General features: G+C 67.8%; 83 protein-coding genes, 1 tRNA gene and 2 pseudogenes (2 of these 86 running past the window's edge). 41 read left to right on the top strand and 45 right to left on the bottom strand.

The features are described 5' to 3' along the window. Positions 1–444, top strand: partial view of an HAD family hydrolase gene (locus tag HNQ61_RS08035; RefSeq protein ID WP_170039716.1) — the 3' portion only. Its footprint begins 42 nt before the window's first position; the window shows 444 of its 486 coding nt (coding positions 43–486); the start codon falls outside the window, past its left edge; it ends in the stop codon at positions 442–444. 164 nt (positions 445–608) lie between these two features. Here HNQ61_RS08035 and HNQ61_RS08030 read toward each other — a convergent pair whose 3' ends face one another. Next, complete coding sequence (locus tag HNQ61_RS08030; protein ID WP_170039714.1) at positions 609–4811, bottom strand: DEAD/DEAH box helicase family protein; 4203 nt, start codon at positions 4809–4811, stop codon at positions 609–611. 294 nt (positions 4812–5105) lie between these two features. On the opposite strand from HNQ61_RS08030, the gene HNQ61_RS08025 reads away from it, so the two are divergent. Further along, the gene (locus HNQ61_RS08025) at positions 5106–10007 is read left to right on the top strand and encodes an AAA family ATPase (protein ID WP_170039712.1); all 4902 of its coding nucleotides are present in this window, start codon (positions 5106–5108) and stop codon (positions 10005–10007) included. Positions 10008–10400: 393 nt separating this feature from the next. Here HNQ61_RS08025 and HNQ61_RS08020 read toward each other — a convergent pair whose 3' ends face one another. Continuing rightward, on the bottom strand, positions 10401–10643 hold the full coding sequence (locus HNQ61_RS08020) for a hypothetical protein (RefSeq protein WP_170039710.1): 243 nt from the start codon (positions 10641–10643) through the stop codon (positions 10401–10403). Between the two features lie 1011 nt (positions 10644–11654). On the opposite strand from HNQ61_RS08020, the gene HNQ61_RS08015 reads away from it, so the two are divergent. Both HNQ61_RS08015 and HNQ61_RS08010 read left to right on the top strand, forming a co-directional pair. Continuing rightward, the gene (locus HNQ61_RS08015) at positions 11655–16886 is read left to right on the top strand and encodes an RHS repeat-associated core domain-containing protein (protein WP_170039708.1); all 5232 of its coding nucleotides are present in this window, start codon (positions 11655–11657) and stop codon (positions 16884–16886) included. 11 nt (positions 16887–16897) lie between these two features. Beyond that, the gene (locus tag HNQ61_RS08010) at positions 16898–17584 is read left to right on the top strand and encodes a DUF7003 family protein (protein WP_170039706.1); all 687 of its coding nucleotides are present in this window, start codon (positions 16898–16900) and stop codon (positions 17582–17584) included. A gap of 220 nt (positions 17585–17804) precedes the next feature. Here HNQ61_RS08010 and HNQ61_RS08005 read toward each other — a convergent pair whose 3' ends face one another. From HNQ61_RS08005 to HNQ61_RS07995, 3 genes are all read right to left on the bottom strand, one after another. Beyond that, complete coding sequence (locus HNQ61_RS08005) at positions 17805–18512, bottom strand: N-6 DNA methylase (RefSeq protein ID WP_170039705.1); 708 nt, start codon at positions 18510–18512, stop codon at positions 17805–17807. Between the two features lie 164 nt (positions 18513–18676). After that, positions 18677–18946, bottom strand: coding sequence for a hypothetical protein (locus HNQ61_RS08000; RefSeq protein ID WP_170039703.1), 270 nt, complete (start codon positions 18944–18946; stop codon positions 18677–18679). A 255-nt stretch (positions 18947–19201) separates the two neighbouring features. Continuing rightward, positions 19202–20464 carry a hypothetical protein gene (locus HNQ61_RS07995; RefSeq protein WP_170039701.1) on the bottom strand — a complete coding sequence of 421 codons (1263 nt, stop codon included), beginning with the start codon at positions 20462–20464 and terminating at the stop codon, positions 19202–19204. Between the two features lie 346 nt (positions 20465–20810). Between HNQ61_RS07995 and HNQ61_RS07990 the strand changes: the two genes are divergently transcribed. The 6 genes from HNQ61_RS07990 (at position 20811) to rpmA (ending at position 29129) form a co-directional block, all read left to right on the top strand. Continuing rightward, complete coding sequence (locus HNQ61_RS07990; RefSeq protein ID WP_338088099.1) at positions 20811–23246, top strand: RecQ family ATP-dependent DNA helicase; 2436 nt, start codon at positions 20811–20813, stop codon at positions 23244–23246. A gap of 646 nt (positions 23247–23892) precedes the next feature. Continuing rightward, on the top strand, positions 23893–25104 hold the full coding sequence (locus HNQ61_RS07985; RefSeq protein WP_170039697.1) for an acyl-CoA dehydrogenase: 1212 nt from the start codon (positions 23893–23895) through the stop codon (positions 25102–25104). Positions 25105–25273: 169 nt separating this feature from the next. Further along, entirely contained in the window at positions 25274–26815 is a 1542-nt protein-coding gene (locus HNQ61_RS07980) for an Rne/Rng family ribonuclease (RefSeq protein ID WP_170039695.1), read from the top strand. Between the two features lie 173 nt (positions 26816–26988). After that, entirely contained in the window at positions 26989–28389 is a 1401-nt protein-coding gene (locus HNQ61_RS07975) for a TolB family protein (protein WP_170039693.1), read from the top strand. Positions 28390–28512: 123 nt separating this feature from the next. Continuing rightward, positions 28513–28827, top strand: a complete 315-nt coding sequence (rplU, locus tag HNQ61_RS07970; protein ID WP_170039691.1) for a 50S ribosomal protein L21 — start codon at positions 28513–28515, stop codon at positions 28825–28827. A gap of 11 nt (positions 28828–28838) precedes the next feature. Continuing rightward, positions 28839–29129: a 50S ribosomal protein L27 gene (gene rpmA / locus HNQ61_RS07965; RefSeq protein WP_170039689.1), complete on the top strand. Its 291-nt coding sequence runs from the start codon at positions 28839–28841 to the stop codon at positions 29127–29129. 650 nt (positions 29130–29779) lie between these two features. Here the strand turns inward: rpmA and gpmI are convergent. Next, entirely contained in the window at positions 29780–31363 is a 1584-nt protein-coding gene (gpmI, locus tag HNQ61_RS07960) for a 2,3-bisphosphoglycerate-independent phosphoglycerate mutase (RefSeq protein WP_170039687.1), read from the bottom strand. A 321-nt stretch (positions 31364–31684) separates the two neighbouring features. Between gpmI and HNQ61_RS07955 the strand changes: the two genes are divergently transcribed. Further along, positions 31685–32713 (top strand): M15 family metallopeptidase domain-containing protein, encoded by a 1029-nt coding sequence (locus tag HNQ61_RS07955; RefSeq protein WP_170039685.1) that lies wholly within the window; start codon positions 31685–31687, stop codon positions 32711–32713. 340 nt (positions 32714–33053) lie between these two features. Beyond that, complete coding sequence (locus HNQ61_RS07950; protein ID WP_170039683.1) at positions 33054–33968, top strand: zinc ribbon domain-containing protein; 915 nt, start codon at positions 33054–33056, stop codon at positions 33966–33968. Positions 33969–34057: 89 nt separating this feature from the next. On the opposite strand, the gene HNQ61_RS07945 is transcribed toward HNQ61_RS07950, so the two are convergent. Further along, the gene (locus HNQ61_RS07945; RefSeq protein ID WP_170039681.1) at positions 34058–34969 is read right to left on the bottom strand and encodes a response regulator; all 912 of its coding nucleotides are present in this window, start codon (positions 34967–34969) and stop codon (positions 34058–34060) included. Positions 34970–35002: 33 nt separating this feature from the next. On the opposite strand from HNQ61_RS07945, the gene dacB reads away from it, so the two are divergent. From dacB to HNQ61_RS07895, 10 genes are all read left to right on the top strand, one after another. Continuing rightward, positions 35003–36499: a D-alanyl-D-alanine carboxypeptidase/D-alanyl-D-alanine endopeptidase gene (gene dacB / locus HNQ61_RS07940; RefSeq protein ID WP_183685575.1), complete on the top strand. Its 1497-nt coding sequence runs from the start codon at positions 35003–35005 to the stop codon at positions 36497–36499. A gap of 11 nt (positions 36500–36510) precedes the next feature. After that, a complete protein-coding gene (locus tag HNQ61_RS07935; RefSeq protein ID WP_170039677.1) occupies positions 36511–37875 on the top strand; it encodes a S41 family peptidase in 1365 nt (454 codons plus the stop codon). A gap of 88 nt (positions 37876–37963) precedes the next feature. Then, positions 37964–38728 carry a DUF4412 domain-containing protein gene (locus HNQ61_RS07930; protein ID WP_170039674.1) on the top strand — a complete coding sequence of 255 codons (765 nt, stop codon included), beginning with the start codon at positions 37964–37966 and terminating at the stop codon, positions 38726–38728. A 308-nt stretch (positions 38729–39036) separates the two neighbouring features. Next, entirely contained in the window at positions 39037–39792 is a 756-nt protein-coding gene (locus HNQ61_RS07925) for a hypothetical protein (protein WP_170039672.1), read from the top strand. 419 nt (positions 39793–40211) lie between these two features. Beyond that, positions 40212–40934 carry an ATP-binding cassette domain-containing protein gene (locus HNQ61_RS07920; RefSeq protein WP_205762170.1) on the top strand — a complete coding sequence of 241 codons (723 nt, stop codon included), beginning with the start codon at positions 40212–40214 and terminating at the stop codon, positions 40932–40934. Beyond that, the gene (locus HNQ61_RS07915; RefSeq protein ID WP_221239670.1) at positions 40934–43009 is read left to right on the top strand and encodes an ABC transporter permease subunit/CPBP intramembrane protease; all 2076 of its coding nucleotides are present in this window, start codon (positions 40934–40936) and stop codon (positions 43007–43009) included. Before HNQ61_RS07920 ends, HNQ61_RS07915 begins: the two co-directional genes overlap by 1 nt. Before the next feature lie 112 nt (positions 43010–43121). Continuing rightward, positions 43122–43403, top strand: coding sequence for an Lrp/AsnC family transcriptional regulator (locus HNQ61_RS07910; protein WP_205762168.1), 282 nt, complete (start codon positions 43122–43124; stop codon positions 43401–43403). A 111-nt stretch (positions 43404–43514) separates the two neighbouring features. Next, a complete protein-coding gene (locus tag HNQ61_RS07905; protein ID WP_170039658.1) occupies positions 43515–44291 on the top strand; it encodes a carboxypeptidase-like regulatory domain-containing protein in 777 nt (258 codons plus the stop codon). 301 nt (positions 44292–44592) lie between these two features. Further along, entirely contained in the window at positions 44593–45420 is an 828-nt protein-coding gene (lgt, locus tag HNQ61_RS07900) for a prolipoprotein diacylglyceryl transferase (RefSeq protein WP_170039656.1), read from the top strand. A gap of 61 nt (positions 45421–45481) precedes the next feature. Then, positions 45482–46363: a metallophosphoesterase gene (locus HNQ61_RS07895; RefSeq protein WP_170039654.1), complete on the top strand. Its 882-nt coding sequence runs from the start codon at positions 45482–45484 to the stop codon at positions 46361–46363. Between the two features lie 723 nt (positions 46364–47086). Here HNQ61_RS07895 and HNQ61_RS07890 read toward each other — a convergent pair. Further along, the gene (locus HNQ61_RS07890) at positions 47087–49483 is read right to left on the bottom strand and encodes a penicillin acylase family protein (RefSeq protein WP_170039652.1); all 2397 of its coding nucleotides are present in this window, start codon (positions 49481–49483) and stop codon (positions 47087–47089) included. A gap of 402 nt (positions 49484–49885) precedes the next feature. Continuing rightward, positions 49886–50485, bottom strand: a complete 600-nt coding sequence (locus tag HNQ61_RS07885) for a TetR/AcrR family transcriptional regulator (protein ID WP_170039650.1) — start codon at positions 50483–50485, stop codon at positions 49886–49888. Between the two features lie 166 nt (positions 50486–50651). On the opposite strand from HNQ61_RS07885, the gene HNQ61_RS07880 reads away from it, so the two are divergent. Beyond that, positions 50652–51398, top strand: a complete 747-nt coding sequence (locus HNQ61_RS07880) for an NADPH-dependent F420 reductase (RefSeq protein WP_170039648.1) — start codon at positions 50652–50654, stop codon at positions 51396–51398. A gap of 177 nt (positions 51399–51575) precedes the next feature. On the opposite strand, the gene HNQ61_RS07875 is transcribed toward HNQ61_RS07880, so the two are convergent. Next, positions 51576–52973 (bottom strand): dicarboxylate/amino acid:cation symporter, encoded by a 1398-nt coding sequence (locus HNQ61_RS07875; RefSeq protein WP_205762165.1) that lies wholly within the window; start codon positions 52971–52973, stop codon positions 51576–51578. A gap of 210 nt (positions 52974–53183) precedes the next feature. On the opposite strand from HNQ61_RS07875, the pseudogene alaS reads away from it, so the two are divergent. The 5 genes and pseudogenes from alaS to HNQ61_RS07860 form a co-directional block, all read left to right on the top strand. After that, positions 53184–54311, top strand: a pseudogene (gene alaS, locus HNQ61_RS29815) (alanine--tRNA ligase); the annotation flags it as partial. A gap of 24 nt (positions 54312–54335) precedes the next feature. After that, a pseudogene (locus HNQ61_RS29810) lies at positions 54336–55133 on the top strand (peptidylprolyl isomerase); the annotation flags it as partial. Between the two features lie 177 nt (positions 55134–55310). Continuing rightward, positions 55311–56147: a DHHA1 domain-containing protein gene (locus tag HNQ61_RS29805; protein ID WP_420816142.1), complete on the top strand. Its 837-nt coding sequence runs from the start codon at positions 55311–55313 to the stop codon at positions 56145–56147. A 17-nt stretch (positions 56148–56164) separates the two neighbouring features. Continuing rightward, positions 56165–56452: a hypothetical protein gene (locus HNQ61_RS07865; protein WP_170039642.1), complete on the top strand. Its 288-nt coding sequence runs from the start codon at positions 56165–56167 to the stop codon at positions 56450–56452. Positions 56453–56547: 95 nt separating this feature from the next. Then, positions 56548–57153, top strand: coding sequence for a hypothetical protein (locus tag HNQ61_RS07860; protein ID WP_205762164.1), 606 nt, complete (start codon positions 56548–56550; stop codon positions 57151–57153). Between the two features lie 527 nt (positions 57154–57680). On the opposite strand, the gene HNQ61_RS07855 is transcribed toward HNQ61_RS07860, so the two are convergent. Together HNQ61_RS07855 and HNQ61_RS07850 are read right to left on the bottom strand one after the other, a co-directional pair. Further along, positions 57681–58733 carry an alpha/beta hydrolase family protein gene (locus HNQ61_RS07855; RefSeq protein WP_170039636.1) on the bottom strand — a complete coding sequence of 351 codons (1053 nt, stop codon included), beginning with the start codon at positions 58731–58733 and terminating at the stop codon, positions 57681–57683. A 102-nt stretch (positions 58734–58835) separates the two neighbouring features. After that, entirely contained in the window at positions 58836–59381 is a 546-nt protein-coding gene (locus tag HNQ61_RS07850; RefSeq protein ID WP_205762162.1) for a DUF3011 domain-containing protein, read from the bottom strand. A 274-nt stretch (positions 59382–59655) separates the two neighbouring features. On the opposite strand from HNQ61_RS07850, the gene HNQ61_RS07845 reads away from it, so the two are divergent. From HNQ61_RS07845 to HNQ61_RS07830, 4 genes are read left to right on the top strand one after another with little or no spacing between them, the layout of a single operon-like run. Continuing rightward, positions 59656–60057 carry a ferritin family protein gene (locus HNQ61_RS07845; protein ID WP_170039630.1) on the top strand — a complete coding sequence of 134 codons (402 nt, stop codon included), beginning with the start codon at positions 59656–59658 and terminating at the stop codon, positions 60055–60057. Beyond that, a complete protein-coding gene (locus HNQ61_RS07840) occupies positions 60042–60809 on the top strand; it encodes an SDR family NAD(P)-dependent oxidoreductase (RefSeq protein WP_170039626.1) in 768 nt (255 codons plus the stop codon). Before HNQ61_RS07845 ends, HNQ61_RS07840 begins: the two co-directional genes overlap by 16 nt. Beyond that, a complete protein-coding gene (locus HNQ61_RS07835) occupies positions 60802–61809 on the top strand; it encodes an asparaginase domain-containing protein (RefSeq protein ID WP_170039623.1) in 1008 nt (335 codons plus the stop codon). Before HNQ61_RS07840 ends, HNQ61_RS07835 begins: the two co-directional genes overlap by 8 nt. A gap of 31 nt (positions 61810–61840) precedes the next feature. Beyond that, a complete protein-coding gene (locus HNQ61_RS07830; RefSeq protein WP_170039620.1) occupies positions 61841–63013 on the top strand; it encodes an aspartyl protease family protein in 1173 nt (390 codons plus the stop codon). Between the two features lie 178 nt (positions 63014–63191). Here the strand turns inward: HNQ61_RS07830 and HNQ61_RS07825 are convergent, their stop codons facing one another. Further along, positions 63192–63569, bottom strand: coding sequence for a hypothetical protein (locus HNQ61_RS07825; RefSeq protein WP_170039617.1), 378 nt, complete (start codon positions 63567–63569; stop codon positions 63192–63194). Beyond that, positions 63566–63925, bottom strand: coding sequence for a hypothetical protein (locus tag HNQ61_RS07820; RefSeq protein ID WP_170039614.1), 360 nt, complete (start codon positions 63923–63925; stop codon positions 63566–63568). Before HNQ61_RS07820 ends, HNQ61_RS07825 begins: the two co-directional genes overlap by 4 nt. A gap of 380 nt (positions 63926–64305) precedes the next feature. Here HNQ61_RS07820 and HNQ61_RS07815 point away from each other — a divergent pair, with 380 nt between their 5' ends. From HNQ61_RS07815 to HNQ61_RS07805, 3 genes are all read left to right on the top strand, one after another. Beyond that, complete coding sequence (locus HNQ61_RS07815) at positions 64306–64821, top strand: Lrp/AsnC ligand binding domain-containing protein (protein ID WP_170039611.1); 516 nt, start codon at positions 64306–64308, stop codon at positions 64819–64821. Between the two features lie 41 nt (positions 64822–64862). Beyond that, a complete protein-coding gene (locus HNQ61_RS07810) occupies positions 64863–67058 on the top strand; it encodes a glutamine synthetase III family protein (protein ID WP_170039606.1) in 2196 nt (731 codons plus the stop codon). Positions 67059–67206: 148 nt separating this feature from the next. Beyond that, positions 67207–67581, top strand: a complete 375-nt coding sequence (locus HNQ61_RS07805; RefSeq protein ID WP_170039603.1) for a hypothetical protein — start codon at positions 67207–67209, stop codon at positions 67579–67581. Positions 67582–67663: 82 nt separating this feature from the next. Here the strand turns inward: HNQ61_RS07805 and HNQ61_RS07800 are convergent, their stop codons facing one another. From HNQ61_RS07800 to HNQ61_RS07765, 8 genes are all read right to left on the bottom strand, one after another. Further along, the gene (locus tag HNQ61_RS07800) at positions 67664–68191 is read right to left on the bottom strand and encodes a hypothetical protein (RefSeq protein ID WP_170039600.1); all 528 of its coding nucleotides are present in this window, start codon (positions 68189–68191) and stop codon (positions 67664–67666) included. A 53-nt stretch (positions 68192–68244) separates the two neighbouring features. After that, the gene (locus HNQ61_RS07795; protein ID WP_170039597.1) at positions 68245–69078 is read right to left on the bottom strand and encodes a hypothetical protein; all 834 of its coding nucleotides are present in this window, start codon (positions 69076–69078) and stop codon (positions 68245–68247) included. A 73-nt stretch (positions 69079–69151) separates the two neighbouring features. Next, the gene (locus HNQ61_RS07790) at positions 69152–69541 is read right to left on the bottom strand and encodes a type II toxin-antitoxin system VapC family toxin (RefSeq protein ID WP_170039594.1); all 390 of its coding nucleotides are present in this window, start codon (positions 69539–69541) and stop codon (positions 69152–69154) included. Then, a complete protein-coding gene (locus HNQ61_RS07785; RefSeq protein ID WP_170039591.1) occupies positions 69538–69945 on the bottom strand; it encodes a DUF2188 domain-containing protein in 408 nt (135 codons plus the stop codon). The genes HNQ61_RS07790 and HNQ61_RS07785 overlap by 4 nt, the downstream gene beginning before the upstream one ends. 164 nt (positions 69946–70109) lie before the next feature. After that, the gene (locus HNQ61_RS29525) at positions 70110–71840 is read right to left on the bottom strand and encodes a methyl-accepting chemotaxis protein (protein WP_170039588.1); all 1731 of its coding nucleotides are present in this window, start codon (positions 71838–71840) and stop codon (positions 70110–70112) included. Between the two features lie 278 nt (positions 71841–72118). Further along, a complete protein-coding gene (locus HNQ61_RS07775; protein WP_170039586.1) occupies positions 72119–72739 on the bottom strand; it encodes a hypothetical protein in 621 nt (206 codons plus the stop codon). Positions 72740–72770: 31 nt separating this feature from the next. Continuing rightward, the gene (locus HNQ61_RS07770; RefSeq protein ID WP_170039583.1) at positions 72771–73883 is read right to left on the bottom strand and encodes a 3-oxoacyl-ACP synthase III family protein; all 1113 of its coding nucleotides are present in this window, start codon (positions 73881–73883) and stop codon (positions 72771–72773) included. 523 nt (positions 73884–74406) lie between these two features. Continuing rightward, entirely contained in the window at positions 74407–74871 is a 465-nt protein-coding gene (locus HNQ61_RS07765) for a hypothetical protein (protein ID WP_170039580.1), read from the bottom strand. Between the two features lie 128 nt (positions 74872–74999). On the opposite strand from HNQ61_RS07765, the gene HNQ61_RS07760 reads away from it, so the two are divergent. Further along, positions 75000–76361, top strand: coding sequence for a tRNA nucleotidyltransferase/poly(A) polymerase-related protein (locus HNQ61_RS07760; protein ID WP_170039577.1), 1362 nt, complete (start codon positions 75000–75002; stop codon positions 76359–76361). A gap of 516 nt (positions 76362–76877) precedes the next feature. Here HNQ61_RS07760 and HNQ61_RS07755 read toward each other — a convergent pair. The 4 genes from HNQ61_RS07755 to HNQ61_RS07740 all read right to left on the bottom strand — a co-directional run bounded on the left by HNQ61_RS07755 (position 76878) and on the right by HNQ61_RS07740 (position 80988). Further along, the gene (locus HNQ61_RS07755) at positions 76878–77837 is read right to left on the bottom strand and encodes a sirohydrochlorin chelatase (RefSeq protein WP_170039575.1); all 960 of its coding nucleotides are present in this window, start codon (positions 77835–77837) and stop codon (positions 76878–76880) included. Positions 77838–77894: 57 nt separating this feature from the next. Continuing rightward, positions 77895–80033: a TonB-dependent receptor gene (locus HNQ61_RS07750; protein ID WP_170039572.1), complete on the bottom strand. Its 2139-nt coding sequence runs from the start codon at positions 80031–80033 to the stop codon at positions 77895–77897. Continuing rightward, a complete protein-coding gene (locus HNQ61_RS07745) occupies positions 80030–80632 on the bottom strand; it encodes an HmuY family protein (RefSeq protein ID WP_170039569.1) in 603 nt (200 codons plus the stop codon). Before HNQ61_RS07745 ends, HNQ61_RS07750 begins: the two co-directional genes overlap by 4 nt. A 77-nt stretch (positions 80633–80709) precedes the next feature. After that, positions 80710–80988 carry a hypothetical protein gene (locus HNQ61_RS07740; RefSeq protein WP_170039566.1) on the bottom strand — a complete coding sequence of 93 codons (279 nt, stop codon included), beginning with the start codon at positions 80986–80988 and terminating at the stop codon, positions 80710–80712. A gap of 194 nt (positions 80989–81182) precedes the next feature. On the opposite strand from HNQ61_RS07740, the gene HNQ61_RS07735 reads away from it, so the two are divergent. Continuing rightward, a complete protein-coding gene (locus HNQ61_RS07735; RefSeq protein ID WP_170039563.1) occupies positions 81183–81701 on the top strand; it encodes a DinB family protein in 519 nt (172 codons plus the stop codon). A 323-nt stretch (positions 81702–82024) separates the two neighbouring features. Here HNQ61_RS07735 and HNQ61_RS07730 read toward each other — a convergent pair whose 3' ends face one another. The 3 genes from HNQ61_RS07730 to HNQ61_RS07720 all read right to left on the bottom strand — a co-directional run bounded on the left by HNQ61_RS07730 (position 82025) and on the right by HNQ61_RS07720 (position 86085). Next, a complete protein-coding gene (locus HNQ61_RS07730) occupies positions 82025–83038 on the bottom strand; it encodes an HD-GYP domain-containing protein (protein ID WP_170039560.1) in 1014 nt (337 codons plus the stop codon). Between the two features lie 938 nt (positions 83039–83976). After that, complete coding sequence (locus HNQ61_RS07725; RefSeq protein ID WP_170039557.1) at positions 83977–84912, bottom strand: SMP-30/gluconolactonase/LRE family protein; 936 nt, start codon at positions 84910–84912, stop codon at positions 83977–83979. A 762-nt stretch (positions 84913–85674) separates the two neighbouring features. Continuing rightward, positions 85675–86085 (bottom strand): response regulator, encoded by a 411-nt coding sequence (locus tag HNQ61_RS07720; protein WP_183685573.1) that lies wholly within the window; start codon positions 86083–86085, stop codon positions 85675–85677. Positions 86086–86512: 427 nt separating this feature from the next. On the opposite strand from HNQ61_RS07720, the gene HNQ61_RS07715 reads away from it, so the two are divergent. Next, complete coding sequence (locus tag HNQ61_RS07715) at positions 86513–90613, top strand: PAS domain S-box protein (RefSeq protein ID WP_170039553.1); 4101 nt, start codon at positions 86513–86515, stop codon at positions 90611–90613. A gap of 477 nt (positions 90614–91090) precedes the next feature. On the opposite strand, the gene HNQ61_RS07710 is transcribed toward HNQ61_RS07715, so the two are convergent. Beyond that, on the bottom strand, positions 91091–91465 hold the full coding sequence (locus tag HNQ61_RS07710; protein ID WP_170040490.1) for a MaoC family dehydratase: 375 nt from the start codon (positions 91463–91465) through the stop codon (positions 91091–91093). A 1595-nt stretch (positions 91466–93060) separates the two neighbouring features. Between HNQ61_RS07710 and HNQ61_RS07705 the strand changes: the two genes are divergently transcribed. Together HNQ61_RS07705 and HNQ61_RS07700 are read left to right on the top strand one after the other, a co-directional pair. Further along, positions 93061–93525: a hypothetical protein gene (locus tag HNQ61_RS07705; RefSeq protein WP_170039551.1), complete on the top strand. Its 465-nt coding sequence runs from the start codon at positions 93061–93063 to the stop codon at positions 93523–93525. A 112-nt stretch (positions 93526–93637) separates the two neighbouring features. Further along, positions 93638–93711, top strand: a tRNA-Arg gene (locus HNQ61_RS07700). Positions 93712–93812: 101 nt separating this feature from the next. Here the strand turns inward: HNQ61_RS07700 and HNQ61_RS07695 are convergent. The 15 genes from HNQ61_RS07695 to HNQ61_RS07625 form a co-directional block, all read right to left on the bottom strand. Next, positions 93813–94079, bottom strand: coding sequence for a pinensin family lanthipeptide (locus tag HNQ61_RS07695; RefSeq protein WP_170039549.1), 267 nt, complete (start codon positions 94077–94079; stop codon positions 93813–93815). A 63-nt stretch (positions 94080–94142) separates the two neighbouring features. After that, positions 94143–94358: a hypothetical protein gene (locus HNQ61_RS07690; RefSeq protein ID WP_170039547.1), complete on the bottom strand. Its 216-nt coding sequence runs from the start codon at positions 94356–94358 to the stop codon at positions 94143–94145. 181 nt (positions 94359–94539) lie between these two features. Next, on the bottom strand, positions 94540–96069 hold the full coding sequence (locus HNQ61_RS07685; protein WP_170039545.1) for a hypothetical protein: 1530 nt from the start codon (positions 96067–96069) through the stop codon (positions 94540–94542). A gap of 301 nt (positions 96070–96370) precedes the next feature. Beyond that, positions 96371–98692, bottom strand: coding sequence for a vanadium-dependent haloperoxidase (locus HNQ61_RS07680; RefSeq protein ID WP_170039543.1), 2322 nt, complete (start codon positions 98690–98692; stop codon positions 96371–96373). 754 nt (positions 98693–99446) lie between these two features. After that, a complete protein-coding gene (locus HNQ61_RS07675; protein ID WP_205762160.1) occupies positions 99447–101744 on the bottom strand; it encodes a vanadium-dependent haloperoxidase in 2298 nt (765 codons plus the stop codon). 802 nt (positions 101745–102546) lie between these two features. Next, the gene (locus HNQ61_RS07670) at positions 102547–104814 is read right to left on the bottom strand and encodes a vanadium-dependent haloperoxidase (protein ID WP_170039540.1); all 2268 of its coding nucleotides are present in this window, start codon (positions 104812–104814) and stop codon (positions 102547–102549) included. A gap of 489 nt (positions 104815–105303) precedes the next feature. Beyond that, the gene (locus tag HNQ61_RS07665) at positions 105304–105486 is read right to left on the bottom strand and encodes a hypothetical protein (protein ID WP_170039537.1); all 183 of its coding nucleotides are present in this window, start codon (positions 105484–105486) and stop codon (positions 105304–105306) included. Positions 105487–105772: 286 nt separating this feature from the next. Then, positions 105773–106006: a hypothetical protein gene (locus HNQ61_RS07660; RefSeq protein ID WP_170039534.1), complete on the bottom strand. Its 234-nt coding sequence runs from the start codon at positions 106004–106006 to the stop codon at positions 105773–105775. 499 nt (positions 106007–106505) lie between these two features. Continuing rightward, on the bottom strand, positions 106506–109373 hold the full coding sequence (locus tag HNQ61_RS07655) for a trypsin-like peptidase domain-containing protein (RefSeq protein WP_170039531.1): 2868 nt from the start codon (positions 109371–109373) through the stop codon (positions 106506–106508). Positions 109374–109882: 509 nt separating this feature from the next. Continuing rightward, on the bottom strand, positions 109883–111514 hold the full coding sequence (gene pruA / locus HNQ61_RS07650) for an L-glutamate gamma-semialdehyde dehydrogenase (RefSeq protein ID WP_170039528.1): 1632 nt from the start codon (positions 111512–111514) through the stop codon (positions 109883–109885). Between the two features lie 252 nt (positions 111515–111766). Then, on the bottom strand, positions 111767–112045 hold the full coding sequence (locus tag HNQ61_RS07645) for a DUF2442 domain-containing protein (RefSeq protein WP_170039525.1): 279 nt from the start codon (positions 112043–112045) through the stop codon (positions 111767–111769). Next, positions 112026–112277: a DUF4160 domain-containing protein gene (locus tag HNQ61_RS29185; protein WP_170039522.1), complete on the bottom strand. Its 252-nt coding sequence runs from the start codon at positions 112275–112277 to the stop codon at positions 112026–112028. The genes HNQ61_RS07645 and HNQ61_RS29185 overlap by 20 nt, the downstream gene beginning before the upstream one ends. A 170-nt stretch (positions 112278–112447) precedes the next feature. Next, a complete protein-coding gene (locus tag HNQ61_RS07635; RefSeq protein ID WP_183685571.1) occupies positions 112448–113326 on the bottom strand; it encodes a hypothetical protein in 879 nt (292 codons plus the stop codon). Between the two features lie 137 nt (positions 113327–113463). Then, positions 113464–114531: a DGQHR domain-containing protein gene (locus HNQ61_RS07630; protein WP_170039516.1), complete on the bottom strand. Its 1068-nt coding sequence runs from the start codon at positions 114529–114531 to the stop codon at positions 113464–113466. Between the two features lie 125 nt (positions 114532–114656). After that, positions 114657–115196, bottom strand: coding sequence for a hypothetical protein (locus tag HNQ61_RS07625; RefSeq protein WP_170039513.1), 540 nt, complete (start codon positions 115194–115196; stop codon positions 114657–114659). A gap of 69 nt (positions 115197–115265) precedes the next feature. Here HNQ61_RS07625 and HNQ61_RS07620 point away from each other — a divergent pair, with 69 nt between their 5' ends. After that, positions 115266–115343 carry the beginning of a hypothetical protein gene (locus tag HNQ61_RS07620; RefSeq protein ID WP_170039510.1) on the top strand. It continues 78 nt past the right edge of the window, so the window shows 78 of its 156 coding nt (coding positions 1–78); the start codon lies at positions 115266–115268; its stop codon lies off the right edge, out of view.

Raw genomic sequence — 115343 nt, 5'->3', positions numbered from 1 at the left:
GTCGATACCCAAGAGCTTACCGGATTTCGAAATCGACGTGAATGGAAGGCGGCAGTAAAGGCACTCGACCGGACGGAGCTGTTTCCGGGGATCCAGGAACTCGTGGGGGCTCTGGCAACGCGTGGTATCCCGTGGGCGGTCGTCACTACTTCTGTGTCGTTCTATGCCGCCGCGGTGCTCCGCCACCACGGTCTGGGATCCCCTCCTCTGGTTGCCTACCACGATAGCTCACCGAAGCCCCACCCCAGTTGCATCATCAAAGCGACCCAACACCTGAAGTTGGATCCGGCGCAGATAGTAGGGCTCGGTGATCACATGAATGATCATGCAGCGTACTCAGCGGCCGGGGTGCTGTCGATTGGTGCAGGGTGGTCCCCCGTCCTTCAGAACGCTGCGTGGGACTCAGTAATCTCCACTCCGATGGAACTGCTGGAGTACCTCTGACCACACGTGCTCGGACTGTGGCGGCGCCGGACAGAAGTGGTGAGCTTCGTCGCAGAGGATAGGCACCGGCGCAACTAATCAGACCGGTACTGGGGCATGTTTGATCGGAGGGACCCTCGTCCGATGAGGGCCCTCCGCTTTCTATGTAGTCGAAGCAGACCCGGCTACAGATCAGTGATCCCGTGCGCATCTGCGAGCCGCACCAGACGCATCGCCTCCAGAGTCGGGAGAATCTCCTGAATGCGATCCCTCCATTCGCTCAGCGTGCCTAAATCGACAGCATCGCCGGGTTCGTGTCCCTCCGCAGGCATGAGCACGTCGCGTAGGTCGAGCAGAGCATTATGTACTTCTACGAGCAGCGGACGGTCGGTCCAGTCTGGGATCTGGTAGATGTCCTTAAGGGCCTCAAACCATACATCCCAAACACGTTTGCGGCTCTGATCAATCTGATCCCCGACTCCAGCCAAGTACCGCTGGAGGATCCCGATCCCGTCCTCGTCCACATCGTCAGGGAGACGTGTGAAATCCGAAGTGTGGGCGACAATGCTCCAGAGCTCCACGACGCTTTGTTGCAGGCGTTCGAGCAGCTGCTCGGGTCCGTCTTTTCGGACGGACACACCGAGTGTCTCGGCAGCGGCACCCGGAAAGGGAACGGGGAACCAGGGCCAAGAGCTCTCGTGGACGTTGCTTCCGGCGTAGAAGTGGTACGGCCGGAAACGCAGTACCGCTCCCTGCGTACTCTCCCCGTGGGTCGTCGGGACTAGAATGATGCTCTGCCAAGCAGTGTCCACCGCGAACTGCTCGGTGCTTTGAAGCCCGATGTCCCCCAGCGCGCCCTGCACGACGTCCGCCACAGCTCGGGTGGCATCGAGCATCCTGAGCGGATTCTCCGCCTCCACAAGGAGCCACAAGGTCGGTTCATCTTCCCAAAGCACCTGCTCGGAGTGGATCGACGCATGAACGCCTTCGTCGGCCAGTGCCGCCAAGCCTCCCCGTATTTCGTTTCGAAGACGGTCAAGGATCTCGCTGAACACCTGCCCGGCCTTCATTTCGGGTGCTTTCCACCGGCGCTCGGGCTGCGTCACAAATGCGTGCCACAACACCCAGGCAGCGCTCAGGGTGTCCGACTCAGCCTGCTCGATTCTATCCAGTACGCGCGCACCAACGAGGCTGGAGAACCGGGTTCGAAACTCCTTCTGGAATGCAGGCAGGTGCCTGAGTGCTTCGGCGAAGTTGTACGCGGACAGGAATCCGTTGTCCGTCGGCACACCCTGCTTCGTCGCCACCGTACGGAGGCCTGTCCGTTCGTCCTCTGAACGTGCACGGCCCAACAAGCTGTTGAGAGTGAGCGGCCCGTTCGCCTGCCCGAAGAAGTTGGAGAGCGGGTTGAAATACGCGCGAGTAGCATCGACGAGTGGCCGGTGTTTATCGAGCGCGAGGTTCACCCGCGCACGGGCCACTCCCCCCGTACCTTCGCCAGCAACTCCTTTTCCAGCTCTGCCGCGGCGCTCCCGGCCCTCGTTTGCGAAGCCCCATCCATCCACCGCGGACCGAGGCAGCTTCGGAGTGGTATCGAGCGCCGCCTTGATCGCATTCCATGCATCGGTGTCAAGATGACGTGCGGCGATGTTCACCCATCTCTCGCTACGAAAGTGCGCGCCTAATCCCTTGCGCAACTGATTCAGGGAGACAATCACGCGCTGTCTGATGCCCATTACCCCTTCGGCATAATCTCTCCATGTCTCCGGCCGCGTAGAACGATCCGCGAGGTTGATGAACGTTCCGTTCAACGCGGGGCCCCACTCCGGAAGCAGGTACCGAGACAGCACGCCGTCCTTTTCCGTGGAGTCATAAGGAGGCACAATCAACGGATTTCGATGACCGTAGCCTTTAGCGCCATAGCGTTCCCGCCCGGGTGCGAGCTGCCTCAGCAAGTCGATCCGTTGCGTCGTGAAGTCGTGCAGCCGATCCGTTGATTTCTCCTCGTTCGCCTCTGTGTTGGCCGTGGCCATCACGTCCCAGGGGACGATGAAGCGCGCATAGAGCCGGTCTTCTTCGCTTTCGAGCGACACGACTTGCATCGTTTCCCGGTATTTCGACAGGAGCCGCCCGGTATGAGGCTGGACGCGTTCCTGGAACCGTTCAGGGGGTCCGTACGACCACGCCTGGACCACCCTGCTCAGGACAGGGAGAGGCACACTTTCGATCGCGGCCGCCAAATCTACGTCCCAAGCCGCGTCCATTGCGGGTCCCGCGATCTCCAGGCGAGCAGCCCAGAAACAAAGCTCTGCGAGGCCGGTCCAATCCGCCGTGGTGGCGGGTGGATCAGGCGCGACCGGGATGTTGGAGATCCATGTGCTGAAAAGCGCGAAGATCTCGCGCTTGTTCGACTGGCGCTCCCGCAGTTGGCGTCCCAACTCAACGACTTCAGGACGTGCTCCGGGGAGTCGCTCGATGAAGGGCTCCTCGTCAGAGACGATGTCCGCGACGTCGAAATCCAGCAGCAGCGACCACGCTGTGCTGAGCTTCTCCCGACCTTCTTCGATGACGGCGTGGTTATCGTCTACGTACCGCTTCACTCCGAGCCAGATCAGGCTTCGTCCCACACCCGCCAGCCCGGCCCAGGTCCGCAGCCGACGCTCCTTAGCTGCGTGGATCAGGGTTTCCGAGGCGTCTTGATGATGTAGGAAGCCGTGGAACAGGAAGGCTTCCAGATCTGGCTCAGGCATGTGCTGAATGCACACCGCTGCGGACTCAGCCCATGGTGCGAAGACGGGATCGGTAAGCGCGGCAGCCATGATGGTGGATCGGATGGGATGGAGGCCTTCCACATACCGGCCTTCGGCGGAGCGCCGCACTAGGTACTCGCTCTCCAGCAGTTCCAACGTACGAACCGGATCTGGAAGACCAGCAACGGCTGCGAGCCCGGCGACATCCAAGCGGGCCTCATACGCTGCCGAGACGCTCACCAAGCGAAGAAACGCGAGGTCAGCCGCGGGTAGCCGTCCGGCCTGCACCTCGTCCCGCAGTCGGCGCACCTGGGCGCGAAGGGTGGCCTCCAGCGATTCGCTCTGGGTGACGAGGTACGTGAACTCCAGCAAGGGACCCTGCCCACCGAACTGCGCCCAGGCTTCCGGGAAAGAAAGAAACCGGTCTGCAGGGCGTCGCGCGACGAGCTTGTCGTAGATCAGCTGGGCCTCCGCTTCGTCGAACTGGATTTGCACTGAACGGGGGAAGCCCAGTTCCGATTCTGAGATGTTGACCCGGGCAAGGTCCTCTTCGCGAATCGTCACGAGGACCTTCACGCCCGCTTGCTCCACCAGAACCCGAACGAGTTCCGGCCAGTCCGCATCGCGCGGCGAGACGTCCACGTAGACATACATGGGCGCCGCAACAGCCCGCAGATGACCAGCGAGTGCCGTGGCGACACGGAGGGCGTGAGTACGATCCGCGACCAGGCGGATAGAGAACCGCCACGCGGCCGGAACGAAGTCATGGAGGTAGCGCAGTCCAAGGGTACTCTTTCCTTGTCCAGAAGCACCGTGGACGATGACCACCTTGGACGCTGAAAAGGCCTCGTCGATCTGCTGCAGCTTTGCCTCGCGAAGGATGTCCTGATCCGTTGTGATGTGGTCGAATCGCGCAGCAACGCCGCGGTGGTACTCGATGGCGAGTTCTTCCCGGCGCTCCAGGGTGATCGGAGCATCGTCGAGCGGAACGATGGACGTGAACCACTCCTGGTGATGCGCGGCTCGTTCGGCGAGGTATCTCCCGACACGAGTGATGCGATCCCGAAGGTCGGCCGTGGTGATCCGCCGACGCCCTTCCGCGGCTTGGTACAGCCACGCGACGAGCAGGTCGAATGCGCTTTCTGGATCCCCGCCCAGGAGGCTTTCTGATAGAAAGTCGAAGACCTGCTGGCGGAGTACAACTTCGCTGACCTGCTCGAAGCGAACGGAAGCAAAGAGGTTGGCGATCTTCTCGTCATCGAACCCTCCGTCGCGAAGCTTTGTTACTACGGATGCGCGATGGTTCGCAGTGCCCGCCCAAGCGCCTTCCAACTCCGGGCCGACCGGGCCGAACGTGGCGACTACGATCTCCAGCCCGGCCCGCGCACAGAGTTCTGATGCGCGGCGGAGGAAGGAATCATCCTGCCCGTGTCCGAGTTTGGAAAGCGAGAGCGGATCCGCGTGGCCCTTCACCTGGATCACTCGCTTGAGTTCATCTCCCGCGTAGACATCGAGATCTTCCTTGCCTTCTGGCTGGAAGACGAGGTTCTCGGCTCCGGGTTCCAGCATCAATGCCAGAGTGTAGAGCGCCTGAACACGGAAGCCTTGAAGAGCTGCTTTGGCTCCAGCAGAAGACATGGCGTTTCAGTAAAGAAGGATGTCGATGGTCAAGCCGACTCGAAAGTTTAGCGCTCAGATTACGCTATCTCAAGCAGATCGTATCCACCGCCCGGTCCTTTGAAGGTTGTGGGCGGGTTCTGGCCACGAACGCGTCCTTTAAGGAACCTGCCTGCCCATCAAGGCCGTGCGGAAAAGTAGCCGTCCAGGAACGCTAGCACCCACGGCTACGCCTGCTATATAGCACACATTGTGCAGTATCGATGTGCCATTCAGTGCTCCGCTGCCACGCCCTCCCCTACTATGGTCAGGACTGTGCACGCAAACCGCTCTACGAATGCATCGCAGGGATCGGCTACCGAGCCCATCATCGCTCGTCCTCACTTCCTACGCACACTCGCAACACTTCTCGAAGGTGACATCGAGATCGTCGTCGTGGAGGGCCAGGAGGGGATCGGGAAGTCGACGTTATTACACCAGTTTCACAACGAACACCGCGATCGGACCGTTGCCGTCTACCTGACGGTCGCAAGTCGCTGGGCGTATGATCCTCAGCAGATCGCGAGTGATATTCACTCGCAGATTTCTGATCTCCTTCACGACGGGGGCGAACCGCCGGTCGCAGAGCAGGTGGACCAGGTAGCTCTCCAGAAGCTCTACGCTGCGCTGCGGAGAAAAGCCCGCAAGGACGGAATGCCCTTCTACTTTATCGTCGATGGTCTTGAAGACATACCGTCTACGGATGAGGGTAGCAGGACCTTGATCATCGACTTGCTACCATTTGGGATGGAGGGTTTCCGTTTTCTTCTCAGCGGACGTACGGCCGAAGAACTTCCCCTTCGTTCTGCCACGCGGAATCTCGTGAAGGGGTATCCCCTGAGCTCTTTCAGCAGTGACGAAGCGGCACGCTTCCTTGAAAGCTTCGAACTGACGCCAGCGCAACGTGAGGAAATCGTACGAGTAACTGGGGCTGTTCCAGGAAAGCTCGCCAGTATCCGTCGGCTGCTACTCACAGGTCAAACGCCGGAACAGTTGCTCGCGCAACTCCCGGAACAGCTTCCGGATCTATTTCGGCTGGAGTGGTCCACCGTCGATGATGCAGACCATGAGCAGGTTCTTCTGCTGGCGATCCTTGCACATGAGCCCCGGAGTTACTCTCGTGCAGAGTTGGCAGAGATTGCTCAACTTGCGACGTCGCACGTAGAGACAAAGCTTGAGGGACTTGGGTTTTTGAGCTGTGATTCGGAAGGATACTACCGGTTTGTTTCGGAAGCACACCGGCGTTTTGCGAGCACTCGTGTCCAACACCTCCGGCTGGAGGTCAACGAGTTGTTAATCGCGTTCTTCACTCGTGATCCTGAGAGCCCGCAAGCCCTGGCTCACCTTCCCACATATTTCACCAGCGCCGACCGGTTGATCGATCTGGTGCAATATCTTTCCCCGGAGCGCTTTGCGCGCCTGTATCGACAGACCACTTCACTGTCATCTGTCCAATCTCAGGCTGATCAGGGCATCAAGGCGGCACAGCAGCTCGGACGAGATGGGGATCTAGTCCGATTTACCTTCCAGAAAGCGGCGATCGTGGAGATCGCCTCATCCAGAACTGGTGTGGCCGAAGTTAGAGCGAGGACGGCCGTGGGAGATTACGACACAGCCTTGGCTCTGGCTGAAGCCGCGCAACGTCGAGATGTTCGCTTTCGACTACTCGCCGCAATCGCGCGTGCTCGCAAGGAGCAAGAGCTTCCTCCAGATCAAGACCTTCTAGACCGGATCAAGGTTTTGTATACAACGTTGGAAGACGACGCTACCGGAGAACAGGTTCTTGAAGCTGCCGGAGACTTGTTTCACGTCTCACCCGAGTTGGCGTTGGAGGTGGTTAGTAAGGCCCCAGGAAATGAGGGTGAGAACGCTCTTGACTGGGCACGAACGCGACTGTCTATCCAAGCCGAACTTACGGTGGGAGATCCAAGTGCAAAGAAGCAAGCCAGACAACTGCAGGATCAAATCAAAAACCCGGCTCTGAGACGGTTATCTATTCACGCCATTGCAGTGTTGGGTGACCTTCCAGCTCCTGATGTCATATCGGAAGCACAGCGAATCGAATCCACCGGGGACCGACTGTACCTGCTACAACACTGGATGACTGCGAACCGTCGGCGTCAAGACGCTGACCAAGTGCTTGAGTATGGGCTCACGGCTTCTATCCAGGCAACGGGATATACGGCCAATGCACGTGTCTACCGCGCACTAGCCCAATGTCTCCCCTACCTCGACTCGGCTACCCGAGTCTTAGAACTCGTTCAGTTGCTAGACGCGCAACGTGGCGTGTTGGAGAAGATCGGTCCGACTGAAGATCACATTCGGCTCCAGCTCATCTTGGCTCGGGCCATGGCTCGCCACGACCGTGCAAATGCCCATGAACGTTTACTTGCGGTCTACAATACTGTCTCGAAGATAGGGGATTTGGTTGTCCAGACCGCTTCTTTCGGGCGACTCGTGGCAACTCTTACTCTGATCGACCCGTCGAAAACGATGGACGAGACTTTGCACGAGCTGGTAGAGCAGGAGCTGCTGGTCGGCGTTGATACACTTCTGGGCGGTGCTGCTGAGCATTACGAGGTGTGTAAGGGAGTGATAAAAGCTCTAGCAATCGCGCAGCCCAACACTGCCTTGGCAGTGATCGCAAAGATCAACACAGAAGGGCGTAGGGACTCTGCCTACCGCGCGTTTGTCGAAGCTGCGATCTCGGCTCCTGCAACTGAGATTCCCATCTTTGAAGTTGGCTGGGCATTGGACCAGATTGTGGATCCAGACATCCGCGATGCTGCTCTACAATCGGCGACGCTACTTGGTCGGCCCCATTCCAAAGCCGATGTATCCGGGTTGATCCCCATAATCCGTCGAGCGCAAGCTATTCAGAAAACCGAAGAACGCGCACGAGTGTGCGCCGATCTCGCTGCATGGCTCGCGCCTTTGGGAGAGAAGGCAGAGCAGACTCGGAGGGATCTTCTTAGGTGGGTTCGCGAGGCTTGGAACGTAGTGGATGACAGTTGGGAAAAGCTCGACGTGGGCTTTGATATTGTGGCGGTGCTAGCGAACACAGATCAGGACGTGGCGCAAGAGTACATCACGGAAACGAACGACTTGCAGACCCGTCTCCTGCTGCACGATGCAGAAAGCACGACAGCAGCTTTGTTAGGCTTGCTTCTCGCCATCAGGGCTTTCGCAGGTCTTCTCGCCCACAACCTAGAGCAAGAGGATGACGTTGAGCGGCTTTTGAGAACAATCGCTGAGTTTGACTCGGTCGAAGATAAAGCCGTCCTGCTTTCCGAACTGGCAATACGATGCCACAGGGTGGGTCGTGAGGAACTGTGCGGCAAGATTGTTCAAGAGAGACTGATTCCCTTGCTCTACACGATTCCTCAGAGCAATGTGGCCGACCGTACGGCGGTAATAGTCGTCAGCGCGCCGGCTTTGTACCTAGGTTCGCGTGCTGCCGGGATGCATCTCATCAACTCGCTTCCAGAAATCGCCCGCGATGAAGCGCTGGGAAATACTGGATGGACAATCCTGAACAAACTTCCTCCGGGCGAATCTCTGATTCGCCGTCCACATCAGGGTGGTGAACTGACATTCGAGGATGCAAGCACGGTCGTCCAGATCATGGAAGAGATGATCGTTGATTGGCGGATGTACTCGCTTTTGGAGTCACTGGTTGAAGGTGCGCTCGCCAGCAAAACCGCAATGAAGCGTCCGCAGGTGGCCGAGCTCGTCCGTCGTCTTGAAGACTTGGTCAATGCTAAGGTCCCGACGACACGTAATATTCAACACGAGGGTTATCGCATCGCTGCGCGGGCACAGATCAATCAACTCAGGCCACCAGGCGAAGTACTGCTCGCAGACACCTTCGCTGCGGATGCGCGTCAGATCCCGAACACTGCTGATCGTGCCTATGTACTGGGCGCGGTTGTCGCTATCGGCAGGTTCAGATCAGACTCGGACCGGCGCGCACTTCTGACCGAGGCGCGTCAAACCGCAGACGCGATCCCGACGATGGTGGATCGACTCGGCAGGTATGAGGTGATCGCATTACTGGTTTTCGACAAAGAGCCAAACGTCGCGCGGGACATGTTTCGGACTGCGTTGGAGATATCATTTCGGGGTGAGGGAAAATCTGTTGAGGAGCGTCGCCGTTCGCTTATCAACGCTGCACACCGGATGGATCCTGAGTTTGCGGCAGGCCTCGCGTCTGTAAGCGACGATGATCCAGCTAAGGTTTCGATGGAGAATCAACTGCGTGTGTATCGCCTCTCAGATGCGATGGCGACCCGAAAGGGAACGAGGTCGGATACCGTTGAGGGTAGCGCGCTGGAATACTCCCGGGCCGCATGGCGGAAACTCGGTAGCCTTAACGCGCGACGCATCTCACCCGTGTCTCCTGACCGCGCCCTCCCGCTTCTGCAATACGCGGCGGCTCAGCCAGTTTCAGCGTCTTACCCGATTTTCGCTTGGTTCATCGAGAATGCGGTGCAGTACAACACTCAGAACCCTGCAACAACGCGCCGATACGTACTCCCGCTTTTCGAAGCTTGTCTCCGTGGCGCCGAACTGGCCGTTTTGTCGGGTCAGCGTAGCGTTGGGTCCGGCTTGCAACGACTCCCCTTCGTGTCGACAAAGGATGATCATGCTGAGTCGAAGTTGATAGGAGAAGGAGAGCGAGAGGAGGGGCTCGCCATGATCCGTGAATGGCTTGCAACTCAGGGTGGTCGCACGATCTATGTGGTGGATCCATACTTCTTGCCGAAGGACGTTCATCTTCTGACGCTCGTGAGAGATGTATCTGAGGATGCGCGTGTGTTCGTCATTACAGATGCTAAGTCGAAGAAGGGGCTGACTGACCCAGAGCAGGGGTACCGAGCGGCATGGAACCGTTTGCGGCAGGATGATCCTCCTGACACGACCATCATCTTCATTACCAGCAGAGGCGCTAACCCAGAGTTTCCGGTGCACGATCGGTGGTGGTTGTCGGAGGATGGAGGTGTAGAACTCGGAACATCGTACGGTGGTCTAGGCAACCGACTATCCCGTTTGAAGCGGCTGGAAAAAGATGAAGCAGATGTGATTCTGCAGCGCGTGGAGCCTTATTTCCGGCAGTCGCAGCGGGAGCACAAAGGCGAACGGCTGGTTTACTCATCCTTCGACTTGGGTCCGGTATGAGCCTAGAAGCCTGTTGATTTAATCGCGCGCCGGTCCATCGGGGCGAACTGTGGGCCTCCAGCGACCCATTTGAGGGTTCTGGATGGCGTAAACGCCACAAAACAGCCGTGAATCGACCGTGGGACGGGCCCTTGCCCGCAGCCGGATGATTTCTTCAACAGCCTTCTAGTGGGGTACTGCAGTTCTCGTCCTCATGAAAACGTTGAAGAACAGGACGGTACCCATTCTTGCACGCAGTGGTGGGATCGCAGAGAGAGGGATTGATCAAAGGTTGGGCGAGAGTGCCGGTCGACCGGCCCACTTGCCCAACGTGCACAGCCCCTGACACGTTCGGCATGCGTGCAGTGGACGAGCGGGTGCTCTATCTCATTCTCTAACCCCGTTCAGCCGGATTCACAGCAATCGCACCCGCGGGTCCCCCGACTTCAGCAGCACGGCGAGTTCAGACGAACTGGGCGGCCGCATGGGGGGCTCTTGCTCAAGTTCCAGCAGGATCATCTCCAACATGATCGCCGCGATTCGCGGCCGGAGTTCTTCAATACGGGCATTCAGCTTCGCGGCGTGGCTGGACAGAGTCTGCCGTCCGGCTAGGCGAAACAGGACTTCGATTTCCGGCGGTACGGGGATGCTGTCCATGCCCCGATGTACCGGCCGGTGGTGGCCGTGCAGAAAAGCCGACGACTCTCCGGACAGCGTGCGCTGCTCATCACCGGGGTGCGCTTCTCTCGCCAGCAATCCCTCTTCTGCGGCAGTTCCTCAAGGCGCGGAAGGTATCCCGCGGGAAACGCCATCATGCGCTACGAACCATGACTTCACGAGCGATGGAACGTGCGGGTTCGTAAGCCTGCGCTGTTCCCGGCATTCGCGGCCTCTATGGTTCCCGATGGACATCGGCTGTGTCATCGACAGATTGGTGGGAGTCTTGGGATCGAGGAAGGTTGGGCAAAGCGGAGTGCTCTCTATCGTGTCTGATACCCCATCCTTCGGGATCGCTGGACTACCCGGCGGCCCGGTTCATTTCCATACGCCGGGTCCGAAACCTTCTTCAGCAACCGGTAGATGCTGGGGCGAAACGCCAAGTTGCCTTCCGCTCCGAACATAGCAGTGGGACTTGGAGACTTGGTTGAGCGTGTCAGCCCGGATGGGATACCGCCGGGAGCACGCCATCCGGCCTTTCAGCAGGTTTCAGCCTGCCCAGCCACTTCCAGTGGCCAAACAACCAACCGGCTCTAGCCGGTGGTCGTTTAGTCGCTCCAGTCCCAGATCTGAGTCTCCGAATCGGTCCGCCACCCGTCTGCATCATTCCTCTTCCGTCGCAATCTGTCCATTTTTCCACGCGGTGGCGGAGAGCGCTAGTGCACTGACAAACAGTTGCTGCCGGGACGGCCGCATCTACGCGGATACCGCATTGGCTGCCGCGCTGTAAATCATTGCAGCCCATGGTTTTTGTAGGGTTAGTCCGCGTGGCGCACGGACGATCCTCTGCGGAGGCCGCTGGACAGGATTCTCTTTTGGGAGCATTTTGTAGAAGCCGCTCCGCTGCCTTAGCGGAGTCAAAAGTGGACGCCAGAGCCATCCCCAGCTCCCATTCGTCGACTTTGCGGCGCGCTCCCTCAGGTTCCGTTTCCCTCCGCTTTCGTACGTTGCATGCCGATCCGCTCTTTCCACGCCGGACGCCTGATCGCGGCGTTCATCGCGCTGTTCGCGAGCCTCCTGCTGTTCGCGCCCCAGGCGCGTGCCCAGTCGTGCACCACGCTGGAAGACTGCCCCACCACAGGCCAAGCGCCCTTCATCAGCGTTCAGCCCATCAGCGGAACGTACACACAGCCCACGGTGCCGGTCAGCATCACGGTGACGGTGGCGACCGGAGACTCGGCCAATGCCACCGTGATGTGGAGGGATACCAGCGTCACGTCCGCCTTCCAGGTCCGCCGGTCCACGACGGGTCCACAACGGCGGCTGTACCTGACCGGCAACGTGAGCCTGAGCGGAGGGACGGATACGCTGGTCGTCTCTGCCTGCGGCAGTTTCCAGAACTGCAGCTCGCGGACAGTCACCTACAAGCTCGGCTCGCCGGGGGTGCGGGTGACGCCGAACGGCGCGTGGGCGCAGGTGGCCTCTGGCGCGGCGGGGACGTACGCGATGTGGGTGCGCAACACGGGCGCGCTGCCCGCCACCTTCTCGCTCCTGGGCTCCTGCCGCGACGCGCAGGGCACGTTCCTGAGCGGCTGCGGCGCGCCATCCGTCTCCACGCTGACGCTGGCGGCCGGTGACTCCGCGTCCGTAGGGCTCAGCTTTCCCGCCCTGTCCGCCGGACAGGAGATCACGCTGCGGCTCTCCGCCCGCAGCACGGCGAACGCCGCGATCGAGGACGCGGGGTGGGCGGAGCTGGAAGGGGTAGGCACCGGCACCGCGCCCGCGGCGATGACGGTCACCCTGGTGGACCTCAACTCCAGCGCCACCATCGCCCGCGACCAGTGCGTCACGGTGGCGATTGCCCCCGGCGCGGCGATGGAGTGCGGCGACCTGCGGCTGGCGCACGGGCTTCCCGCGGTGCAGCTGCTGGGGCGCACCCACGCGCCGTCGCTCCTGTACAGCAGCGCACACGTGTCGGGAACGGCGCGTGTGTACGCGGACGTGCGACTCCCCGTGGGCTCCACGGTGCCCACCACGGTGGAGGTGAAGGTCTTCAAGCCCAACGGCTCCTTCTACCGGACGGTGTACCCGGGGAGCCAGTGGGGATCCGGCACCGCGCGGCGAATCTCCATCGTGATGGACACGCTGGCGTCGCTGACCGGGGTGTATCCGTACACGATGCAGGTCACCGCGCACTACACGGGCGTGTCGTATCCCGTGGCCGTGGCGGGCGAGGTGGCGGTGGTGAACCGCGCGTTGAGCCAGTTCGGTCCGGGGTGGTGGCTGGCCGGGATGGAGCAGGTGGTGACCGTGTCGGGGAACCGCCTGCTGCGAGTGGGCGGTGACGGGAGCACGCGCATCTACAGCCCGGTGTCCACGGGCGTGTGGGTGGCCGCCCGGGTGGACCGCGCCGACACGATGTGGGCCAGGCCCGGCGGCGGGTACCAGCGCCGGACTCCCCAGGGCGCGGTGGTGAGCTTCGGTCCGCAGGGAGAGCACCTGTCGACGGCGAACCGCCTGAACCAGCACACCCGCTTCGTCCGCGACATCAGCAACGGGCCGCTGAACTGGCTGGAGGTGCCGCGGCAGACGGGTGCCACGGGCGCCAGTCTGCACTACCGCTTCGTGCTGAACGCGGCCGGGATGGTGGCGGCGGTGGAGGCGCCGGACCTGAACGACGTCCGTGGCCGCGTGGTGACGCTGGGACGCGACGCGCTGAACCGCGTCACCTCGATCACCGATCCGGACAGCGTGGCGGTCTCCTTCGGCTACGACGGCCTGTATGCGACCTCGCGCACGGACCGGCGCGGGGTGCAGTCGGTGTTCACCTACGGGCCGGGGCGGACGGTCGCCTCGTCCCGGGTGTGGCTGGGGCCGCTGGTGGGCGACAGCATCATCAACCGGTTCGAGCCGGTGGAGGGGCGCGGCATTGCGGCTGCCCTGCCGCTATCGCGCACGCACACGCTGCTGGACGGGCCGCGGACGGACGTGGGGGACACGACGCTGATCTGGGTGGGACGCTTCGGCGCGCCGCGCCGCATCCGCGAGGCGCTGGGTGGCGAGACGCTGCTGCTGCGTGGGGACGCGAGTTTTCCGGCCTTGGTGACGGAGGTCCGCAGGCCCAACGCGAACGGCGCGCCGGTGGCCCGCCAGTCGGCCACCTACGACACGCACGGGCGGCTGCAGAGCAGCACGGCGCTGAACCCGCTGGGCGACGGGTACAGCCCGGTCACGACCTACACGTACGACGACAAGTGGAACGGGGTGACGTCCATCACCGCGCCGGGCCAGGGCGTGGTGACGATGGCGTACGATACCATCAACGGAAACCGGCTCTGGGAGCAGGTGGGCGACGCCACGCGGCGGGTGAGCTACCGCTACACCGCGGATGGTCAACTCCGAGCGGTGGAGTCGCCGATGGTGAACGGGGTGGCGCGGGTGGACTCGGTGGCCTACGACGGCTGGGGCCTGCTGCGGGCCAGCATCAGCCCGCTGGGCTTCCACACAATGCACTACGCTGACGCGGTGGGCCGCGACACGCTGGTCATCACGCCCGTCACCCCCGGGGACACCACCGAGGCGGCGGTGCGGACCAACGGCGCCCGCAGCCGCACCGGCTACGACGTGATGAACCGGGTTCGGTGGACCCAGAGCGTCGGGCCCGCGATGGTGCAGGCGCCCGATCCCAACATGCCCGGCGCCATCGATCCCGCCGACACACCGCAGGAGATCGTCACGGTCGCGAACGGCTACGACGCGCGGGGCGACCTCCGGAGCGTGGAGCGACAGAGCCTGCCGGACCCTGCGAACGTAGGATCGCTGATTACGACCTTCGACTACGACAACGTGGGCCGGAAGGTGCGCGAAACCAACGGCCCGGGTGACTACCGCACCACGGCCTATGACCAGGCTGGCAATGTAATCGGCACCACCGCTCGCGGGTTCGCCGAAGTACGGATGGAGTACGACGCGCTGGGTCGGCTGGTGCGCCGGACCGTGCCTGGGCACAGCTACGCCCAGGGCTGCCCTCCGGGGTGGGCGTCCTGTGCGAACCACCCGTTCCCCTACTACCCCACTGGCGCGAACGGCGCGCTCGTCATTCCCGGCGAGGTGTTCACCTTCGGGTATGACGCGGCGGGGAATCAGGTGTGGGCGGAGAACCTGGATTCGCGGGTGGAGCGCAGCTACTACAACAACGGTGCGCTGCGGACGGACACCACCCGGCTGCGCGGCTATTCCGACCTGGGCTTCAACACGCACGTCTACGGGCTGGAATACACGTACGACATCGCTGGCCGGACCGCGCGGCTGCGGCACCCGTTCAACCTGTCGGGTACGGCGCAGGCGGACAGCTTCGCATACGATCCGGTCACGGGCGAGATGACGTACGCGCGCAGTCGGCAGGGGCACGTGTACGGTTTCTCGTACGACAAACAGGGCCGACAGACCGGGATGGCGTACCCGGGCGGCGGTGGGGAGCGGACCACGTACGACGTCGAAGGGCGGCGGCTCACGCGCACGGACTCGCTTTCCAACGGCGCGGTCTTGGAGTACGACACGTTTCAGTATGACGCGCGCGGGAAGCAGATCTACGTGCAGGGCGGGGTCGCGGGCGGGGCGAGCACGTTCCGCAACTGGTACTCGGGGTCGGGCAACCTGGTGGCGACGGACTGGGGCAACGTGCTGGACAACGGGCGCAACACCGAGCTGTTCACGGTGGATGCCATGGGCAACCAGATGGACCGCACGACCATCAACGGCGGGCTGATCAACCCGAGGTTCCGGACCACCTACACCCCGGCGGGCGGACGCGTGGCCAGCATCGGCCGCGTGCTTCCGGCCACGCCCAGTGCCGAGGAGCTGCCGGACAGCACGTACCGGACGTACGATGCGGCGGGGAACGTGGAGTGGGCGGTACACATGGGATGGGGCTCGTACTACGGGGGCGCCATTGACGTGACCTCCGTTACCAGCACGCGCAACTACTACGGAGCGGACGGGCTGCTGCGGGTGGTGCAGACCCGCGACGAGTCCAGCACCGGAAGCAGCTGGACGTACGGAGGACTGTTTTCGGAGTACCGCTACGACGCGCTGGGCCGCCGCATTCTGGAGCGTACGCGGCGGGACAACACGCGCGAGCACCCCATGTGTGTGCCCAGGGCGGGTGAGCCGTGCATCAGCACCATCACGCGCTTCGTGTGGGCGGGCGACCAGCTGCTGTGGGAACTGCGCGCCCCTGGGCAGGCGGGGACCGGGATCGATCTAGAGGCGACGACCGGGACGGGCGACTGGTACGGCCGCGTGAGCTACTTCCACGGGGGCGGCGTCGACAAGCCGCTGCTGATCACCAAGGAGAACGCAGGGAGCCTGGTGCCGCGGGACACGTGGCGCGGGCAGTTTCATGCGGGCACCTCGCCCGTGACGGGCATGCGCGGTGACTGCACGGGCGCGAGCCCCACAGGGTGCATCTGGGCGCCGTGGCCGGGCTGGCGGACGACCGCGAGCCACGCACTCACGGGTTCAGGGCCGGATGTGCAGGCGTGGTTCGGCGGGTTGGTGGACGGGATGCGTGACGCGAGTGGCCAGATGTACATGCGCAACCGCTACTACGACCCGGCCACTGGCCAGTTTACCCAGACGGACCCCATCGGCCTTGCGGGCGGTCTGAACAGCTACGGGTTCGCTGCCGGAGACCCGGTATCGTACTCGGACCCGTATGGATTGGCGGCGAGTTGTGAGCCCTTCTGCACGGCCTTGGATGTGGCACTGCTTGTGGCCGACGTGAACGACATCCGGGAGAACGGGCTGAATCTGGGCAACGGCACCGGGGTCATCCTGGGTCTGATCAGTACGGCAACGCCACTCGTTACGGGGTTGGGGGCGGCGGATGATGTTGTACGCGGTGGTGTGCGAGCCGCGACCCACAGCGACGACGCTGCCAGAGCAACGAGTACTGTATCCAGAAATGCTGTACCGAAGAGCATACCCGCAACGGGGCCGAGAGTCACCGGGGAGCAGAGCGCGCGGATTCAGGAAATGGGGCGTGCGCATGGCTGCCACAACTGCGGCGCGAGACAGCCAGGTGGGAACGGAACGTGGGTCGGAGATCATCAAGTTCCGACAGGTATGAATCCAGCCGGGAGGCCGCAGACCCTTCAACCGCACTGTAACCCATGTAGCCGTAGCCAAGGCGGATGGGTGACGGGTATGTTGAGGTGGGCGAAGAAGCTTGGAGAACCATGAGAACAACGCCGATGGACCTGCTGAAAGAACTGGACACCAAGGCTGAGACCTTTGAGTTCCCGGTCTTGGATAATGCGAACTGGGACTACGGCGGAGGACGGATCCGTGGCTTCAGGGCAGGTGACAAGGTAGCGCTTGTCTTCGAGTTGATGGTGTTCCTGCCAGGCTCGCTGCAGTTCCTCGTCGACATCTACGCATTCGGAGACCTGCTCCAGAGGGATGGGGGTTATTCCGGATCTTGGACGTTGTTCTCAGAACTCGCAGAGCATCCGCTGTGGGACGGTGAAGGAGAGTGGATTTCCGGGGCGTCCAATATGGTGGTGGCGCTGAACGAGGCTCAGGTGGTTGAAGCGGCAGCCCCCGGGACTTCATGGACCCGTCCTGGCGCCATTCAGGTGAGGCTGTCCGCGGGAGATGAACGCGCAGAGGGAGATCTCATCGCGGCGCTCGCGCGCGAACTGGGAATGCGAGTTCTCGTACCAGACGAGACACTGTTCGAGCATGTACCTGAACTCGTTGCGACGGACGAGGTCGCGCGACTCAGTTGCTGGGATCATCCGGACGTTGCAGAAGGAGAGCTGCCCTCGGCGTCACGATCGCTTCAGGCGTTGGTGTCGTTTCTCCTCAACAAGACAACTCGGCTCGAGCACGACCACGAGGGGGATAACTCCGACCGGCGCTCGTGGTCGGCCGAATAGTCCGGAACGGCGCGCGAGTTTGCGAATGTGCAGGATCAGCGCGGGATGAACGATGCTCTGCGGAACTTCGTGGGCAAGGGCGGAGGAAGATTACCTCGAAGGTGGGAAGCTGCCGCCCGCGCGAGGACTTACCGTTGAATGATGAAGGGATCCTGGGCGACTGCCCGGGATCTCTTTGCGTAGGTCAACGTTTCTGCGACGCAGAATGCTGTCCACCGTGTCACTCCCCGGAGCAGAGTCGGCGGGCAGCCAGGCGGAGGTCCCACATGCCCAGTTCGTGTGCCACGGTAGGCCAGATCGAAGTGACATCCCCACCCAGACTGTTCCCGACGATGACACGTCCGGGAATCCCCAGCAGGCACAGCTGGATGTAGGCCATGTGGGCGGCCGTGGGATCCACATCTACGCCGGTCACGTGCAGGTGGTCGCGGGGATCGAGCCCCGCCGCGCGCACCACCGCGGCTGCGGCAATCAGCATTACTCCAGCACCTACGGCCGGGTCCTGCACGGTCACGAAGTGCGTCCTCTGTACCCTCTCCCGCAGCTCCTCCGCGCTCCCCAAAGCGAACTGGGCCATCATGATCGCCACGGTAGGTGGCGTGAAGAACTGTCCCTTCCAATGGTTGGACAGTTCCATCTGCATGAACTGCTGCCCGAGGAAGTCGTTTCCCGGATCGCTTTCCAGCGCCTCCATGACGCATTCCACCATCGCCTGGAAGCCCGCGCGCTCTATCTCGGTGTAGCGCTCCAGGATTTCGGCGCGCCGGTCTGCGATTTCATGATCCCGGCGGACGATTGCAACCAATGTCAGCGCAGTGGCTTCTGCCCAGTCCGAGAACACGCGCCAATACTGGTGCTTACCGGCGCAGAGTTGGTGGATCGTGTCCCTGAACCGCTTGCCCGGATCCGGCTTGCCAGTGCTGCCCATACATCCCCCCGTGCAGGTGTATGGGCACCGTACCTGGTCGCTCCTGTGGGTAGCGGAATCCCGCGGTGACATCCAGAAAGGCGGAACACCCCAGACGGAGGGGTAGCTCCACCCCAGATTGCAGGCTCAGCCGGACTCCCAGTCCGGGCCCGCCGAAAATGTCTTCACCCTGCGGGCCGGGCTTCCACCGAAGTCCGCGTTCCCGCCGCCACTTCTGCGACCGCCGCAAGGGTGAGCTGGAACCACAACTCTTCGCCTTGCGGTGAGTAGTAGCTGAAGGTAAACCCGTCCTCCACGCCCTCATATCCGCCATGGACACTATCAGTCTGAAACCAGTCGCTGGCAGCCATCTCGTTCCACTCCTCGTCCGTCTTTCCCTCATCCAGGATCTCACGGCAGATGCCCCGCAGGTCGTCGTTGACGGGCAGTTCCATGGGCGCACGCTCCTTAGCGGGAGGGTATAATCAAAGTTGATCGAAGTGAGCGGGACGGTCATCTACCCCTTCGGCGGAGGCCGCGCTCTATCTGAGTTTCTGCTACCCACGCAGATTTTGCGGTTTTAGCGTTTCGACGGCACGCCGCCAGTCGAGCGGGCAGACGGGGGAGCAGTGGGTGACGATCGGGTCCGCCCGAGGTGAGGACCCGTCCTGACTCCGGATTCCCACCCGAGATCCGGAGTCATCTAGTTCTTACTTCCGGCGGATGTTCATCGCGTTGAGCTCGCCATGGAACGGGTCGTAGCCGGGACACGCAGTCGAGTTGGTTCTACTGGCGAGCACGTATCCGCTGGGAATCGCTTGGTAAGCGTATCCTAACAGGAACGGCCATCCCTTGCAGATGGTCATGGGGGACGTGGGCGTACGGATCACAAACGCGTTGGGATTGCCGCCGCCGGGATAGTAGTTCGGGCATGCTACTGTGGTCGTCATCCCCGTCACAACGTATCCGGGTGGGATTCGCTGCTCCGCGTAGCCGAGCACGATAGGCCATCCGGAGCAGATGGTCATCGGAGATGAGGGCGTGCGAAGGGTCAGCGCATTAAAGTCGCCACTTCCAGGCCGATAGTTGTAGCAGGACTTGATGCTTGATGTGCTGACAACGACATACCCCTCGGGAATCGCGCGTTGAGGTTCCGCAACGCCAGTTGGAATAGGCCACGTTCCGCAGATCGTGATGGGAGACGTGAGCGTCCGGATTTCCAGGGCGTTGGCCTTGCCACCGCCGGGATAGTAGTTCGGGCATGCCACTGTGGTCGCTATCCCCGTCACAACGTATCCGGATGGGATTCGCTGCTCAGCGTAACCAAGAACGATAGGCCACCCGGCGCAGATGGTCATCGGAGATGAGGGCGTACGAAGAGTCAGCGCGTTGAAGTCCCCACCTCCTGACCTGTAGTTGTAGCAGGATTTGGAGTGCGACATGCTGACAACGACATACCCCACAGGGATCGCGCGCTGGGGTTCCGCGATGCCGCGAGCGATAGGCCACGCCCCGCAGATGGTGATTGGCGAAGCGAGAGTTTGGATGGTGAGCGCGTTCGTATAGCCATTCGCGCGCGCGTAGCTGTTACGGTCTGGACAGGCGGCCGTGCTCGTCGAGGCGACTACTACGTAGCCGAGCGGCGGGAACTGGTCTACGTCTCCACCGGGGGTTGGCCACCCGGCGCAGATCGTCAGCCCCGATGTCGGCTTGCGGACAGTGACTGAGTTGATCTGCCCTGCCACGCTTCCGTAGCTTGAGTATCCCGGACAGGAGGGTGAAAGGGTCGCGGAGATCACCACATACCCCGACGGGACTGCTCGATTGGTGCAGATCGACGACTCTCCAGCGTTGGCGAAAACGGGCAGTTCAGTTTCCACAGATGCTGTGGAGTCCGACCGTGTGGGCAGCGAATCGCATCCGGAAGCCGACAGAATGCCGATGACCGCGAGTGCGTGCTTGGGAGATCTCATTGTCACTCCATTCGCGATAGGAAGAAGTCGTAACTGCGGACTACAGGGGCCGTTCTCCGTGATGTCAGGGAGGGTATGCAGCGCCGGTGCTTGGATTGAGGGGACTGTATGAATGCATGAGTTGACGCATCCGTGCCACCCCGGTCTGGGCAGTTGCGCTCCTGCCCGAATGGATAGGGTGTAGACTGCCTCGGCCTCCGACCTGTTGCGCGAGAACGGTGTAAGGATTTGATTCCACGGCTCAGGGGCGCTATGGCCACCTGATTAGCGAGCGCATTCTCGCTTACGATGCCGTCAGGGTTGCCGTCAGGCTTTCAGCACCAGGTGGGAAGAGGGTTCCGTCAAAATGCCGTCAGGTGCCGTCAGCCAGCATCAGGAATCCCCAGTTTTGAGGGGGTCAGCATCAGAAACGGATCCAGCATCCGGGTCTGACGCCTCTTCGTGCCGTCACCTGCCCGAAAGTTCTGAAATGTTGGACGGAGATGGCCTGTCTGGCGCGAGAGAAGTCTTGCGCCAGTATTGGGGTTACGACGATTTCCGCCCCGGGCAGGACCAGGCGGTTCGTAATATTTTGGGTGGCGGAGATTCCCTCACGGTGATGCCCACCGGGGGAGGGAAGTCGATCTGCTTTCAGGTCCCAGCTATGATTCTGCCGGGGGTGACCCTGGTGGTGTCCCCGCTGATCTCGCTGATGAAGGACCAGGTGGACGGGCTGGAGGCGGCCGGGGTTCCCGCCACGTTCGTGAACTCCACGCTGGGCGCGGGCGAGATGGCGGCGCGGATGGACGCCGCCGAGCGGGGCGAGATCAAGCTGCTGTACGTGGCGCCGGAGCGCTTTGACGCCGAGGGCTTCCGGCGACGGCTGCAGCGGCTTCCCGTTTCCCTTCTGGCGGTGGACGAGGCGCACTGCGTGTCCGAGTGGGGGCACGACTTCCGTCCGTCGTACCTGCGGCTGGGGCAGGTGCGCGAACTGCTGGGCGGCCCGCCCGTCGCCGCGCTGACGGCCACCGCCACGCCCGAGGTGCGCGACGACATCGTCCGGCAGCTGCGGCTGGCGGACCCGGCCGTGCTGGTGACCGGCTTTGACCGCCGCAACCTGCACTGGCACGTGCTGCAGGCCAAGAACGACTCCGAGAAGGACCGCCTCGTCCTCCGCCTGCTCAAGGGGCGCGAGGGTTCGGCCATCATCTACGCCTCCACCCGCAAGGCGGTGGATGCGCTGACGGCGCTGCTCAACGGGGTGGGTACGCCCACGGTGGGCTACCACGCCGGCCTTCCGGACCGCGACCGCAAGCGGATTCAGGACGAGTTCATGAAGGGCACGACGCGCGTGGTGGTGGCGACCAACGCGTTCGGAATGGGGATCGACAAGCCCGACGTGCGCATCGTCGTGCACTACAACCTGCCGGGCAACCTGGAGGCGTACTACCAGGAGGCGGGGCGCGCCGGCCGCGACGGCGGGGAAAGCGACTGCGTCCTGCTGCACGCCTTCAAGGACAAGTTCACGCACGAGTACTTCATCAACTCCGCGCACCCGCCCCGCTCCACGGTGGAATCGGCGATGAAGGCACTGCGCGAGCGGTCCGATTCCGAGGGGCTGTACAGCCTGCCCATCGCGGACCTGGGCCGCACCGTCCCCGGGATCGACGACGACCGGCAGGCGGCCTCCGCCGCGCGCGTGCTGGAGCAGTTCGGCCTGATCCGGCAGACGTACGGCGGCGGGCCGCAGCCCGTGCGCGTGCGCCTGCTGGCCCGGCCGGAGCGCATTTCGCGCGAGCTTCAGGACGCGCCGGAGGAGCTTCAGTTTCTTCGCGGGCTGTGGCGCGCGGCGCGCGGCGAGGCCATCTACCGCGGCGTGGAGCTGGACTGGCGCTCGCTGGACGGGGCCGCGGGCGGGCGGGGACGCGCGGTGCCGCTGCTGGACGCGCTGCAGGACCTGGGGATGGTGGAGTGGCAGGCGCTCAGCGGCGAGGGCACCTGGGTGCTGGACCGCACCACGCCCGTGAACCGCCTCGCCATCGACTGGCGCGGGCTGGAGATGCGCAAGCGCAACGACCTGGGCAAGCTGAAGCAGATGCAGAACTATGCCTACACCGACGGGTGCAGGCGCGGCTTCGTGCTCCGCTACTTCGGCGACCCCGCGGCCATGAACCGGTGCGGCGCCTGCGACAACTGCCTGGGCTCCAGCCCGGCCGGTTCCGCCGTCGCGGGGGAGTCGGAGCTGCCGGGCAAGGGCAAGCTGAGCCGCGCGGTGCGGGTGACGGAGGCGCTCCGCTCACTGCGCCGCGAGCTGGGTTCGCGGGAAGGCATTCCCGAGGGGATGATCATGGACGACGCGGTGCTGGACCGGCTGACGGAGGAGCGGCCCCGCACGCCGGAAGCGCTGCTGTCCGTGGACGGGGTAGGGCGCGCGCTGGCGGACCGGCACGGCGGCGCCATCCTGCGCGCGGTGGCGCAGGCGCTGGACATGTACCGCGAGCCCGCGGCCGCGCCCAAGGCCGCCCGCCGCGCCAAGGGCGAGCCGCCCTCCACGGAGGGGGCCGCGCCGCCCACGCCGGCGCAGCGGCAGGTGTACAACCAGCTTCGCGAGCTGCGCACGCGGCTGGCCAAGGAGGCGGAGCTTCCCGCGTACTGCGTGTTCGCGGACCGCACGCTGGTGGAAATCGCCAAGCGCCATCCGCGCACCTCGTCCGAGATGCTGGGCGTGCCCGGCGTGGGTCCGGCCAAGATGGACAAGTACGGCGAGGCGTTTCTGGAGATCCTGCGGGCGCAGGCGGAGTAGCCGGCGCGGTTGACTGATCGCGATCGGGTGGATGGGCGTCCGTCCCTCCGATCGTGAGCAGGAGGCGCTGGATGCAGGGCCGCGGGAGGGAGGGCGTGTAGGGCAACGAACCCCGGCGCGTCCGCCGTCCAGGAGCGAATGAATTCGCCGCTGGAAAAGCACGAAGTCCGCCTGCGCGGACTGGGGCGGAGAGCCGGGCGCGCGTTCCCGGCCACGGCCTGGCCAATGTTCCGGCGCGCTGGACGCCAAACGTCACACGAGGCCCGGGCGAGCGGATCATCGTCTGCCCCTCCTCGCGGTTCAAGGATCTGCCGCTGCGAAGAGCCGGCGGGACGGACGGCGCGGTTTGGTTCGGGTTCGGGATGAAGCTCTCGGGCGGAACCGCCTGATCGCGTCCGTTGTGGAGCGCGCGGCGGACCGGCGGGATGGACCGGCGGGCGCAAGGACCGGCGCGATCCGCGGCCCGGATCGCAGGGAATGTCCGCGACGGGACCTGAACGAAGTTGACGCGGCCTGAGGTACGCCGGGGCTCACTCTCTTTCCCAATCCCCGCGAGACCCGTAGATTTGCCGGGTTTGGCAGGCGGCGCCGCATCCGGCGCCCCGCCCATCAGCATTCACCCGGCGCCGCGGGCAGAGTCCGAATCATGGAACGGTACTTCGACGAGAACCACCTGGCCATCCGCGACATGGTGCGCGAATTCGCCCAGAACGAGATCGCCCCGGTGGCGGGACACCTGGACCAGACGTCGGAGTTCCCGTGGGAGAACGTCGCCAAGATGGCCGAGCTGGGGCTGCTGGGCGTGCCCTGGAACGAGGAGCTGGGCGGCGCGGGAATGGACGGCATCGCGTACATGATCGCCATCCACGAGCTGGCCAAGGTCGATGCGTCGCACTCCATCACCATCAGCGCGCACACCACGCTGGGCACTTCGCCCATCGTCAATTTCGGCACGCCGGAGCAGATCGAGCGCTTCGTTCCGTACCTGGCCTCGGGCCGGGTGCTGGGCGGCTTCGGACTGACTGAGCCGGGCGCGGGGAGCGACGCGGGCGGCACGCAGACCACGGCCGTCAAGGCGGACGGCGGATGGGTGCTCAACGGCAGCAAGATCTTCATCACCCACGCCGGCGTGGGCGAGATCTTCGTCGCGACGGCGGTGACGGACCGGGAGAAGGGCCCCAAGGGGATCACCAGCTTCATCGTCACCAAGCCCACGACGGACCTGGACCGCGCCCGCGAAGTGGGAATGGGCCATGCCGACGACCTGCCGTTCATCGACGGCGTGCGCGCGGGCAAGAAGGAAGACAAGATGGGATGGCGCGCCAGCGACACGCGCGAACTCGTCTTTGAGGACGCCTTTGTTCCGGACGAGAACGTCCTGGGCGAGGTGGGGATGGGCTTCATCAACTTCATGAAGACGCTGGACGCGGGCCGCATCGGCATCGGCGCGCTTTCGCTGGGGATCGCGGAAGGCGCCTACGAGCAGGCCCTGAAGTACGCCGCGGAGCGCCGCCAGTTCGGCAAGGCCATCGCCGAATTCCAGGGCATCCAGTTCATGCTGGCCGACATGGCCACCGAGATCGAAGCCGCCAAGCACCTGGTGTATCACGCGGCGTGGCTCAAGGAAGAAGGAAAACCGTACTCGCGCGAGGCCAGCATGGCCAAGCTGTTCGCCTCGGAAGTGGCCATGCGGACCACCACCAAGGCCGTTCAGATTCACGGCGGATACGGCTACACCAAGGAATATCCGGTGGAGCGCATGATGCGCGACGCCAAGATCTGCGAGATCGGGGAGGGGACCAGCGAGATCCAGCGGATGGTGATCGCGCGCAGCCTCCTTCGCGAGCTCTCCCACTGACCGATGGGCCGCCGCGCCCCGTGCGCGGCGCGGCCCCCTGCAGAGGACCGATGCACATCCACAGGCCCACCCGGGGGCGCACGCGCGCCCTCCGCGTCCGGCCGCCCCTGGCCCGGGTTCTCGCCCGGCGCCCCCGCACGCGGGGGTGCGCGTGAAGCGCGAGATCCTGATGAACACGACGGCCCGCGAAACGCGGGTCGCCATCCTGGAGGACGACGTCCTGGTCGAGTTGATGGTAGACCGGCCGGACGCCGCCCGCATGGTGGGCGATGTGTACAAGGGGCGGGTGGAAGCCGTACTTCCCGGAATTCAGGCGGCGTTCGTCGACATCGGCACCGACAAGGCGGCGTTTCTGCACGTCAGCGACGTCGCGCTGGAGGACGGCGAGGAAGATGAGGGCGAAGACGCCGCCGCCGCGCCCGCGGCGGCCTCGTCCGACGACGAGGGCGGCCGCCGCTCGCGCAAGTATCCGCCCATTCAGGACATTCTCAAGAAGGGGCAGGAACTGCTGGTGCAGGTGAGCAAGGAGCCCATCAGCACCAAGGGCCCGCGCGTCACCGCCCACATTTCGCTCCCCGGCCGCTTTCTCGTCTACATGCCCGGCTCGTCGCACGTGGGCGTGTCGCGCAAGATCGACGACCGCGAAGAGCGCGCCCGCCTGCGCGCCCTGGCCCGCGAAATCCTTCCCGAAAACTCCGGCGGGCTCATCGTCCGCACGGTGGGCGAGGAACTGACGCGCGAAACGTTCGAGCGCGAACTGCGCGCCTTGATGTCGCTGTGGGCGCAGATGCAGAAGAAGGCCAAGAAGACGCGCGCGCCCACCCCGGTGCACCGCGAGGCCAAGCTGACCGCGGGCATCATCCGCGACCTGTTCAGCCAGAAGGTGGACTCCCTCACCGTCGACGCCAAGAACGTCTTCGACGAGGTGGTGGCCTACCTGGGGCAGGTGGACCCCACGCTGGTGGAGCGGGTGCACCTGTACACCGACTCCAAGCCGCTGTTTGACGCGTACGACCTGGAACGGGAAATCCGCGACGCCTTTCACCGGCGGGTGAACCTGGCCAGCGGCGGCTACATCATCGTGGAGCAGACCGAGGCGCTGGTCAGCATCGACGTGAACACCGGGCGGTACACCGGTAAAAAGGATCCCGAAAAGACGATCCTGAAGACCAACGTGGACGCCGCGCGCGAGATCGCGCGGCAGCTGCGGCTGCGGGACGTGGGCGGCATCATCGTCTGCGACTTCATCGACATGGAGACCAAGGCCAACCGCGACAAGGTGCTGCAGGAGCTTCGGCAGCACCTGGCGCGGGACCGCGCGCGCACCAAGGCGTTCCAGGTGAGCGAGCTGGGCCTCATCGAAATGACGCGGCAGCGGGTGCGGCCGTCGCTGTACGCCACGCAGACGGCGCCGTGCCCCACCTGCGAGGGAACGGGGCGCATCTTCACCCCGGAAACCGTCGTCCGCAGGATCGAGCGCGCCATGCGCCGCGCCGCGGTGGACGGCAAGGAGCGCCAGCTGATGGTGCGCGTGCACCCTGAGGTTGCGCTGTTCGTGCTGGAGCAGGAGCCGCAGCTGCTGCGCGGGCTGGAAAAGTCGCTCAAGCTGACGCTGGCCCTGCGCGACGACCCGCTGCTGCAGCCCGACGAAATGCGCCTGGTGGCCACCGCCACCCAGCAGGACGTGTCGGCCCGCTACAACCTGGGCTAGGCGTCCGCTCCCAAGCGGCTAAGTCGTTCCCCCGCAACAGGCTGCACCGTTGCGGGGGATTCCGCTGTGGAGAGTTCTGTTGTAGATTGCGGAGTCGCGCCCCGCCGGGCGCGGCGTCCCACCTTCCGTTCGCGGCGTTCCGGTCCGCTTTCCCTTCCGATACCAGGATTTCCGTGGCAACCATGACATGGGCGCGCCGCTGCGGCGCGATTGCGGGTCTCTTGGCGCTCGCCGCCTGCGGTGACGGCCCCACCGAGGTGGAATCGAAGCCCAAGCCGACGTTTCCGGTTCCCGACGAGGCGCTGGCCGCCATGACGTGCACCGTGCAGGTGGCCACCTCCGGCGTAACCTGCGACGCGGTGTCGCCGGTCAGCGGCTCGGCGCAGGCCATCATCGGCGGGCAGAACCAGAAGGTGCGGCTGACGGCCAGCAACCTGACCATCGCCGGGAACACGGCCAGCTTCAACACCACCATCACCAACCTCATGCCCTTTCGCATGGGCACGGCGGACGGCACGGCGACGACGGGGATCCGGGTCTTCTTCTTCGCGGGCCCCACGGCGACGGGCACGGGCTCGGTGGACGTGGCCAACCCGGACGGAACGATGCCGGTATCGGGGCTGGAGCAGCCCTACTATCACTATCCGGAAGTGCTGGCGCTGAACCAGACGTCGTCCGCCAAGCAGTGGAAATTCACGCTCAACGGCGGCGTGCAGGCGTTCACCTTCAAGGTGTACCTGCAGACCGAACTGCTCCCGGTGGTGGTGTTCGACCGGCTGGTGGCGGGCAACCGCGACGTGTACCGCGTGGCGCTGGACGGCAATGACCTCACGCGCCTGACCACCAACACGGGCGAGGACCTGGACGCGGCGGTGGGCGGCGGGCTGGTGGTGTTCACAAGCTACCGAAACGGCAACGCGGAGCTGTACTCGGTGCCCCTGCTGGGCGGCACCGAGACGCGGCTGACCAACACCCCGTCGGTGACGGAAACGGACGCGGCGCTGTCGCGGGACGGCACCCGGCTGGCGTACTCGGCGGACCCGACCGGCTCGGCCAAGATCTGGATCGCCAACGCCAACGGCACGGGCGCGGCGCGCGCCACCCCGGTGGGCTTCGGGCTGGAAGCCTCGCCCGACGCGGGCCCGGCGTGGTTCCCCAACACGGACAACAACCGGCTGGCGTACGTAAGCACCGGCGGCGGCACGGCCGACATCTACAACCTGATCGTGGGGAGCACGCCCACGCTGCTGACGGGCAACCCGAACTCGGCCGAGATCACGCCGTCGTTCAGCCCCGAGGGGACCATGCTGTCGTACTCGTCCAACGTCACGGGCGACACCGAGCTGTACGTGCGCAACCTGTCGTCGGGTTCGGTGGCGCGGCTCACCACCCGCACCATGACCGACGGGGCGGGAACGTGGACGCCGGACGGGCGCATCGTGTACCTGGCGTACACGGGAACGGGAACCGACAACCAGCTGCGCTGGCTGCGCCCCGGCACTCCCCAGGCGGGAACGATTCCGCTGGCGGGAACGGGCGTGGTGCTGCGGCCGGTGGCGGTACCGGGGTACTGAGCAGGCGGCCCTCCGTTCGCGGAGGGCCCTTCACTTGACACGGCGGGCGTTCCGGGCGATATTGCTCGTCTTGTGTTCTTTTTGGAAAACACACGGGTTTCCGTGAAACGGGGTTCGATCACCATGTACGCCATCATCCGCACCGGCGGCAAGCAGTTCCGGGCCGAGCCGGGCAAGACGCTCCGCATTCCGTCCATCGGCAACGAACCGGGCGAGACGCTCCGCTTTGAAGATGTCCTTCTGGGCGCCGACGGCGACTCGGTCAAGATCGGCGCGCCCGCGGTGAGCGGTGCGTCGGTGACGGCCGAAGTGGTGCGCCACGGCAAGGGCGAGAAGATCATCATCTTCAAGCACAAGCGTCGCAAGAACTACCGTCGCAAGCAGGGCCACCGTCAGAAGTTCACTGAGGTGCGCGTCAACGAGATCAACCTCGGCTAAGGGGGGCAGCCATGGCACATAAAAAGGGCGGCGGCTCGACCCGCAACGGGCGCGATTCGAACGCGCAGCGGCTCGGCGTCAAGAAGTACGGCGGTGAAAAGGTGCTGGCCGGGAACATCCTGATCCGCCAGCGCGGCACGCGCTTCCATCCCGGCGACAACGTCGGCATCGGCAGCGACGACACGCTGTTCGCGCTGGTTGACGGACAGGTGCTGTTCGGCCGCAAGGACAAGAAGCGCAAGACGGTGTCGGTGACGCCGTTCGCGATCGAGTCGGTTGTGGAACTCGAAGCCGCTGACTGACGTTCTTTCCCTGGAAAGAACCAGACGCCCGCCCCGGCATGCCGGGGCGGGCGTTTCCTTTTGGTCGTGATGAGACGTTCGGGGATGGGACGGGTGGCCTGGGTGGATGGGCCGGAGGATCGTGCGGAGGCGGGCTGGGGCCCTCACCCCGCGTGCTGCGCACGACGACCCTCTCCCACGAACAGATGTGGGAGAGGGAGCACACCCCAGCTCCGGCGCGGCGGAGGACGGGATGCGCGCGGCCGGCGCTGGTCCGGCGGTTGAAACCGCGCCTCGAAAGACACGAAGTCCGCCTGCGCGGACTGCACCCTCGTCGGTGCCGGCGATCCCGGATTGCTGTTAAAGCGCCGAACGACGCGCGTCAGCGTGTCTGGCCGGTGCTTACCGCTCTTGGATCGGCGGATTATTCGCTCCAGATATTCCGCGCTGCGCCGTACTCCGCCTCGCATCGAACTGTCCGTCCCAACAACCCTCCCCCAGTCTTTTTTGGGGGAGGGTGGGCGAGTAGTACGAGCCCGGGTGGGGGCCGCCCGCGAACTCCGCCCCCCACACCTCAACATCCCCACTGATCGCTGAGTAGTTGGTACCGAGCACCGGGCCCTGAGCACTTCCCCCTTCTGTTCGCACTCACGCACTAACGCACCCAGCACTCACGCACTTCCCTTCGCACTTTCTCGCCTAAGATCCCGCCCCGTCATCGCCGCCGGCTGCGGGACGCCGATCAGGCCCAGGATCGTGGGCGCCACGTCGCACAGCGCGCCGTCGGCCAGGGAGGCGGCGGTGCGGCGGCCGTCGGGCTCCACCAGCACGATGCCCACCGGGTTGGTGGTGTGCGCGGTGTGCGGGCCGTTGGTGGTGGGATCCCACATCTGCTCGCAGTTGCCGTGGTCCGCCGTGACGATCAGCGTCGTTCCCGTCTCGGCGCACGCCTGCACCACCTGCCCCAGCCCTTCGTCTACCGCCTCCACCGCGCGCACGGCGGCTTCCATCACCCCCGTGTGCCCCACCATGTCGGGATTGGCGAAGTTGCACACCAGCACGTCGTACGTCTGCGCGCGGATCGCCTCCACCAGCCCGCGGGCCACGTCGGGCTCGCTCATCTCCGGCTGCAGATCGTACGTGGGCACCTTGGGCGACGGCACCATGCGCCGGTCCTCGCCCCGCGGCGGCTCTTCCACCCCGCCGTTGAAGAAGAAGGTGACGTGCGGATACTTCTCCGTTTCCGCCGTGCGAAAGCTGGCCAGGCCGTGCGCTTCCAGCACGTCGCTCAGCTTGTCGTTCAGCTCCTGCGGCGGAAAGGCCGTGGGGAGGGGGAACGACTCGTCGTACTGCGTCATGGTGGCCACGTGCACGCGCGGGCGCTCCGGCCCGCGGTCGAAGCCGTTGAACGCCTCGTCCGCCAGCGCGCGGGAAAGCTGCCGCGCGCGGTCCGAGCGGAAGTTGAAGAAGATGACGCCGTCGCCCTCCTTCAGCAGGCCCAGCGGCTGGCCGTCGTCGTCCACCATGATGCGCGGCTCCACGAACTCGTCCGTTTCGCCCGCCTCATACGCGGCGGCGATGGCGGCAAGCGGATCGTGCACGGGCTGCCCCTGGCCGTAGACGATGGCGCGGTACGCCTTTTCGGTGCGCTCCCAGCGCCGGTCGCGGTCCATCGCCCAGTACCGCCCCATCAGTGTGGCGATGCGCACGGTGTCGCCCCCGCCCGCGCGGCCGAACAGCTCCGTCAGGTAGTCGCGGGCGGAGGAGGGCGGGGTGTCGCGCCCGTCCAGAAACACGTGCAGGCGGCACCGGGGGATCTGGTGCTGCTGGGCAAGGTCCACCAGCGCCAGCAGGTGCGTGTCCACCGCGTGCACCCCGCCCGGGCCGATGAGCCCCATCAGGTGCAGCGTGCCGTTGCGCTCGCGCACCCCGGCCAGCAGTTCGGCGAACACCGGGTTGCTGGCGAACTCGCCGCTCTGGATGGACGAGGTGATGCGCTGCAGCGACTGCATCACCACGCGTCCGGCGCCCAGGTTCAGGTGGCCGACTTCGGAGTTGCCCATCTGCCCCTCCGGAAGCCCCACGGCGGGCCCGTGCGTGATCAGCCGGGCACGGGGGTGCGTGCCGCCTTCCCACAGCGAGCGCCAGGTGGGCGCATGGGCGACGGTGACGGCGTTGTCGGCGGCGGGTTCGCGAAGGCCCCATCCGTCCAGGATGACGAGGCACACGCGGGGGCGCGGGGCGGTGTCAGGCATGAAGCAGCCGTTGCAGAGGAGAAGTTGCTTGACGAGCGCGCGCGAATCGCGGTATCATGTGCAATCCGCTGAACAGAGCACAACCTACGCCCGCCGGACGGTTTCGCCACCCCGGAACGCGCGTGTTCAGCGTGCCTGATCCGCCGCTTTCACCCCGCGCCGCCATGGCGCGGGCAGCCGGCCGGAACCGCGTCCCGCGGGCCTCCGTCCGCCCCGTCCCGAAAGCGGCCCCCCGACATCGATCTGGAACGAGTTCCGGGCCCCCCGCGGCGCCGGACGCCCATCCGTTCCGCGCATCCGCGGAGCCCCCAAGGAGCCGTCATGCCCCGCACCCGCCGCATTCTGGCCACCGTCTGCACCGTCGCGCTCGCCGGCACCTCGCTGGCGATGTACGCGCCCAACCGCGCCATGCCGCCGCTCACCTGGTCCGCCGCGTCGCCTGCGTCCGCCGCGCGCGGGGATGAGGCGGTGCGGCTGGCCACGGGCGCGTTCGGCCGCAGCGGCAAGCTGCGCGCGGTGGTCACGGACCCCAACCGCCGGCTGGAGCTGCCGCTGGAGTGGGCCGAAGCGGACCCGGTGGAGGCGGCGTACAGCTGGGCGCCGCAGGTCGGCACGCAGGTGCGCGTGCTGGGCGGGGGCGGCGCGCTGCACGGCGGGCTGTTCGCGCCGTCCACGGCCGGCGTGTGGCGGCTGCACCTGCGCGGCGCCACGTGGGCCCAGGAAATGGGCGACCTGTCCGTCATCACCCGCGTGCCGTTCAGCGAAAAGCGCGGCGGCGTTCTGAACGGCTACCGCATCGGCGAGTACGCCACGGAAAGCGACGGCCGCACCGACCGGTACGCGCCACCGGCGGGCTTCATCGAAGTCACGCGCGAAAACCAGGACCTGTACGTCAGCGAGCACTTCCGGCTGCGGAACTTCCTCACCAAGGACCAGTTCGCGGTGTGGCCCAAGTACCTGGCGCTGGACCTGCGGCTGATCGACAAGCTGGAACTGGTGATTCAGGAGCTGAACGCCATGGGCGTGCGCGCCGAGCACGTGGCGGTGATGAGCGGCTTCCGTACGCCCGCGTACAACGGGCCGGGCGAGGGCGGACGCGCGCGGCTGAGCCGCCACACGTATGGCGACGCATCCGACGTGTGGGTGGACAACGACCAGGATGGGTACATCGACGACCTGAACGGAGACGGCCGCCGCGACACGGACGACGTGCGGGTGATGCTGCGCGCCGTGGACCGCGTGGAGAACCGCCATCCGGAGCTGATTGGCGGTGCCGGCGTGTACGACGGCAACGGCGCGCACGGCCCGTTCATCCACATCGACGCGCGCGGATACACGGCCCGCTGGTAGCCGTCGCGCGGATCGGCGGATCGCCGAGGCAGGATAGCCGTTCCGGTGGATGTTGAGTGACGGACATCGGATCTTCTGAAGCGGATCGGTAGCGGATAGATTGATGGCGCGGGGCCGGTGCGCCGGTTCCGCGTCTTTTTATCATGATGATGGTCCCAAGGATGATGGCGTCCGGTGTCGAGGATGGATGACTTCAACGCCGTCCATCGAGCACCGGAGCGAACCTCGGATACGAATCATCACACGGGATGAAACTTGTCGCGCTCCGCGACGTATCAGCGGGGCGGGGACGACGGGTCGACCAGCGAAACGCGCCGCGGACGCGGCATGGAGGAGTAGGATGTACTGCTCGAAGTGTGGATCGGGAGTGGCGGAAGGCGCCGCCCACTGCGGAAACTGCGGCGCCGCGGTGTCGCCGGCGTACGGTCGCGGCGTGCCCGCGTCCGCGATCCGCCCGACCGAAGTGGTCGCGCTCTGCCCCCGGTGCGGCTTTCAGGGACAGAGCGCTTCGTACTTTTCGCAGGCGGGCCCGCTGGCGGTGCTGCTGCTGCTGACGGCGGCCACGCTGGTCCCGTTCATGGGCGCTGCGGGCATCATCTTCTACCTGATGCGCCACAACCACCGCCGGTGCCCGCGCTGCGGCGAAAACTGGGGCCGCCACGCCGAGCGGGTGCAGGCGCTGGCCACCGTGCCGCGCCAGCCTGCTCTGAGCGGGAGCGTGGCGTCGGCGCAGAGCACCACGCCGGCCCTGCCCGCGTCCGCGGGAGAGCCGGGGCTCACCCTGTGGCCCACCATCATCCTGGCGCTCTTCTCCATGCTGATGCTGATGGTCACCATCGAGGAGGGGGAGCCCGTGGCGTTCTTCATGGCCGCGATCGCCGGGGGCGGGGCGGCCTACCTGTACTCCGCGGCCCGCAAGAAGCGCGAAGCCCGGCGCGAGGCGCTGGTGCAGGCGCTGCAGCAGCACGTCCTTCGCCTGGCTGGCGAGCGTGGCGGCCTGCTGACCGTCACCGAGGTGGCGTCGTCGCTCGGCTGGTCGCTGCCCCGGGCGGAAAAGGTGCTCAACTCGCTGGAAGACGGGCTGCGCATCGTGTCCGAAGTCACCAACGAGGGGGTGATCGTGTACGAGTTCCGCGAGGTGCGCCACGCGGAACTGCTGCGCGCCCTTCCCACGCCGCCTCCCGCGTTCCCGCCCGCGCAGCGCCCGCCGCTGGAAACCGCCGTGGTCACCACCGCGCGCACGCTGCACGCCTGATCCTCGTCCGTCATCTCCGGACGCAGAACCGCCCCCGCGGCGCCCCGGTTGAGGGTGCGCCGCGGGGGCGGTAGATTTGGGAGGATATCCTACAGCTCGATCTCGAAGATGCCGCCGGAGCCCGCGGACTTGGAGCGGCGCTTGGCCTCCGCCACCACCTCGCCCAGCCGCTCCAGCGAGGTCCAGCGCGACGGCTCGACGCGCACCACCGCGGCGGAAAGCCGGGTGAGCGGAAACTCGCGCCGCACGCCTGCGCGGTCCTCGGCCTCGTACGTCCCCGCGCGCACCGCCTCGGGCGGCAGGTGGCGGGGAAGCGTCTGCGAAAAGCGGGCACGCGCGGTCAGCGCCACCTCGCGCGCGGATTCCGGCGGGCACACGGCCACGAAGTCGTCGCCGCCCACGTGCCCCACGAAGGCGTCGCGCCCCTCCGCCGTGGTGCCGATGGCGCGCCCCGCCTCGCGGATGGTCTCGTCGGCGACGGCGAAGCCGAAGCGGTCGGCAAAGGGCTTGAAGTCGTCCAGGTCGAAGTAGCAGAGGGAAAACGGCGTCTGCGCCTCGCGCCGCCGCTCGATTTCCCGCTCGATGGCCAGCCCGCCGGGAAGCCCCGTGGTGGGATTCCGGTCCAGCGAACGCCGCGACTGCCGCACCAGCGCGTCTACGCGCGCCAGCAGCTCGCGCGGATCAAAGGGCTTGGCGAGATAGTCGTCCGCCCCGGCCTCGAAGCCGCCCAGCCGGTCCTCGATGCGCGACTCGCCGGTGAGGATGAGCAGGGGAACGTGCGACAGGCGCGGGTCGCCCTTGAGCTCGCGGGCGACCTCGAAGCCGTCGGGCCGCCCCATGCGGTAGTCCAGAATCACCAGATCGGGCGCCGCGCGGCGCACCTCGGCCAGGGCCTGCGTCCCGTTCTCGCACAGGCGCACCTGGTGCCCGGCGTGGCGGAGCAGCTCGCCCACCATCCGCCGAAGCGCTTCGTCGTCGTCCGCGAACAGGATCTCGCTCATCCCTTCTTCCGCCCCCGAAATCGTCGCACCGTGATGTTCGTTTCTCCCCTTGGACGCCGCGCGGGCGCCGCTCTGCTCGCACTGGCACTGCTCGCGCCACTCTCGGCGCAAGCACCCGCCAGGAATGTAGCAAGTTCCGCCGCGCCCCGCGCCCCCTCGCTGGCCGCGCGCATCGACGCGGTGCTGGCCAGACCGCAGCTGCGGGGTTCGCGGTGGGGAATCGAGGTGCGCGACGCGGGCACCGGGCGCGTTCTGTACGCCCGCGAGGCCTCCCGCCCCATGATTCCCGCCAGCAACCTGAAGCTGGTGGTGACGGCCACGGCGGCCCATCATCTCCCCGCGGACTACCGCTTCCGCACCTCGCTGTACGCCACCGGCCCGGTGCAGGACGGGACGCTGCGGGGTGACCTGGTGCTGTACGGCCGGGGCGACCCGCTCATCTCCGGGCGCTACTTTTCCTCCCGCACCGCGGTGTGGGAGATGCTGGCCGATTCGCTGCGGGCGCGCGGAATTAAGCGCGTCACCGGCTCGGTGGTGGCGGACGAGAGCTGGTGGGACACCGAGTACGTGCGCCCCGACTGGGACCCGGCAGACCAGCTGTGGTGGTACGCCGCCCCGGTGAACGCGCTGGGCTTCGCGGACAACGCCATCGACTTCCGCATCGTCCCCGGCGCCGTGGGCCAGCCCGCGCGCATCACCGGCGAGCCGCGGACGGCGTCGTGGTCGCTGCGCAACGAGAGCCGCACCGTGGGCGCGGGCGGCGCGCGGACGCTGGACTTTGACCGCGTACCGGGGACCAACCAGGTGCGCGCGTATGGAAACTACCCGGCGGACGGCAGCGCGGACACGGAAAGCTTCGCCGTGCAGCAGCCGGCGCGCTGGGCGGGAACGGCGTTCCGCGAGGCGCTGGTGCGCCGCGGCATCGCCGTGGACGAGCCGGGCGTGCGCGTCGTGAGCGATCCATCCTCCTCCGTGGGCGGCGGGACGGCGCTCGCGGAGTGGCGCTCGCCGGAACTGCCGCGCGCCATTGCCCCCATCCTGCTGAGCAGCCAGAACTGGATCGCCGAGTCGCTGCTGAAGACAGTGGGCCGCGAAGTGAACGGGGCGGGGAGCTGGGCGGCGGGGCTGGCCGCGGAACGCGCCTTTCTGACCGGCGTGGTGGGGATCGACAGCGCCGACTTCGTGCTGCGCGACGGCTCGGGGCTCTCGGCGCAGAACCGCATCACCCCGCATGCGCTGGTGAATCTTCTTGACTACATTTGGCGTACGCCGCGCCAGTCCATCGTCCGGGCCTCGCTTCCGGTGTCGGGGCGCACGGGGTCGCTGCTGCACAGGCTGGAGGATCTGCCGGGGCGGGTGGCGGCCAAGACGGGGTACATCGGCGGGGTGGACTCGCTGAGCGGACGGCTGACGCTGGAGGACGGGCGGCAGGTGCTGTTCTGCATCATCGCCAACGATTCGCGCGAGCCTTCGGCGCGCATCAAGGCGGGAATCGACGACGTGGTGCGCGCCATTGCGGCGGGCGCCTGAACCGGGGCGGAATGAAACGGACGATCACAGCCGCGGCCTGCCTGCTCCTGGCCGGGTGCGCGGGTACGGCGGCGACCGCGCGGACGCCGGCTCCCGAGGCGCGCAGCCTGAGCCCGGAACTGGCCGCGGCCACCTTCGACAGCACCTGGAGCGCCGTCAACCGGACCTTCTGGGACACCACCTTCAACGGGGTGAACTGGAACGCGGTGCGCGACACGCTGCGGCCGCGTGCGCTTGCCGCGCGCAGCAACCCGGAGCTGCGGGTGGTGCTTTCCGACATGCTGCACACGCTGGGGCAGTCGCACTTCGGCATCATCCCCGGCGGGGAGGACGCGGCGCTGGCGGCCGGCGGTCCCCGCGCGGAGGGCGCGCCCGGCGAGGCGGGAATGGAGGTGCGCTGGGACGGCGCGCGCTTCCTGGTGACGCGGGTGGAGCCGGGCGGCGCGGCCGACGCGGCGGGAATCCGCACGGGGTACGCCATCCGCTCCGCGGGCGAGATCGACGCCGCGCACGTGGCCACGGTCGTTCCCCGCCTGCCGGGGGGCACCGATCCGCACCGCGCCGCCTTCTACGCCTGGGGCGCCATGAACGGCGTGCTTTCCGGCCTGGCGGGCGACACCCTGCGCGTGCGTGGCGAGGACGGCGCCGGGCGCGCGGTGGACGCCGTGCTCACGCTGCGCCCCATCGCGGGGCAGCTGGCTCGCTTCGGCAACCTGCCGCCCATGGCGGTGCGGGTGGAGCAGGACACGCTCCGTTCGGACGGCGCCACGGTGGGCGTCATCCGGTTCAACATCTGGCTGCCGGCCGCCATCGGCGCGCTGGACCGCGCGGTGAACGACCTGCGCGGTTCGGACGGCATCGTCATCGACCTGCGCGGCAACGTGGGCGGGGTGGGGGCCATGGCGCCGGGGTGGGCCGGGCACTTCATCAACCGGCGCGATACGCTGGGGGCGATGATCACGCGGCGCGACACGCTGCAGTTCGTCATCAACCCGCGGCTGGTGAACCCTGCGGGAGAGCGGGTGCAGCCGTACGCCGGCCCCGTGGCCGTGCTGACGGACGAGATCACGGGGAGCACCTCCGAGATCTTCGCGGGCGGACTGCAGGCGCTGGGGCGCGTGCGCGTGTTCGGCGCGACCAGCGCGGGGCAGGCGCTTCCCGCGGCCATGCCGCGGCTGCCCAACGGCGACGTGCTGCTGCACGCCATCGCCGACATGAAGGGGCCCGGCGGCGTGCGCTGGGAGGCGCGCGGCGTGGTGCCCGACGCGCCCGCGCCGGTGACGCGCGCGGCGCTGCTGGCCGGGGGCGACCCCGCGCTGGACGCCGCGGTGGCGTGGATCGCCGAACAGAACCGAAGCCGCGCCCGGACGCGGTAGTGCGCGGCGGAGTTCCGCCGCATTCCGGGCGGCCCGCGAACGCGCGGCCGTGCAGATCCCTATCCTGTAAAACTCCGAGGAAACGCTGATGTCTCTCCGCACTTCCGCCGTTCGCACGCTGGCGCTGGCCGGCGCCGCCCTGGCCGTGACGGCCGCCCCGGTCCGCGCGCAGGCGCTGCCGACCGCGCAGCAGGTGGTTGCCCGCTACGTGCAGGCCATCGGCGGGCTGCAGGCGCTTTCCAGCCAGCAGTACCGCCACATGACGGCCGAAATGAGCATGCCGGCCGCGGGCATCACCATCAACATGGACGCGTACCAGGCCCGGCAGGGCAACAAGTTCGTGGTCAAGATGGAAATTCCCGGCATGGGCAACATGGGAATGGGCTACGACGGGCAGACGGCGTGGTCCAGCAACCCCATGTCGGGCCCCAAGCTCCTGGAAGGCAAGGAACTGGCGGAGGCGCTGCGCCAGTACGACTTCGAATCCAACATGAACTTCGCCCGCATGTACCAGGCGATGGAAACCGTGGGCCGCGACACGCTGAACGGCGAAAGCTGCGTTCAGGTGCGCATGACCACGCAGAGCGGCGACCAGGTGATGAACTGTTTTGCGGATGACGACGGCATGCTGATCGCCGCGTCGGTGAACGCCACCACCGAGGCCGGCACCATGCAGAGCGACATCCTGTTCAGTGACTACCGCGACTTCGGCGGGATCAAGATGCCGGCGACCACGCGGATGTCGGCGATGGGGCAGCAGATGGAAATCCACGTGAAGTCCATCAGCACCGAGCCGATCGACGCGTCCATGTTCGCGCTGCCGGCCGAGATCGCGGCGTTGAAGAGCAACTGAAGTGCGTGAGTGCGGGGTGCGTTAGTGCGTGAGTGCTGTTTCGGCACGGCGCCATACGGCATCGCGTGAACAAGGAACGGGAGCCTCGCGCGGGGCTCCCGTTTTCCGTCTGGCGGCTGAGTATGAGGAACTGCCTTCGCGCGCGGGACGGGAGGACGCGGAGGACTGGGAACCGCGGGAAACGCAGGCGCGGGTTTGTCTGGGTACTCTGTGCAACTTATCTTATTAAGCGGCCGTATCTGGATCGTGTCCGGGCCGCGACCCGCGCGGCCATGCGGAGATTTTCATTGCGCACAGGGGGAACGATGATGCCTCACCTCTGCACTTCTGCCTTTCGCGCGCTGGCGTTCATCGGCGCGGGCCTGGCCGTGGCCGCCGCTTCCGGCTGTACGCAGCCGCTTCCCCCCGCGGAGGAGGTGGTTGCCCGCCACATGCGGAGCATTGGCGGAATGCAGGCGCTTGCGGCCCAGCAGTACCGCCACACGCGGGAGGAGGCCAGCGGACCCGACGGGCGCCCTGCCATGACCCGGGACGTGTACCGGGCCCGCCAGGGGAATCGGTACGTGATGAAGATGGAGGCCCCGCAGACGGGCCCCGTTGCGATCGGCTACGATGGCCAGACGGCGTGGATGATGGATACGGTTGTCGGCCCCAGTATCCAGAGAAGCCAGGAACGGTCCGCATATGACTTCGAGTCTCCCATCAACTTCGCCCGCCTGTTCCCCACCATGGAGACGGTGGGCCGCGATACGGTAAACGGCGAAAGCTGCATCCGGGTGCGCATGGTGAACGCGCGCGGCGACGAGGTGCGCAACTGCTTCGCGGATGACGACGGCCTGCTGATCGGTGCCACGGTTCGCAGCACCACCGGGGTTCACACCTACGTCGGTGAGGTGACCTACCACGACTACCGTGATTTTGGCGGAATCAAAATGGCCACCCGCACGTCGACAACCTCCATGAACAGGCGGAACGAGGTGCGCCTGGTCTCCGTCAGCACCGAGCCGATTGACGCGTCGGTGTTCGCGCTGCCGGCGGAAGTCGCGGCGTTGAAGAAGAACTGAAGTGCGTGAGTGCTGGGTGCGTTGAGTGCGTGAGTGGTTCGGCTCGGCGGCGGCTGCATCGCGTGAACAAGGGACGGGAGCCTCGCACGGGGGCTCCCGTCTCGCGTTCGGGGGCGAAGGACGATGGAACCGCCCTCACGCGGAGGAGCGGGGAGAAACCAACAGACAGGATCACACAGAGCAGCAGAGCAGCAGAGAAAAGATGAGAAGCTTTGGATCACACAGAGTCAGCAGAGTCAAGAGAGTCCGAATCTGTTAACCGTTGACTCTGCTGACTCTCTGTGATGTTGATGCTGTTCTCTGCTTCTCTGCTGCTCTGCTTGAGGATAAGCGACTGTCTCGCACGGCGGGCGTTGCGCGCGTATCTTGCCTGCCGCGGGCGCGATCCGCCCGTCATCTCCCCATCCAGCCCCGGTTCCGTGATCGAGTTCGACGCCCTCAGCAAGGCCTACGGCGACTTTGCGGCCGTGCGCGGGCTTTCGCTCGCCGTGCGCCCCGGCGAGGTGTACGCGCTGCTCGGCGCCAACGGGGCGGGAAAGACCACCGCCCTGCGCTGCCTGGCCACGCTCCTGAAGCCCACGAGCGGCACCGCCCGCATCGCCGGCTACGACGTGCGCCTGGAACCGCTGGAGGTGCGTCGCCGCCTCGGATTCCTGGCCGCCTCCATGGGCTTGTACGCGCGCCTGACTTCGCGTGAACTGCTGGCCTACTTCGCCCGTCTCCAGGGGGTGGAGGAGGAGCGCGTGAACGAGCGGGTGGAGGACGTGGTTGCGCGCTTCGGCATCGGCCCGTTCGCCGACCGGCTGTGCGGACGCCTCTCCACCGGGCAGCGGCAGCGGGTGAACATCGCCCGCGCCACCGTTCACGATCCACCCGCGCTGGTGCTGGACGAGCCCACGCTGGGGCTGGACGTGCTGAGCGGCGAGGCCATCTACGACTTCATCGCCGACGCGCGCAGCCGCGGACGCGCCGTCCTCTTCAGCACGCACCACATGAGCGAAGTGGAACTGCTGGCCGACCGCGTGGGCATTCTGGCCGGCGGCCGGCTGGCGGAGGAAGGGACGATCCACGAGGTGCTGGAGCGCAGCGGCGAGGAAAGCCTGGCCCGCGCCTTTCTCCGCATCGCGCGGGAGGCGGCGTGATGCGCTGGAAGACGGTGCGCACGGTGCTGGCGAAGGAACTGCGCGAAACGCTGCGCGACCGCCGCACCCTGTTCATGATGCTCGTCATCCCCACGCTGCTGTATCCGTGCATGCTGGTGCTGGCGGAGCAGCTGACGCTTCTGGGACAGCGACGGCTGGGCGCGGAGCCGGCGCGCGTGGCGGTGGCGGGCGCGGAGCCGGCGCTGGTCCGCTTTCTGGACGCGGACTCCGCCATCCGCGTCCTCACCGGCGACCACGCCTCCGTCGCCGCCGTGCGCGCGGGCGAGGTGGAGGCGGCCGTCATTCTCGCGCCCGCGACGGGCGGGACGGCGTCGCGCGAGGCGCGCATCCTGTTCGACGCGTCCCAAGACAAGTCGCAGCGGGCGCAGCGCGTGACGTACGACCGTCTGGAAGAGTGGGGCGATACGCTGCTCGCCGGGCGATTGCGCCAGGCGGGGCTGCCGCCGGGGTTCGCGCGGCCGCTGGCGGTGGCGGACTCGTCCGTGGCCACGGCGGAGGAAACGGGCGGATACGCGCTGGGCCGCTTCCTCCCCGTCATCCTGGTGCTGATGACGCTGCTGGGCACCTTCTATCCCGCCATCGACCTGGCCGCGGGGGAAAAGGAGCGCGGCACGCTGGAAACGCTGCTGACCGCCGCCGTGCCCGCGCGGGAGATCGTGGCGGGCAAGTTCGCGGCGGTGGCGCTGATCGGCATCCTGGCCGCGGTCGCCAATCTCGCGAGCATGCTGCTGACCTTTCAGTCCGGCGTGTTCCGCTTTGCCAAGGCCGCCAACCTGAGCTTTACCCTGCCGCTGGACACGGCGGCCCTGGTGCTGCTGGCGCTGATCCCGCTCGCGGTCCTGTTTTCCGCGCTCTTCCTGGGGATCGCGGTCCGCGCGCAGTCGTTCAAGGAGGCGCAGAACGCGCTGACGCCCGCGCAACTCGCGGCCACGCTACCCATGCTGGTGGTCACGCTGCCGGGGATCGACTTTACTCCCGCGCTGGCAATGGTGCCGGTGATGGGCGTGGGCATGTTCCTGCGCGAGCTGATGGCGGGACGCGCGACGCTGCTGCCCTCCATCCTGGCCCTCGTCTCGAGCGCGGTGTACGCGGCGGCGGCGCTGGCGTTCGCGGCGCGCGCGTTCGGGCGCGAAGAGGTGCTGTTCGGCGGCGGATCGGGGGAGGAAAAGCGGGTCACGGGCGGGTGGCGCGAGCGCGTGGCCTCGTGGCGCGCGGGCCGGCGCGACGTGCCGCTCCCCGCCGCGGCGCTGACGTTCATCGCCGGAATCGCCCTTCTCTACTTCCACCTCGGCACGCGGCTGCAGGCGTCGCTGGGGGAAAAGGGGCTGCTGGCCTCCCAGTGGCTGCTGCTGGCGCTGCCCGCGGTCGCGTTCGCCGCGATGGGACCGTACGACGCGCGGCGCACGCTCGCCATCCACCCGCCCAGACCGCGCGCGCTGCTGGCCGCGGCGCTGATCGCGCTCGGCGGGATTCCGGTGGGGTGGGTGATCGTCTGGCTGCAGATGCAGATGTTCGAGGGGGGAACGGAAAGCCTGGGCTACCTGCAGCAGCTGCTGACGGCCACGTCGTCCAGCCGCGCGCTGTGGCTGTTTCTGCTGGCCGCGGTGACGCCGGCCGTCTGCGAGGAACTGGTCTTCCGCGGGGTGCTGCTGCAGTCGCTGCGGCGCGAGATGAGGCCGCTGCACGCGGTGATCGTCTCGGCGGCCATCTTTGGCGCGTTCCATCTGTCGTTCGAGACGGCGCTGCGCTTTCTGCCTACGATGTGGATCGGGCTGCTGATGGGCTTCGTGGTCTGGCGCACGCGCTCCCTCTTCGCCAGCATGCTGATGCACTGCCTGAACAACGGCTTCGTGGTGCTGCTGCTGTGGCAGCCCGCCGTGCAGCGGTTCGCGATCACGGAGCACGGCATCTCGTGGGTGGCCGTGCTGGTGGGATGCGTTCTGCTGGCGGCCGGCCTGTGGCTGCTTCCGCGTGATCCGCGCCCCCGACCGCCCGCGGACGGCCGTCCTGTGGATGGCGGCAACGGCGTGGCGGAGCGGTCATCCGCGATCTGAGCGGGTGCGCGGCCGTGGACCGCGGGCGCGTCATCCAGCGGACGCTGACCGGGAGTGTGGGACGCGCGATGGGGACGGGAACCGATTCCTTTTTGCTGATCGAGACGAACCGATGAACATGATTGCCGCCGTCGTGCTGATCCGCGCCGTGCCGGGGGACGTCCCGGCGCTGGCCCGCCGCATTGCCGGCATCGACGGGGTGGCGGAGGTGTACTCGGTGTCGGGCGAGTACGACCTGATCGCCATCGTGCGGGTGAAAGAGTATGAACGCATCGCCCAGATCGTCACCGAAGAAATCGCTCAGGTGTCGGGAATCGAGCGCACCAACACGCTTACCGCCTTTCGCGTGTACAGCAAGCAGGACCTGGAGCGCGCCTGGGACATGTGGGATTGATCCATCGCCGGTCCGGGGTGCTCCTCGCCGGACCGGGTGCGCGTTCCTGTCCTTTGGCGACGCGGCCGTCCGGCCGCGCGCCGTCGTAGTCCCCGGCTTCGGGAGGCCGCCATGCGCCCCCTTCTCTGCCTGACCGCCGCGCTGCTCCTGGCCGCGGCGCCGTCCCACGCACAGACGCTTGTCCAGGGCATTCTGCTGGATGCCCAGTCCTCCGCGCCCATTCCGGAGGCGAGGATCACCCTTTCCGCCAACCGCGGCCGCTGGCAGACCAGCGCGCGCACGGACAGCACGGGCGCGTTTATGTTCGATGACGTCGCGGCGGGTCCGTACCGGGTGCGGGCGTCGCGCATCGGCTACCGCGAGGTCGAGGGGATGATCGCCCTGGTAGGCGATTCCGCGGTCGATCTGGAGATGCGGATGAGCAACGCCAGCGTCGTGCTGGCGCCGGTGACGGTGGTGAGCCACGTGGAGCGCAAGGTGAGCCCCATTCTGGAGGGCTTCTACCGGCGGCTGCAGAGAGGTCAGGGGCGGTTCATCACCCGCGAGGAGATCGAGTCGCGCAACCCGGTGCGCATCACCGACCTGCTGCGGACGATTCCCAGCCTGCGCACGGGTCCGCAGCGCGTGGGGTCGTCGGGCCCGGGGCTCACCACGGGGGCCAGCGGCGGGCGGTGCAGCGTGGTCATCTTTGTGGATGGCATGCAGATGGACCACTCGGCGCGGGTGCTGGGCGCGCGCGGCGGCCCCCAGCCCAGCGTGGACGACTACGTGTATCCCAACGAGGTGGAAGGCGTGGAAATCTATCGCGGAGAAAGCGACACGCCCGCGGAGTTCGTCACGCGGTGGGTGCAGTGCGGCACGGTGGTGATCTGGACGCGCCGGGGCTGATCAACCGCAGGGCAGCGACGGCGCAGGACAATCCGCCGCTACCGTCGAACCCAACGGAAGCCGCCGCGGCAATGGCGGGAAATCGCCGGCACGATGGACCGGTTCCGGAGGCGGCCGAGCCGGGAACACATTGTCCGCCGCCCGGCGCCGGGTATCTTCCCGACTTTCGTGCTTTCGTACTCCCCTACTTCACCAGAGCCCCGCTCCGGCGTAAGTTTATTCCTCGCAGATCTTCCCGACTGCCATGCCGGCGGCGCTCCCCGCGCACGCCGGTTCCCGCTTCCCCCGGCCCGCGCGCGCGATGTACCCCATTCTTTTTACGATCGGCGGCTTTCAGGTCACCAGCTTCGGCGTGATGATCGCCCTGTCGTTCCTGGGCGGCGCGTGGATCGTGGCTCGGGCGCTCAAGCGGGCGGGGTACGATCCCGAGCACGCGTGGGATCTGTCGGGCTTCGCCGCCATCGGCGGCATTCTGGGCGCCAAGATCTACTACCTGATCCTCAACCTGCCCGACACGATCGCCGATCCGTCGGGGATGATCCTGTCGCGTTCCGGGCTGGTGTGGTACGGCGGATTCATCGGCGGAGCGCTGGCCGTGCTGTTCCGCATCCGCCAGCTCAAGATCCCCGTCTGGCCGTACGCCGACGCCGTGGCGCCCGGCCTGGCGCTGGGCTACGCCATCGGCCGCGTGGGCTGCTTTCTGGTGGGCGACGACTATGGCTCGCCCACCAGCGTGCCCTGGGCCGTGGCGTTTCCGCACGGCGCGCCGCCGTCCACCGCGGGCAACCTGCGGGCATTCGGCGAAAACATCCCGGCCAGCATTCCCGACACGCAGGTGCTGGCGGTGCATCCGACGCAGCTGTACGAGACGGGGATCACGCTGATCGTGCTGGCCATCGTGCTCGCGCTGCGGCCGCGGCTGGCGGACCGGCCGGGGCTGCTGTTCTTTGCGTGGCTGGCCATGGCGGGCGTGGAACGGTTCATCGTGGAGATTTTTCGCGCCAAGGATGACCGCTTCTTTGGCGGGATTTCGGTGGCGCAGCTCATCAGCATCGGGCTGATCGGCACGGCGCTGGCCTTTGCCGCCGCGCTGCAGCGCCGGGCCGCCGCGGTTCCCGCCCGCGCCTGACCGCGTGGCGATGAACGATGAACAGCCGGCCGGTGGAGCGCATCCACCGGCCGGTTCTGCGTTGGGACATCTGACGCGCCGCCGCTTTCTGGCCGCCGCCACGGTGGGGACGGCGGGCCTCGCGGGCGAGGGACTGGGCTGGGGGCCGCGCCGGCTCGGCTTCTCCCACCACGACCTCACCCCGCGCCCGGCCTCCGCCGCGCGTCCCGTGCGGCTGATCCAGATCAGCGATCTGCACCTGCACTCCGTGGGCGCGATGCACCGGCGGATGGCGGATCGCGTAGGGCGGCTGCGTCCGGATCTGCTGCTGTTCACCGGGGACGCGGTGGACCGGGCGGACCGGCTGGACACGCTGGCGGAGCTTCTGGCGCTGCTGCCGCGCGTTCCCGGATACGCGATCCTGGGAAACTGGGAGCACTGGAGCGGCGTGGACCTGGGCGCGCTGGAAGCGCTGTACCTGCGGAATGAGACGCGGCTGCTGGTGAACGCGACGGTGACGCACGAGGTGCGCGGGGCGCGGCTGGTGATCACCGGGCTGGACGACCTGGCGGGCGGCTCGCCGGACGTGGCGCGCGCGCTGGACGGCGCTCCGGACGGGGATGCGCACCTGCTGCTGGGGCACTGTCCCGAGCAGCGCGACCAGCTTCCGGCGACGGCCGGAACCTCGACCCTGGGATCGCTGCCGGCGCCGCTGGGCTTCGACTGGCGGCGGATTACGGCCATGCTCTCCGGACACACGCACGGCGGGCAGGTGAAGCTGGGTGGATGGGCGCCGGTGACGCCGCCGGGGAGCGGGCGCTATGTGGAGGGCTGGTACCGGGATGCGGGCCAGGTGCCCATGTACGTGTCGCGCGGGATCGGCACGTCGATGGCGCCGGTGAGGTTCGGCTGCCCGCCGGAGGTAGCGGTGTTCGACTGGTGGCCGGAGACGCGAGCGGGGTAGGGGCGACCGGCCCCGGGTTCGTTGCGCGAAGGGTGCGTTCGGGCGAGGCAGGGTGGCGCGCGCTGCGAGTTTCCTGAGCGGATGAATCCGCCGCTCCAAGGGCGGGAAGCCCCGACACGGCGCGATTCGCGCGCCGTTCGGGGCTTCAACTGCATTGGGGGGGGTCTGGTAGGTGCCGCGAGCTCCAGGGCGGCCCCCACCCGGGCCGGCACCACCGGCCCACCCTCCCCCAAAAAAGACTGGGGGAGGGTTGTTGGCGGCGGCGGATTCGGTCCCGAACACACAGGATCGCTTCTGCCCCGACTCCGTTGAGCGAAGGAATCCGCCGCTCTGAAAGTGGTAGCCCCGACTCGTGGCCGCTGACGCGTCCACGATCGGGGCTTCAACTGCACTGGGGCGGAAATTCGGCGTGCGCCGCGGAGTTGGCTCGGCGGAAAGTAGATCCTTCGTCTACGTCGGGATTCGGCGCGGCGCAGGATTGCAATCGCGCCGACTCAGGACTGCATGTTGTGGTGCGGGAACGGTTTGGCCGTTCGTCCGCGCGTCCATAATAGGGGATGCGCACCCGACTGTCCGGCGCAGTCCGCGAAGGCGGACTTCGTGCTTTTCCAGCGGCGAATTCATTCGCTCTGGACGGCGGACTCTCCGCCACCCTCGACTCGCAATCCAGGCCCGGCACTCGGAACCGGGCACCGGGCACTCGGAACTGGGCACTCCTGTTCTCTACTCCGGCCTCAGCGTCATCCGCGCCACCACCCGGCGCTCGGCCTTGGCGCGATCCAGCGGAATCAGCCACAGGCGGCCCTCGCGCCACATCGGCGTCTGGTCGCGGTAGTGGCGGGAGAGGGGATTTCCGCTCTGCCCCGTGGGGATCACGAATCCGCCCGATCCATCCACATCCGCCATGTCCACCACGTGCCGCTGGCTGGCGCCGTACGCGTTGCTGAACGGCGGCGTGCGTCCCCCGTACCCCGCCACGTTGACGGTATACGACGATCCGCGGTTGGGGAACGGGCCGATGTTGAGCCCCAGCGCCTTGTCCAGCGCGCCCACCACGCCCAGCGGATGGTCGATCGAAGTCGTGTGGATGTCGCCCCACGCCCGCGCGCCGACGGTCTGCACGGCGGTGCGCATGGCCGCGGCGGCAAGGCCGTCCAGCGTCTCGACGGAATCCGTCGTCACGTCATCCACCCACCTTCCGCCACCCGCGTCCAGCACGCGCGCGAAGGTGGTCCGCGGAAAAAAGACCGGCTTGCCGCGGAATTCGTCGTTGCCGACCCGCGCCCGGAACTCCTCGAACCAGGCGTAGAAGATGGCCGCGGGGCGCGAATCGATCTCCGCGCGGCCGTCCCACCCGCGCAGCAGGCGCGCGGCGTCGCCCAGCCCGGCGGCCTCGGCGGCGCGGACCGCGCGCGGCAGGTGGCGCAGCGCGAACACGTCCATCACATCCATCTGCTCGCGCGCCACGTCCGCCGCCGTCAATGCGCGGCCGGACTCCACCATCTGCCGGATGCGCACGGCCCGGTACGGCTCCGCCCATCCGTTGCTGATGTGGAACGGATATGCGTCGCCCACCTGCCGGTTGTTGGCCGTCACCACGAAGCCCTCGGCGGGATTGATGACGTGCGGATGTTCATCGAAGTCCAGAAAGCGCACCCAGTCGCCCGCGTCGGTCCACCCCTCGTACGGCAGCAGCCCGTCGCCGCTGCGGCGGACGGGAACGCGGCCGCCCATCCAGTACCCGAACCGCCCGTCCGCATCGGCAAAGACGACGTTCTGGTGCGGATTGTTGAAACCTCGCAGCGCGCCCACGAACTCGTCCGCGGAACGGGCCTGGTTCATCGCCATCAGCGCGGTGACTTCCGTCGACGGCTCGTACGCGGTCCACCGCATGGACATCACACGGTTGCCTGCGCGCGGCTCCACGTCAGACAGCACGGGGCCATGGCGGGTGACGCGAACCGTGTGGATGACGGGCTGCGAGCCCTTCACCTGGATGGTTTCCGGCCGAGCGACGAAGTTCTCCCATCCGCCCGGCGTGCGATACCGGCCGGGCTGCGCGGCATCCACCTGCTCCACGTAGAAGTCGACGTCGTCCACCATCGCGTTGGTGTATCCCCACGCCACGCGGTCGCTGTGGCCCACGACGACGATGGGAACGCCGGGGAGCATCATCCCCGTGATATTGAAACCGCCGCCGTGCAGCGCGGCCAGGTACCAGAGCGACGGCGCGCGCAGCCCCAGATGCATGTCGTTGGCGACGATGGGCTTGCCGGACTTCGTACGCGATCCGCCGATGACCCAGCCGTTACTGGCGCGCGTGGTGGAGACGGCGTCCAGCGCCCGCAGCGCGAGCGCGGGCGCCTCCGGCAGCGGCACGTCTCCCCGCACGCGCGAGGCAGTGGGTCGCGGCGCGGCGGGAGCGGCGGCGGGGCCGGATGCCTTGCCGCGCCACTGCGCGTCATCGCCCAGAATGGTGAGGCCGGAGTCCGGGTAGACGGGGAGCAGGTCGCGGCCCAGCGCCTCGCCCACGTTGTCCAGCGCGCGCTGTACCGTGAGCCCGCCCTCCCAGTCCGCCAGGTCCCACGCCATGATCTTGCCCAGCGACAGGCTGTTGCGCACGGTCCACGGCTCGGGCGTAAAGCGCAGGGTGACGAACTCCGGCGGCAGCGGGCCGGGATGATCACGGATCCACGCGTTCACGCCGTCCGCGTACGCCTGCAGCAGCCGTCGCTCCTCCGGCTTCAGACGGCGTTCGTTTTCCGCGGCGGCGCGGCCCATCCCCACGGTGCGGAGAAAGCGGTCGGTCTTCAGCAGCGGCTCGCCCAGGATTTCCGCCAGACGGCCGTCCGCCACGCGGCGGAACATCTCCATCTGAAACAGCCGGTCCTGCGCGTGCACGTAGCCCATGGCGCGGAACAGGTCCGCGTCCGACTTCGCCCAGACGTGCGGCACGAACAGCGAGTCGCGCCACACCTCCACCGGCGCGGACAGCCCGGCGAGCGCGGCGTCGCGGCCGGGGTCCGCCTGCGAGCGCCCGATCCACCAGCGTCCGCCCGCCGCGGCCAGCAGCAGCAGCAGGACGATGCCGAGGAGGACGTATCCGATCTTCTTGAGCATGGTTCGGTGCGGGCGGAAAACGAAAAGAGCCTCACGCAGAGCCGCAGAGGCGCAGAGGCGCAGAGAGAACGGCGGAGCGGAAGGCGGGCGCGGGGTGTTGCCGCACCCTTTCATCACAAGTGCGGGGCAGGACGGGGAACATAGATTAACCATCCGCGCCGCGCGAGACGCCCGTAATCCACTCATCCCGGCGGACGGAAAAGACGCGGCCGCGAGCCGAAGCCCGCCGCGCAGCGGAGCGGTCCGCGCAGGCGGACATCGTGTCTTTCAAGGCGCGGTTTCAACCGCCGGGGCGGATCTCCGCCATCCCGAATCCATCATCCGACATCGTCCCGAGGAAAAGTCGCGGCCGCGGGCCGAAGCCCGCCACCGCGACGCATCTCCGTCATCACGCAGCCGAACTTACGGCGTTTCCTCACACCCGGGGACCGCCCACCCCGATCGCATCATCGCGCGCAGCGCCTGCGCCGAGGAGCCGTCCGCCATCGCGGCGCCGCTCACCCATCCGGCGGCGAGGGCGCTCAGAAACAGGTCGCGTCCCCGCACCCACGGCTGGGCGCCGCCCTCACGCTGGGCGGCGCCCAGAAAGTGTTCGGTGGTGGTGATGAAGCCCTGACAGGTGAGCGCGAGCGGCGAGCCCTCCTCCGACAGCGCCGCGCGCAGCGGCTCGGGAAGGCCGTCAAAGGCGGTCACCCACTCGCCCAGCGCGTCCAGCCAGCGGGCCAGGGCCTCGGTGGCGGTGGACTCGTCGCGTTGAATGGCGTTGCGGCGCGCGTCCAACTCCTCGTCGCGCGCCTGGAGGAGGGCGGCGAGGAGCGCGTCGCGGTTGGGAAAGTGGCGGTAGAGCGTGCCCGCCCCAACGCCGGCCCGCTTGGCGATCGCGTCCATCGAACCGGAAATGCCGTGCTCGGAAAAGTACCGCTCCGCGACATCCAGAATGTGCGTGCGATTGCGCTGCGCGTCCGTGCGCGGCCGGCGGGTGCTGTCTGCTGCTTCGCCCATTCCTCTCCGTCTCCCCGGTTGACAATCCGGAGACTATCTCCGTATAGTTCCCTGCGCAAGCGGAGATGGTCTCCGTTTCAATTCCGCGAAAGTCGCGGGGCCCGGTACCGGAACGCGGGCGCGTCCGGTCACCCGGTTGATGTACACCAACTGTTGGATGGAATCGATGAAGATCGGCATCCTTGGCTCCGGCCATATCGGCAAGACGCTCGTACGGCGGTTGAGCGCGGCCGGGCACGACGTAAAGGTCGCCAACTCGCGCGGCCCGGAAACGATCGAGGCCGAAGTGCTGGCTTCGGGCGCACGGGCGGTTCTCGCGGGGGAGGCCGTGGCGGACGTGGACGTCGTCATCCTGTCCATCCCCCTGAACCGCATTCCGGAGGTCGCGCCGCTGCTCGCCGGGCTGCCGGCGGAAACTGTGGTGATCGACACCTCCAACTACTACCCGATGCGCGACGGCCGGATCGACGCCATCGAAGCGGGTCAGGTGGAGAGCGTGTGGGTGGGCGAGACGCTGGGCCGGCCCGTGGTCAAGGCGTGGAACTCGATCGGCTCCGACTCGTTCGCCAAGAAGGCGGCGCCCGCGGGAACTCCGGACCGCATCGCACTTCCCGTCGCGGCGGATCGCGAAACGGATCGCGCGGTGGGCATGGCCCTCGTCGAGGACACCGGATTCGACGCATTCGACGCGGGAACGCTCGCGGACTCGTGGCGGCAGCAGCCGGGCGCGCCCTGCTACTGCACCGACCTCACCCGCGACGAGATGCCCGCCGCACGTGCCGCGGCGGAGGCGGCGCGGCTGCCCAAGCGCCGCGACCTAGCGGTGGCCGTCATCATGGAGCGGGTCGGGGACGGCGTCACGAACCCGGACGCGGAACACGGCCTGCGCGTGAGCCGGGCCCTGTACATGTAAGCCCCGCGCCACCCATCACCGCCGGGATGAACGTGCGCGGCCGCGAGCCCAGGCCCGCCGCCGCGCCGATCCCCGACTCTGCTCCTCTGCTGCTCTGCGTGAGGCCCTTCTTTTCCTCCGTGCCCTCCGTGCATCCTCCGTGGCCTCCGTGTGAAACGGCAGTTCCCGCACGGAAGGCTACGCCGCGATCCGCTCTCCCGGCCGCCCCAGCAGCTTGTATCCCTCCGAACGCGCCACGTACGTCGCCGCCGTAATGTCTCCCGCCACGTTCAGCGTGGTCCGGCACATGTCCAGAATGCGGTCCACGCCCAGGATGATGCCGATGAGCGCCGGGTTCACGCCGATGGTCGCCAGCACCACGATGATGAACGGGATGGAGCCCGACGGCACGCCGGCCGTCCCGATCCCGCCAAGGATGGCCAGGTAGGCGACAGTGATCTGCTGCGCGATGGACAGGTCCACACCCGCGATCTGCGCCAGAAAGAGGACTGTGACGCCCTCGTACAGCGCCGTCCCGTTCTGATTCGCGGTCGCGCCCACGGTGAGCACGAACGAGTTGATCTCCTTGGGCACGCCCAGGTTCTGCTCCGTCACCCGCAGCGCCGTGGGGAGCGTGGCGTTGGATGACGAGGTGCTGAACGCCGTGAGCATCACCGACTGAATGCGCCGAAAGAACTCGATGGGCGAAATGCGCGACAGCAGCGCGACGGAAAGCGAGTACACGCCGAACATCTGAATCCCCAGCCCCAGCAGCACCGTGAGGACGAACCACGCCAGCGTCCCCAGCAGATCGAGCCCGAACCCCGCCGTGCTGGCGAACAGGAGCGCAAACACCGCGAATGGCGCCAGCTTCATGATGATCTCGATCAGCTTGGCCGAGATGGCGAACAGCGACTCCATCGCGTTGACGAACGGCGCCGCCACCTTCGGGCCGACGAGCGTGGCCGCCACCCCCAGCGCGAGGGCGAAGAACATCAGGTGCAGCAGGTTGGGCGTCTCGGACGATGCCGCCGCGAACGGATTGCTGGGGATCACCGTCTCGATCACCTGCGTGAGCACCGGCCGCTTCTCCGCTTCCCCGCCGATGGCCGCCTTGACGCGGTCCTCCGCCTGCGTGCCATAGCGGGCCTCCAGCGCCGTGGCCGTCGCTGCCGACATGCGGTCGCCCGGGCGGATGGTGTTGGCCAGCGTGAGGCCCACGACTACGGAGATGGCGGACACCACGAGCGTGTAGCCGAACGACTTGAGCCCCACGCGCCCCAGCTTGCGCACGTCGCCGATTCCCGCCACGCCCACGACGAGCGCGGCAAAGACGAGGGGGATCACCACCATCAACAGCAGGCGTAGAAAGAGGGCGCCGACGGGCGAAGCCAGGTTCTGCACCGTCCACGCGAGCCGCGGATCGTCCGCCCCCAGCGCGGCGTTGGCGGCCAGCCCGCACGCCGCGCCCAGCACCAGGCCCAGCAGAATGCGGTTGTGCATCGCCATCCCGCGCGGCGGGTCGGGGGTGCGGTCGTCCAGGTCGGTGGTCAGTTCGCGCTCGAAGCCGTCGCCGGCGGGGGTCTCAGATTCCATCGCTCCTCGCGGTGTGGGGCCGCCCGACGATCACGGCTCCCGGCAACCTACGGCGGCGGGCGCGCGCTTGTCATCGGGACAAAAAACGATGCGCTCCATCACTCCCGTGAATGGATCAGGGGAGAAACGCGCGCCGCCGCTTGAGAGGACACGCCGTTCCGCGTTATGTTGTGGGTTCCTGTTCCGCACGCCTTTTTCGCAGACGGTTCCATGCGCGCCGACGAGATCCGCTCCCAGTTTCTGGATTATTTCGCCCGCCAGGGGCACACGGTGCGCCCCTCCGCGTCCCTGGTGCCGGTGGACGACCCCACCCTGCTGTTCACCAACGCCGGGATGGTGCCGTTCAAGAAGGTGTTTCTGGGGATGGAGTCCGCGCCGTACACCCGCGCCTCCACCAGCCAGAAGTGCGTGCGCGCGGGCGGCAAGCACAACGACCTGGAGAACGTGGGCTACACGGCCCGGCACCACACGTTCTTTGAGATGCTGGGCAACTTCAGCTTCGGCGACTACTTCAAGCGTGACGCCATCCGCTTCGCGTGGGAGCTGCTGACGGACGTCTACGGCATCGACAGGAACCGCCTGTGGGTCACCGTCCATCACACGGACGACGAGGCCCGGCAGCTGTGGATCGAGGTCGCGGGGGTGAAGCCGGAGCGCATCTTCGGCCTGGGCGACAAGGACAACTTCTGGCAGATGGCCGACACCGGCCCCTGCGGCCCCTGCTCGGAAATCCACTTCGACCTGCGCCCCGAAGGCCGCCGCGGGACGGAGGTGACGCGCGAGGAGTTCGAGGAGATCGGCGAGGCCGGCGAGTTCCTGGAAATCTGGAACCTGGTCTTCATGCAGTTCGACCGCGACGCGGACGGCGAACTGCACCCGCTTCCCGCGCCGTGCGTGGACACGGGGATGGGGCTGGAGCGCCTGGCCTCCGTCCTTCAGGGCGTGGACGCCAACTACAAGACGGACCTGTTCGCCGACATCATCGCCCGCGCGGTGGGCGTCGTGGGCGTGCCGTACGAGTACGACACCGAGCAGGGCGTGAGCTACCGCGTGCTGGCGGACCACGCACGCGCCACCGCGTTCCTGCTGGCGGACGGCGTGTTTCCGTCCAACGAGGGGCGCGGCTACGTGCTGCGCCGCATCCTGCGCCGGGCCGTGCGCCACGCCTGGCTGCTGGGCCGCCGCACGCCCACGCTGGTGGAGGTCGTGGAGGCCGTCATCGAGCGGATGGGCGCCGTGTATCCGGAGCTCCAGGCGCGCCGCGAGTACATCGTCAGCAACACGCGCGCGGAGGAAGAGCGCTTCCTGGCCACCATCGACGCCGGCATCCGCCTGTTCGACCAGCTGGCCCCTGGAAGGCAGGTGAACGTAAGTCACATTCTGCTGAGCATCCCGGCTGAGGCTACACCTCACGAGGAAGAGCAGCTTTGGACGAAGGCGGAGCACATCCGGCAGCGCGCCATTGCAGGTGAGGACTTCGAGGCTCTGGTCCGGGAGTACAGCACCGACGCCCACGCCAAGGAGTATGGTGGCAAGCTCGGGTATTTCGGTGGTGGACGCATGGTGCCGGAATTCGAGCATGCGGCTGCTCGTCTGAAGCCCGGTGAGATCAGCGAAGTTGTCGAAACTCCGTTCGGTCTTCACATCATCAAGCATGAAGGGAGTCGGACCGTCCCGATGAACCGTCCTGCGAAGCTGTCTGGCGCGGACGTCTTCAAGCTGTACGACACCTTCGGCTTCCCCGTCGACCTGACGGAGCTGATGGCGCGGGAGCGCGGCTACGAGGTGGACCTGGCCGGCTTTGAGACGGAGCTGGATGCGCAGCGCCGCCGCAGCCGCGAGGACCGCGCGGCCAGCGGCGTGGGGATGGACGACTCGTTTTCGATGGGATGGGAAGAGGTGGAGGGCGCGGCCGGCGCGGAGCAGGACTTTGCCGCCTACCGCGCCACCTCCTCCGAGACGGACGTGCTCGCCTTCCGCCGGATGGATGACGGGCGGATCGCGCTGCAGCTGCGCGAAAACCCGTTCTACGCCGAAAGCGGCGGGCAGACCAGCGACCGAGGCCACGTGCGCGGTGCCGGGTGGACGCTCGCGGTGGAAGAGGTGCGCAAGGTGGCGGGACGGGTGGCGGTCATCGGCCCGGTGGAAGGCGACTTCGCGCCCGGCCGCGTTCAGGCGGGAATCGACGTGCCGCCGCGCCGCGACACGGAGCGCAACCACACCGCCACGCACCTGCTGCACGCCGCCCTGCGCCGCGTGCTGGGCGAGCACGTTCACCAGCAGGGCTCGCTGGTCACGCCGGACCGCCTGCGCTTCGACTTCACGCACAGCGGGCCGATGACCGCGGACCAGGTGGCCGAGGTGGAGCGGCTGGTGAACGAGGCGGTGTGGGCCAACGACGACGTCTGCATCAACCAGATGTCGTATCCCGAGGCTACAGCCCGCGGCGCCATGGCGCTGTTCAGCGAAAAGTACGGCGACGTGGTGCGCGTGGTGGAGATCCCGGGCGTGTCCATGGAACTGTGCGGCGGCACGCACGTGCGCACGACGGGGCAGATCGGCCTGTTCCGCATCGTGTCGGAAAGCGGCGTGGCGGCGGGCGTGCGGCGCGTGGAAGCCGTTACGGGTCGCGAGGCGTTCGAGCGCGTGCGGCGGGATGAACGCGTCCTGCGCGACGCGGCCGGGCTGCTCAAGACGCGCGAAGAGAACCTGATCCCGCGCATTCAGCAGGTGCTGGAGCAGGGGCGCGACCTGCAGAAGCAGCTGGAAAAGGCCCGCGCCTCCGGCGGCGCCGACGTCCTGGGCGAGATGCTGAACGCGGCGGAAACCGTGGACGGCATCCGCCTGATCCGCGCCTCGGCCCTGTTCGAGGGCGGGGTGGACGAGATGAAGGCGCTGGGCGACAAGCTGCGCGAGCGGCTGGGGAGCGGCGTGGCCGTGCTGGCGGACCGGGGCGACAAGCCCATGTTCGTCGCCGTGGTCACGGACGACCTCATCCAGCGCGGCGTGCGCGCCGACGCGCTGGTCCGCGAGGTGGCAGCCGTCACCGGCGGGCGCGGCGGGGGCAAGCCGCACATGGCGCAGGCCGGGGCGGGGGACCGCGAGCGGATGGACGAGGCGATGGAGCGGGTGATCGACATCGTCCGCCCGCTGCTGGCCGGCTCCGCGGCGTGACGCCGGCGGAGGCGTGGGTGCGCGAACGGCTGGGAGATAGTCCCCCCGCGCTGCTCGCGGCCATGATCGAGGCGCTCCCGGCGGATGCTTCGCTCCCGGTTCCGGAGGCGATGGCCGGGGCCGCGGTCGCGCTGCTCGGCACGCTGGATGGCCTGCGGCGGGAGGAGGCGCTCCCGCTGATGGCTGCGGACGCGCTGCTGACCCACGCCTTTCACGCCCAGGCTGAGGCGGATGCGGAGGGTCTGGCCGCGCTGGCGGAGCGGTTCGGGGCCGCGGGCGCGCTGGGCGCAACCGGCGTCCGGTAACCCAGCGGACGCTTCCGGGTACAAGGGGCTCGCGCCGATGATTCGGCGCGGGCCTTTTTTTCACGTGGGGGATAACGGAGGGGTGGATGCGGAGCTTGTCATCACTGCTGATGGTTGCCGCGCTGGCGGCGTGTGGTTCCGGGGACGCGGATCGCGAGGCGCCCGAGGCGCCGTCCACGGGGGCGGAGCAGGGCGGTGCCGCCGTGGCGGTTCCGGCAGCGCCTGCCACGCCCGCGGTGGCGGATACGGGATGGTCTCTGCGGATGGACGGCGCCGGCCCGCTGCGCATCGGCATGACCAAGGACGAGGCCCGCGCGGCGCTGGGCGGCGATCTGACCACCGGGCTGGCGGGCCCGCCCGATCCCACGGCGTGCGACTATCCGAAGTCTGCCGCGCTCCCCGCCGGGCTCAAGGTGATGATGGAAGGCGGCCGGCTGGTGCGGGTGGACATCGACTCCGCCGCGCTCGCCACGGCCGAGGGCGCGCGCGTGGGCGATCCGGAATCGCGCATCCAGCAGTTGTACGCCGGACGGGTGACCGAGGGGCCGCACAAGTACGTGCAGACGGGCAAGTACCTTACGGTGCGCCCCGCGAATGCCGACACCACGCGCGCGCTCGTCTTTGAGACCGACGGCGGCAAGGTGACGCGCATGCGCGCAGGGCAGCGCCCGCAGGTGGAGTACGTGGAAGGCTGCTCCTGATCCCAGCCGTTCCGCGGAGCGAAAAGGGCCGCCCGGCATCGTCGCCGGGCGGCCCTTTTCGTCACCACTAGGTTTCCAGCAGCGGCGGATCGTGTTGAGCGAATGAATCCCCCGCTCAAAACAGCGGGAACCCCCGACACGGCGCTATTCGCGCGCCGTTCGGGGCTTCAACGGCAAGGACGGGGCGCGTCTGCCTCCACTACGTCACTCCTGCTATCCACGAGGCGAAAGTAGGCCGTTGGATAGAGATAATCATCCGCTGTTTCATCCACGATCCGCACCATTCCGTGCGCTTCCCCCTCCTGATCCGGGATAATCGCGTACACATTTCCAATGTCCAGCGACACCGGATAATCATCGTTCCGGATGCACACCGCGAACCGCATCGCTTCCCCGTGTAATCCCTTGCCCATCGGTTCCCCGCGTTGCCGTTGGTCACTCGCTAACATTGATCGTATGATAACAATGGACGGCTGGAACCCATGCATTGTAATCCGCCACCGCGTGGACGGGCCTCCCCAAACTGTTCACCGATTGGGTGATACAACGCTGGATGGAGTAGAAGGACTCAGCGGTGGTGGTCGATCCTGTCCCGAGGCCAGCTCCGCGAGCGCGTCCTGGATGGGTTTGAGCCGCATCATCTGCTCGGTCTTGCAGTGATCCATGGAGGGATTGTCGTCCGACGGGTCGGGCGGAAAGCGGCGGTCGGCGTCGGCGCGCGGCTGCGAACCCCACGCGCCGCCCAGCGCGCCCGCCAGCCCGCAGCTCGACAACCCGATTCCCGAGCCCGCCCACACGTTGATCCACCGCCCCGCCGTGCCTTGCTCAAGCGGAATCCGCGGCCCGGCCGGCCCGGAGACCGGGTCCAGCGTCACCAGCAGCGCCACGCCTCCATCCCCGCGCATCGCGTTCGCCAGTTCGTACGCGTAGTTGCCGCCGTAGCTGTGCCCGATGAGGGCCACGGGCGCGCCCGCCGCCTCGCGCAGCACGCGCCGCCGCACCTCCGTGGCGTCTTCCGTGTGCATCACGTACAGCTTGCGCGTGCGCTCCCACCGCGCGTCGTACGCGCAGAAGACCTTGAGCAGGTTGCGGTTCCAATCATCCAGCGCCCCGCCCACGAACACCACCAGCGGGCGCCGGCCCGCGTCGGCCGCGCAGGATCCATCCGTCCGGGTGTACCGCGCCGACCCGGCACGTCCCGCGACGGTGACCGCGATGGTGCACGGATCCAGCAGCGTCGCCGTTCCCGTCATCACCCCGCCCGGCCGCGGAACCGTCACCGCGAACTCCGTCCCGCCCGCCGCGACCGATCCGCGCCAGCGCACCTGCCCGTTCTGCGCACATCCATCTTCCGCCTGCACCGTGGCAACCAGCTCCGTCCCGGACTGCCGGACGCGCAGCGTGAGGGGCCCGCCGCACACGAACTCGAACGGCGCGCGGTACACGCCGGCGAGTTCCACCGCCCCGCGCCCCAGGGACGGGCGCATGGGCGGCGTGCCGTCCGGCGGGCACTCCTGCGCCCACAGCCGTGGCCCCGCGACGGCCAGGGCCAGCAGGGCGGCGATTCGCGTGCTCCACATGGGATTGCGCTCCGGTCAGATCGAGGGTGAAGTCGGGAGGGGATGCAGCCTGCCCTCCGCCGCGGAGCGACGGAGGGCAGGTGTTTTCTGGCGAGGACGGGCTTACCGGCGCGTGACGCGCAGGCCCAGCAGCCGGCCGTTCTGGTCTACGCTGCAGGTACCGGCGGCGCGCGGCGTGTTCCAGCGCACCACGTAGTTACCGGAGCGGTCCGTGCCCTGGTAGCTGGTGTTGACGTCGCGGTTCTGCAGGTTGCGGTACCGGTCGCGCGCGGCGTCGCGACAGATGCGCACGGCCTGGTTGCTGGTGGCGCGGTAGGCGCGGTTCTCGTTGCGCCGCATGCCGCCGTTGACGCGGTTTTCGGCGCGCGTGTTGGGATTGTTGTTGACCACGAAGTTGGCGCGGCATCCGCGCGAAACCCACACCCCGCGCGAATCCGTACCCCAGCTGCGGCCGGCCACGCAGTCGGCCTGGCTCAGCTGCCGCACCAGGTGCACGTTGCCGCGCGTGTTGACGTTGCAGTACGTGCGGTCGTTGTTGCGCGACTCGCAGGTAAAGGTGTCCTGCGCCTCCAGCCGCTGCGGCGTGGCGGACGACGCGACGGCCGCGAAGGCGAGCGAAAGGACGGCGAAAGCGGTCTTGCGGATCATGGAAAGCTCCCTGTTGCGCAGTTCGGGAGAGGCTGGGCAGACCGGTTGGACTTCAACCGCGCTCATCGGTCCCGCGAGCGGGTCCGGCGTCTCCGTGGCCCCTCCAAAGGCAAGGAGTGCACCGCAAGGCGGGGGACGTGCCGTGCCGCATGGTCCGCCCCCGATTGCATGAACCCGGCGGACGCGCGAGAATGATGCATTCCGGCCGGGGATGATCCGCCTTCACGCGGTCCGCCGCGCCCCAATCCGACTCCGCCCATCCACCGAAACCGTCTTGGACCTGATCCCAGCCCTGGAAGACGCGCGCGCGGCCGAAAAGGAGCAGGCGCTGTTCTATCGCTCGCTCGCGGCCCAGGCAGAAGACCGCGGCGACGCCGCGCTCAGCGAGCGTTTCAACGACCTGCACGCCGATGAACAGCACCACGTATCCCGCCTCACCGCGCGGCTGCTGGAGCTGGGCGCCGACCTGGCCGACATCGCCGACCTGACCTCCGAATCCGTCTCCATGGATGTCTGGACTCCCGCTGCCCAGGCCCGCGAAGAGGGGGAAGTGCGCCGGTACGAGCGGCTGCTGGAGGCCCACATGGATGACGATACGCGCGCGCTGCTGACCGAAATCGTGGACACCGAGCGGCACCACGCCGCGGAGCTGGGGGGCAAATGGACGACGGCGTGATGCTGGGACTGCGCGGCCGCCGCGCGCTGGTCACCGGCGGGTCGCGAGGCGTAGGCCGTGCCACGGCGCTGCTGCTGGCGCGCGCGGGCGCGGACGTGGGAATCGGCTACCAGAGCCGTGAGGCCGACGCCGCGCAGGTGGTGGAGCACGCCCGCGGGCTGGGCGTGCGCTCCTTTGCCCAGGCGGCGGACGTGTCTACGCCCTGGGGCGCGGAAATGCTCTTCGAGCGCTGCCTGGTGGAACTGGGCGGCGTGGACCTGTTCGTGGCGAACGCGGGGATCTGGATTCCGGAAGAAGTCGGCGTCGCCGCCATGCCGGACGCGCAGTGGGACCGCACCATGGCCGCCAATCTGACCTCCGTCTTTCAGACCGTGCGCCTGGCGTCGCGGTTCGTGGGCGCGGGCGGGCGCATCGTCATCGTCTCGTCGACGGCGGGGCAGCGCGGCGAGGCGTGGCACGCGGACTACGCGGCCAGCAAGGGCGCGCTCATCTCCTTTACCAAGTCCGTCGCGGTGGAACTGGCGGAGCGCGACATCACCGTCAACTGCGTCGCGCCGGGGTGGATCGACACGGAGATGGTGGAGCGTCCCATGGCCGAGGGGCGCACCCGCATCGAGCAGAACATTCCGCTGGGCCGCATCGCCAGCGCGGAGGACGTGGCGGGCCCCATCGTGTTCCTGTGCTCGGCGCTCGCGCGGCACATCACCGGAGAAGTCGTGAACGTCAACGGCGGGAGCGTGCTCTGTGGCTGACCCCGGCAATCGTCCCCGCATTCTGCTGCTGGCCACCGGCGGCACCATCAGCATGCAGGTGGACGCGGAGCGCGGCGGCGCCGTTCCCCGGCTTACCGGCGGCCAGATTCTGGCCGCCGTCCCCGGCGCGGAAAAGATCGCCGAGCTGGAAGTGCGCGAGTTCGGCCGCTACCCCGGCCCGCACATGACCATCGAGCGCATGTGGGAGCTGCGCGCGGCGGTCATGCGGGGGCTGGCAGACGGGTTCGACGGCGTGGTCGTCACCCACGGCACGGACACGATCGAAGAAACCGCGTACCTGCTGGACCGCTCCATTCCCTCCGACGCGCCCGTCGTCATCACCGGCGCCATGCGCAACTCGTCGGAACTGTCGTGGGACGGCCCCGCCAACCTCATGGCCGCCCTTCAGGTCGCCACGTCGCGCGAGGCGGCGGGGCGGGGCACGATGGTGGTGATGGACGAGGAAATCGTCCAGGGCGCCGAGGTGGTCAAGACGCACACCGAGGCCGCGGGCACCTTCCGCTCGCCCAACTGGGGTCCGCTGGGGGTAACGGACAAGGGGATCGCGCTCTTCTACCGCGAGTCGCGCCGCAAGGCCACGCTGGCGCCGGACACCCCCGCCACCCCGGTGGACCTGGTGAAGATCGTGGCCGGGGCGGACGCGCGGCTGGTGGAAAGCAGCCTGGACACGGGCGCGCGCGGCATCGTGCTGGAAGCGCTGGGCCGCGGCAACGTTCCCGTCGCGGTAGTCCCAGGAATCCGTCGCTGGGTGGATGCGGGGCGCCCGGTCGTCATCACCTCGCGCTCGCTGCGCGGCCGCGTGCTGGACACCTACGCATACCCGGGCGGCGGGCACGAACTGCGGGAGATGGGCGCCATCTTCGGCGACCACATGACCGGCCAGCAGGCCCGCATCGAGCTGATGCTGGCGGTGGGCGTGCACGGCGGCGACGTGGCGGCGATCCGCAGCGTGGTGGAAGCCGGCCGCTACGCCGACTGACGGCGGCCCGAACCTCTGCAGAACAACCTTCATGCGAAGCTCCCTCCGTCTGGCGCTCCTGGCGCTGTTTGCGGCGGCCCCCGCCGCGGCGCAGCGGCCCGTGGTGCAGATGCCGTTCGACTCCCCCGCCAACCTGATCGTGGTGGAGGGGCGCATCGGCGACTCTCGCCCGCTCTGGTTCATCCTGGACACCGGGGCCCAGCGCACGGTCATCAACGCGGCCGTGGTGGACTCGCTGGGCCTGGCGCTGGGTGACGAGGGCACCGCCACCGGCTCCGCCGGTGAGTCCAGCATGCGGTGGATCCCCCGCGCCACGATCCGGCTGGGTGACGTGGAACTGCGGGTGGACTCGGCCGTATCCATCGCGCTCTCCTCGCTGGAGCCGGCGCTGGGGCACCGCATCGACGGCATTCTGGGCCACTCCGTGTTCGCGCAGTACGTGGTGGAGGTGGATTACGCCGCTGACACCGTGCGCCTGTACCGGCCTGACGAGTACCGGCCGCACCCCGCCGCGCGCGCCGTTCCGCTGCGGATCGCGGATGAGCACGCGATCGTGGTCGCGGATCTCTTCGTGGGCGGCGAGCCGGTCGCGGGAACGTTTCTGCTGGACACCGGCGCCAGTTCGGAACTGTCGCTGAACGCGCCTTTCGTGCGCCGGCACCGGCTGCTGGACCGCGCGGGGGCCACCACCGGCGGCGGCGCGGTGATGGGCGTCGGCGGAACGTCGCAGAGCCGGTCGGGGCGGTTGGACTCCCTGCGCATCGGCGGCTTCACCCTCACCGGGCCCGGCGCGTCGATGTCTCTGGACACCGCCGGCGCGCTGGCGCAGGACGACCGCGCCGGCATCATGGGCGCGGAGGTGTTCCGCCGCTTCCGCATGACGCTGGACTACCCTCGCAACCGCATGCTCCTCGTTCCCACGTCCGCGCTGGCGGAACCGTTCCGGCAGGGACGGAGCGGGCTCGCGGTGATCGCGCGCGGGGCGGACTTCGACCACTTCGTCGTCGCGGCCGTGCAGCCGGGCTCCGCGGGCGAGGCCGCCGGCTTCCGCCCGGGGGACGAGATCGTGTCCGTCGATGGGTGGACCCCCGCCAACCTGGACTCCATCCGCGACATGCTGCGGGTTCCCGGCACCCGCGTCACGCTCACCGTCCGGCGCGGGACGGAAACCCTTCAACTCCCTCTTTCCATCGCGGGAGACTGATCGCGCCGGTTCCGCACCCTCCCGAAAGCAACGCCCTCCCTGGCGGCGACGGCGCGGAGACGCTGAACTCGATCGTCACGCTTCCGTCCTGATCCGCAGCACGACGCGCTCCCGCCGACCGCCGGCGGGGGCGGGTCGTCGTTCGGTTGCCCACGGGGCAATCCAGCCCCGGCAGACGCTATCCAGTGTGGCTGCGTCCCCTAGCTTCGCGCCCCGCCACGATCCCGACGCCGATCGCCATCCCGCCAAACATCCCAGCGCCGAGAATCATCTGCGATCCGGTCACCAGGACGGCCAGGAGTCCTGCCACGAGCCCCGTTCCCATGCCATAGACGATTCCTTCGGAGTAGATGGCGAACGTGCGCTCAAAGCCTGGACTCGACAACGGCTGCCCGATGGCTGCTTTCTCGCGCCACGGGGCACCCGTGAGCGTGGCCGCCGTGATCGTTCGGCGGAGTGCACGAGCCTCGGCGGTGGAAAGACTGGCTCGCTTTTCAGCGCTGTCGATGATCTCCAGCGCTTCCTGAACGGGGGCTGCTTCGGTCTGGCTGCTCATCCGATGCTCCGGGAACCGTGGACAAGGTACGCGAGCAGTGAGGAAACACTCGCACAGAAGATCGCCAGCCCCGCGTTGAGGCTGGTGCGCACGGGCGGCCTGTCGTCGAGTTTCGCGTCCAGGCTCTGGAACACGAGTCCGCCCGAGATCAGGAGCATGAAGATCAGACCCGCGCAGGGGAACGACACCAGAGGCAGCCGCATGTCGCGCTCGAACAGGCCCGTCCCCAGCGCGGAGGCCGAGATCGTGGTGGAGAAGACGAACAGTTCGCCCTGCCCCTGTCCTCCCCGGACCGGGCCTGTCCGCCCGGAACCGATCCGCACAAGCTGAACGGCCCAGATCGGGAACAGCGCCACCACGACGTGGGAGAGGAGCCATCGGATACTCTCGGCTGGTCCCATTACGAACGTTCCAGATCCTGAAGCTCCTGCCATGGAACCGATGCGTTTGCGGGTGGACGGGGCGCCTGATCGACTCTGGACGATAAACACACGCGCCGAAGCGCGCAAGCTCTGTCCATTTTACGCCATCGATGGGCAATCGGGGCTGCTCTGGCCCGTGTGAAGCCGGCAGTTCCGGGGCATCCGAGTCCGGCGACGTGGGCGATCCGGAGGGTCGCCGCGGCCTGTCATCCGCTGTTTCGCAGAAAGTTGTTCACGAGTCTTGCACGAGGAGCTCTCACCATGTATTCTTTGCGAAAGTGAACCACATCGCGCTTTGGGCTTAAGAAAATAAGGTGACCTCCCCCGTACGTCTGGACGATATCGACCTCCGGCTGCTGGAACTTCTTCAGGAGCACGGCCGCACGTCGCAGCACGACCTGGCCCAGGACGTGGGCCTGTCGTCGCCCGCGGTGGGAGAGCGGCTGCGCAAGCTGGAGGAGCGCGGCATCATCCGGCGGTTCACGGTGGTGCTGGACCCGCGCCGCATCGGGCGCGACGTCACGGCCTTCATCGCCGTGGGGATGGCGGGGTCGCCGCACTACGCGGAGTTTCGCGAGCGCGTGCTGGCCAACCCGGAAGTGATGGAGTGTCACAGCATTACGGGGCAGGGCTCGCACCTGCTCAAGATCCGCACGGACAGCACCTCAACGCTCGAGGGGCTGCTGGCGGACATTCAGGCGTGGCCCGGCGTGCAGTGGACCACCACCAGCATCGTGCTTTCGACGGTAAAGGAAACCAGCGCCCTGGCGCTGGGGCCGCGTCCGGCCTCGGACGGCGGCGTGACGGCGGGGCAGGGCCCCGAGCGCTGATCAACGACCCTACATCAACCTTTTCGCACCAGGACCGACCAATGCCCAGGACCACCGCCCGGTTCGACACCCTGGCCGCGGCCACCGGGTGGGGCGCCGACAGCCGCTCAGGCAGCGCGCCCACCGGCCCCATTCCCATGGACATCGAGGGGATCTTCGGCTCCAACACCTTCGGGATGTCGGAGATGCGCGCCCGCCTGCCCAAGCAGGTGTACAAGGCCCTCTGCCGCACCATCGAGGGCGGCGAAACGCTGGACCCCTCCATTGCCGACGCCGTTGCGCTGGCCATGAAGGAGTGGGCGCTGGAAAAGGGCGCCTCGCACTTCACCCACTGGTTTCAGCCGCTCACCGGGAGCACGGCGGAAAAGCACGACAGCTTCATCACCCCCAACGCGGGGGGCGGAGCGGTCGCGGAGTTCAGCGGCAAGGAGCTGATCCAGGGTGAGCCCGACGCGTCGTCGTTCCCCTCGGGCGGGCTGCGCGCCACCTTCGAGGCCCGCGGCTACACCGCGTGGGACCCCACCTCGCCCGCGTTCATCGCCGAAACGCCGGCCGGCTGCTACCTGTCCATTCCCACGGCGTTCCTGTCGTGGACGGGGGACGCGCTGGACACCAAGATCCCGCTGCTGCGCTCCATGACGGTGCTGGCGGAGCAGGCCACCCGCGCCCTCAAGCTGTTCGGCGCCGATGCCACCGGCGTCACGGCCACCTGCGGGCCGGAGCAGGAGTTCTTCCTCATCGACCAGGAGTTCTTCTACCGCCGTCCGGACCTGGTGACCACGGGGCGCTCGCTGTTCGGCGCCAAGCCGCCGCGCGGGCAGGAGCTTGAGGACCACTACTTCGGATCCATTCCGGACCGCGTGCTGGCCTTCATGATCGAGGTGGAGCGCGAGCTGTACCGGCTGGGCGTGCCCGTGAAGACGCGGCACAACGAGGTGGCGCCGGGGCAGTTCGAGATGGCGCCCATCTACGAGAACGCCAACCTGGCGGCGGACCACCAGCAGCTGATGATGATCACGCTGCGCAAGGTGGCGCGGAATTTCGGCATGGCGTGCCTGCTGCACGAAAAGCCGTTTGCGGGCGTAAACGGCAGCGGCAAGCACCTGAACTGGTCGCTGGGAACGGAAAGCGCCAACCTGCTGGAGCCGGGCGATACGCCGCACGCCAACATGCAGTTCCTGTTCTTCTGCACGGCGGTGCTGCGCGCGGTTGACCGTCACCAGGACCTGCTGCGCGCGGCCGTGGCGCACGCGGGCAACGACCACCGCCTTGGCGCCAACGAGGCTCCGCCGGCCATCATCTCCGTCTTTCTGGGCGACCAGCTGGCGGACGTGTTCAACCAGCTGGAGAGCGCGGGCGAGGCCACCGACAGCAAGCAGGGCGGCCTTCTGGGGCTGGGCTCGCCGGTGCTGCCGCGTCTTCCGCAGCACGCGGGTGACCGCAACCGTACGTCGCCGTTCGCCTTTACCGGCAACAAGTTCGAATTCCGCGCGCTGGGTTCGTCGCAGTCCGTGTCGTTTCCCGCCACGGTGCTGAACACGATCATGGCCGAGTCGCTGGACGAGATGAACACGGCGCTGGAGGCCGAGCTGGCCAGGGGCACGGAGTTCGAGACCGCGCTCCGGAGCCTGATTTCCGAGGAGATCCGCCGCGTCAAGCGCATCGTCTTCAACGGCGACGGCTACAACCAGGAGTGGCACGACGAGGCGGCGCGCCGCGGGCTGCTGAACCTGCCCACCACGCTGGACGCGCTGGAACTGCTGCCGCAGGACAAGAACAAGGCGCTTTTCGAGAAGTACGGCGTGCTTTCGCACCGCGAGCTGGAGAGCCGGCACGAGGTGGCGCTGGACCAGTACTTCAAGACGGTGAACATCGAGGGCGAAACCACGGCCGACATCGCCAGCACCATGATTCTGCCGGCCGCGGTGCGCTACCTGAACGACCTGCTGGCCGCCGCCGAGCGCGCGGAGGACATCGGCCTCAAGGCGCGCGGGTTGCGCGGCACGCTGGACAAGGTCAACGGGCTGGTGGATGAACTGACCGACGCGCTGGACGCGCTGGTGGCGCAGAACGCCGAGCTGGGCGGCGAGGACGTGCACAGCAAGGCGTACCACGTGCGCGACAATGTGGTCCCGGCCATGCTGCGCGTGCGCGGCGCCGCCGACGGGCTGGAAAAGATCGTCCCGGACGACTACTGGCCGCTGCCCACCTACCGGGACATGCTGTTCGTGAAGTAGCATTGCGGGTCGATGACGAGAAAGGCCGCCTCCGGGATTCCGGAGGCGGCCTTTTGTCGTATTCTGATCCTTCGCGCGTTGATGCCGGTCATTCACGTCGGGATTCGTCACGCGAGGTTCTCGCGCCTTCCCCAATCAATACATCTATATGCGTCGCCTGCGCTTCCTTGCCGTCACCAGCATTCTGCTCGCCTGCGCTCCCGGGTCGCTCGCCTCGCAGGCGGTGTTCGCTTCGCGGACGGTTCTCGCTGCGCCTTCAGTCGATCCGCGCCTTGTCGCACCGCTGACGAATTCGGGTGCTCGCGCGCCCTCGGATCTGGATGGGATCACGGCGGGAAAGCGGCCGTGGTGGGCGTTCCCGGCGGCCGGGCTGCTGGCAGGCGGAGCGCTGGGCGCGGCGGCCATCTACGTCGATTGCCGCCACACGGAGTGCATCGGCGCGGAATCGTTCGTCGTCCTCAGCGCCGGCGCGGGTGCGACCCTCGGTGGGATCACTGAACTGATCGTCCGCGCCCTCCGCTGAGACGCGAGACAAGCGTGGATCCTGGACAGACGAAAGGCCGCTTCCGGGGAAGCGGCCTTTCGTTTTGATCGACGCCAGCGGGTCAGACCTCGGTCGCGGTGACGCCGAGGCGGTCGAGTTCGCCGCGCAGGTGGTTCAGGTGCGTGGTGATGATGGAATCCTCTTCCGGCGTGGCGTGCCCGTCCGCGGTCAGGATGGCGAGACCCAGGCCGCTGAGCGCCGTCACCACCTGGTCGCCGTTGCGGGTGCCGCGCTCGCGGTCCATCTCCAGCACGGAAGCGAGGTACGCCGGCGTTTCCATCAGAAAGGCGTGCAGGCCGTCCGGATCGCTGGCCAGCTCCACGCTTTCCATCGCCGCCGCACGCAGTTCGTCCACCCCGGGGCGGTGGCCGGAGACCGCCTCGAACACGCGGCCGTACACCTCGATTTCGCTGGCGGCCAAGTCGTCGTCGCCGGCCAGCAGCAGGCCCAGGAAGCGGACCATGTGCCGCACCGCATCGTCGTGGATGGGGTGCGCGCCGGTCCAGTAGCCTTCTGCGCCGGCCTGCTCGGCGGCGTCGATCACCAGCCGCGCGAGGTCATGCGGCGGAAGGCGGGAGGGAAACGTCATCGGGTCCTGTGGATGAGGATCGTCCAGGGCGGCCGGCACCGTGCCGAACCGGATCATCTGCGTCCGAAGCGCTGCACGACCGTCAGCGGAATGGGGCGGCAGTTGGAAACGGCGGGTTGAAAGCGGGCGGTCGCCAGCCCGTTGCGGATGGCCCCGGCCAGTCCACCGCGCCCGCCCTGCAGCAGTTCGATGGATCCGGGATCCACCCTGCCGTTTTCATCTACGTCATACTTGATGACGGCCACCTCGCTCCCGCCCGGCGCCATGCCGACCGGGCCGTCGCGGCGGGAGACGGGGTTGGTGCGCACGTCCAGCGTGATGACGCGAACGCCCTCCTGCTGCGCGGCAAAGCGCGCCGTCTGCGCGCCCGCCTCAGGCGGGATGCCGAATCCCACCGTGACGCGGAGCGAATCCAGCCCCGCGGGAAGGCGCGGCAGGTCCGGCGCGCCGGGCGCCCCGTCGTGAAACGCGGTGGAAAGCGTGCGGTCAAAGCCGCGGTCGCCGGAACCCTGCACGATCCGCGGATCGCCCGGGCGGCCGCCCGCGACCAGGGTGGCCTGCACGCGCGCCGTGTGGCGCGCCTGGGGCGTCCAGTCATCCGGCATGCGCGGCTCGGGCGGCTGCAGGCGGTTGCGCAGCCGCTCCAGTCCGGGAAAGGTGCCGCGGCGCGGGCTGGGCGGCTCCCACCGGCGGGCAAGCGCGCCGGCCAAGGCGTGCAGGTACGCGGAATCCACCTCCGCGCCCTCCGCGCGAACCCACACGGGATAGCCCAGCACGCCCGCGGGAACCGGGCAGCTGGCGCTCGCGAACGGGGCGTCCTGCGCCGGCGCGGCGGCGGGCAGGCCCGCGAGCAGGCAGGCGGCCGCGAACAGGAGGCGTCGTGTCATGCGGGTTCCACGGCTTGCGGGCAACAGGGCGGGCGATCGTCAAAGTGCGGGGCCCGGCGCTTGGCGGCAAGCGTCACCACCGCCGGTCCACCCCGTACGCGTCCAGCTCCCGGTCGCGCCCCACGACGGGAATGCCTTCCGCCAGGCTCTGCGCCACCAGCATCCGGTCGAACGGATCGCGATGGTGCAGCGGCAGCGCGTGTACGCGGTACACGTGTGCGAGTTCAAGATCCAGAATAGCAATCGCCCGCTTTCGAAGCTCCGCGGCAACAAACGAGTCGAAGTCGTCTGGAAGATCCAGCTTGCCGATGCCTGACTTGATCCCGATCTCCCACAAGCTGACGATGCTCACCAGCGCACGCGTGTCTTCCGCGTCGATCATGGCGCGTGCGGCACTGGACAGGCGCCCGTCTTCGAGCGTCAGCCAGAGAAATGTGTGTGTATCGAGCAACACTCGGTTCATTCGAAGAACTCCGCAATCTCGGCTGGAAGTTCATCGAAGTCGTCGGACATCCAGTACTTCCTGCGCGGCCCGCGGAAGCTGCGGCCGCCGGGAGGAGTGGGGCGGGGCAGCCTGAAATCGTAGCCCTCGTACCGTGCGTTCATCTCGTCCGGCGAGAGCTTTCGCGGGCGGTTGAAGATCACCACCGGCTTGCGGGCGCTCCCGCCGTTGCTTGCGCAGGGGCAGGCGGCCTGGCGCCGGGCGAATGCGATCGCGTCGGTCTTGCGATCGAACACGGCGGCCGGCGCGGGCGTGCCGCCGTCGTGCACGCGCCAGCCGCCTCCCGGTTTGGGGAGAACGTACCAGCCCGGCGGCTGGTTCATGGGCGTTTCGTCGGTCGTGACGGCTTCGTCGGTGCGGTTCATCTCGGCTCCCGGATGGCGTTCGCAGCGGCCGGTTTGCCCGGCGCACAAACAGTACATCACGGACGCCAAATCTCAAATACCGCGAGCCGCCACCGTGCGGACGGGTTTGAAACGGGCCGCCCCGGAACTCCGGAGCGGCCCGTTTTTCATCCCCCAAACCCGTGTCAATCCACGCGGAAGCGATCCGCCAGGCTGTTCATGTGAAAGGCCATGCCGGCCAGGTTCTGGCTCGCGTCGGACAGTTCTTCCATCGCCGCGCCCTGCTGCCGCGCGGCGGAGGCGGTCTGCTCCGTGCGCGCCCGCGTGTTGCCCGCGATGGCCTGCACGTCTCGCATGGCGGCCAGCAGTTCATCCATCACCCCCGCCTGCGCCTCCACCTCGCCGTGAATGCGCTCGATGGACTCCACCGCGCGGCGCAGCCCATCCACCATGGAGCCCAGCGCCACCTCGCCCTCGCGCGAGGCCTGGCCCACGCCGGCCAGGCGGCGGTCCGCCAGTTCCAGCTGTTCGCGCATGCGGCTGATGGCGTCGCGCGTTTCCACCACGGTGCCGTTCACCCGCTCCGCGGAGGTGCCGGATTCCGCCGCCAGCTTGCGCACCTCGTCGGCGACGACGGCAAAGCCGCGACCCTGCTCGCCGGCGCGCGCGGCCTCAATGGCGGCGTTCAGGGCCAGCAGGTTGGTCTGCTCGGCGATGGCGCGAATGGAGCCCACGAAGCCGCCGATGCGCTCGCCCGCGCCGTGCAGGGCGTCCATGGCGTTGGAAGCGCGCTGGTATCCCTCGCCCACCTCCACCAGCAGCGTGCCTGAGTGTGCGATGCGGCCCACGTGGGTGTGTGTTTCCGACGCCACACGGCGCGCGTCGTCCGCGGCGGTGGAGGCCTCCGCGCGCACCACCATGTTCTGCGCCGCCAGCCGCTGCAGCGCCTCGCCGCCGCGGTTCATCAGCGTCATTTCGCGCTCCACCTCGCCCGCGGCGTCGCTGGCGATGCTCCCCACCTGCACCGCGGACGCCTGCACCTCTTCCGACGTGGCGGACAGCTCCTCCGCCACCGCGGCCAGGGAGCGGGCCTGTGACTGCACTTCGCGGATCACCCCGCCCACGGAGGCGCCCACGCGGTTTACGGACTGCGCCAGAAAGTCCATCTGGTCGCGGTCGCCGGCGGCGATGTGCACGCGGAAGTCGCCTTCCTCCACCAGGGCCAGCGCCTCGCGTACCTGCCGCAGCCGCCGCGTGTAGTGGCTGGGCGCCAGCAGGGTGGCGGCCAGCACGCTCACCACCACGGCCGTTTCCAGCGCCAGCATCTGCCAGGGCAGTTCCATGGCCGGGTTGGCCCACAGCCCCACCAGCCGCGCCGCGGGATACAGCACGGCCGTCATGAGGGTGGATGCCCAGCTCGCCCGCGGAACGCCCAGCGCGGTGGAGGAAAAGAGCGCCACGTAGTACGGAATCATCAGCATTCCGAACGGCCCGTGCGCCGAGGTGAATCCAAAGAGGACCAGGTGGTCCACCACCAGGCTGGCCCAGAACTGCCACGGCGCCCAGCGGTTGCGCACCAGCGCCAGGTGAAAGACGCCGTTGACGATCGCGATGCCGCCGCCCAGCCCCGCGATGGCGTCGTAGCTGATGGTGAGCACGCCCGCCCAGCGCAGGTACGCCACCAGCGGCACCGCGCCCACGATCAGAATCCACCGTACCCACACCTCGTCGCGCGTCTTGGCGCGCAGGATGTGGATGTGCTCCTCCGCGAAGCGCTCGGCGCGCGCGGCGGGGGCCTCCGCGTGCATGGGCGGCGGTTCGGCCGGTGGCGTCTGCGGGGCGGGCGGAGTGACGGACTGCGGCGCGGAATGGTGCGGCGCGGAACGGCGGGGCGGGTCCGAAAGAAGGGTGCTCACGACGGATTCTGCGTCAGCGGGAAGCGGCGGAAACGCATGGACGGCCCCGGGTGATGTGGCTCACCGGGACGGCGGGTGCCGCGGCAGAACCGGGGCGCTACTGAGATGGAGATGGACGTGAGGCGACAAGATCGTTTGTTGATATGGTGGCGTCAAGCGTGTGCTACACGACTGCGCCGTTCAATCTGTGCACCTGTCCGGCATCCGCCGCGGCCGGCCGGAACGTCGCCGGCCGGCCGCGTGGTTTCCATCGATCCGGCGAGGGACAGCGCGCCGGGTCAGTAGGTCTGGACGGTCCACTCGCTGCCCGTCATGTAGCCGGGAAGCTGCGCGGGGTTGAAGACGCTCAGGCTGGTGATGGCGCCGCCGCGGGAGCGCGCGGGTCCGGACACGATGCGCAGGTGGCAGCCGCCCAGCACCAGGCCGCTGGCGGGCACGTCGTTGCTGATGAGTGTGCACGCGCCGATGGCGGTATAGATCCCTTCCGGCGTGTCGAAGCGGGCGTACATGTCCTGCGGCAGCCCCGGGGGAAAGGTGGGGTCGGTGATGCGGACGCACGCGGTCGCCTTGCCGATGCGGCGCACGGCGTCGTGTACTACGCGGCCGGACGAGATCGTGGTGACCTCGGACCACAGCGACGCGCCCAGGTACACGTTGGTCGTGAAAGGCGCCGCCGCGCACACGGAGCGGTCCGCGGGAAAGGCGGGGTCCTCCACCGAGCGGAAGCGCAGCACGAGGGGCTCGTTTTCGCCGCGGCGGCGGGTGCCCATCACCTCGTCGGCGTCGCTGGCGGAGGCGGCCACGTCGCGCGGGGTGCGGTCCACGCCGGAGGGGCCGTCGCTGCACGCGGCGGCGGACAGGAGGAGGAACGCGAGGGCTGCAAACGGACGGATGTTCATCGACGGAAATCCTCTGGGTGAGTGCGGGGGACTAGAGACGGATGAGCTGCGCGCCGTAGTGCACGTTAGCGCCGACGGCCGCGATCAGAACCAGGTCGCCGCTGCCCAGGCGCACGACGCCCTGCTCCAGGTCTTCGGCCAGCAGAATGAGCATGCCGGCCGCGGAGGTGTTGCCGTAGCGGTCCACATTGCACGCCACGCGCTCGGCGGGGAGGCCGGCCTGCTTTACGTAGTGGTACAGCAGCCGCTTGTTGGGCTGGTGGAAGTAGTAGCGCTGCACCTTGTCGCGAAGCTCCGGCCGCTCGGCCAGCACGCCGGCGATGCACGCGTTCATGTACGTGGGATACGAGCGCGCCACGAGCTGTCCGTCGATGACGAAGGCCGCGTCCGCCGGGTTCACCGCGCCGCTGACGCGGTTTTCCACCCCGCCCGCGCGGCGGATGACCAGCTGCAGGTAATCGTTCCCCGCCATGGACGAGACGATGCCCTGGCCGGGCTCGCCGTCACCGCGCAGGATGACCGCGCCCGCCCCGTCGCCGAACACGTAGGCGCCGAACGCCGCGGGAAGCCGCTTGCGGCCGGGGGAGGGCTCCACGTCGCCGGTCCACACGTCGCGGTCCACCAGCGCGGAGGTGAATGCGCTGCCGATGACCGCCGCGGTGTTGATGGCGCCGCTGCGGATCATCTTGTAGACCATGTCCATCACGTAGGGAGTCCCGCCGCAGCCGTCGTCGATGAGCAGTGCGTACGCGTCCGGGCGGCATCCCACGCGGCGGTGCACTTCCATGGCGTCGTAGCTGAAGTTGACGCGGTCCGGGGTGCAGGTCACCACGAACACGGCGTCCAGCTCGGCGGCGTCCATGCCGGCCATGTCCAGGGCGCGGCGCAGCGCCGCCTCGCACATGTCGGTGTTGCAGGCCGGCTGTCCGGCGTCGGCCGGGGCGGTGGTCACGCCGGTCTGCGGGTCCAGCTCCCACAGAAAGCGGCGCTCGCGGATCTGCGTCTTTTCCGAGATCCAGTCGGCGGACCAGCCGGGAATGGCCTGCGTGATGCTCGCGTTGTCGACGGCGTGAGGGGGCACGTATGCGCCCGCTCCGGCCACGCGCACGGAGCGCGTGCCGAAGGCGTTTGTCACCTGAATCATGAGATCTCCGGAAGGATGGCCGAGCGGGGCTGCGATGGTCCGCCGTGCACAACGTGTCGGCTAACATATCCGCACGCTTGGTGCCTTCCCGTTCCCCGGATCACCTGTTTTCCGGAGTGCTACAACGCTGCTCCCATCCGCCTTTGCCCATCGGTGGCGGATTGTGAGCATCCATGCGGGTTTGTGTCTGGAAGGGTACGCAGGCAACTGCAACGTGGAACCGTATCTCAGTCGCGGAATCAGTTGGACTGGGCAGGAAAAAAGGATCGGGAGCCGGAAATCTTTTCATCTCCCGAAATCCCGGTCTTGCAGATTGCGGTACGGGAAGGCGATATACGAGCGTGGTGCCGTCCAGCCCCGACGTGGTCGGATGAGCTGCCGGATCGTGTGTGCGCCGATAAGGGGTACGATTCCGCCTCTGCTCCGCGCGGGGACGTCGCTCCGGCGTGGAGGAACCGGCGTGAACGCAGAACGGGCCGCCCTGAGGGGGGCGGCCCGCTGCACGTCATCAACCGGATGCGGATCAGGCGAAGGAGGCGTCGATGGAGATCGGTGTGGCCTTGCGGGAGGCCTGCATCACCAGCGCGCCGCGCGGTTCCTCATCCCACACGCGGAAGCAGTCCCAGCCGAACTCGCGGGCGGCACGGGCCTGGTCGGGAAAGCCGAACCAGTCGCGCCACCCTTCCTGCTCCGCCCGCCACTTGCAGTCCCAGTGAAAGGCGACATGCGTTTCGTCCGAGGCGGTGCGAACCGTCATCTGCCCGCGAAAGTACTCGCAGCCGGAGGCGGCAGCCACTTCAATTGATTCCACGGGAACCTGCGGGTATTCTACCAGCGCCTTGTGCAGCGTCCGCTCTACCTTGACGGCGGGGCAGCCGTAGCCGAACCGGATTCGCTCGCTGGACCGGCCGTCGCGAAGAAACTGAAGCATCGCGTCGCGAAACGCGGGCGTGACAGCGGAGCGGTCGAGCAGTTCGGCAGTGGTCATGGGCAGTTCCGGAGAGAGGGCGGCGCAGTGGACCGCAAAGTATAACGCACTGTGACGATCTCGCCAAGTCGTTCCCCCACGCGGAGTTGCATGTCCGTTTCCAAAGCTTCCCCGGGCCGGGTTCCATCGTGACGGCTACGAGTGATACAGAGACGTTTCCGGACCTCCACCCGCCGCGCGACGTGGTGTGGATCGCGCGGCGGCTGATTGACGCGGGATTCGACACGTGGACGGTGGGCGGCGCCGTGCGCGACGCCCTCACCGGCGGGCACCCCAAGGACTGGGATCTGGCGACCGCCGCGCGCCCGGCGGAGATGCGGCGCCTGTTCAAGCGTACCGTTCCCGTCGGAATTGAGCATGGGACGGTCGGTGTTCTGGGGCGTGACGGGGTGATGTACGAGGTGACGACGTTCCGCCGCGACGTGGAGACGGACGGGCGGCACGCGCGCGTCATCTTTGCCGATCATGTGGATGAGGATCTGCAGCGGCGCGACTTCACCATCAACGCGGTCGCCTGGCACCCGGTGACGCACGAAGTACGCGACCCGCACGGCGGCGTTCCCGATCTGCGCGCGCGCGTGCTGCGCACGGTGGGCGACCCCGCGGAGCGCTTTCGCGAAGACCGGCTGCGCGTGCTGCGGGCGCTGCGGTTCGCCGGGCGCTTCGCCATGCGGATCGATGAGGGGACGTGGGATGCGGCGCGGGCGGCGGCGCCGGAGCTGACGCACCTGTCCGCGGAACGGGTGCGCGAGGAGCTGCTGAAGGTGCTGCGGCAGGTGGACCCGCCGTCCATCGCGCTGCGGATGTACCGCGACTCGGGCGTGCTCGCGGTGCTGCTTCCGGAGCTGCAGGCGTGCGCCGGCGTGCCGAACGGGGCGGGTGAGGAGGATGTGTGGACGCACACGCTGCGCGTGGTGGACGCTATCTCTCCCGCGCGCGCGGGGCTGCGGATGGCCGCGCTGCTGCACGACGCGGGCAAGGCGCGCACGCGCACGGAACGGGACGGCCGCGTCACCTTTCCCGACCACGCCGCCGCGGGCGCCGCCACGGCGGATGCGGTGATGCGCCGGCTGAAGTTCAGCAACGCGGAGATCGACACCGCCGTCCACCTGGTCGCGCAGCACGAGGCCGCGCCCCCGGCAGACGCGCCCGATCCCGTGCTGCGGCGCTGGCTGCGGCGCATCGGCCCACGCTACCTGAACGACGTGTTCCGCCTGCGCATCGCGGATCTGCGCGCGTACGGCGCGGATGCGGACGCGCGGCGCGAACTGGTCGCCCTGTGGCGCCGCGCGCGGCGGGAGGTGGCGCGTGGAACGCCGCTGGAGATCGGCGACCTGGCCATCGGCGGGACGGAACTGCGGCAGCTGGGTCTGCCACCGGGCCGCCTGTACGGCGAGATCCTGCGCGACCTGCTGGAGCGGGTGACGGACGATCCGGCGCTGAATGAGCGCGAGACGCTGATGGGGATGGTGGCGCGGCGAGTGTCGTGATAGGTGCGGGCGTCAGGGCGGCCCCCACCCGGGCTCGTACTACTCGCCCACCCTCCCCCGGATAGAGCGAATAAATCCGCCGCTCGAACAGCGGGAACCCCCGACACCGGCCGCTGGCGCGTCCGGTTCGGGGCTTCAACTGCATTGCGTGCGGCCGGCCTTCGCGCACCCGGTCCGCGGAGGCGGACATCGTGTGTTTCGAGGCGCGGTTTCAACCGCCGGACGGATGCAGGCGAACCGTACCGCCGCCCGCCCTCGCACTGAGGTCTCCCTTTCTCCCGCGGAGCGGGGGAGAGGGCCGGGGAGAGGGGGCCTCTCCGCATGTACAGCATTGTCGGGAACGAGTTGAGTTGATCTTTCTCCCCTCTCCGTGCGGCAGTTTGACGGGGAGGGGCCGGGGGAGGGGCCTCCCGCGGCGGCGCACAGAACACCGTCTGCAATCCACAACTAAATCTCCCTCCCCGGCACCTGCCCGGGGAGGGAGATTCGCTTTATCCAACCCTCAACCGATCTCGATCAGTGATGATGAGCGCCCGCGGCGGGGGCGGGCGTGACGGGCTGGGCCGTCTGCGGCACAGCGGCGGTCTGCGCGGCGGGGGCCGCGACCGTCTGGCGCACGCGGGCTTCCACCCACCGCGCCAGCCCCGGGTGCGGCAGCAGCGCGTCCCCACGGTAGATCATCGGCAGGCCGGCCAGGTCGCGCGGCAGCTTTTCGCGGCTCACCGAGCCCGTGCTGATCAGCACCGGCACGACGACCACCGGCTGCCCCGTCGCCATGTGCTGAAGTTCGATTGTCTCGCGGATGGCGCGCACCGCCTCCGCGCGCACCTCGGCGGGAGCGTCGTCGCGCACGAGGCCGATCTTTACGTCGCGAAAGCCCGTCGCGGCGCGCACGCTGTCGGCGATGGGGCGCAGGTTGCGCATCCAATCGGCGTGGTCCTCGGCGCTGTTGGGCCCGTGCCCCACGATGAACAGCGCCTGCCGCCGCGGCGCCGTGGCGATGGCCAGCGCACGCTCCGCCAGCACCCGCGCCACCTCCGGCGAATCGTCGATCGCCCGGCTCATGCGAATGGGCACGCGCACCGTCGCCCGCTCGATGCCGGACATGTGCAGATGGTGCTGCATCTCGTCATCCAGCGTGTCCGTCTGCGCGGCCAGCCAGCGGATCTGCTGATAATGGCCGCTGTGGCTGGAAACGAGCATCGGCACGACGACGATGCTCTTCGCCCCCCCTTGCTCCAGCTTGCGCGCCGCGTCCTGAAAGCGATGCGTGGCGGCGCCGGGGCCCATCAGAAAGCTGACCTCCACCGGTCCGCCCGTGTTCACCAGCCCGGCGATGGTCTGCACTTGCGCGTCCCACGCGGGGCCTCCGCCGTGCGCGATCAGCAGCGTGCCCACCGGCCCGTCCTGCGCGGCGAGCGCGGGGGCGAGGCAAAGCAGCGCGGCGACCAGGGTCCCGCCAATCCGTCGTGACATCACGTCAAATCTCCATGGTGAATGAAGCCCGGAAGCACTCCGGGCCGATGCAGTTCGTTATCGAACAAGGCTTTCCGACGTCCGCCAGCCGATGCCGGCGTAGACATGGCGGCCCGTGTAGCCGGGCCAGTCCGCCGGGCCCGCGCCGGTCAGGTTGCGCACGCCGAGCGAAAACTCCAGCCCGCGCGGCAGCTTCTGCGCGATCCGCGCGTCCAGCCGCGGAAAGCCTTCGCGCATGCTCACGACGCCGGCCGAGTCGCGCTGCACCGGCGTGCGTCCCGTGTAGACCGCCGTCACTCCCGCGCGCGGGCCGAAGCGCGTGGTGTAGTCCAGCGACAGGCGGCCGGAGTGCGCGGGCCGGCCCAGCAGTTCCGCGCCGGTGGCCTCGTCGCGCGTGGCCAGGTAGCCGTAGCCGATCTCCGTGCGCAGCCGTCCGCGCGTGGCGCCGGCCTCCAACTCCGCGCCGCGGGTGAATCCGTCCGCCACGTTATCGTACGTGTAGACGGTGATCCCGCTGGAATCCCCCGCCAGTGCGGTCTCGATGAAGTTGCTGAAGCGGTTGTAGAACACCTGCCCGCGCAGGTACGCCGGCCCCGTCGCCCACTCCGCGCCGAACGTGGCGTTGGACGAGGTTTCCGGGCGCAGGTCCGGGTTGCCCTGCACCGTGTATCCGGTGCCCGCGCCCAGGTTCAGGAAGTTCATGTAGAGCTCCTTGAACGCCGGGGCGCGGAATCCCCGTCCTACCGATCCGCGCAGCGCCAGCGAGGGGATGGGGCGCACCATGGCGGCCAGCCGCGGCGTAAAGTGCGTGCCCCACTGCTCGCTCCACGTCATCCGCGCGCCGGGGACGAGTTGCCACGCGCCGAACGCGAACGTCGTCTGGGCGAACGGCTCCACCGAGTGCATCGCGCGGTTCCTTCCCACCACGCGGTCGCTGTCGATTTCCTCGCGGCGCGCTTCCACGCCGGCATCCAGCGCGCTGGCGCCCCACGTGCGGCCGAAGAGGAGCTCGCCCTCCATCATCCGCTGCGATTCGGTGTCTCCCGAGCCTTCCACGGGGGACGCGCCGGTCGCCGCGCGGGCCAGGTGCTGGAACTCGCTGATGTACAGGGCGGGCGCCACGCGATTGCCGCCGCGCGTCCACTCCGCGCCGGCGCGCGCGCTCCACTGGCGGTTGTCCGCGAACTGGTACAGCGGTCCGCCGCGCCACCGCTGCCGTTCATCCAGGACGATGGCGGACGTTTCCATCCGCAGCGTGCTGTCCGCCGCCCACTCCAGGCGCAGCATTCCATCCAGCCGCTCCGCCAGCGCGTCCTGCGTTTCCGAGCGGCCGGGCGTCAGCTCGGTGGACCGGCGGCCCAGGTCGGCCACGTACTTCACCCGCCCCAGCGTGCCGCGCGCGGAGCCGTTGACGTCCGCGCGGCCCTGCGTGCCCGCCGTCACCTCCACGCCCGCGTCCCACCGGCCGGGCGCCGCGCGGCGGGTGATGACGTTCACCACGCCCCCCATCGCCTCCGATCCGTACAGCGCGGACTGCGGCCCCTTCACCACTTCCACGCGTTCGACCATGGACGCGGGAATGCGCGACAGGTCGATCTGCCCGCTGATCCGTCCGACCATCGGCTGGCCGTCCATCAGGATCAGCACGCGCTCGGAGCTCAGCCCCTGCAGCATCACGCCTTCGCCCGCGGGGTGGCCGCCTTCCAGCTGGATGCCCAGGCGGCTCGTGAGCACGGCGGACAGGTCCGACACGCCCGCCTGCTCGATGTCCGCGCGGGTGATGACTTCCGTGGTGACCGGGACGTCTGCCAGCCGCTGAAGGCGGCGGCTGGCGGTGACCACCACGGTGTTGAGCGGAAGCGCGCCCGCGCTCAGCGCCAGCGTGAGCGGCGCGGCGGCGGGGACGTCCATCGCGGCCGTGCGCTCCACGAACCCCATGCGGCGCACGCGGACGACGTAGCGGCCGGCGGGCACCCCGGCAATGGACCAGCGGCCTTCCGCGTCCGTGGTGGCCGTCAGGCGGACGGGGCCGTCGGCCTGCACGGCGGCGCCCGGCAGCGGGGCGTCGGAGCCCGCTTCGGTCACCCGTCCGTCCAGCCGGTGCGCGGTCTGCGCGGCCAGCCCGCCCGCCGTGAGCGCGGCAGCCACCCAGGCGGCGGCCAGCGCCCGCACGATGCGCGATGGGGGAGTGATCATCCGGCCAGCTTGGCGTAGCGGAAGGAGATGCGGCGCGTTTCGCCCGCGGGGCCGTAGTAGCCGGTCACCTGGAGCTTGTAGACCTCGTTGCCGCGGCGGATGAGATAGACGTCGTGGGTGGGCCACACCTGATGGTCGGCGCCGGTGAGGTTGTACTTGTACCACTTGCTGGTGTCGAACACGGTGGCGCTCCACGCGGAGGCGGCGGCCGGGATCTGCGCGGCGGTCACGGCGTCGAAGTCGGCGGCCTCGCCGGCCGGCGTCATGGCGCGGATCTGGTCGTTGGTGGCGCCCGCGTTCTGGCAGATGCAGTAGCCGGTCATGCCGCCGGGGCCCGCGGTGCCGCCGTTGAGCATGAGCCCGGTGGCCTTGAACGCCAGGTCCCACGCGGTGGAGGTGGCCGGGTCGGCGGCGGTGACCACGGCAGCGGGGGTGCCCAGGTCCACGAGCGCCCAGTTGGTGGCGTGCGAGGCATCCACCGTCATGCTGGCGCCGGGATCCACGGCGGGCTCGGTGGGGCCGTTGTCACTGCACGCGCCCATCAGGACCAGGGTGGCGGCGGAGAAAAGAGACCAGCAGCGCAGGCCGGATCGCGTCACGAGAGTACTCCATTGTTTCTGAGTTTGAGAATCATTCTCAACAACTCTGGAGAAAGTAGGATCGTATGTTGAGGGTGTCAAGCATGGTTGATGATGAAATTCTGATACGCCTGTTGCTGGCGGGAATTCTGGATCTGGCGCGCGGGAGATTGGCTGATTGGTGAGGGGAAGCGCTGGATTCGCGTGTCCGCGGGACCTGTGTGGCGCGGATGGATCGGGATCGCGGGAGGATGGCGGGCGTGATATGATGGAAGAGCGGGGCGCGCCGCTGGAATTCCGGTCTCAATCGATGATTTCGCGGCGCGGTCCGCCTCCAGGAGCGAATGAATTCGCCGCTGGAGCAGCACGAAGTCCACCTGCGTGGACTGTGGCCGCGGGTCCCGCGCGGGTCAGCGAAGTGCCGTGGCGGGGCGGAGATGGTACGGCGAAGAATCGCGGATTTCCCGTGATGTGTGCGGGGCGGGGCGGGGATGTGCGTTTGGGGCGGATGTGGTGTGCGCGATGATTCGTCGCGGGCGGGGTTTTCGGGATGACATCAGGGGAATGATCGATGGAGCAGCAGCCGGAAGCGTGGATGCGGGGGCCGGTGCCGGGTGTAGAGCCGCTGTTGATGCCGGCGGCGCACGCCCTGATCGGCGCGGCGGAGGACGTGCGGCGTGCTGCGGAGGGGCTGTCGGCGGAGATGCTGTGGGCCAGGCCGGGCGGCGCGGCGTCGGTGGGATTCCACATCGCGCACGCGGCGGGGAGCCTGGACCGCCTGCTGGCGTACGCCCGCGGCGAGGCGCTTTCGCCGGAGCAGTTCGCCTATCTGGCGGCGGAGCAGGAGCCGGGCAACCCGCCGCTGGACGCGGCCACGCTGCTGGCGCGCTTCGATGCGCAGGTGGAGCGCGCGCTGGCCCAGATCCGCGCCACGCCGGTGGACAGCCTGCTGGAGCCACGCGGCATCGGGCGCAGGCAGCTTCCCAGCAACGTGCTCGGCCTGCTGTTTCACGCCGCGGAGCACACGCAGCGCCACACCGGCCAAGCCGTCACCACCGCCCGCATCGTCCGCGGCCTCGCCGCCGATTGATTCGGCTGTGCCCGTCGGATTGCGTGAGGGTGGGACGTTCGCCAAGCGGTTGTGGCGGGCCGGGTTCGAGACCTGGCGAGGTCAGCGACACCAAGCCCCCCACGCGCGGATCTTCGCTTCCCGCACCGATCTCTCCGCACGTGCCCAACCCTCCCCCAGTCTTTTTTGGGGGAGGGTGGGCCGGTGGTGCCGGCCCGGGTGGGGGCCGCCGTGGAGCCCGCCCGTCGCACGGAACCAGACGCAGAAGAGCCCCGCGCCGGGATGGCGCGGGGCTCTTTCCGTTCAAGGCGGAACGCCCTGGCTGCATGCGGGATTCGAACCGGTCAGCTGTCGATCTGCTCGTCTTCGCCCAGCACGCGGAAGAGCGCGCTGACGACCGCCGGGTGAAAGCGCGTGCCCGCCCCGTTGCGCAGGAACGGCTCCCAGTATTCGCGCGGCATGGCGCCGCGGTACGAGCGCTCCGACGTCATGGCGTCCCACGCGTCCACCACGCGCAGCACCGCGATCAGCAGGTGTTCCGGCGCGGTGGGCGGCACCTGCGCGCACAGCTCCTCGTGGTTGGTGCCCTGGTGCTCAATCAGCGGCGCCAGCGGCTGCAGCGACGGCACCCCGCGCACGATCTCGGCGCCGACGCTGGCGTGCGCGCGAATGGTCTGCAGCTCCTCGGGGTTCAGCGGCTCGGTCTTCTGCAGCAGCTCGATGGGCACCGAGATCTTGCCGATTTCGTGCAGCTGCGCGGCCGATTCCAGCAGGCGCCGCTTCTCGTCGGACAGCTTGAGGACGATGGCCATCTTGTCGCACATGTCCGCCACGCGTTGGCAGTGGCCGTACATGTACCGGTCGCGCGCGGCGATGGTGAGCGCCAGCGCCTGGATCATCTCGGCGCGCGCGTCACTCACTTCGCGCCGCAGCCGGTCCATGGAGCGCCACGTCTCAGACCGCAGCGCGCTGATCTCGCGCTCCACGCGGCTGACCGCTTCGTCGATCTGCACCCGCACCGTCTCCGCGTCAAAAGGCCTCTGCATCACCGAAAAGCGGTCGTCGCCCAGCATGCCGCGGCCGCTGAACGGCGCGCCCGGCTCGGTGACCACGATGTGGCAGCCGGCGCGGTTCAGGTCGCGAAAGCGGCGCATGTAGCCGATTTCCTCAAACGACCGCTCGCAGCCCAGGTCGGTGATCATCACGTCCGGAACCAGGCCTTCCTCCAGCACCTGCATGGCCTGCCCGCCGTCCGGCACCACGCTCGCCAGGTGCTTGGCGTTGCGGATGATGGGGGCCAGCTCGTCCACGACTTCGGGGCGGTCGCTGACGACGAGGATGCGTCCGGTGAACATCATGATCGGGTCTGGTGAAGGTGCCGGAAGGGCGGTCGGGTCCAATGAAGGGGCTGCGTGCGGGACAGCGGCGCGCGTGCGGTGCGCGGGGCCGTCCTGCCGCGGCGGATCAGAGCAGCAGGCCGGCGTACGCGGCGGCGACGCAGGTCATGGTCGCGGTAAGGGCCTGCAGCGCGGTGCGGACGGCGGCGGTCTTCTGGTGCTTGCTCATCGGGGTGTCTCCTGCGTTGCGTTGGCTTCCGTGCGGCGGCACATCGCCGCGGGTCACGGCGCCTCCTAAGGCGAACGGCGTACCCGATTCGCGTTCTCCTGTAAGTGGTTGCTGTGAAGCGGTTTGCGGGGTCGGAGCAGTTTCGGGGGATGACCGGAAGTTGTGCGGATTCCGTACACGCCGATCCGGGGAAGCGCCGGAATCCCGCATGGATGCTGGGAAAATCGCGATTCTGTCGGATTTTCGTACAGCACGGCCGCGTCCGGAAACGCGACACCGGGAGATGGCGAGGCGCGGGGGCGGCCCCCACCCGGGCTCGTACTACTCGCCCACCCTCCGCCTCCCGAGAGCGAATAAATCCGCCGCTCCAAAAGCGGAAAGCCCCGACACGGCGCCCACAGGCGCCGTTCGGGGCTTCAACTGCATCGCGGCCGGAAGTACGGCGTGAATTCTCCCCTCTCCGTGCGGCAGTTTGCACGGGGAGGGGCCGGGGGAGGGGCCTCATGGCGTCGGACGCGCCGAACCATCCGGAACGCACGCTCCTGGGGTGTGCTCCCTCTCCCACATCCGTTCGTGGGAGAGGGTCGTCGTGCGCAGCACGCGGGGTGAGGGCTCCCAGCCGGCGGGCGGCCGGTGCCGCGCCGAACCGCCTCAGATCATCCACCCGACCAGAGCATCAACCGGGCGCCGACATCTGATCATCCGATTCCGCGCACGCGTTCCGCGCGGTTCATCCGATCAGGTCGATGGCCCAGAGGCTTTCCTCGCCGGTGATGAACAGGCGCCGTCCATCCACCCCGCCGAACGCGCAGTTGGAGCAGGTGTGCGGCGTGGGAATCCTGCCGAGCGGCTCGCCCGCCGCCGAAAACACCTGCACCGAATCGCCGGAGCTGGACCAGATCCATCCCCGCGCATCCACGCAGAAGCCGTCGGGGACGCCCGGCTCCACCACCCGAAAGATGCGCTTGCGGCTCAGCGTGCCGTCCGCGCCCACGTCGAACGCGTAGATCTCGTGCGTGTGGCCGCCGCTTCCGTCCGCGGTGTCGGACACGTACAGCGTGCCGCCGTCCGGCGAAAAGGCCAGCCCGTTCGGCTGCTCCAGGTCGGCCATGCGGGTCAGCGTCTCGGTACGCCGGTCGTAGCGGTACACGCTCCGGTGCGGCAGCTCCGGCTCGGCCGGGCAGCCCTGCGCGGGATTGCGGATGCCGAACGTGGGATCGGTGAACCAGATCGCCCCGTCGCGCGCCACCACCAGGTCGTTGGGCGAGTTCAGGCGGCGTCCCTCGTAATGCGCGGCCATGATCACCGGCGGCCCCGTACCCGGCCACCAGCTGATGGCGCGGCGGCCGTGCTCGCAGTGCAGCAGCGTGCCGTCGTGGTCCACCGCGTTTCCGTTGATGAAGGGCGTGGCGTCGATCAGCACGTTCACGCAGCCGTCGGGGTGCCACGCCATTACGCGGCGCCCTTCGATGTCGCTCCACACCAGCACGTTGCGCGCGGGCCACCACACGGGGCCCTCGCAGAACACGGCGCGATCGTACAGCGAAAGGAGCCGCGCGTCCGGCGAAAGCACCGCGCGCAGCCGGTCGTCCAGCAGCACGGGGCCGGCAAGGTCATTCACGAGGGTCGGCGCGCCAGGAGGGCGCAGCCGGCACAGACTGGTCATTCTGAAAGCGTTCCGCGGGTGAAATCAGGGCGGGCGCCGTTCCGCAAATCCCGCCATCCGCCGGGAACAGGGGTTCCGGATGCCCGCGGCGCTGATACTGCCGCGTCGCTCTCTGCGGCCAGCCCCATCGGCCCGCGCTCCTCCGAAATGAATGGGGGAGGGTGGGGCAAGGCGGATGATTCGGTGCGGGAGGCGCAGTGCAGGCGTGGGAGCGAACTCCGTTGAGCGCATGAATCCGCCGCTCAAACAGCGCCAAGCCCCGAACCGGACGCTGTCGCGTCCGGTTCGCGGCTTCAACTACGTTTGGAGTGTGCAAGATTCTGGTGTGTGCTCCCTCTCCCACATCCGTTCGTGGGAGAGGGTCGTCGTGCGCAGCACGCGGGGTGAGGGCCACAGCCCGCGGCCGCGAGCCGAACCCGCCTCCGCGCCGAACGGCTCCCCCTCTCCCGCGGAGCGGGTGGAGGGGGTTGGGGGGAGGGGGCCCTCTCCGCACGCGCCTCCTCCATCAGCGACGCGGTGAGTTGCCGTTCTCCCCTCTCCGCGTTTCTGCTTCGGCCGGCAGTCTGCACGGGGAGGGGCCGGGGAAGGGGCCTCGCCGCCCGCCGCGGGACAGAACCGCCCCTCCCGCATGCGCCCCCCGCCTCCGCCGAAAACCGCCGCCCACGACAAAGGGCGCGCCCCGTTCCGGAGCGCGCCCCCCTGTCACCACAGCGGAACCGTGCGGGTGCCGCGAAATGCTCGGTCCGCCGCAGAACGCGGCGGCTACGGCGCCGTGTCGCCCTGCAGAACCTTCTCCACCGCGCTGGCCAGCTGGTCCGGCGTAAAGGGCTTGGGAAGGAACGCCGCGCGCGCCGCCACCCCGAACCGCACCTCCGACGCGTCCGGACGCCCCGACACGCATAGAAGCGGCGTTCCCGGACGGATTTCCGCCAGATGGTACGACGCCTGGTTCCCCGTCATCCCCGGCATCATGATGTCCATGATGACCAGATCGATGGGCCCGTCGAACTCCGACGCCACGTCCAGCGCCTCCGGCCCGCTGGCGGCTTCCACCACCAGATAGCCGCGCCGCTCCAGGGTACGGCGGGTCACCCGCCGCACCCCGTCGTCGTCATCCACCACAAGGATGGTGCCCAGCGTCCCCGCCCGGGGATCGTTCGTCGCGTGCTCCACGAGCCTTGTTGTTCGCTTGTTCCCGGTCAGCATCACACAAGCATGCTGATTTGTTTGCGTTTGCGCCAGAGAGGCGATGCCACCCGCGTGCCGCCGCTCCCGCGGTTCCCGGCCGGAAAACGCTGGTGAACACTGGTGCCGGGGCTGGTTCCACACCGCGAAGTCCGCTTCCGGACGGCGCCCTCCGCGGGCCGGACGAGGCCGGCGGGCGTACGGATCACGCCGTCGCGCGGTGGACCGGGGAGGTGGGACGAGGAGGTGCTACGGTGTCACGGCGGGCTCCGGAGCGCGCCGCGGGGTTCCGCGAGCCGTGCCGCAAGCGGAGGCATGCAGATTGTACGTGCAGTCATGTAGCAGCTAGATTGGCCGATCTCTCCGGAGTGCGAATCGGAGGTGGACGGGCCGGTGCACGCACGTCGGGAGACACATGCAGAATGAGCACGGGGCGGGACCGGACGGCGCGGAGGCGCGCGAGCGCCTGCTGGCCGGCGCGGCGCGGGCGTTCGTCTGGGAGGGTGAGGTGGCGGACGGCGTGCTGCGCGTCACGCGCGCGGGCCCCGGCGTGGAAGCCGTGCTGGGGCGCGACGCCGGGGCGTGGACCGCGGAGGCGGGGCTGGATCCGCACGCCGCGCCCGCCCTGGCCCGGGCGCGCCTGCGTGCCGCCGTGGAAGGCGCCGGGTACGCCATTCAGTACACCGCCCGCCACGCGGACGGCCGCCTGGTGCGCCTGCGCGAAACGGGCGAGCCCGCCGGCCCCGGCCGCATGCGCGCCGCCGTCCAGCACGCGCCCGACGACGCGGCGCTGCAGGAGGCCCGCCGCGAACTGATGGACCAGGCACCCGAGGGCATCGTGGTCATGGCCGGCGGCCGGGTGAGCGAGTTCAACGCCCGGGCCGCGGACATCTTTGGCGGCGACCTGCGCGGCCTTGCCCTGGCCGACCTGCTGGACGCGGACGAACTGGCCGCGCGCCCGTTTTCGCTGGACGAGCTTCCGCGGGGCGAAACGCTGCTGGGCGAACGCACCATCCGCAGGGTGGACGGCGGCACGGCGGAGGTGGAGATCAGCGCCCGCGTGCGCCCCGACGGGACGATCCAGGCCATTGTCCGCGACGTGACCCGCCGCCGCGCCGCCGAGCGCGACGCGGACGAATCCCGCATGCGGCTGCTGTCGCTGTTTGAGCTGGATCCGCTTCCCGCCTACGTCTTTCGCGTGGAGCCGGGCGGGATGGTGCTGGAGGCCGTCAACCAGGCGGCCCGCCTTCCCGACGGCGGCGCCTCCATGCTGGGCGAAACGGCCGAAGCCATCTTCGCCGACGCCCCGCAGATCCCGGCCGCCATCCGCCAGTGCGCCGCCACCGGCGAACCCATGCGGCGGGAAACGGAATACCGCTTCGGCGGCACCGGCCCGCGCGCCCGCGTCGTCATCACCCTGGGCTTCGTGCCGCCCGGGCGCGTGGTGGCACGCCTGCAGGACGTGACGGAGCAGCGCGCGCTGGAGCAGTCCATCCGCAGCCGCGACCTCACCTTTCAGGCCATCAGCGACGCCGTCTATCTGGCCGACCGCGAGGGGCGCATCGCCGACTGGAACCCCGCCGCCGAAAGCCTGTTCGGCCGCTCGCGCAGCGAAATGCTGGGGCGCATGGTGGCCGAGGTGCACGGCGCCGAGGTGATGGACCGCGTGACCGGGCCGTTGCTGGAGGCGCTGAGCACGTCGGACCGGTGGCAGGGCGAAATGCCGTACACCCGGCCGGATGGCACGGCGGGGCTGGCCGATGCCACGGTGGTGGCGCTGCGCGACGACGAGGGCGCGCTGGTGGGGATGATCGCCGCCGAGCGCGACGTCACCGAGCGCCGCCGCGCGGAGGATGCCCTGCGGGAAAGCGAGGCCCGCTTCCGCGCCATGTTCCAGAACAGCGCCATCGGCATCTGCGTCACCTCGCCCGACATGCGGGTGATGGAGTGCAACCCCGCCATGGCCGCCATGCTGGGGCGCGACCGCGACGGGCTGCGCGGCACCAGCTTCGCCGAGTTCACGCACCCCGCCGACCGCGCCGAGAACGTGCAGCGGCTGAACGCCGTCAAACGGGGCGAGGCGGACCACTACACGCTGGAAAAACGCTACCTGCGGCCGGACGGGTCCGTGGTGTGGGCCCGGCTCACCGCCTCCGCCGTGCGTGACGCGGCGAGCACGCTGCAATATCTGATCGTAATGGTGGAAGACGTGACGGAGGCACACGACGCACTGCGGGCCGTGCGCGAAGGGGAGGCCCGCTTCCGCGACATCGCCAGCAACGTCCGCGACATCTTCTGGATCGCCTCGGCCACGGGCGAAATGCTGTACGTGAGCCCCGCCGTGCAGCGCATCCTGGGACTGCCCGCGGCCGAGATGATCGCCGACCCCGCGCGCATCATCACCCTGATCCACCCCGAAGACCGGCGCAAGGTGGGCCGGCCCATCGAAGAACGGCTGGTGGGCGAAACCACGCGCGAGTACCGCATCGTCCGCGGGGACGGGCAGATGCGGTGGATCCGCGACCGCTCGTTTCCCGCCCGCGGCGCGGACGGGGTGCTGCGGCTGGTGGGGATCGCGGAGGACATCACCGAGCGCCGCGAGGCCGAGTCGGCGCTGCGCAACAGCGAGCAGTACCTGCGCGCGCTCATCCAGCACTCCACCGACATCTTCACCGTCCTGGAAGAAGACTTCACCATCCGCGACACCAGCCCCTCGGTGGCGCCGCAGATGGGGTGGGACCCGCTGCGGGTCACGGGGGTGGACGCGCTCAGCCTGCTGCACCCGGACGACGTGGAGCCCATGCGCGAGCTGCTGCGCGTGTGCGCGGGCGACCCCGGGCTGCCCTGCGCGGCGGAGTACCGCATCCGCAACCGCGAAGGCAAGTGGCAGGTGCACGAGGCCGTCATCACCAGCCTGCTGGAACATCCCGCGGTGCTGGGCATCGTCGTCACCTCGCGCGACGTCACCGACCGGCGGCGGCAGGAGGAGGAAGCGCTGCGGATGGCGGAAATCGTTCGTACCACGAGCGACGCCATCGTTTCCAAGTCGCTGGACGGCACGGTGCTGAGCTGGAACCCCGCGGCTGAACGGATGCTGGGATGGTCCGAGGCGGAGATGGTGGGCGCCAGCATTCTGCGCGTGGTGCCCCCGGAACGGCACGAGGAAGAGGTGGCCATCCTCGCCCGCGCCGCGCAGGGCGAGCTGGTGAACCACTATGAGACGGACCGCATCTGCAAGGACGGCCGGGTGCTGCGCGTGTCGCTTACGGTATCGCCATTTCCCGACGCGGAAGGACGGATTACCGGCATCTCCACGGTGGCGCGCGACATCACCGGGCAGCGGCGGCTGGAGGAGCAGCTTCGCGCGGCGCAGAAGATGGAGGCGGTGGGGCGGCTGGCCGGCGGGGTGGCGCACGACTTCAACAACCTGCTCACGGCCATCCGCGGCAACGCGGCGCTGCTGCTGGCGGACCTGCCGGAAGGCGACATCCTGCGCGAGGACGTGGCCGAGATCGACCGGGCCGCGGTGCGCGCGGCGGAACTGACGCGGCAGCTGCTGGCCTTTTCGCGCCGGCAGGTGCTGCAGCCGCGGGTGCTGGACCCCAACGCCGCCGTGCGCGACATGCAGCGCATGCTCACCCGCCTCATCGAGGCGGACGTGGATCTGGTAGTGGCGCTGGCGCCGCGCGTGCCCAGCGTGCGCGCGGACCCGGGGCAGATGGAGCAGGTGATCGTGAACCTGGTGGTGAACGCGCGCGACGCCACGCCGCAGGGCGGGCAGATCACCGTGGCCACGGGCGAGCAGATCGTGGACATGTCCAAGCACCACGTGCCGCCGTACGTGGCGCCGGGACGGTACGTGCGGCTGTCGGTGAGCGACACGGGATCGGGGATCGACCCGCAGGTGATGGAGCACCTGTTTGAACCGTTCTTCACCACCAAGCCGGCGGGCAAGGGAACGGGGCTGGGGCTTTCCACCGTGTACGGCATCATCAAACAGAGCGAGGGCTACGTCTGGGCGGAGAGCGATCCCGGCGAGGGAAGCCGGTTCGTTGTGCTGCTGCCCAGCGTGGACGAGCCCGCCCCGCAGGAAAGCGCCGTGATCTCGTCCGCGCCGCGGGAAATGACGGGCTCGCGCGGCACGGTGCTGATCGTGGAGGACGAGGACGCGGTGCGCACGCTGGCCCGCCGGGCGCTGGAGCGGGCCGGAATGCGGGTGCTGGAGGCGCGCTCCGCCGCGGCGGCGCTGGAGGTGGCCGCCCGCGAGCCGGTGCTGGACCTGCTGCTGACGGACGTGGTGATGCCGGGCGGGAGCGGGTCGCTGGTGGCGCGGCAGCTGGGGGACCGCTACCCGGGGCTGCGGGTGCTGTTCATGTCCGGGTACCCGGGCGAGGCAATCGAGGAACTGGGGCTGGGCCGCGACGCGGACCTCATCCCCAAGCCGTTTTCGCCGTCGGAACTGGCGGAGCGCGTGGCGGAGGTGCTGGGGCGGGCCGTGGGCGAGGCGCGGGTCTGACCCGTTCCGGCGCGGATCCAGGCGGGACGACGTACATCGAAAGCCCCGAACGGCGTGCAGGCAGCACTGTTCGGGGCTTCGCGTATAGGAGTGGCGGGATCTGATTGTGGCGATGATCGCGTCGGCGTCATCCGTCGGCCGTTCCGGATCGGCCGGGGACCGTCCGCCATCATCCGATCAGCGCCCAGCCGATCAGGTAGACCAGCGTCGGTGGATCAACCGCGGTGCATCAGGGCCAGGCATCAGCGCGGCGGATCGGACCCGGTAGATCGGCGTCGGTCGGTCAGCGTCTGTCGACCACCGCTGGCCGATAATGTGGATCAGCATCGTAGATCAACATCCGTCGATCAACATCCGTCGATCAACATCCGTCGATCAACATCCGTCGACCAGCGCCTGTGGATCGTCTCTCGGTGGATCGCGGCCATCCGATTCGCGTCATCGGCGGGCAGGAGACGATGATGGCGACGCGTGACTTTACCCCGCGGCGGGGACCATCACCACGGCCTCGCCATCCAGCACCGTTTCGCCGTCCTGGTTGGTGGCGGTGGTGGCCAGCCGCACGCGCCGCCTGCGTTCCATCACCTCCACCACTTCCACGCGCGCCGTCACCGTGTCGCCGATGCGCACCGGCCGCACGAACCTGAGCGACTGCGTCAGGTAGATGGTGCCCGGCCCGGGAAGCCGCATGGCGAGCACGGCCGAGACCAGCCCCGCCGTCAGCATACCGTGCGCGACGCGCCCGCCGAACGGGCCCGCCGCGGCCGCCACCGCGTCCATGTGCGCGGGGTTCATGTCGCCCGTCACCCCGGCGAACAGCACCACGTCCGTTTCCGTCACCGTGCGGCTCATCTGCGCCGTCTCGCCCACGCGGGGCAGCGGGTTCTGCGTCGGTTCCTGTGTGCTCACGTCGGCTCGCGTCTCCAGGTGTCGTGCTGTTCAGCCCCCTCTGGTCTCACGCGGAGGTCGCGGGAGAGAGTGAGAACGAGCATGGTTGCGTCCCCCACCCACGCAGCAGGCTGAATGCCAACCTCCAGTTCATCTGAACGGCGCGTGAGGAACCACATCGGGCGCAAGTTCGTACCCAGGTAGACCCGCACGTCAGACCCGCCGGTACGTGTTCAACGCGATGTGCACGGTTGGGATGGAAACCACCCGATGGGCCGACCTCTTTACGCCAACCCGTGTGGCTCGTATTCTGGGCTCAGGATGAGAGGGAATCCCGCGCGGTCGAGCAGCGTGCTCACTCTTGCCTTGCCGCTGGATTCCGCTCGTGCGATGGCGCATGCCAGGCGCTGAATCAAAAGCACGAGAAAGTTGATGGTCCGCCTCGGACTTGGAAACAGAGGAAGAATCATGCGCTTGGAACGGCTGATCCTCGTTACGCTGGGACTCGGGCTCCTGGTAGCGTGCACAGACGGACTCACGGGACCCGAAGCGGCACCAGCGGTTGACGCGTCGCACTCAGCAGGCGAGAGGGCGCTCGGCGGCAGGTCACCTGGCGAAACGGAGTACGGGTGTACTTTTGAAATCAGGAATCCGGCTGGCGGGTACCGAACGCGGCGGGCTCATATCCACCTTCCCGCTCCCGAACTGCACCCGCTGGGAATGCTTCGGGAGTACCGGTATCGCGCATTCGCGGGAGAGGAACTGGTGATCTCGGCTCGATGCATGATTCCTGCGACCGAGCGTGCCGGCAAACGGGTGGACCGGCTGTTCAATGTCTTTCGGGAGCATCAGCAGAAGCCCGACGACGCAATCAGGTCAATGTCGAATGAGTGCTGTCCAACCGTCGAAGTGACCACGTGCCAGTACGGAGGTTCGTACTACGATGGCGATTGCGAGGGGGCGACAACTCCGGAGGAGGACTACTCTGCGTGCTACTACTTCGGTGAGTGCGGCGGGAGTGGAGGTTGGCACTGGCAACCGGGTAATCCAGCCAATCCCACGTGCGACCCCGCCACAGGGTGCGACCCGATGGCCGATTGTATTGCGAAAGGGCATCCAGAGTGCCTGCAGCCGCTGACCGGGGCTGATTCCGCGGCGCTGGTCTCGGCCCTTGGCATGGTGCGGACGCAGTTCAGCGACTCAACCGCCGCCCGCGCGTGTGCCGAGATGACGGCTTCCTTCCGTTCCGCCATGTCCGCCGGCGCAGTGTTCCGGGGCAGGTTTGACAGCGGCTCGACGAGTGACGGTGAACCACCGCACTACGGGTCATACTATAACCGAAAGCTCCACTTCGATCCGTCTGCTCTCGACGCCGCAGCCATGGGGGACATTACCGCGCTCCGCGAATTGGTAAACACCGCCCTTCACGAGGGGTCCCACTATACGGGTGCAGAACACCCGGCGGGGTACACGCTCGATGCTCAGCTTTATTCGGACCCCCCGTTCAACCAGCTGAATCCAGGCCCCAACTCGTGCGTTCCAAGATGAGATCCACCCCCATGTGGCTGGTCGTACTCGCTGCGACGCTCATCGCGCAAAGCATTCAAGCCCAACCATGGGAAAGCTGGCGTACCAGTGCCATCCATGGGGCGATGAACTACCGGGCCTCGGTACTCGGGGACACGATCTCCAAGTTCGACCGCTGCAGGGTGGATGGCCAGATCACGGATACCGCGTTCGTGTCGCCAGCAAGCGCGAGCCTTCGCAGACTGATGCTGGGGCCTTGCATGGGGGAGGTAGCGGCCGGCCATCCCATGGTGCGCGTCGACTCGGTCAGAGGGGACCTGACCGGGGCGATGGTCTACGCCACCGTGGTCCGGGGTGGATGGCAGCACCAGGAAACGTTCGTTCTCGTGCCACTCCGGGCCACGCTGCCCATCATGTCGGTGGAAGAGGTCCTCATGTCCGCGGGCGTGGAGTTCCGGTACGTACGGCAAACGCCGCCACAACCTCCACTGCACTGAAGCCGCAGGCCGCTCCAGCACGACCGGCGAATTTGATGGGTGGAAGCAGCGCCTCCGTTCAACCCGGTCCGTTGACCAGATGCAGGGAAGTGCATACCTTTTCACCTCTGTCGCCCCCGTAGCTCAGGTGGATAGAGCGACGGTTTCCTAAACCGCAGGCCGCGCGTTCGAGTCGCGCCGGGGGCACTGAAAAAGACCGCTGCATGGCGCAATTCGCCGTGCAGCGGTCGTTTTTATCCACCCCGCCGTCCCCCGCGGGAGGAGAGTCCTCCCCCCCCCCCGGCCGCCTACTCGCAGAGGTACGTGTCGGCGCAGCAGGTGCTGTCCATGAACGAACACATCTCCGGGTTGCAGCTTCCCACGCAGGTTTCCGGTTCGTTGGTTCTGCACAGGCATCGCTGCGGCATGCTGTAGGATTCTCCATTGCAGTACGTCCTGATGTCTTCCGTATAGAAGCCCTGGCCACGCACCGTGCCGCGCTCTCCCTCCGCATCCGGGGCGGTGGCGAACGACTCGACGGTCAGGTTGTCCAGATTCAGGCGGATCTTGGTCATGATGCGTCTCCGTTGTTCAGGGATGCCGGCGTGGCGGAGGCGCCGCGCCGAGGGGCCGCCGGTTCAGGCGTACCCGCAGGCCGGGTCCACGAAGGTGTCGGTGGCCGGGACGCCGCACTGGTAGCCCATGCACGACGGAACCGTGTTGCCGGTGTTGTAGCAGATCCAGCAGTACGAGTCCGGCCCGCCGCGGCCGGTATCCGCCGGCTGCTCCTTGAGATCGCTCGCGGGTGCTACTGCAAACGACTGTACATCCAGAGCGCTGATGTCGAGACGCATGGCGGCCTACTTGGATCGGGGAATGGGATGAAGCGAGCGTACCACCATAACGGAATGCCGATCCATGTCAAGGATTCCGTCCTGAAACGTGTGATTACCCGATAGCCGATCCGAGAAAACGCCGCCCGGGCACTCGGCCGGGCGGCGTTTCTTTTTCACGATCGATGGCGGGCGATGCGCGTCAGTACCGGGCGGTGAGCGAGTACGAGCCCTGGTTGGCGCGGCGGGCGTTGAGCCGTGATTCCTCGGCGTTGCTCCAGCTGCGCACCTCCACGCGGTAGCGGCCGGCGGGAAGCCGCTCGGAGATCCGCTCCGCGCCGCCCACCCCGTTCACCGCCACCGACGTCGCCACCGGCTCGCCCTTGGCGTCGAACACGAGCAGGTCCAGGTCCGCGTGCGCCGGATCGCGGGCGTCCGTGATCTTGAGGACCAGGGTCACGTCGCGCGGCTCATCCAGCGTAAAGCCGTAGTGCGCGGAGGATTCAAAGAGGTTGCTGCGCCGCGTGCGCCGGCTGTTCACCTCCCCGCGCACGGACGCGCCGGACTCCAGCGCGAGCGGAAACGGCTCCGGCGCGGACGGGCTTTCCCCCGGCGAGTAGGTGATGCCGCGCGCGCTCAGCGAGGCGGCGATGGCGGCGCGCTGCCCGGTGCCGGCGGCAAGCGCGTTGGCGAAGCGCAGCAGGTACGGGTCCGGCTCGCCGCGCAGCGCCGTGAGCGCCGTCCACAGCGGCGCGAATCCCAGCGCCAGGGAGTCGGCGCCGTCCTGCCGGTCGTCGTACCAGTCCCACAGCGCGGAGCTCACCGCGTGCTCGCTCCAGATGCCGGGATGGTCTCCGGGCTCCACGTCCTGCTCCATGTCCATCTCCAGCAGCACGGTCTGCCGCCCGTCCGCCGCGCCCGTGTCCACGTAGGCCGGATTGCCGGCCACCACGGCGGCAAAGAAGTTGGCCCACCCCTCGGACCACGCCAGCCGCGGATCCAGCTGGTCGCCCGAGGTGTGCTCGCCCGCGGGGCTGTCGTCGCGGCTGAAGCTGGCCATCAGAAAGTGCCCGTACTCGTGCGCAATGACGTGGTCGTCGTACTCGTCGCTGTCGCTGCCGCGCAGGCCGCTTACGTACGCCACGCCGTCGCGGTCGTTGAAGTAGGTGCCCTCGGTGTGCACCGTGTCCCAGCGCACCTGCAGGCGCGGCAGGGTGATGGAGGGATCCGCCGCGCGCAGCAGGGCGTTGGCCCGGCCGATGACCATGGCGATGTTGAAGGGGCCCGCCACGCGCCCGCTGTCCGTCGCCAGCACGTCGCGGGTGACGGTGCGCGCGTCGCCCGGCGTGAACGGGGCCGACGCGGCGGACCACTCCACGCGGTCGCGGGCGCGCAGAACGCGCGTGTTTTCCGTCTGCGCCAGCGCGCGCACGACCACGGCGCCTTCCACCGGCGGGTCCACGCGGATGGTGTACGCGCCCGCGGAGTCGGTGAACGCGCTCCCCAGCACGCCTCGCCCGGGCGAGGTCAGGATCTGCACGCGGATGCCGGCGGCCGGCCGCTGCACGGGCGCGGCCAGGTTCAGCCCCTTCTTGCCCGGGAGCACCTTCTCGTACCGCACGGTGCCGCGAAACACCGTCTGCGCGGCGGCGGACGTCGTCCATCCCGCGCCCGCAAGCGTCGAGGCGAGCAGCACAAGCCGCGCGCCGCGGTTCATCATCAGCAAAGTCACGATCGGCGATCCAGTGCGGGGTCGCGGGGCGGGGAACGGTGGTCATTCCCCATGCAGGTGTGCGCCGCCGCGGGCTCCCGGGACGGCACAGACGCCTTCAGACACGAACGCGCCGCGGATGGTTCCGGAGCGGGCGCGCGCGGCCCTTTCATGCGCGTTGTGCGACCTCCGTGCCCTCCCGTGCTGCGCGGTCATCATCGACCGAAAACGAAAGCGGAGCCGGGGTCGCCCCCCGGCTCCGCTTTCGTTCCTCCACCCGATCCGCTCCCGGCGCACCGGGCCCGGACCGGGGCCCCGCGGTTTACGGCAGGGCCAGCACCTGGAGCGCGGGCTCCACCTTGCCGTCAAAGATGCGGATTCGAACGCCGTCCAGCCTGGTGAGTTCGAAAAAGCCGTCATCCTCGTTGAAGCCCAGCGTCATCTCCTGCAGCAGGGCGATGGCCACCTTTTCGCCCAGGCGCAGCGATTCGGTGTAGTCGCTGCGCCAGTGCACGCCCGCCGCGTTGCGGAAGATGGCGATGTTGCCGGCCAGCTTGTTCAGCTCGCCGCCGACGGTCATGACCGGCTCGGTCTCCGGCCGGGTGTAGGGGACCAGGGTGAGGCCGTCCACGCTGGCCTGCACGGGGTTCTCGATCTCCTTGAGGTCGTCGAAGAACGCCTTGAGGATGGTGATCATCGCCCCCGAGCCGGTGGCGTGGCCCGCGCCGTACGCCGGGTGCGTGGGCGCGCCCTCGGGGTACGCCTGCGGAAGCAGGTAGGTGGCGTTGGGGTAGTACTCGGCCAGACCGCCCGTCTCCAGCGAGGTGATGATGCTGGGGTCGATGGGGTAGCTGCGGCGGTCGTTGATCATGTTGTCCACGCGCCCGCCGAACTCCTCGGGGCGAAGGCGGCGGTGCACGCCCCACTTCTGCCACCACACGGCCCGCAGCGCGCGGCCCAGCACCTCGGGCACGGCCTGCAGCAGGTGCGTGGGACCGAAAGTGGCGAAGCCGACCTGCGTGCGCGACGGCGTGATCCCCATGGGCGGCATGTACGGATTGCCGCGGTTGTACGGGAACTCCGCGTCAATCTGCGGGCGCCCGGTGGTGCCATCCACGAAGGTGGACTCATTGCCCGTGGGCTCCGACATCAGGATCCACGCGGCGTTCCAGTACGCGTCCACCACCTGGTCAAAGTGCACCAGCGTCGCGCCGGCGCGCAGCGTGTGGATGAAGCGCTTGGTGGTCTCGAACGTGTCAGTGCCGCGGTAGTCCTGGCCGTCCTGGGCATTCAGCCAGCCCTCGAACTCTTCGAACAGGTAGTCCATGCCCGGCGTGGCATTGAACAGACGCTGGTCGATGGTGCGCGCGCCGTAGCTGATGAAGCCGTCCACCGCGTCGCGCCCCTGCCCGGCGGGCTTGCGCGGGTCCACGTTCCCCTTGAGCAGGAACTGGGAGACGTAGGGCCCCACCTGCTCGCCCGGGTAGATGCCGCGGAAGACGTTGCCCACCGTGGTGGACGTGCCCGCCGTGACCGGAACCGTGCCGCCGAACTGCGGGAACTCGGCGTTCAGCGACGAGACCGCGTCGGCGATCCTGGTGTTGGTGGAATACTGGATGAAGGGCACGTCGCGGGCGATGGCCATCCAGTACAGCTCACCCATCTCGTGTGCCGTCACCGCGCTGTCGAAGCGGGGCGCGGGAGGGATGGTGAACTCCTGCGCGTCCGGTCCTTCGATGTCGAAGGCGAAGCCGGCCTGCGGGTTGGTCAGCTTCTTGGGCATGCCCGCCGGCCCGAGGATGATCTCCTCGAAGTCGGACGGATCGCGGCTCTCCAGCGCGCGCAGCAGGGTTGCGTACGACGCCGGATCGGGGTCGCCCAGGTCGTCGTGGCGCAGGCTCTTGGAGTAGTTGCCGGCCAGCGGCGTGGCCGGGTAGTTGACCTCGTCGTTGTTGTTGAACTGGTCGGCGTGCTTGCGTTCCGCCGCCACCTGCGCCGCCTTCACGCGGGTGTCGCGCGCAGACAGCCGGCGCTCTTCCACGCGGCGCGATATACTGGTGTTCTGCACGTTGAAGTTGTCCAGCACCGCCACCCCGGGATGCGCCACCGCGGCGGTGGTTCCGGCCCCGATGGAAAGGCGCACCGCCGTCAGGGGGATGGGGTTGGCCGCCCGGGCCAGCGTGTTCCACTCGACTCCGTCGGGCGACGTTTCCCAGTACACGAACCCGCCCGCCTCGCGCAGGCGGAACCACCGGTGCAGCCGTTCGTCGTACAGAACCTCGCCCTGCAGCGTGCCGGTTCCCCCCACCTCGCTCACCGCCCGCACCCGCCCGTTGGCGCCGATGCGGAAGTAGATCTCGTTGGGGTCGTCCACCCGGGCGGACAGGATGACGCCCCCGCTCGTGACCGAAGGCGCCTCGACGACTTCCACGAAGATCTGGGACGCGGTGAGGTCGTACGTGGTGGCGGACTCGTAGTAGCTGTAGTTGGCGCCCGCCACGTTGGGCGACGGGCGGATCTCCAGGTGCCCGTTCACCTCGCGGATGCGCCCCGCCGCGGGCGTGGGGTTGTCGAACACGACCCACTTGGCGGGGTCGGTCACGTTGTCGTTGAAGTTGTCGACCAGCGTATGTGCCTTTGCCATTTCTCTGCTCCCCGAGTTGTCCCCCATTCCCGCCGCCCATCCGGACGCGCCGGGCCTTGCTGAACCCTCTGGAATCCTTTCCGCCGCTTGCGTTTTCGGTTTGTGTTCGGACTCCAGACTAACGGCGCGGAGTGGCGCGTTCAAGCGGGGAATGGCGCGTTACAAGTGCACGGGGCGGGCACTCGCAGGACCTGATTTCAACGGCGGGAAGGGGTGTGGAGCGGCAAGGGAACAGCGATGCGGGCCGGTGTTTTTTCCGCGCGGAGCGGATTGGTACAGAGCTCCGGAGTGTGCCCGGCCCCAATGCGCCGTCCCGACGCTGGTGGGCCGTACACGGTGATAGGAGATGAGGATCGGCGAGGATGGAGGGCGGCCGCGGCGAGGTCGTTGGAGGCTCGCCCTCACGACTCGCGTGCGGATCGCACGTGATGATCGGCACGGATGGCAGTCGTGCTGGCGAATCGCGGACGACGGGCGTCGGATAGCGGATAACGGTCCGTGATGACGGTCCGCGGCAACGGTCCGCGGGGCGGCCGGTCGCGGCGGCTGCGCAACTCGTGGATGGACTCGGGGCGCGATGCGCGGCGAGGCTGTCCGCCGTTGTTGCGGCGTTGCGGCAGCGTCAGTTGCTCCAGCCGTCGATGGGAAAACGAGAGCGGAGCCGGGGGCGCCCCCCGGCTCCGCTCTCGTTCATCCACCTGATCCGTTCACGGCCGCGCGGGTCCGGACCCGGCGCCCGCGACGTGGAGGGTGGTTACAGCGCCGGCACCACCTCGCCGTCAAAGATGCGGATGCGGATGCCGTCCAGCCGGGTGAGTTCGAAGAAGGCGTCGTCCTCGTTGAAGCCCAGCGTCATCTCCTGCAGCAGGGCGATGGCCACCTTTTCGCCCAGGAGCAGCGATTCGGTGTAGTCGCTGCGCCAGTGCACGCCGGCCGCGTTGCGGAAGATAGCGATGTTGCCGGCCAGCTTGTTGAGCTCGCCGCCCACCGTCATGACCGGCTCGGTCTGGGGCCGGGTGTAGGGGACCAGCGTGAGGCCGTCCACGCTGGCCTGCACGGGGTTCTCGATCTCCTTGAGGTCGTCAAAGAACGCCTTGAGGATGGTGATCATCGCCCCCGAGCCGGTCGCGTGGCCCGCGCCGTACGCCGGGTGCGTGGGCGCGCCCTCGGGGTACGCCTGCGGAAGCAGGTAGGTGCCGTTGGGGTAGTACTCGCCCAGACCGCCCGTCTCCAGCGACGTGATGATGCTGGGGTCGATGGGGTAGCTGCGCCGGTCGTTGATCATGTTGTCCACGCGCCCGCCGTACTCCTCGGGGCGAAGGCGGCGGTGCACGCCCCACTTCTGCCACCACACGGCCCGCAGCGCGCGGCCCAGCACCTCGGGCACGGCCTGCAGCAGGTGCGTGGGACCGAAGGTGGCGAAGCCGACCTGCGTGCGCGACGGGGTGATCCCCGTGGGCGGCATGTAGGGGTTGCCGCGGTTGTACGGGAACTCCGAGTCGATCTGCGGCCGCCCGGTGGTGCCATCCACGAAGGTGGACTGGTTGCCGGTGGGCTCCGACATCAGGATCCACGCGGCGTTCCAGTACGCATCCACCACCTGGTCAAAGTGCACCAGGGTGGCACCGGCGCGCAGCGTGTGGATGAAGCGCTTGGTGGTCTCGAAGGTGTCGTCGCCGCGGAAGTCCTGCCCGTCCTGGGCGTTCAGCCAGGTCTCGAAGTCCTCGAACAGGTAGTTCTTGCCCGGCGTGGCGTTGAACAGACGCTGATCGATGGTGCGCGCGCCGTAGCTGATGAAGCCATCCACCGCGTTGCGCCCCTGCCCGGCGGGCTTGCGCTGGTCCACGTTCCCCTTGAGCAGGAACTGCGAGACGTACGGGCCCACCTGCTCGCCCGGGTAGATGCCGCGGAACACGTTGCCCACCGTGGTGGACGTGCCCGCCGTGACCGGAACCGTGCCGCCGAACTGCGGGAACTCGGTGTTCAGCGAGGCGACGCTGTCGGCGATGATCGCATTGCTGGAGTACTGGATGAAGGGCACGTCGCGGGCAGTGGCCATCCAGTACAGCTCACCCATCTCGTGCGCCGTCACCACGCTGTCGAAGCGGGGCGCGGGCGGGATGGTGAACTCCTGCGCGTCCGGCCCTTCGATGTCGAAGGCGAAGCCGGCCTGCGGGTTGGTCAGCTTCTTGGGCATGCCCGCCGGCCCGAGGATGATCTCCTCGAAATCGGACGGATCGCGGCTCTCCAGCGCGCGCAGCAGGGTTGCGTACGACGCCGGATCGGGGTCGCCCAGATCGTCGTGGCGCAGGCTCTTGGAGTAGTTGCCGGCCAGCGGCGTGGCCGGGTAGTTGACCTCGTCGTTGTTGTTGAACTGGTCGGCGTGCTTGCGCTCCGCCGCCACCTGCGCCGCCTTCACGCGGGTGTCGCGCGCCGCCAGACGGCGCTCCTGCACCCGGCGGGAGACGCCGGTTTCCTGCACGTTGAAGTTGTCCAGCGCCGCGAAGCCCGCCGACGCCACCGGGATCGTCACCGCCGAGCCGATCACCAGCTGCACGGCGGTCAGGGTGATGGGGTTGGCCCGCTGGTGCAGCACCTCGAAATCCACGCCGTCGCGCGAGAACTCCCAGTAGGTGATGCCCGCCCGCTCGCGCAACCGCACCCAGCGGTGCTCCGCCGGATCGTACGGCACGTGCTCCAGCCGGGTGGAGGTGCCGCTCACCGTCTGCCCGGCTTCCAGCTGGCCCCCGGTCACCAGAATCGACACGAAGGTGAGCCCGTCCGTGAGCTGCGCGCGCAGGCCGGTGGCGGCGCCGGGGGCGTCAAGCACCTCGATCAGCTGCACCCGCGCTTCCGAGTCCGTCAGGTCGTACGTGACGGTCGACGTGTAGGAGTACAGGCCGGTGTCGCTGGGGCGGGGCTTGATCTCCAGCCGCCGGTTCACCTCGCGCAGCCCGGTGGCGCTGCCGACCGCAAAGCCGTTCGTCAGCCACTTGGCCGGATCGTTGGCGTTGTCGTTGAAGTTGTCCGTAAGGGTCGCTGCCTTTGCCATTTCCTCTGCTCCGCCTGGGTTGCCTCATCCCCGCCGCCGCCTGGCGCGGGGTCCCGCCGATCCCCCTGAACTCCTTTCCACCGCTGGCGTTTTCGGGTTGTTTTCGGTGCGGAACCATAGTGGGGCGGGAGGGGGTGTTCAAGCGGGAAATGGCGCGTTACAGGTGCACGCCGGGCGCGCGACGGTGTGCGGGTGTGTGGCGGCGCGGGGGTGTTCTCCAGGGGCGTAGACAGCCGGATCACCGGCAATGGCTCCCCCGCGTACACGCATCGTTACAGGGCCGCGGGGTGCTCACCGGGCGTTACTGATGGACGGTGCGCCGCGTGGATAACTGGATGGGATGCAGACGTTTCCGCCGGCGCGCGGCCGCCGCCGCGTCCCGGAGGATCGTGCGGGGGCGGTGCCGGTCCGCGCGCCCTGTTCGCCACGGGATGATGCGCATGGCGCCGCGGACTCGCCGCATCGCCCGCTGTCCCCCTTTGGCTCGACCGCTCGCCGCTCGACAGGTGCGGGGGCGTGGACGGTGGATGACCGGCGGCTCATCCGCCGCGGACTCGCCGCGCGACGATCCTCATCCATCCGCCGTGCGACGTTTCTCATCCATCCGCCGTGCGACGATTCTCATCCATCCGCCGTGCGGGGATGCGGCGGAGCGGGGCGGGGGATGCGGACCTGCGGTGACGGAACGCGCGGGGCAGAAGCATGGAGCGGAGCCGGGGATCATCTCCCGGCTCCGCTTTCGTTCATCCACCGGGTCCTGTTCCGCCCGGCTCCGCGCCGCGCGAAGCCGGTGCGCGCCGCGTCACAGCACCGGCGCCACCTTGCCGTCGTGAATGCGGATGCGGACGCCGTCCAGGCGCGTCAGCTCAAAGAACGCGTCGTCCTCGTTGAAGCCCAGGCTCATCTCCTGAAGCAGGCGGATGGCGATCGCCTCCCCGAACGGCAGCGAGCCGGTGTAGTCGCTGCGCCAGTGCACGCCCGCCGCGTTGCGGAAGGTGGCGATGTTGCCCGCCAGCTTGTTCAGCTCGCCGCCCACCGTCATCGGCGGTTCGCCCTGCGCCGGCGTCCAGGGGATGAGCGTCAGCCCGCTCTCGCTGGCCTGCACGGGGTTCTCGATGACGGCGGTGTCGTCAAAGAACGCCTTGAGGATGGTGATCATCGCGCCGGAGCCGGTGGCGTGACCCGCGCCGTACGCCGGGTGCGTGGGCGCGCCTTCCGGATACGCCTGCGGCAGCAGGTACGAGTTCGGGAACGCCTTGCCCGGACCGAAGTACGCGGACAGCCCGCCCGTCACCAGCGAGTCGCGGACGCTGTGGTGGATGGGATAGTCGCGCCGGCCCGCGATCCAGTTGTCCACGCGCCCGCCGAACTCCTCGGGGCGAAGGCGGCGGTGCACGCCCCACTTCTGCCACCACACGGCCCGCAGCGCGCGGCCCAGCACCTCGGGCACCACCTGCAGCAGGTGCGTGGGGCCGAAGGTGGCAAAGCCGGCCTCCGTCCGCGAGCGGGGCAGCCCCGCGGGCGGCATGTACGGGTTGCCCTGGTCGTACGGGAACTCGGCGTCGATCTGCGGGCGCCCCGTGGTGCCCTGGAGGAAGGTGGACTGGTTGCCGGTCGGCTCCGACATCAGGATCCACGCGGCGTTGTAGAACGCGTCCACCACCTGGTCAAAGTGCACGAAGGTGGCGCCGTCGCGAAGCGTGTGGATGAAGACGCGCGCGCTCTCGAACTCGTCCTGGCCGCGGCGGTCCTCCCCGTTCTGCACGTCCAGCCAGACCTGAAACGTGCCCAGGTAGTCGCGCCCGGCCCGCGCGGGAACCAGCCGCTGGTCAATCACCCGCGCGCCGTAGGAGATGAAGCCGTCTGTGGCGTCGCGCCCGTAGCCCGCCGGCTTGCGCGGGTCCACGTTGCCCTTGAGCAGGAACTGGGAGACGTACGGGCCCACCTGCTCGCCCGGATAGATGCCGCGAAACACGTTCTGCGCGGTGACGGGAACGGTGCCGCCGAACTGCGGAAACTCGCTGTTCAGCGAAGCGACGGCCGCGGCGATCCGCGGCCGGGTGCCGTACTCGGCGAACGGCACGTCGCGCGCGGCGGCCATCCAGTACAGCTCGCCCATCTCGTGCGCGGTCACGATGCTGTCGAATCGCGGCGCCGGCGGAATGGTGACCTCCTGCGCGTCCGGACCTTCCACATCAAAGGCGAGCCCGGCTTGCGGGTTGGTGAGCTTCTTGGTGGCGCCGTCCGCCAGCACGATCTCGTCGAAGTCCGCCGGGTCGCGGCTTTCCAGCGCGCGCAGCAGGCTGGCGTACGATGCGGCGTCGGGATCGCCGATGTCGTCGTGCCGCAGGCTCTTGGAGTAGTTGCCCGCCAGCGGCGTTTCCGGGTAGTTGATCTCGTCGTTGTTGTTGGCGTGCGCCTCGTGGTCGCGCCGGGCGGCGAGGCTGGCGGCCTTCTTCCGCACCGCGCGGGCGGAAAGCCGGCGCTCGTCCACGCGCCGCGCGTCACCCGTTTCCTCCACGTTGAAGTTGTCGAACACGGCGAAGCCGGCGGCGGGCGTCCGCACAAACACCTGCGCGCCGAACCGCCCCATGACCGCCGTGAGGGGGATGGGGTTGGGCGCCTGGTGCACCGTGGTCCAATCCTCCCCATCGGGCGATGCCTCCCAGAACGTGATGCCCGCCCGTTCCCGCAGCCGCAGCCACCGATGTTCGGCGGCATCGTACGGGATGTGCTCCAGCCGCCTGTAGGCTCCGTTTACGACCTGTCCGCACGTCAGCTCCCCCTGGCCCACCCAGATGGCCAGCAGGTCGTTTCCGCTGATCATGGCGTCGAGCCCCGTCGTGGCCGGCCCGGTGAGCGGGCGGATCAGTTGCACCCGGAACTCGGAGTCCGTCAGGTCGTAGGCCGCGCGCGAGGTGTACGCGTACAGACCCGGCTGGTCCGTCAGCGGGCGGATCTCCACGCGCCGGTTGGTTTCAAACAGGCCGTCGCTTCCGTTGACCAGCCATTTGACGTTGTCGACCGCGTTGTCGTTGAAGTTGTCGACGAGCGTGTGTGCCTTTGCCATCGTTCGCTCCCGCCAGGGTTTCCGGCGTCCGGCACCGTTCGGTGCGCCGGTTCCGCCGCTTCTGCCCGGATGCTGTTTCGGCATCCTTTCGGTCAACCGAGGATAGCGGGAATGGATCAGGCGTTCAAGCGATAAATGGCGGATAAGATGTGTTCAGCGGGCGCGCTACACCGTCCGGTTTGCAGTCCGCGCAAGGACGTTCGGCAAGGCGGTAGACAGCGATTCGCCTCACGCAAAGGCCATCGTGGGGCGAAATCGTTACAGGAGCGCGGAGAGCGGGGCGGGATTGCCGGCCTGCGGCGGCGGCGTCGTGCGGCGGCGCGATGGGGCTGAGCTTCCGGCCGGCAGGAGTTCAATCGTGCGGATGACGTGGTGGCGTGGATGGCGTGGATGCGGAACGGACGCGAGGCACGAATAAAAGCAGGCGCCTCCCGGATCACGGTGGATCCGGGAGGCGCCTTGTCGTCCAGCTTGTGCCGGCGGAAACGCTTACACGCAGGTGGAGCAGGTGAGCTGGCGCGTGCACGGGTAGAAGTGCGTTTCCGGGTCCACCGGCTTCGGCACCGTCACCACCGTGATCGTCATGATGCCGTCGGATTCCGCCGGAGCGGGCTCGGATGTGGAACCAGTGGCGAACGACTGCACATCCAGCGAATCGGGGTCCAGACGCATGGTGGTGTCCTCGTGTCAGTTGCGTGGGGGGACGTACGGGTCGTCATCAATCAAACCGATTGCGGTGTGCCTGTCAATTGTTAATCGACGTGAAATGTGTCTGTGTTGGATTCGTGCTGAGACGCCCAACTCGGCCCCCCCCGTACTGATCCGCGACACGCGCCAGTGATGCGCAGGCGCTGCGGCGTGTCGCGCACGTCGGCCCGCTCCCCCGTCTAACGCAAGCGGCGCCTCCCAGAAGCACGATTCCGGGAGGCGCCGCGTCGTCACCATGGAGGCCGGTCAATCAGACGCAGTTGCGGCAGGTAAGCTGGTGCGTGCAGGGCTCGAAGTGCGTTTCCGGATCGGTGAGAACGGGTTCGCAGGCGAAGACGCACGACGGGACGGTGTTGCCTGTCTCATAGCAGATGTAGCAGTACGAGTCCGGGCCGCCCTTGCCCGTGTCGGCAGGCAGGGCGATCTCGGAGATGGGGCTCGTGGCGAACGACTGCACTGCCAGGGAGTTCAGGTCCAGGCGCATGGCGGCCTCCTCGTGCGTTGATGGGGGATGAGAACGGCCCTCCACGATAATCATCCCCCTGCGCATGTCAAGCATATTGTTGCGCGAAACGTGAATGGCTGTCCGCGTGACCTGCTGCCGTCCATCATCCACATGACCCCTTTCGCTCCCGCCCGGACGTTGATGGGCGGTGATGATCTTCACCGGAGAAACGACCAGGAAGCGCCCCCGGATGATCCGGAGGCGCTTCTGTCCATCGTCTGAATCCGATCCGCCGAGCTTACTTCTCGGCCATGAACGGGTACTCGAACGCGTGCGGCGGAGCAAACGTTTCCTTGATGGTGCGCGGGCTGATCCAGCGGATCATGTTCAGGATCCAACCCGCCTTGTCGTTGGTGCCGCTGGCCCGCGCACCGCCGAACGGCTGCTGCGTCTCGTCCGGTCAGCGGAAGAGCAGCACCGGAATGAGGATGAGAGCAGGATGAGCAGCAGCCAGACGAGCATCATCCAGCGGCGGCAGTCATCCACGCCGCTCGGGATGATGGGCGGGCTCCTGCACCACCACCGGCGGACGTCCGGGCTGGCCCAGCACGATGGAGGGACGCCTGGCCGCGGCGAGGTCCCACGTGCCATCCACCGCGTACGCCCCGTCGCCGTTGTCGCGCAGGCCGCCGGCGAGCGTGGTCCCGGCGCCGCCGCTCACCGCGAGGTCCCCGGCGCGGCCGGGCCCCAGCGGGTTGCCGTAGCGGTCCCGCGGCACCAAGGTCAGCGTCACCTTGCGCCCGCCGCCCGCCGCCGTGCCCGTCTCCTGCACCCGCACCTGCGTGCGTGACGGGTCCACCCCCACGTCCACGTGCAGCGAGCGCAGCAGCTCGCGCGTACCCGTGCACTCCCTGCCGTACGCTGCGCGGAAATGGAAGGTGTAGTCGCCCTCCACCGTGAACAGCTCCGGCAGCGGTGTGCCGTAAACGCCGTCCGGCTCCGGCGTGCCGTCGTCGTGCGCCGGCGTGTCGAAGAGCTCATAGGTGTGCTCCGCGTACTCCACCAGCGGCCCGGGCGACGCCGCTTCCAGCGCCAGCAGCCCGGCCTGCCGCGCGCCCACCGGGTCGCCGTCCTGCGTCCCCGGCGCGCCCAGCTCGGACTCGGACAGCAGCGTCCCGGCCCCCGTGCGCGGCGCGCGGACGGTAACGTGCACGCGTGCGTGGTGCGGGTGGCCGCCGCCGGGGTACCACAGCGCCACCAGCGGGTTGAAGGCGTCGCCCGTGTAGAGCTTCGCCGGCACCGGCCTCGCGGTCAGCCGCGGACCCCCGGCGGGGATCACCTGCACGAAGTAGCGCAGGTGCTGCGCCGCGGGCACGAACGCGCCGCCGCCGGTCCCGGCGCGCGAAACCTCCACCGCCCACTCGCCGTCGCGCTCACCGTCCATCGGCAGCGGAATGCGCAGGAAGGTCCATGTGGCCCCCGTGCTGTCGTCCACCCCCGGCGTCGCGCCCGTGATCCACGCGCCCGCCGGGGTCCGGACGCGCACCGCCAGCACGCTGTCCGGCCGGTCCCATCCCACCACCACCGTCACGCTCTCCTCGCCGCAGACGGAGAACGGCACCAGCTGCCCCGTCCGCTCGCTGCGCGGAAGCTCGAACGGCGGGTCCAGCAGCGCGCCCGCCTCAAAGATGTTTCCGAACGCCAGGGAGAAGTACTTCTTCAGGTCCAGCGGATCCCCCGCGCGGGTGTACACGCCGTTGTGCTTCTGCACCAGGTGCGAGAGCAGAGCGCCGTCCAGGCTTCCTTCCGTGCCAAAGCCGATGGCGTTCACGTCGATCCCGGCCAGCGTGGGCTCCACCGTCTCGATCATCGGCAGCGTATTCTGCATGCCGTCCGTGAGCAGCAGGATGGTCCGCTGGTTGGGGCCGGGCATGGGGAACTGCTGGCGCGCCCTGTCCAGCCCGCCGCCGATCGTCGTGTCCCCCGTGGACTCCAGCGCGCCCACCACGCCGCCGTCGAAGTCGGGGCCGATGAGCGCGTCCTTGTTGGGCTGCGTCACCTCCGCCAGCGCAAAGTCAACGGGATTGCTGGCCGTGGTGCTGAAGGAGACCAGCCCCATGCGGTCTCCGCCGCCCACGCGCACCAGCTGCACGAACAGCGACGCCGCGTCCTGCGCCTCTTCCATCTTGCTGCGCCCCGTCCCCGCCGGCATCGACATGCTCCCCGATCGGTCGAAGACGATCATCACGTCGCGGCCGGCCACCGGCGGGGGTTTCGACGCCACGCGTTCCAGCCTGGTGGCCGTGGGAAAGTACGCCAGTGAGCACGGGCCGCCGCCCATCAGCACCCCCAGCGCATTCCCGCCGGTGTCGAACAGCGCCGATCCCGAGCTGCCGCCCGAGATGTCCAGGTTCACGCGGATGATGCCCACGTCGCTGTCTGCGATCGTCGCGAAGCCGCCGGCGTGCGGGCGGGAGAGCTTCTTTACGGCGCCGGTGGGGTGGTGCACGCAGAACACCTGCTCGCCTGCCGCGGGGAGCCCCTTCTTCATCGGGATGATGGGAAGCCCCAGCCCGCCGGGGGGAATGGCGATCTGCAGGAGCGCGTAGTCGTACGAGATCGCGTTCTCGGTCTTTTCAAGGTGGTGCAGGACCTTCTTGACCTTGTGGAACTTCGGATCGTACAGCTCCGGGACCTCCCCGCCGCACTCCACCTCGAAGTCGAAGGTGACGGACGCCGAGGCCGCCTCATCCGGGTGCAGGCAGTGGCCGGCGGTGAGCACCATCTCCTCGCCCACCAGGGTGACGGTGCAGGTGCTCACGTGCTCGAAGTCCATGATGTCCGCAGCCGGGTGCACGGTCACGATCATCCCCACGCTCCGCGCCACCCTGCGCCGCACGTCGTCCGTATCCTCCAGGCAGCGGATGTTCTCCCAGTTCTCGGTAGGCGGGTTGCAGATCCAGGTCTGGCCGTAGTCCGGCTCGACGAACTTGTTGTCCTGGTCCGGGTCTAGGAGGAACGGGTCGCTGTTGGAGAGGCTGGGAAAATTCTTTTCGCCCTCGTGCCGCTCGCCGCGCCCGTAGCGGTCAAAGGTCACGCTCCCCTCGTCGGCCCCGTCCACGATGTAGCGGATGGGCACGCCGCCCGGGAACTTGCCGGGGTTCACCGGCCGCGTCCAGAACGAGTCTCCGTCCTCGGCCGTAAAGACGTCGGTGCCGTAGCCCAGGTCCACCTCCAGGCGATTGTTGCCGGGGAAGCTGGCGGAGTGAAAGTGCAGAAGGAGCAGCTTGGTGGTATTGGGATCCGCCGGCGGAGTGTGGACGAAGTCCGTGGTCAGCACGCCCGAGTCGGGGCCCAGCACCAGCGGAGGCTGCACGGGCTGCACGGTTCCGGTGATATGTGACATTGGATGTAGGGTACAGGTTCCGCGAGGGCAGCGGAGGAGGCGCTTGGCGCGGCTTTGCCAGGCAGGAGGGGCGGGAGGATGCGGCCGGCGCCCGTCCAATGGGCCGCAATGGACATACCGAAGCCGTCACGATCGGCGCTGCACCCCTCAACCTACTGCGATGGGGGCGGTTGTGCGCTTCCGGATTTACGAGCTGGAGGGTCTGCCGCCGCGGAAGCAGGGACAGGCGTGCCCCACCTGTCCCCACCTGTGGCCGGGGACGACGGACCTTCCTCCCGCGGATGAGGAGGGGCTGGTAGTCCACGAACGGAACCGGAAGCGCCTCCAGCCCGTCGGCCGGAGGGCGCTTCCGTGCATTCGGACACCGCGGCGCGATCGGGGCGTCTTCGCCGGCGGGCATCGTGCGACCGCCGGGGCACGGAAGCGTCTGGATCGGCACCGACGAAGAAGCGCCCCCGGGATCGAGTCCCGGGGGCGCTTCGTCATCAATCCATCCATCCCGCCCGGCGCTACTTCTCCGCCATGAACGGATACTCGAATGCGTGCGGCGGGGCGAACGTTTCCTTGATGGTGCGCGGGCTGATCCAGCGGATCATGTTCAGGATCGAGCCGGCCTTGTCGTTCGTTCCGCTGGCCCGCGCGCCGCCGAACGGCTGCTGGCCCACCACCGCGCCCGTCGGCTTGTCGTTGATGTAGAAGTTGCCGGCCGCGTTGCGCAGCATGTCGCTGGCCTGCAGCACCGCCGAACGGTCGTTGGCGAAGATGGCGCCGGTGAGCGCGTACGGGCTCGTCTGGTCCACGATGCGCAGCGTTTCTTCCCACTTGCTGTCGGGATAGACGTGCAGCGACACCACGGGGCCGAAGACTTCCTCGCACATCAGCCGGTACGCGGAATCCTTGACCTCCACGAGCGTGGGCTGGATGAAGTAGCCGGTGCTGTCGTCATACGTGCCGCCGGCGAGCACTTCCACATCGCTCGCCTCGTGCGCGTGCTTGATGTAGCCGGTGATCTTGTCGAACGCCTTGCGGTCGATCACCGCGCCCATGTAGTTGCGGAAGTCGGCCACGTCGCCCACGCGGATGCGGCTGATCATCTCCAGCGTCTGCTCGCGGACGGTCGGCCAGAGCGACTCGGGGACGTAGATGCGTGACGCGGCGCTGCACTTCTGCCCCTGGTACTCGTAGCCGCCACGCACGATGCCCGTCGAGAGCGCGAGCGGGTCGGCGCTGGCGTGCGCCACGATGAAGTCCTTGCCGCCCGTTTCGCCGACGAGGCGCGGGTACGTCTTGTAGCTGTCGATGCGGTCGCCCACCGTCTTCCAGATGGTCTGGAACACGCCCGTGCTGCCGGTGAAGTGGATGCCGGCCAGGTTGGGGTCGTGCAGCACCGCCTCGGTCATGGGGCCGGGGTCGCCCGGCAGGAAGTTGATGACGCCCGGCGGCAGTCCCGCTTCCTGCAGGATCTGCATGATGAACCAGCCGCTGTACACGGCGGTCGCGGCGGGCTTCCACACCGCCACGTTGCCCAGCATGGCCGGCGCGGTGGGCAGGTTGCCGGCGATGGCCGTGAAGTTGAACGGCGTTACGGCGTAGATGAAGCCTTCCAGCGGGCGGTGGTCCAGGCGGTTCCACATGCCCGGCCCGCTGAACGGCTGCTCGGCGTACAGCTTCTGCGTGAAGTGCGTGTTGAAGCGCAGGAAGTCGATGAACTCGCAGGCGCTGTCGATTTCGGCCTGATGGGCGGTCTTGCCCTGGCCCAGCATGGTGGCCGCGTTCAGCACCGGGCGGTAGCGCGTGGCCAGCAGGTCCGCCGCGCGCTGAAAGACGGCTAGGCGGTCTTCCCACGGCCAGCGGCTCCACTCCCTGTGCGCCTTGAGCGAGGCTTCAATGGCCTGCTTGACCTCGGCGGGGCCGGCCTTGTGAAAGCGGGCCAGGACGTGCTTGTGGTTGTGCGGCATCACCGAAACGTCGGTGTTGCCGGTGCGCACTTCCTTGCCGCCGATGATGAGCGGGATCTCGATCTCCTCGCCGGCCATGCGCGCGTACGTTTCCTTGAGCAGCGCGCGCTCCGGGGTGCCCGGCGCGTATGACAGGACCGGCTCGTTGACCGGCGTCGGTACGTTGGGAATGCTGTTCATCACGTCTCCTGGTCAGGCTCGTGGTTTTCAGCCCGCCAAGTTAGGAGATGTGGCCGGAGGGCGCCACCCGGGAACGAAGCAGACCTCGTCGACGCGCGGCGTGAGTTGCGTGATCTTTGATGACGTGAGCCTTTGGATTTGCGCCTGCATGCAGGCTCCCCAGAGGATAGCGGAAAAACGTGAGCGGGCCCGGCGATCGTTGCACGCGGCCCGCTCACTTTTCTGCACGATCCTGACGCGCGCCGGTGAAAACCCTTATGCGGCTGCTGACGGCGTGAACGCGCGCGGAGCCGGGGCTCCGCGCAGCAGTCCCTCGGTAGAAAGATCCTCGTCCAGAGCCGGCCAGTGAATGCCGAAGCCGCCGCCGGAAATCCGCCATTCGGCGCGCTGCTCCCGACTGGCATGCAGCAGGGCAGGGTACCACGCCAGCGGCACGGAAATCGTGCGCCCGTCCGCGAGGTCGACGCTCAGAAGATCGTCGTCGATCCGCACGTCCTTCACGCGCTCACCCGCCTTAGGTTCCGAAATAGCCACGCCACGCCTCCCGCAGATGCTCCCGGTTCTCCGTCACGATTTCCTCAATCCGCCGTAGTTCCCGGGCACTGAATCCCAGGTTGTGCGCGAGCGCTACGGGCTGCAGCCAGAACTTGGCGGACCAGTCATCCCGATCCACGTGCACGTGAGGGGGCTCGTTCGGCTCATGGCTGAAGAAGTAAAACCGATATGGTCCAGATCGCAACACCGCCGGTGACACAGTAACCTCCATCAGGTGTGAGCTTCTACATCACGGCCACGTGTCCTGCGCACACGACTGCACCGGGGGCGTCGGACAACGCGATCAGTTGGAATTGCTGTTCATCACGTTCCCTGTCAAGCTCGTGGTTCAGCCCGCCAAGTTAGGAGATGTGCCTGAGGGCGCTAGCTGGGGATGGCTAACTAGGACGGCCAAAGTCCGTTGGAGAGATCAAGTCCTCGTTCGCGGAGAAACCGACGTCGTTGGTCATTCCACCGACCGTCGAGCGAGTAGCGGGCTCCCAACTCCCCGTACAGGTCAAATACCGCTGAGTTCAGTAAAAATGTGAGTTCAACCAGCAAGTTGAGATAAGGTCTTACATTGTTAGCTATTGAGGGGTTGATGACTGCCTGCTCCATAGCTGTCTCGAACCGCTCGACTACATCGTGAATGGAATTCGATTCAGACACTTTGACAAATGCAAAAGACCCCAAGCTACCCACGTGGATAACAGTGTCATAGGCGAATCCAGCACGATAGTTGACAAGATTCCGTAGTGCACTAGGCCAGTCCTGCCCGAGCCGTTTGCCCGAACTCGACAGTGCGTAGAAAACTCTGTCCTCTAGAGTCGTTCCGCGGTCACAGTTGTGAGTTACAGCGAGTGATTGGAATCTGTCAAACAGCAAAGCCCAGACTGCCGCATGTGCCTTTTTGTTATCCTTGCGGATCTCAACTTCCCGCATCGTTGCGGAAAGCATAGGGCCAGCGGCTGTTCTGTAGGTTCCCGGTCCGGGCGGCGATTTAACAGGAGGCGCGAGCTTCTTGAGTGCTTTGAGGGATTCACCGTCCACCCATGCAACGGACCTGCCGACTAGCCGAGTAACCGTGAGCGCAAGGAAATAGGCCCAATAGTAGAACGACACGGTTAGCCATGCAGGGCTGAACCAGTGCCCGGAGTGCAACACTCGCCAAACGGATGCTTGTTGTTCAACGGCGTGGTTCAAGAAGTGCTCAGCGTCGCTCAGGAGCGCTGCCCCGAATTCATCGGCGGATGTAACTGCTGTCATCTGAACAGATGTCATGGTGGACAGGGTATATGAACCGTGCTCACGCCAAGTGCGCAGGCCAACATCCCGACCATAACCGACCCGTGCCCCTGGTGGGACCGCGTCCAGTGCGAGTGCACGGAGGTCTTGCCAGACTACACCCTTTGGAAAACTCACAGCATATCACCAGAGATCGGCAATGCTTTTCGGAGAGTTGTCTGCAGAGCTCCGACCAAAGCCTTCTTCGTCAAAGTGGCCTTTCCTCCTAGACCGGCGGTGAAGTCCAGTTGAGCTAGCGGCCGAATAATCTGCTGCAACTCCGACTGCTTAGCTGACCGGTGCACTGAGATTGTGTTACGTACAACCTCATCAAAAATTTCGAAAATCGCTTCGAAGTAGGAGGATTTCGCAAGGTTACGCTTGTCGGGAAGTTCAGCATCAAACGCGTTCAAATAGTTCGAGAGTAGCCTATACCGAACGGCTGGATCAGCGTCCATCAAGACACCGCTTTCGAGCGCACCGCCGAGAGCCCGATTAAACGTCACACGGGATATCTTCCCACGTACAGACTCGCTTGCACTCAACCGTCCGGCCATTGCCGATTTCGGGTCACTCTGAAGCTTGTCGAACAGATCCCGAAGGAGTTGCTCACGGGCATTCTCCATTTCGGCGACTTGCTTGATGTCTAGGAGCAGTGTAGCCGGAACTCCACGTTGGGTCGTGTTGATATCGATGAATAACCGGGCTTCTTCAGCCCGGGTCAGACCTTCGTAGATCGCAACTGGCACGCGGTGCTGAACGCTGCACTTATGGTAGCCCCACAAGCGATGCTGCCCATCAATGACGAGGAAACCGAATGGAGCACGAGAGAACGAGATGGACTTAGAACTGCGAGAATATGAAAAACCAGTAGATGTCTGCGCAGAAAGAACAATATTGCTAGGAATCGAACCACTGCCCGCAGCCAAGTACTGCGCGATATCATTCGCTCTGCTTTCGTTCAGACCGCGTTGAAATCCGGTCAGCGGGTCATCATCGCGGCGCGACACGAAACAACTCGGGAATAGGTCATCAACGGGAATCGTCGAGAAGTAGAAGCGACGAGAGTTTTGAGTGATGAGCAGGGCAGGATAAGCAACTCCCTTCTTCTTGCGAACGCGCGTGGTCTTAGTTGCTTCCTTGTCCGGAAAAGGCTCCTGATCGTCCTTCGTGGGTCCTGCACCCTGCGCGTTCGTGGGCATGGTCTAGTCCTTGAGTCAGTTGAGATCTGACGAATGTTGTTCGTTTAGTTCTGAAGCACAAGGGGCCGAGTTGGACGGCGACTCCATACGTGCCATATGGGGCATGTGTAGCCAGACACATATCGCTATGAGTTCAGGAATGCGTGACCTTCGGGGCAGGTGGCGCGCAGGGCGGGGGAGTCGGGGTAGTCCGGGTGCGGCACGTCCTCCAGCGTCCAGCACTTGTCGCAGTAGACGCGCTGGCATTTGGCGCAGAAGAACGGTGCCCATTTCGGGTTCATGACGTGCAGCCATGCGGCGTCCGCGCGGGCCAGCACGTCCTGCAGTTCCTCCGCGACGGGGTCGCCGAACGTGGCTTCGTCGGCGGGCGTCTTGAGGCGGAACCAACCGCGGCCCAGGGCGCTCTCCACGACCAGCTCCGAGTCCTCCGTGTAGCGCCGGATCAGCTTCACGGTGGCGGCTTCCGTCCCGTGCCGCGCGCAGACGAAGCGCGCCTGCGGCCTCCACGAATCCACCCGGTCCAGCAGATCCTGCAGCGCCTCGTCCGGTGACTGCGGCGCGGCGGGAGCAGGCGCGGGCTCGACCGGCGGCGCTTGCGGCTCGCTCGAGGGCGCGGGTTCGCCCGCCATCCGCTGGATCCACATCCGCCATCGTCCGTCGCTCATGCGTGTCCTCTTGTGATTGCGAGCAGGCCCGGGGATCGCCGGATCTGAGTCGGCGGACACGCGCGGCGGGTGATCCGGATCATCGGCCGCCGCTCGAAAGGCCATCCGTGGCGCAAGGTGATGTGGATGGACGGAGCCGTCAACGAT

The organism is Longimicrobium terrae, from assembly GCF_014202995.1.
GTDB classification, from domain to species: Bacteria; Gemmatimonadota; Gemmatimonadetes; order Longimicrobiales; family Longimicrobiaceae; genus Longimicrobium; species Longimicrobium terrae.
The sequence above is the reverse complement of the archived record's forward strand: the minus strand, read 5'-3'. Positions and strand labels throughout refer to the sequence as shown.

Excerpts from the sequence above, each read along its gene's own strand:
- HNQ61_RS08030 (WP_170039714.1), bottom strand. The coding sequence starts at position 4,811 with ATGTCTTCTGCTGGAGCCAAAGCAGCTCTTCAAGGCTTCCGTGTTCAG.
- HNQ61_RS08020 (WP_170039710.1), bottom strand. The coding sequence starts at position 10,643 with ATGGACAGCATCCCCGTACCGCCGGAAATCGAAGTCCTGTTTCGCCTA.
- HNQ61_RS08015 (WP_170039708.1), top strand. The coding sequence starts at position 11,655 with ATGCCGATCCGCTCTTTCCACGCCGGACGCCTGATCGCGGCGTTCATC.
- HNQ61_RS08010 (WP_170039706.1), top strand. The coding sequence starts at position 16,898 with ATGGACCTGCTGAAAGAACTGGACACCAAGGCTGAGACCTTTGAGTTC.
- HNQ61_RS08005 (WP_170039705.1), bottom strand. The coding sequence starts at position 18,512 with ATGGGCAGCACTGGCAAGCCGGATCCGGGCAAGCGGTTCAGGGACACG.
- HNQ61_RS08000 (WP_170039703.1), bottom strand. The coding sequence starts at position 18,946 with ATGGAACTGCCCGTCAACGACGACCTGCGGGGCATCTGCCGTGAGATC.
- HNQ61_RS07995 (WP_170039701.1), bottom strand. The coding sequence starts at position 20,464 with ATGAGATCTCCCAAGCACGCACTCGCGGTCATCGGCATTCTGTCGGCT.
- HNQ61_RS07990 (WP_338088099.1), top strand. The coding sequence starts at position 20,811 with ATGCCGTCAGGTGCCGTCAGCCAGCATCAGGAATCCCCAGTTTTGAGG.
- HNQ61_RS07985 (WP_170039697.1), top strand. The coding sequence starts at position 23,893 with ATGGAACGGTACTTCGACGAGAACCACCTGGCCATCCGCGACATGGTG.
- HNQ61_RS07980 (WP_170039695.1), top strand. The coding sequence starts at position 25,274 with ATGAACACGACGGCCCGCGAAACGCGGGTCGCCATCCTGGAGGACGAC.
- rplU (WP_170039691.1), top strand. The coding sequence starts at position 28,513 with ATGTACGCCATCATCCGCACCGGCGGCAAGCAGTTCCGGGCCGAGCCG.
- rpmA (WP_170039689.1), top strand. The coding sequence starts at position 28,839 with ATGGCACATAAAAAGGGCGGCGGCTCGACCCGCAACGGGCGCGATTCG.
- gpmI (WP_170039687.1), bottom strand. The coding sequence starts at position 31,363 with ATGCCTGACACCGCCCCGCGCCCCCGCGTGTGCCTCGTCATCCTGGAC.
- HNQ61_RS07955 (WP_170039685.1), top strand. The coding sequence starts at position 31,685 with ATGCCCCGCACCCGCCGCATTCTGGCCACCGTCTGCACCGTCGCGCTC.
- HNQ61_RS07950 (WP_170039683.1), top strand. The coding sequence starts at position 33,054 with ATGTACTGCTCGAAGTGTGGATCGGGAGTGGCGGAAGGCGCCGCCCAC.
- HNQ61_RS07945 (WP_170039681.1), bottom strand. The coding sequence starts at position 34,969 with ATGAGCGAGATCCTGTTCGCGGACGACGACGAAGCGCTTCGGCGGATG.
- dacB (WP_183685575.1), top strand. The coding sequence starts at position 35,003 with ATGTTCGTTTCTCCCCTTGGACGCCGCGCGGGCGCCGCTCTGCTCGCA.
- HNQ61_RS07935 (WP_170039677.1), top strand. The coding sequence starts at position 36,511 with ATGAAACGGACGATCACAGCCGCGGCCTGCCTGCTCCTGGCCGGGTGC.
- HNQ61_RS07930 (WP_170039674.1), top strand. The coding sequence starts at position 37,964 with ATGTCTCTCCGCACTTCCGCCGTTCGCACGCTGGCGCTGGCCGGCGCC.
- HNQ61_RS07925 (WP_170039672.1), top strand. The coding sequence starts at position 39,037 with ATGCCTCACCTCTGCACTTCTGCCTTTCGCGCGCTGGCGTTCATCGGC.
- HNQ61_RS07915 (WP_221239670.1), top strand. The coding sequence starts at position 40,934 with ATGCGCTGGAAGACGGTGCGCACGGTGCTGGCGAAGGAACTGCGCGAA.
- HNQ61_RS07910 (WP_205762168.1), top strand. The coding sequence starts at position 43,122 with ATGAACATGATTGCCGCCGTCGTGCTGATCCGCGCCGTGCCGGGGGAC.
- HNQ61_RS07905 (WP_170039658.1), top strand. The coding sequence starts at position 43,515 with ATGCGCCCCCTTCTCTGCCTGACCGCCGCGCTGCTCCTGGCCGCGGCG.
- lgt (WP_170039656.1), top strand. The coding sequence starts at position 44,593 with ATGTACCCCATTCTTTTTACGATCGGCGGCTTTCAGGTCACCAGCTTC.
- HNQ61_RS07890 (WP_170039652.1), bottom strand. The coding sequence starts at position 49,483 with ATGCTCAAGAAGATCGGATACGTCCTCCTCGGCATCGTCCTGCTGCTG.
- HNQ61_RS07885 (WP_170039650.1), bottom strand. The coding sequence starts at position 50,485 with ATGGGCGAAGCAGCAGACAGCACCCGCCGGCCGCGCACGGACGCGCAG.
- HNQ61_RS07880 (WP_170039648.1), top strand. The coding sequence starts at position 50,652 with ATGAAGATCGGCATCCTTGGCTCCGGCCATATCGGCAAGACGCTCGTA.
- HNQ61_RS07875 (WP_205762165.1), bottom strand. The coding sequence starts at position 52,973 with ATGGAATCTGAGACCCCCGCCGGCGACGGCTTCGAGCGCGAACTGACC.
- HNQ61_RS29805 (WP_420816142.1), top strand. The coding sequence starts at position 55,311 with ATGACCGCGGACCAGGTGGCCGAGGTGGAGCGGCTGGTGAACGAGGCG.
- HNQ61_RS07855 (WP_170039636.1), bottom strand. The coding sequence starts at position 58,733 with ATGTGGAGCACGCGAATCGCCGCCCTGCTGGCCCTGGCCGTCGCGGGG.
- HNQ61_RS07850 (WP_205762162.1), bottom strand. The coding sequence starts at position 59,381 with ATGATCCGCAAGACCGCTTTCGCCGTCCTTTCGCTCGCCTTCGCGGCC.
- HNQ61_RS07840 (WP_170039626.1), top strand. The coding sequence starts at position 60,042 with ATGGACGACGGCGTGATGCTGGGACTGCGCGGCCGCCGCGCGCTGGTC.
- HNQ61_RS07830 (WP_170039620.1), top strand. The coding sequence starts at position 61,841 with ATGCGAAGCTCCCTCCGTCTGGCGCTCCTGGCGCTGTTTGCGGCGGCC.
- HNQ61_RS07825 (WP_170039617.1), bottom strand. The coding sequence starts at position 63,569 with ATGAGCAGCCAGACCGAAGCAGCCCCCGTTCAGGAAGCGCTGGAGATC.
- HNQ61_RS07810 (WP_170039606.1), top strand. The coding sequence starts at position 64,863 with ATGCCCAGGACCACCGCCCGGTTCGACACCCTGGCCGCGGCCACCGGG.
- HNQ61_RS07805 (WP_170039603.1), top strand. The coding sequence starts at position 67,207 with ATGCGTCGCCTGCGCTTCCTTGCCGTCACCAGCATTCTGCTCGCCTGC.
- HNQ61_RS07800 (WP_170039600.1), bottom strand. The coding sequence starts at position 68,191 with ATGACGTTTCCCTCCCGCCTTCCGCCGCATGACCTCGCGCGGCTGGTG.
- HNQ61_RS07795 (WP_170039597.1), bottom strand. The coding sequence starts at position 69,078 with ATGACACGACGCCTCCTGTTCGCGGCCGCCTGCCTGCTCGCGGGCCTG.
- HNQ61_RS07790 (WP_170039594.1), bottom strand. The coding sequence starts at position 69,541 with ATGAACCGAGTGTTGCTCGATACACACACATTTCTCTGGCTGACGCTC.
- HNQ61_RS07785 (WP_170039591.1), bottom strand. The coding sequence starts at position 69,945 with ATGAACCGCACCGACGAAGCCGTCACGACCGACGAAACGCCCATGAAC.
- HNQ61_RS07775 (WP_170039586.1), bottom strand. The coding sequence starts at position 72,739 with ATGAACATCCGTCCGTTTGCAGCCCTCGCGTTCCTCCTCCTGTCCGCC.
- HNQ61_RS07770 (WP_170039583.1), bottom strand. The coding sequence starts at position 73,883 with ATGATTCAGGTGACAAACGCCTTCGGCACGCGCTCCGTGCGCGTGGCC.
- HNQ61_RS07765 (WP_170039580.1), bottom strand. The coding sequence starts at position 74,871 with ATGACCACTGCCGAACTGCTCGACCGCTCCGCTGTCACGCCCGCGTTT.
- HNQ61_RS07755 (WP_170039575.1), bottom strand. The coding sequence starts at position 77,837 with ATGTCACGACGGATTGGCGGGACCCTGGTCGCCGCGCTGCTTTGCCTC.
- HNQ61_RS07750 (WP_170039572.1), bottom strand. The coding sequence starts at position 80,033 with ATGATCACTCCCCCATCGCGCATCGTGCGGGCGCTGGCCGCCGCCTGG.
- HNQ61_RS07735 (WP_170039563.1), top strand. The coding sequence starts at position 81,183 with ATGGAGCAGCAGCCGGAAGCGTGGATGCGGGGGCCGGTGCCGGGTGTA.
- HNQ61_RS07730 (WP_170039560.1), bottom strand. The coding sequence starts at position 83,038 with ATGATGTTCACCGGACGCATCCTCGTCGTCAGCGACCGCCCCGAAGTC.
- HNQ61_RS07725 (WP_170039557.1), bottom strand. The coding sequence starts at position 84,912 with ATGACCAGTCTGTGCCGGCTGCGCCCTCCTGGCGCGCCGACCCTCGTG.
- HNQ61_RS07715 (WP_170039553.1), top strand. The coding sequence starts at position 86,513 with ATGCAGAATGAGCACGGGGCGGGACCGGACGGCGCGGAGGCGCGCGAG.
- HNQ61_RS07710 (WP_170040490.1), bottom strand. The coding sequence starts at position 91,465 with ATGAGCCGCACGGTGACGGAAACGGACGTGGTGCTGTTCGCCGGGGTG.
- HNQ61_RS07705 (WP_170039551.1), top strand. The coding sequence starts at position 93,061 with ATGTGGCTGGTCGTACTCGCTGCGACGCTCATCGCGCAAAGCATTCAA.
- HNQ61_RS07695 (WP_170039549.1), bottom strand. The coding sequence starts at position 94,079 with ATGACCAAGATCCGCCTGAATCTGGACAACCTGACCGTCGAGTCGTTC.
- HNQ61_RS07690 (WP_170039547.1), bottom strand. The coding sequence starts at position 94,358 with ATGCGTCTCGACATCAGCGCTCTGGATGTACAGTCGTTTGCAGTAGCA.
- HNQ61_RS07680 (WP_170039543.1), bottom strand. The coding sequence starts at position 98,692 with ATGGCAAAGGCACATACGCTGGTCGACAACTTCAACGACAACGTGACC.
- HNQ61_RS07675 (WP_205762160.1), bottom strand. The coding sequence starts at position 101,744 with ATGGCAAAGGCAGCGACCCTTACGGACAACTTCAACGACAACGCCAAC.
- HNQ61_RS07670 (WP_170039540.1), bottom strand. The coding sequence starts at position 104,814 with ATGGCAAAGGCACACACGCTCGTCGACAACTTCAACGACAACGCGGTC.
- HNQ61_RS07665 (WP_170039537.1), bottom strand. The coding sequence starts at position 105,486 with ATGCGTCTGGACCCCGATTCGCTGGATGTGCAGTCGTTCGCCACTGGT.
- HNQ61_RS07660 (WP_170039534.1), bottom strand. The coding sequence starts at position 106,006 with ATGCGCCTGGACCTGAACTCCCTGGCAGTGCAGTCGTTCGCCACGAGC.
- HNQ61_RS07655 (WP_170039531.1), bottom strand. The coding sequence starts at position 109,373 with ATGTCACATATCACCGGAACCGTGCAGCCCGTGCAGCCTCCGCTGGTG.
- HNQ61_RS29185 (WP_170039522.1), bottom strand. The coding sequence starts at position 112,277 with ATGGAGGTTACTGTGTCACCGGCGGTGTTGCGATCTGGACCATATCGG.
- HNQ61_RS07635 (WP_183685571.1), bottom strand. The coding sequence starts at position 113,326 with ATGACATCTGTTCAGATGACAGCAGTTACATCCGCCGATGAATTCGGG.
- HNQ61_RS07630 (WP_170039516.1), bottom strand. The coding sequence starts at position 114,531 with ATGCCCACGAACGCGCAGGGTGCAGGACCCACGAAGGACGATCAGGAG.
- HNQ61_RS07625 (WP_170039513.1), bottom strand. The coding sequence starts at position 115,196 with ATGAGCGACGGACGATGGCGGATGTGGATCCAGCGGATGGCGGGCGAA.